This window comes from Mucilaginibacter sp. SG564 (genome assembly GCF_013149275.1).
In the GTDB taxonomy this organism is placed as follows: Bacteria; Bacteroidota; Bacteroidia; order Sphingobacteriales; family Sphingobacteriaceae; genus Mucilaginibacter.
Genome location: NZ_JABGNA010000006.1, coordinates 57,672 through 173,014, shown reverse-complemented (window position 1 = coordinate 173,014; position 115,343 = coordinate 57,672). Strand labels below are relative to the sequence as shown.

Sequence of the window (115,343 nt, the reverse complement as noted above, 5' to 3'; positions counted from 1 at the left end):
AAGCGAATTTTGTGCCTTTAACATCGATAAAGGCAGTTGGAACTGTTTCGTGAGTAAACGCTGTATTACCCTTATTTAAATCTTGTGACATTTTTTATGTTTTTATGATATGAAGAAGTTATTATTTGCTTTCAGCAATCAGGATTGCAGCCAGTTTATCCGGCATAGAAATGAATGGTGTATGACTGCTTTGCAGGGTATACACTTTGGCCACTTGGCTGTTTTTTACCATATATTGCTGTGCTGGGTAACTGATTGCATGGTCATTAACGGTATGGATATAAACTTTTTTAACGCTGCCGAAATTTTTCTCTGTCAGATGAACGGGTGTAGCAAGGGGTGCCAGCGGTTCCGGTTTAATGTTGGCGGCAATATATTCCTGAATTTGTTGCGGGGCATCGGCGGCAAAAATATCAGCGACTCCGTCTTTAGCAATTATTGCTGCACCATGTTCCTGATCGATTGTAAGGTATTTGCCGATATGAGAAGCCGCATCTCCTTTTGCAAGTCCTAAAAGACTGTCACCATCATGTGGAAGCGCTGCTGCCAGGAAGATCAGTTCTTTAATTTGTGCGGGAACTTCTTCAGCTACCTGGCTGATCACCAGTCCGGCAAAACTATGTCCCACCAAAACTACATTCGTACGGGTACCGATAGCTGCTTTTACCTGGTCAACATAAGTTTGAAAGGTGATACCGGCAAATGAGGTGGTATCTTTTCCGTGACCTGCAAGGTTAACATTGATCACCTCTTCGCCCTGGGCTTTTAATAAAGGAGTTACTGCATTCCAGGAAGAAGCATCAGACCAGGCTCCGTGAACAAGTACAATAGTTTTAGAATTTTTGTTGGTTGTTTTTTGGGCTTGAGCAGTAAAACCTAATACACTCATTGCCATCATTATTATTGCTGTTTTCATGTTTTTTAATGCCTAATTGTTTAGGACACCACAAACATCGGGCTATGCCAGAGCAATAAGTTTAACCCAGGTTAAAATCGAAAAATCTCCTGAAAAAAGTTTTTCAGAAGATTTTTAATATGCAAACCGGGTGGCAATGGGTGTTACCTTCCGACCATCCGTTTACGAATCCGGCTCAGAGATGGCCCCTGGATACCCAGATAAGAGGCGATATGATAAAGTGGTACCGCATTAAAAATATTCGGATGCTTTTCCATCATTTCCCGGTAACGGTCTTCCGGCGTTTTAAAAAGAAACCCTTCGGTATTAACCATAACTTCATGGAAAGCGGTTTCGGCTACGATCCTTCCAAACCGTTCCCACTGGTGTGATTGCCCATAAAGTTCATTCAGGTGATCGATATGTATATATAATATAAGCGAATCAACCATTGCTTCTGTATAATATTCGCAGGCAGTTTGGGCCAAAAAGCTTTTATAGGATGCTACAAATTGGTGGTCAGTAAAAAACAGCATGTTCTTTTCTTCTCCCGTATCATTATTTACACGGTAGATCCTAAACACACCATTGATAACAAAACCGAGGTGTTTGCAAACATTTTTATATTCGTTATAAAACTCGCCTTTTTTATACTGTTTTAATTTCCAGTAAGGCAATGACAAGTCAAATGCTTCTGGTTTCATACCGGCAGACCCTAAGATCTTTCGTAGTAATTCTATTTCAGTTTTGTTCTCAGACATGTTATAAAAATATAAATTTTAATAAGATCGCATACCAACACACGGCGATGGTTAATAACTATCATCATTACTGATTAATTGTTGTTCTGGTTGCCTAATAGTATAACTTGTTTTGACGGCTTTGAACTATTTTTCGATTTTAACCTGGGTTAAACTTATCCGGGGCGCATAATCGGAAGTTTGTGGTGTCCTAAACAATTAGGCATCTCAAATCATGAAAAAACTAATATTAATCTTACTTACTGTAGCTACTACTACTATGATGTTTTCATCTTGTTCAAAAAAGAATGATGAAGTGAAACCTGTTGCTAAAAACTATGTACTGGTACACGGCGCATGGCAAGCCCCTTATGTATGGGACGCGGTAAAAACCACCCTGATTAATGAAGGCAACAATGTAACCGTTGTAGAACTTCCAGGCCATGGCAACGATCAAACTGATCCCTCAACAATAACACTAAACCTTTACACCACTACCGTACTCAATGCTATTTCAAAAATCAATGGCAAAGTTATCCTTGTTGGCCATAGTTTAGGAGGTATGATCATTTCGTCTGTTGCTGAAAAGATCCCCGCTAAAATAGAGAAGCTGGTTTATCTAGCTGCTTATTTACCAACTTCCGGACAATCATTATTTGGGCTTGCCATGACAGATCCGGGATCTCAATTGGGTATAAAAGGAAACCTTATTATGAATAATGGCGGCTTAACCGTTGATGTAAAGCAAGATCAAATTGTGAATATATTTATACCTGATGGTTCGGCTCAGGTTCAAAACCTTGTACTGCAAAATTACCGGTCTGAGCCCGGAATCCCTTTGCAGGATCCTGTGACACTGACATCTGCAAACTTTGGCTCCGTTGAGAAGGTTTATATTAAAACATTACAAGATCGTGTTGTATCTCCAGATCTGCAAGACAGGATGATTGGTACCGCAATAGGTGGGGTAAAAACAGTATATCAATTAAACACCAGCCACTCCGCATTCTTAGCAAAACCAGATTCAGTGGCAATGCTGTTAACTAAAATAGGGCATTAATATAGCTTAACATTCCGAAAGTCTTTACCAGTTCAGCATGCAATTGATTCACCACACTTTAAAATTAGCCAAAGAATCTCAAAAAAAAAGCCGCTTTACTTTCGTAAAGCGGCTTCGTAGCCCGTAGGGAATTGAACACGATTACTACCAACTGACTTACAATATTTTATATGACTTTCGATTTACTACGCACCGAATTACTAACCATTTTTAGGGTCCAAAGTTCCATTCCATTTCCCTGATTAGACTTGACCTCATTTAGCATACTAAAAAAGGCATGCTAAAAAAAGAGGCTACTCCCACCGGAGCGGCCTTTTTTATGATAATGGCTTGCCATTATCATAGGGATGAAAATATAATTTTTCTTGATTAATTATTGTTTTACAATAATTAAATATATTTTTACAGTAAATATTAAAAATATGAAAAGAGTTCGAGTTATAGCGGCATCCCTATTCTATATATCCAGGGCGGTAGCGATACCTTATTTAGCCACGGCTTTGTATAGCTTGTTGTGCATAGTGCTCAGCCTTCCTGCGTACCAGGTGATCAATGGAGGCAGGCGCTTTGTGATCAATTATCCGTTCACAGATTCACGCTTCTTGATAGGCGATGATGTCCGATTTTACTACAAGTTCGAACTGGTTGCACTCCTTAGCCTGTACGGACTTTTCTTCTGGCTGCTCGGCAACATATTCAACACATTCAGGCAGAGTAAACTATTCACGGTGCAAGGTGTAAAGCGGCTTCAAATATTTTATATCCTTAATTTTGTGGTACCCCTGCCTTTTCTGATCGGGCATATCATTTATAGCTACGAGGTGAACCTGCTGATCGCGCTAGCGCTGCTGCACGCCGTAGTTGGTATATTTGCGTACTTTATGGCTGTGATCTTTAAACAGGGGCTTAACTTACAGAACGAACAGGACCTATATATATAACTATGCCAATAATTGTAAATGTTGACGTGATGCTGGCCAAACGCAAAATGCAAAGCAAGGAACTGGCAGAGATACTAGGGATTACCCAGGCTAACTTGTCCATCTTAAAGACAGGAAAGGCCAAAGGTATGCGTTTTGAGACCTTAGAAGCTATTTGTAAAGCTTTGGATTGCCAGCCCGGCGACATCTTAGAGTACAGAGCAGACTAATAAACGACCCAATATTGACAACAAAAAATAACGCCGTAAAGGCGCATGGATTTTTATTGCCTAAAAATTTTACTGATGAATGCTTTAACAATTAACAACCTGACCAAAACCTATGCTAACGGCGTAAAAGCTATGCAAAATATTTCGCTGGATATCAGCAACGGTATTTTTGGGCTACTCGGGCCAAATGGGGCCGGAAAATCAACCTTGATGCGCACTATCGCCGGACTGCAACGTCCCGACAGTGGTCAGATCACTTTTAATGGTACCGATGTAATAGCTAACCCTGTTTTGATCAAACAGCATCTTGGCTACCTGCCGCAGGACTTTGGCGTGTATCCTAAAGTAAGCGCTTTCGACCTTCTAGAACACCTGGCCATTCTGAAGGGCATCCTATCATCCAAACAGCGTAAGGAACAGATATTGGCCTTGCTTGAAAACACCAATCTTTACACACATCGGCATAAGGCTGTTAGTTCTTACTCAGGCGGTATGCGACAGCGTTTTGGCGTAGCGCAGGCTTTACTGGGTACTCCACAGATCATTATTGTTGATGAACCCACCGCGGGCCTTGACCCTGAAGAACGTAACCGCTTTAACAATCTGCTCAGCGAGATCGGCGAACAGGTGATCATTATTCTTTCAACCCATTTGGTCGAGGATGTGCGCAATCTGTGTAGCCGAATGGCCATTATTAACAAAGGTAGCCTTTTAGTTTACGGAAAACCCGATACCTTCATCGATGAATTGGGAGGGAGGATATGGAGCCAAACCATTGACCGGCGAGACCTGCCTGCTTTTCGGCAACAGTACCAGGTAATATCCGCGCAATTACAGGCAGGTAAACAAAGTATTCACGTATATGCCGAAACCAGACCCGGTGATGGCTTTATCAGCCGAAGGCCAGATCTGGAAGATGTTTATTTTACTCAACTCTATCATACTAAGTAACATGTTCACTGCCTTACTCAAATTCGACTGGCTGTTCTTTGCCCGCAAGATCAGTTTTTACCTTGTTCTGGTATTGTTCGCAGCTTTAGGTTTGGTCACCGCAGCTGCTGCTAACTTCCCTTTTCAGGACACATTCAAAAACTCTCCGTACGTGATTACCTATATCGCAGGGATAGCGTCACTACTGTCGATATTCACGGTTACCTTGCTTGCTGCGCAAAGCTTACTTCGCGAAAAAGACTCACAGTTCGATCTCATTCTGTATGCTACCCCCATCAATAAGTTAGCATATCTGACCAGCCGGATGACAGTGATCTTCATGGTGGCAACGTTCTCATTCGCATTATTTATGGCGGGATTATTATTAGGGCATCAACTTTTCAGAAGCTATACCGATCAATACACCGGCTTTCAACTTTGGAGTTACGCTCATCCATTCTTGACATTGGCTGTTCCTAATATCTTGTTCTGCACTGGTATCATTTGCAGCATCGGGGCGATCGCAAAGAACAAGATGATCATATACATCTCCGGCCTGTTCATCTATTTCCTCTATTGGGGCATATCATTATTTACCAACTCGCCGCTGATGGCTAATGCTTCGCCGGTTTCGGCACAAAGCATGCAGCTCATGGCGCGGCTTGACCCATTTGGCATGGCTGCCTTTTTTGAACAGACACAATACTGGTCCGCAGCTCAGCGCAATAGTCAGGTATTGGCTTTACGGGATAATTTCCTATTCAACCGTGTATTCTACACCTTTATCAGCGGCATTTTTATCATATTTGCCTATCGCAAACTTAACTTCACCTTATCAGGCACGAAGACTGTTAGCCGGAAACAGTGCGCTGCTCCCCCGCAAACACCAACGATCAGGTATCAACCACTACGAACACAGATCAGTGGATCGCACTACCTGATCAAGGCGTGGTACAGCTTTGTAAAACGAAACTTAAGTTTTGTGGTCAAAAGTATTCCTTTCTGGTTATTGATCCTGGGTTGGGGATGTTTTTTAAGTATGGAATTGTATGGGGATATCGCAGGCGGCTCACGTTTTCCCGAGAAGTTCGCAACCTCGGCATTAATGATTTCCAATATATTGGAGGTGTTTCCGATAGTCGGGCTATTGGCGGTAATATTTTACGGAAGCGAGATCTTTTGGTATAGCCAAAGCACCCGTTTCGATGCGTTAGAGAACAGCAGTCCTGTTCCTCCCAGCATTGTTTTGATGGCCAGATGGTGTACCTTATCGGCGGTACTCTTACTGTTGATCGCCTCTAACATGGTCATCGGCATACTGTTCCAGTTGTTATTTGCCTGTCCTCATATTGACTGGCAGCTTTATCTTTCGTTGTTCTACCTGACCGGCCTGCCGCTTTCGTTTAGTGCTGCATTGGTCGTATCTATACAGGTCTTTTGTAAGAACCGATATAAGGGGTTGGCCGTATCTACTTTATTGTTGCTAATCCTCAATACCTCCCTCGGAGGCCTGATCGGATTAAAGAACCCCTTATTGCTTTTTGCCAATGTATATCATGGTGAATATAGTGAAATGAACGGCTTCGACCTTCTTCTGAACGCGTTCCATTATAAAACGCTGTACGGGATCTTCGTTACCGCCGGTATTCTTATGATCGCAATAAAAGTTTGGGAAAGTTTCCAAAAATGGTATAAAATAAAATTGGCTCCGCTCGTACTCCTGTCAATTTGTGTTGCAGGTGCCTTTATATCGGGTTATGTGATCTCGAATCAAACAGTGATCAAACGCAAAAATGAACGTAACGACTGGAAGCAGGTTTACGAGAAAAAGTACAAAAAATACCGCGACACGCCGCAACCGACCATCATTGCCGTGAATACCGACATTGACCTTTATCCGGAGAACAACAGCTACATAGTAAAAGGCACCTACACCCTGGTCAATAAAAGCAGGGAAGACATTGATCGCGTATTGCTGTATACCGACAAAGATCTGCAATGGAAAGCCATTAAGATACCCAATGCCGAAAAAGCATCAAATGATGCTGCTTATGGCCATGTGTGGTATTTTCTGAAGCAGCCCCTTAAGCCGGGTGGTTCAATGAACATGACATTCAGTTTCAGCTACCAGGCATCCGCTTTCAATGGTTTTATGCAATTCAGCGCTATATTAAAAAATGGCTCGTTTCTTCGAATCAGTAATTTTTACCCGAGGTTTGGCTACATGGCCGATAACGAGATCGACGACCCTATCGAGCGTAAACATCGAAAATTACCGGCATCTGATGTTGTCAAGCCGTTAGATGCGGCTTGTGATTCCCCCTATAATTACGGCTACATTAATTTGAATGCTACTATATCCACTTCAAAAGAGCAAATGGCTGTCGGCATCGGCGAGTTGAAGGCAAGCTGGCATAAGGCTGCACGGAGTTATTATCAATATCAAACAACACAGCCCGTTCCGTTCCGGTTCGCTGTAGCGTCGGCGCAATATAATGTATTGCGCACCAGGCATCATGGTATTGCAGTAGAAGCTTATTACCAATCCGGTCATCAGCAGAATATCGGCCGATTGATGGACGACGCCAAACAAGCGATCGATTATTGTGAAGAGAATTTTGGTAAATATCCTTACCGTACCATTCGCTTCGCGGAAATATCCTCGTTCACTAAAGGCTTCGCGGCTACAGCCTACCCGACAGCGTTTTTCATTAACGAAGATTTCGGGTTCCAAAATAAAATTGAGCATGATGCCCGTCGCGATATCCTGAATGAGCAGATAAGCCATGAACTATCACACACCTGGTGGGGTAATGCAATGATTGACCCGGAATACCGGCAGGGTAGCAAGGTACTTACCGAAACATTGGCAATGTATACCGAACTGATGCTGTATAAAAAGAAATATGGTACCGATAATCTCTTATCCCGAATAAAGGTGCATAAGGACATTTATCTTGGTAAACGTGGTTTTGATGATGAGGAACCTTTATATAAGGCTGACCCAAAAAAGTCCTATCTATGTTATGATAAGGGGATGGTCGTGATGTACCAACTTTATCTTCTTTTAGGCGAATCCAAAATAAACCAGGCACTCAAAAATTTTCTTAATAAGTACACTTACCCCAATCAGCCCCCAACATCTTTGGACCTTATCAACGAACTATATGCGGTCGCCAATAAAATCCAGCAAGCTAAGATCGACGAGTTGTTCAAACACATAGTCACTTACGACATTCAATTATATAAAGTGGCTCTTAGTCTGCAGAGAAGCGGGCACTATAATTTATCGTTTAATCTTGTATCTAATAAATACAGCGAAGATGATCATGGTAAAAAATTGAACCTGCCTTTAAATGGGGAAGTTGAGCTGGAAATTGAGTTCGAGAACGGAAAACGGCAAATGTTCGCAATACATAATTCGTCAGGTAATAAGTTACTAAATTTAAAAGAAAGACCTGTTCGTATTACTGCGGACCCTAAAATGAAATTTCTGGACGTAAACATGGAAAATAACACATCGGTAATAAAGTGATCATCATCTAACGATTCCTATTTAGTTTTTGCAAATCTATGAGCTATATAACCGTATGGCTGATGGCCGCCCGGCCGACATATCTACGCGTTTACCTTCTACGGTAATGCGCATGTAGATGGCCATTGGTCGGTATTTGTAGTTTTTTGCTTTCTCAGGTAAAAAAGCAGGTGGAAATTACTTTTCATAATTACAAGCTTAAAAGTGAAACAAAAGTAAGTTTGTAGCCTGCTATTATCAAGAAGCTTAATAATTTAATGCATTGACAATCAACGAATTTGCAGCTTTTTGTTGCAATTGGGTGCATAAAATGATATTTTGATACAAACAAAAAAACATGCAATCATTTGATTTGCAGACTTTTCATATCTTTCAATATTATTTCTAATAGCCCAATAGAAATCGACCTTTACGATTATTTATTGTGTCGCATAAAGCCAATAGATCTGAACCAGATAACGGCTGATCATATTTTAATTCTCCCCGCCTATCTACGCAAACGTTTGTTTGAAATCTCATTCTTCTTTTTAATAATTAAACTTAAACAGGTATGGGGAAGGATGAAAAGTTAAGATAAATGATGATTCAATATTTGATACATGCCGAGTTATAAGGAACTCAAGAAATAATAAAATCAATAATATTTATTTATGTTAACCACAGCAGGCGGTCCGCTTTTTTCAATCAAACGTTTGCGTGGTGTTTACAGCGCCTCCAATGCTCAAAACAACTACCCGATAACCTAACTTCCAGTATTCTTAAAGATTTGTTTATGAATCCTTAAGGATTTAATCATGTTTAATCTTATACAAACGGATCTGGTCAGGACAACTAATGGTTCCCAGGCCGACTATCTTTTGGAATACTGAAATAATGGACCATTACAGCAGTTCAAGCGACGAACAATTGATGCTTCTTTTAAAGAAGGATGACCATAAAGCTTATGCTCAGATTTATGACCGTTATAAATTTATTCTTCACGCACATGCGGTTAATAAGTTGCGTGACCGCGAAGAAGCTATGGATATTATTCAAGAAGTTTTCACTTACTTGTGGGCTAAACGAGAACAAATTGAGTTTACCGGAAGCTTGTCGGGCTATTTGTATGGTGCCGTCCGTAATGCCATCTTGAATAAAATGTCCAGAAAACGGGTTCATGAAAAATATCATAATTCAATGAAGGCATTTGCATTACAAGAGCAGATTGTAACTGACCATCGCGTTAGGGAAAATCTGTTACGGAAAAGTATTGAAAGAGAAATTGCCATGCTGCCACCAAAAATGAAAGCAGTATTTATAATGAGCAGAAACGAATACCTAAGCCACAGGGAAATTGCCTGGAAACTGGAGATATCAGAACAAACCGTAAGCAAACAAATTACGAACGCGTTAAAAATATTAAAGGTAAAACTGGGAGTAACAATTTACCTGTTGGTAATAATGTATTTGTAAGCAGATGTTAAAATATTTTTAATTTCATCTACCTGTACCAACCTCTGAACTTTCCTTACCATTAACAAAGGCATTAATAGGCCCCTTATGTATAATGGAAGACAAAGCATTAAATGAATTATGGGAACGTTACAGATCGGGTCGGGCTACTTCGGAAGACGAGGCGTTTTTAGAAAGCTGGTACTTGAAAAATAATCAGTTGCCCCTATTTCAGATAACGGATAAAGAACGAGTGGAGGATGTTGACCAGGTTTGGGACGATATTCAAAAGAAACAGGCCTCTAAAAAGTTAAATAGAAGATACCGTTTAGCGGCAGCTGCGGCTATAACGCTATTTGCATTTACAGGTATTTATTGTCTGTTGTATCAAAAAACGCAGACACCCATTAGCAAAACAGATGTAAATCCGGGTAAAAACCAGGCTACCCTGACATTGGCAAACGGTAAAAAGCTAATTTTAGGTAACGCCATTAGCGGGCAGCTTGCCAATGAAGGGGGAGTAACAATTAGTAAGAACGCCCAAGGTGAACTTATTTATAGCACTCATACATCCGGTAATCTTCAACAATCGGGGGGCCAGATCAATACCCTTGCAACTTCAAAAGGAGAGCAATACCAGGTGATATTGCCAGATGGATCACACGTTTGGTTAAATGCGGCATCCACCCTTAAATATCCGGTTGCATTTACAGGCAATGAACGTTTGGTTGAACTCTCTGGCGAAGCATATTTTGAAGTGGCCCACAATAGAGCTATGCCCTTTAAAGTAAAAACTGATCTACAGGAAGTAGAAGTATTAGGCACCCATTTTAATATCAATGCCTACAGGGACGAAAAAACAACAGCAACAACCTTATTAGAAGGATCGGTAAAGGTTACCACAGTATCCAGTAATCAAAAAATGATTATCAAACCGGGACAGCAATCAAACGTCAGTGATCATACCTTCACTATTCAGCCGGTAGATACAGACGAGGCCATAGCCTGGAAAAATGGGTATTTTCTTTTTAATGATGAAAGCCTGGCCAGTATCATGAAAAAAATATCCAGGTGGTATAATGTAGAAGTGGACTATAAAGATATCGCCCTGCAATCCCTGGTTTTTAGTGGTACGGTATCCAAATACCAGAATGTATCACAGGTTATCAAAACGCTGGAGCTAACCAATGCAGTTCACTTTAAAGTTTTGGATAAGAGGATAACCGTATCTAATTAATTCACTGATAATTTATAAAACGCTGATTAATAAACTCGATTACCTGAAATGAAAACCCATAAAAAATACCCGTAGAGAATTGGCAAAACCGGTTTTCAGGTATAAATACCAGGAGTGTTGGAAGCACTCCTGGTAGAATTTATCTGATCAAACCGAACGAGTGTGTTAAATACCATTTCTAACTTAAACAGATACCCAAATGTATAAATTTTACATCGAAATTTTATGTTGGCCAAAGCGCCGTGTTCCTAAATTACTGTTGATGATGAAACTCACCATCCTTGTATTAACCGTTACCCTATTGCAGGTAAGTGCCTCAACGTTTGCGCAAAAACTCAGTTTAACGCAAAAGGATATAACGTTAAAACAGATTTTCAAAGCCATTAAAATGCAAACCGGTTACGATGTGCTCTATCAACCCGGGAAGCTGGATGCTTCAGTAAAGATCAATGCCAACTTTATTCATGCGCCTTTGGATGAGGTCATAAAAACCTGTCTTGAAGGTAGAGGCTTAAGTTATATCTTTTTTGAAAAAACAATTGTTGTAAAGGCCGCGGAAAAACCGATAAATGGTAATCAATCTATTGCCGGCGCAAGCCATACGGAAATTTCCATGATTACCGTTAAAGGTCTTATTGTTGATTCTACCGGGCGACCTGTACCCGGTGCAACGGTCAAGTTAAAAGATGGCAGCAAGGGAACGATGTCTGACGCTGATGGCAAGTTTGAGCTCAAAGATGTACCATCTGCCGGCGTGCTGCTTATTACGTCAATCGGTTATCAAGGGCAGGAAGTTGCTGTCAATAACCAGACAACGTTGCGCGTTGTTTTAAAAGAAACTTCAAAGGAATTATCGCAGGTTGTCGTTGTAGGTTATGGCAGTCAGAAAAAAAGTGATGTTACCGGCGCCATCGTCTCTGTTGCTAAACAACGGCTGGAGAATTTGCCGGTAACCAATATCCTGCAATCAATCGAAGGCTCTGTCCCCGGCATAAATATTACTTCCGGTTCATCCGCGCCGGGTTCGGTAAGTTCAGTTTATATACGCGGTTTGCATTCAATTACCGCCAGCAACTCCCCTTTAGTGGTGCTGGATGGTGTGCCTTATAATGGTTCTTATAATGACATTAACACCACCGATGTAGAATCTGTTCAGATACTGAAAGATGCATCGGCTACGGCTATTTATGGCACAAGAGGATCAAACGGAGTGATCATTGTTACCACCAAAAAAGGCAAAACAGGTAAGCCCTCCATTCAATACAATGCCTGGGCCGGACCGGAATATATGTCGCATGAGGTGAAGCCAATGGGAGGTGCCGAATATGTGCAGAAAAACCTCGATTATGATGAACAAGCCGGTAAAACAGCCGCTCCGGTGCCTAATCTATACGAGCAGGAAAACTATAAAAATGGTAAGGAAACCGATTGGATAAAAGCTATATCGCAACAGGGTTTTATCCAAAACCACTCTTTAAATGTATCCGGCGGCACTGCCGATGTTAAATATTATGTTTCCGGAGATTATACCAAGGAGAAAGGCATTCTAAAAGGATATCAGTTCAATCGTTTCAATATCCGCTCAAACCTTGATGCTAAAATTACCGATTGGTTAAATGCCGGTGCGAACATGTTCTTTAACAATAACAATTATGACGGCGGCAAAAGCAATCTGTATATGGCTACCGTCATGAGCCCATATGGCCAGGAGTATAATGCACAGGGAGATTATCAGATCTACCCGATGTATCCAGATGCGCTTTATACCAACCCGTTATTGGGGCTTTACCAGCCTACCGTTAGCAAAAACAGGACCTGGAACGGTAATTTTTATGCAGAGATTAAACCCTCGTTTATTAAGGGTTTTAAATACAGGCTGAATACCGGTTACGCCTATAATCCAAGCATGACAGGCGATTACACGGGTAGAAATACGGGTGATGCCATCGGGCACGCTACTATCACCAATGCCGAGAGTAACCATTGGCTTATAGAAAATATAGTGAACTACAGCCACAGTTTTGGCAAACACAACCTGGACTTTACCGGGTTATACAGCTCTCAGAAGGACTACACACTGAGCAACGCGTTAAACGCCAATACTTTTATTAATGACCTGACCAACTTTTATAATTTAGGCTCGGCACAAATACAGCAAACTACCTCAAGTTATACACAAAGCACCCTGCTGTCGCAAATGGTACGTATCAATTATTCTTATGCGGGAAAATATTTGTTTACGGCGACGGCCCGCCGCGATGGTTTTTCAGGATTCAGTGCCGCCAATAAATATGGTACATTCCCTTCTGTGGCAGTGGCCTGGAATATGACCGAAGAATCGTTTATGAAAGGCATATCCACATTATCTGCGCTGAAATTACGGGCTTCATATGGTATTTCGGGTAATCAGGGTGTATCATCTTACAATACCCTGACAACACTCGCTTCAACGCAATACATCTATGGCAGTACAACAACCACTGGTTTAAATCCAAGTGCCATCGGCAACGGGAATTTAAAATGGGAAAGTACAAAAGGGTTCAACTTCGGCATTGATTTCTCTATCTTACAAGATCGCATAAGCGGCTCTGTCGATGCTTATGATACCAAAACCTACAACCTGCTGTTATCACGTAAAATACCTTATATTACGGGTTATACCACTATTTTGGATAATATAGGCAAAACTGCCAATAAGGGTATAGAGTTCTCTATCACCAGCCGAAATATTAAAAGAGATAATTTCTCCTGGGAAACCAATATAAATTTCTCTGCCAACCGCAACAAACTGGTACAACTTTATGGCGACAATAAAGATGATATCACCAATAATCTGTTCCTGGGCAAGCAGTTACAGGCTGTATATGATTATAAGCTGATCGGTATCTGGCAAAACGGTGACAATTTTACCGTTGATCCAAGCGCCAAGCCTGGCGATCTCAAATTTGCCGACTTAAATGGCGATGGCAAGATCAATACAGCCGACAAAACCTATCTGGGTTCACGTTTGCCCAAATACATTGCCGGTATGACTAATACCCTCAGGTATAAAAATTTTTCGTTAAGTGCCTTCATACAAACTTTTCAGGGTGCGCTTAAGCCTAATCCTATTTATGATTACCGGGATCAGGCCGGCCGGATCAACCTGCCGGCTGGTATAGGCTACTGGACGGCGGCTAACCAAAGTAATACCAGGCCATCGTTAAGTTACACCAACTCAAGACAATACACCTATCCTGTTTCCGGTTCATACACCCGTATTAAGGATGTTACTTTAAGCTACAGTTTCTCTAAAGAGGTGCTACAAAATTTAAAGATCTCCAACTTACAGGTTTACGCCAGTGGGCGAAACATAGCCACCTTTTCCAAATGGTTAGGTTGGGATCCGCAGACCGATTTTTACAACTACTCCGGTAACCAGAGCAGTTCGTTTTATCCCCTGGTGGCAACAGCTGTACTGGGTGTTAACATTACTTTATAATAATTAGAAATTATAATCATGAAAAGTATTTATTCATTACTCTTTATAAGTCTGATAACCATGCTCACATTTAATTCCTGTAAAAAGAGCTTTTTGGATGAAGATGTCAGAACACAATTTACACCTGCTACTTTAAAGGATGCCCTAAGTTTTGAAGCCGCGGTCGCCGGTCTTCAAAAAATAGTTCGCGATCAGTATGAAGGCGATCAGGGAATCATCGCACTGATGCAGACCGGTACCGATGTGGCCCGCAACGGTCAAACCACATCAGCCATGGCTCCGTATGAAACTTATTCACAATTAAATTCACAGGATGTCGCTTCCCTTAGTTTTTGGCGCTGGGGTTATCAGGTTATCAACGCTGCCAATGTAATTATACAGGCCGCCCAATCCGGCAACACCAGTTTAACACCGGCTCAGATCAATAGTTATGTGGCCGAAGCCAAGTTTTTCAGGGCTTACGCCTATAATTTCCTGTCAACCTTGTTCGGTGGTGTGCCACTTATTACGGCGCCGGTTACCGCGCCTAAAACCGACTATGTGAGGGCTCCATTAGATACGATCATTAATCTGCAGGTCAATGACCTTACTTTCGCGGCCGCCAATTTACCCGATGCCGCACATGTGACCGCTGAGGGCAGGATAAACAGTGCTGCTGCGATGCAATTACTCGGGGTAACTTATTTAAGGGCCAATAAACCTGATCTTGCCGAAGCACAGTTGAACAAGATCATAGCCAGCGGCCTATATAAGTTGGTGAGCGGCCGATATGGTATCAATTCGTTGAGGCCGGGCGATGCCTTTTCAGATATGTTTATTTATGGCAATATGCGCCGTAGCCAGGGCAATACCGAAGCCATTTGGGTAGTAGAAGAAGCAAACATCCCCGGTGGGTATAGTCCAACCGACCAGCACCGCAGGGTTTGGGTGCCATTTTATGTGAACATTCCGGGTATGATCGTAGCCGATTCATTAGGCGGACGCGGCATAGGCCGGATACGGCCAACCAACTGGTGGACATATAATCTGAACATTAATAATGATATGCGCAATTCTAATTTTAACATCCGTCGCAAATATTATTACAACGATCCTGCATCAGCTAATTATGGTAAACTGGCAGTAGTTACCTCCAATACCGATACCATTCAAAATATGTACGCGCATAGCACCAAGTGGTACTCTTATACCAGCGCCGACCCTTTTGGTACAATAACGTATAAAGATCGCATCTATATGCGCCTTGGCGAAACCTACCTTTTACTGGCCGAGGCACAGTTTAAGCAAGGTAATTTAACAGGAGCCGCCAACGACATCAATGAACTTCGCACAAGGGCTAATGCTCCGCTTGTACAGACATCCGATATCAATATGGATTTTATTCTGGATGAACGCGCCCGCGAACTTATTGGCGAAGAAGACAGACGGGTTACCTTAATGAGAACAGGGACTTTGGTAGAAAGGGTAAAAAAATACAATCCCACTTCCTCTGGCTCTATTAAGGATTATAACCTGTTGCTGCCCATTCCTCAATCAGAGATCGACGTGAATAAAGGAGCAACATTAACTCAAAATCCGGGATATTAAAAACTTGGTCAAAGCTGCCGCAAATGCGGCAGCTCCCTATAAGAGAATTAGATATGATAAAAAAAGTGATCCTGATTGCAGCAATTGTATGGAATTGTGTGAATGCTGCAAATGTAAACGCGCAGCAGACAGAAACGGCAGCGCAAAAAAATATTGTCCTGCAGCATGGCGCCCACCGCATAGGTCGCAGAACAGATGCTGATATGGCAAAATGGCGTGCTTATGGCTTAGGACAGTTTATCCATTGGGGTTTATATTCCATACCAGCTGGTGAATGGCGTGGTCAAACCTATAGCGGTGCTTCCGAATGGATAAAGTCATGGAAAGTTGTTTCCGCTACAGCCTACGATTCATTGATATATCAATTTAATCCAACCAAATTTAATGCCGGCTCATGGGCGGCAATAGCTAAACAAATGGGGGTAAAATATGTAACCATCACCACAAAACATCATGATGGATTTTGTTTGTGGCCAAGTAAGTATACCCATTTTACCATCGCCAATTCCCCCTATAAAAAAGACTTAATAGGCCCGCTTGTAAAGGCCTACGAAAGACAGGGGATTGACGTGATACTTTATTTCTCTATTATGGATTGGCACAATCCCGACTGGCGGTATGATATTAAGAGCCGGGAGGATAGTATCGCATTTGAAAGGTTTAAACAATTTACCCGGAACCAATTACTGGAACTGCTTACCCGATATCCAACAACCAAAGGTTTATGGTTCGATGGTACCTGGGATAAATCATGGGTTACACAGGCCGCTTTTGCAGATTCACTAGAAAAGGAGATGAGGGCAAAGCATCCCGGATTGATCATCGGCAGCCGCTTTAGGGCAGATGAATATGGTAAGCGACATTTTGATTCAAATGGTCATATGATGGGCGATTATGAACAGGGTTGGGAACGTAAAATACCAGAGAATATAGAAGATGTACACGGGAACGACTGGGATTGCGTAATGACCGTGCCCGAAAACCAATGGGGATATGGTAAGGTATGGAAAGGCCACATCAAAACAACCGATGAATTACTGGAAATGCTGGCCAAATGTGTTTCGCTCGATGGAAATTTTGTGCTCAATTTTGGGCCAAAGCCCGATGGCTCTTTAAGAACAGAAGAGTTGAACCTGGCAAAAGAAATTGGAGAGTGGATGAATACCAACAAAGAGGCCATTTACAATGGCGAGTATGCCGGTTTTGCAAAGCAGGATTGGGGGTATTACATAAAAAAAACAGGTATCAATAAAATCTATATGCTAGTATTTAATGTACCTGTCTCCGGAGCCTTAAAGGTTGTAACACCGCCTCATACAGTAATCAGCAAAGCTTATGATCTTGGTAATCCTGCGCAAAATTATGTGCCCGAAGAAACAGGTACATTTTCCTGTTTTATCCACTTGAAACAGCAAGCCTTTAAACATCCCTTTGTCATTGTTCTGGAAACCACAGATAGCAATAAAAATAGTGGATCTCAGTACCAGAAAGCTAAAATATAAACGTTGCACCAGATGATCGTAAAACTTATGCGTACAGCAAAGATCACCCTGTTTTTCCTAATAAGCCTTTGCTTTAGTTTAAAAGGATGGACATTCCAAAAAGCCATGGACATTAATAACATCAATTCCGTCCGGCAGGTTATACCCTTTAATCAGGATTGGCAGTTTAAGAAAGCAACCTATAAAACCAATATCGCAATTGCCGGGGGCGAATGGCAAACCGTCACAATACCCCATACATGGAACAACAAGGATATTCAGAAAGGGAAAAATTTTTACACCGGGGATGCCTTTTATCGCAGAGAGTTGGTAGCCCAAAAGGAATGGAAAGATAAGCGTGTATTTATTCGTTTTGAAGGCGTGGGCACGGTTGCTGACCTCTATATTAATAATAAATTGATAGGTACGCATAAGGGCGCTTATTCGGCATTTTGCTTTGATATCAGCAACTCGTTAAGGTACGATACTATCAATACAATTATGGTAAAAGTAAACAACGAGGAGCGGCCTGATATTATTCCCATCAATAACAAACTATTTGGCGTTTACGGCGGCATTTACCGTCCCATAAGCATCATTGTTACCAGCAAGATCAACATAACCACAACTGATTATGCATCCCCGGGTATTTACATTAAACAAGATGTAAATAATAAAAAGGCCAATATCACGGTAACCGCTAAAATCGAAAATAAAGAGCGGCAAGTACAGCAGATTACGGTAAAAACTACCATTAGTAATAAAAACGGCACCATTGTTAAACAAGTTCAACAACTACAAAATGTACAACCACAAGGTATAAATATTGTTGATCAGCAAATGCAAGTCAATAACCCGCATTTATGGGACGGCCGGAAAGACCCCTATTTGTATTCGCTTACCACCGCCATTATTAAAGATGGTAAAACAATAGATGAAGTTACACAGCCACTTGGCCTTCGCTACTTTTCGGTAGTACCCGGCAAAGGCTTTTATCTGAACGGACAGCCGTATCGCCTGTATGGGGTTTGCCGTCACCAGGAGTGGCAGGATTACGGCAGCGCGCTAACCAACGCCCAACACCAAAGCGATTTGGATATGATCTACGAAATAGGTGCAACCTCTATCCGTTTTGCACACTATCAGCAAGCCGAATATATTTATGCTAAATGCGACAGCATGGGCTTTGTAATATGGGCCGAAATACCATTTGTAAACGCGGTTTCGACAGAGGAAGGGGATAACGCCAAACAGCAGTTAACCGAATTGATCAGGCAAAATTATAACCACCCGTCTATATACAATTGGGGTTTACATAATGAAGTATATTCCAGTTCGGCCGATGGTTTTGTGCCAGTTTTAACCAGAGAACTGAACGACATTGCCAAAACGGAAGATCCAGCCAGATTTACCGCCAGTGTTAGCGGCTACGGTGAAATAAATCGCCCGTCAAACCTGGCTGCGGATATTCAGGGCATCAACCGATATTACGGCTGGTATGAAGGGAAGATCCCCGATCTTGAAGGTTGGGTTACTGGGCTGGAAAAAGAATATCCAAATTATAAGGTCGTACTTTCTGAGTACGGTACGGAGGCAAACGTAAATCAGCAACAGGAAAAGGTAGACGATAGCGGTGATCCGTCCGGCCAATTTTGGCCCGAAACCTTTCAGACACACTTTCATGAGGAACAATGGGGCATTATCGAAAAACATCCATACCTGGTAGCCTCATACGTATGGAATATGTTTGACTTTTCGGTGCCATCTGCCAATGGAGGCGGGATACCTGCTCGTAACATGAAGGGCCTGGTTACTTATGACCGTAAAATAAAAAAGGATGCCTTTTACTGGTACAAGGCCAATTGGAGCCAGGAACCCGTGCTGTATATCAGCAGCCGCCGAAATACGGATCGGATAGAGGCCATAACTACAGTGAAAGTATTTGCCAATACCTCATCCGTTACACTTTACGTCAACGGTAAAAAAGTAAATCAGGCAGAAACAGGTGCAACCAAACACGATTTTGTGTTTAAAAATATCCACCTCGTTAAAGGAATAAACCGGCTCAGGGCTGAGGGCTATTTTAACGAAAAATTACAAAGCGATGCTATTGAATGGACCCTTAAAAAATGAGAATGTCAGAGAGGTTTTTAGTAAAGCGTTGCAAGAGCTAAAGGAGGTTATCACAAGTTGTGATAACCTCAAAACAACGTGATCACTTCAAGAAGTAAATTACTTTGATGTCCCAAATCGCAACATCAAGGATTCAACTTCCGTTTCATCGGTTTAGTCGCGTTAATTCATTCAAATTTGGAGTTATTTAATTATTTCGTCGACGCTAATAGATCGCGCCACCTATAACGAATGATTTTATCTATAAGTTATCCGGTTTGTAATCGATTCATTTTCGTACTTGCGATTCTATCATTTTGTCAATCAAGGTATCGAAATACTATTTCGATATTTTTACCCTGATCGTTGATCCTGGATTTAATTTTTTCGATTGCTACGAAAAAGCCTGCCCCTAAGGTATGTCGTTAACTAAGTAAAAATGTTTTCGCTGAGTGATTTACCGAGAAAGAACTGTTGTAGATGGCTAGCCTTGTTTTCAAAAATGCACAGCACATCATTAATTTTCTACCGATCGTACATTTGCATCCTCGGCTTTTGGCTCCAATAAAACCATTAAAATTTCTCCTATTTAAACTCCCTGAAATGAAAAAAGGCAACAACCATGATTAGTTATTGCCTTTTAAGTAGCCCGTAGGGGAATCGAACGCGACTCACTATCTACTGACTTTCAATATTTTATGTGTGTTTAATTTAGCTACGCACCGAATTACTCACCACTATTTAATGCAGATTATTTACAAATCTTAAGACATAAAGGTAAGAAATATGTTAAAATGTTCCAATCAATATATATATATGTTTTTGGCAAATCCGTTTTTAAGTGAAGCCATGTCAATATAAAACGATGTATCACATTGCCTTTTCCGGGAGTTCACGAGCCTCCCTAATATCCTGAATTTAAGTGTTCGAAAATGGTCCCCCCAACACTCTATTTTTTTTGGTTTTTAGTTGTTATCAATTATAATGTTTTGATATTCAGAACATACATAGTTTCTGGATGCAAAAGTAGATTTATCGACCTTTCGCTGTTCTAAAAAGTTTTTAATTTCAATTTTTTTGCCGCGTCTTTATCATAATCGTTCCCATTAGAGCATTTGTTTGTTAAATGTGTTTCAAAATTTAAATAAGATTACGGGCTCGTTTTTAGTCTGGCCCAAAAATCTAACTATTCTCCCTTTCGGCTACAACATTTCGACTTTTGCATACATTCTACCAAAGGGCATCCCGCAATTTTGCTGTAACAAAAAGCAGCAGATATGGAATTACAAAACAGCACAGTGCTGATCACCGGCGGAACCAGCGGAATAGGCCTGGAATTGGTGAAACAACTCACCGAACAGGCAGCCGATATTATTATAACAGGGCGCGACCTGAATAAATTGCACGAGACCCAACGGCAGTTCCCGAAGATCCACATTTTTCAAAGTGATGTTAGCGACCCAGAGCATATCAGGCAGCTTTACGATGATGCCACCCGGCAATTCCCTGATTTGAATATCCTGATCAACAATGCGGGCGAAATGCGTTTGCTTGACCTTCAGGATACCGGCAAAAGCCTGAGAAATATCACCCGGGAGATCGATATCAACCTTTCGGGCACTATTCAAATGGTTAACCAGTTCTTACCGCATTTAACGAAAAAGAGATCGGCGGCGATCGTGAATGTTTCCTCTGGCATCGCGTTTATGCCCTATTCGGTTGCACCGGTTTACAGTGCCTCAAAAGCAGGCGTACGGGCTTATACACAGGCTTTACGTCTACAGCTCAAAGGTACCGGCGTGAAAGTCTTTGAGATGATCCCCCCGGGGGTTAAGACCAACCTGCAAAATGACTGGGTATTGCCGGCCAATCCGTCCATGATGATGGAAGTAGACAAAATGGTAAGCATAGCCATTAAAGGATTGCAAAAGGATAAAGCAGAGCTCAGGCCTTTCCTGATCGTTGTCATTAAATGGGTGAGCAGGATCATCCCAGGTATTCTCATGAACTTCGGACATAAAGAATTCGAAAAATTCAGGCAATTAAATGCTAACTCTAATAACTCAACGAAATGAAAAGAACCTTTTTAGCGGTTATGATACTGCTTTCGTCCATGGCGTCCTTTGCCCAAAAACTTCAGGCGGACCAGATACTCGGTACCTGGCAATGCAGTGATTACAAAATAGAGGTGTACAAATCGGGAAATACCTATTCGGCCAAACTCCTGTGGTCAAAGGATATGTTCGAGGCCGACGGGAAAACTTCTAAGAAAGACATTAAGAATCCCGACGCAAAACTTAAAGACAGGCCGGTACTAGGCCTTACCCATATTACCGCGCTGGTATACAAGGACGGTGAATACGCAGACGGTAAATTGTACAGTGTACAGGATGGCAATACCTATAGCCTGAAAGGAAAACTCAATAGCGTTAACGACCTGGAAACACGGGGATATAAAGGTGTTCCGATGTTAGGAAAAACCTTTAAGTGGAAGCGTATTCAATAGATCATTAAGAATCACGAACATGACAAATATACCTAAAGACGAACTGTCAAGATACTGGTTCATGGTCTGCAACGCCATGCCACCTGTAGGTTTTTTCCTGTATTTTAAGCACAGGAAAAAATATCCCAATAAAGCAAGAAGAGCGTTAACAAGCGCCATGATCGGCCTGCCAATGGCACTGGTAATGGATTACATCATCAATACACTCCTCCTGAAATAATTATGGCAAAAAATATCATCTCTTTATTGTTACTGATCATTTCCGTATCGCTTAGCTTTAAGCATGCCTGGGATACGGCTCACTACCAGAGTAGCCCTGAGGCGCTCAAAATGATGACCAGCCTGGGGATCAGCAAGGCCGCAGTTCCGATCTTCGTTTTTTTAACCATAGCCATCGGTGTACTTTTGCTCATCCCGAAAACATTCTTTCTGGGTAATATGCTCAACGCCCTGTCTATCGTTCTGATCATGGGGCTGGCCTTGCGGGCCGGGAACATCAGGATGGTCTTGATCGAGATCCCTTTCCTGATCATGCCCTTATTAATGATCTGGTTAAAATATCCATTCAAAAATTAAATAACTTGCACTATGCCATACAGGATACGATCCATAACCGAGATACACCGCTTAATGGGGCTTCCCAAGCCTCAGCACCCGCTGATCAGCATTGTTGACCTGAAGGGCCTGAAGAATGACCATGATATTGATGCCGTTATCTTCGATCTGTATGTCATATCGATGAAAAGGGGCTGCGATAACCTTTTTTATGGACAGCAGAAATATGACTTTGATGAAGGATTGATGGGGTTCATGTCTCCCGGTCAGATATTGCGTGGTGAAGAGAACGGGGTGCCGCCTGATCTCGAAGGCTGGATGCTTTTTATTCACCCCGACTTTCTGTGGAACACATCACTTGCATCCCGGATCAAAAAATACGAATACTTTGGTTATGCTACCCATGAAGCGCTGTTCCTTTCCGATAAAGAAGAAACGGTCATTAACGATATTGTTAGAAATATCAGAAATGAATATCATTCCAACATCGATAAATTTAGCCAGGATATTATTATTGCGAATCTGGAAACACTGCTGAATTATGCCGAACGTTTCTACCAGCGCCAGTTCATCACCCGGAAGATAACCAACCACAAGATACTGGAGCGGTTGGAAGAAACGCTGAGCGCGTATCTTGCCGATGAAGCCCTGTTATCAAAAGGCGGACCTACTGTGCAGTATATCGCTGACACGCTGAATATCTCACCCAAATATCTGAGTAGCCTGTTGAAACAGTTCACCGGACAAACTACCCAGCAGATCATCCACGAAAAACTGATTGAAAAGGCTAAAGAAAAATTATCGACCACCGAGCTGTCCGTCAGCGAGATCGCCTATAGTTTAGGGTTTGAGCATTCCCAGTCGTTCAGTAAGTTATTCAAAAGCAAAACGAAACGTTCGCCGCTGGAATTCAGGGCTTCATTTAATTGAACAAACACGTTGTATTTCGTTCAAACTCTTCAACTACCTGAACTTTTTTCCGGCCGGGGTCTCCGACCTTTGTGTTATGGAAAATATGAAGAACATCGAAGAAACCATTCGCACTTACACGAGTGCTTGGAATGAGACTGAACGGGAGACCATCCGGAAGAAGATCAGCAAATGCTGGGCTCCGGCCGGTACTTATACTGATCGCTTAACCGATACCATTACCGGGCCGGACGCGATCACTGACCTGATCATCAGTTCGTACGGACAAATGGGGCCACGAACGTTTCAGGTACTTGCAGAACCGCAGGTACATCATCAAAGCGGCCGTTTCCGCTGGCTGACCATACGCCCGGAAGGTTACCCGGTTGAGGGTATGGATTATTTTGAGTTTGACAGCGAGAAACGCATCACCCGCATTGTAGGCTTTTTTTAAACAGGAAATCATGAAAATAACATTGCCGAATATTGAACCGGGCCAGGGGCCTGTGTTGATGCTGAACATGATCAGGTTCAGGGACAAAAAGATCTACTTTGAACAGTATATACCTGCATTTAACCAGGTGGTGCAGCAATTGGGTATTGAAGGTGTCACCGTAAAGCTGGTGAGCGAGGTCGTCGCCAACATTATGGCTGACGAAGACGAGCAATGGGACGAGATCGTAGTGGTAGAATATCCGAGTGCTGAAGCGTTCTTAACCATTGCGCAGAGCGAAATCTACCACGAAATAGCTAACCCGCTTCGTGAGGCCGGAACAGCGGAACTGAAATTGTTCATGACGCGCAAAATTGACTTTTAAAAGTTATACTTGCTGATATGTCTGAACTCATTCTGTCCAATTTTGCCTTGCATATAGCACTTGCCCCTGACGAACAGGAGCAAGTGCTTGCCTTGTTGCAACGTAAGACAGTTGCTAAACGCAGCATATTGCTGCGCCCCGGCGAGATCGAACGGCATATCTATTTTGTTAACGAGGGATGCCTGCGCATGTACCACACCGATAAGGACGGGCAGGAACACAACCTCTGCTTTTACCCCGGGAACTGGTGGGCTTGCGACATTGTGAGTTTTTTTAAAGCGAAACGGGCCACCAACTCCATCCAGGCATTGGAAGACACAGAAGTGTGTTACTTTTCCTTGCCTGCTCTCGAACGGCTATTTGTCGAGGTGCCCAGGTTCGAGCGCTTTTTCCGCATCCTCACACAAAATGGCTTTGATATGTTTCAGCGGCGAGTAACATCCAACCTGTCGAAAACCGCCGAGCAGCGTTACCGCGAATTCCGCAGGCACTATCCGGGGCTCGAACAGCGTATATCCCAAAAGCATATTGCCAGCTACCTGGGTATAACGGCGGCTTTTCTCAGCATGATGCGCAAAGAAAGGGACCTGTGATATCTACACCTCGTTGCCTGGAAAAAAAACCCGCTGTCAATTTTAGTTTAGCTGATCCCGCCGGAACTGTACGGGCGAAACACGGGTGCGCTGTTTGAACAGTTTATTGAATGATTGCGGATGCTCGAATCCTAAATGGTAAGCGATCTCCGCCGTGCTCAGGGCTGTTTGGTTCAGTAATACTTTTGCTTTCTCGATCAGTGCTAGGTGGATATGCTGCTGTGTGGTTTTGCCGGTGAGTGTTTTAAGCATATCGGAAAGGTAGCGCTGAGATACATTCAAGTGCGTTGCAATATCCTGTGGCGAAGGCAAACCGTTGTTAACCATATCAGCACCCTCGAAACGCGCATTCAACCAAATGGTCATCCGGCTGATGAGGTCATGGTGCATATTCTTCCGGGTCAGGAACTGCCGGTTATAGAAACGATTACTGTGGTTGAGCAACAGCTCGAGTTGAGATATCAGCACATTCTCACTGAACTGGTCGATATGGTTATCCAGTTCTATCGCGATAGCCTTAAAAAGCATTTCCATGATCTGTTTTTCTTTTTCCGATAGGAACAATGCCTCAGCTACTGCATAATCAAAGAACCCATAGTTATGGATAGCCTGTGCCAGCGGATGTCCATCTAACAGGCCGGGATGGAAATATAAGGCGTAACCCTGGTAGTCCCCAGGATCGGGGCTCATTTGCACGACTTGCCCCGGCGCTAAAAAGGCCATACCGCCATCCTTAAAATCATAAGTGCCCGGCCCGTATTTAACGCTGCCATTAAAGTCCTTTTTGAAAGTGATTTTGTAAAAATCGAGCATGAACCAGCTGCCGGCGTCCCGCAGGTCGATCTTTACCTGGTCGTAGTTGACCAGTGTGATCATCGGATGTGCAGGCGGATCTAATTTCAGCCTACGCGTCAGATCAGTTATACTATTAAACTTTAACGGCTTTTCCATTTGATCTGGCAATTGTTTACTTAATTGACCATGATAAAGATAAGGGTTTAACTCTGAACGGACGGGCGGATCACGATATCACCTACGTCAACATTGTCCGGCTGCTCAATGGCGTAGGCGATCGCCCTCGCAATGGCGTCAGCGGGGATGGCCATTTGATCAGCATTTTGCTGAATGGTATTTCTTACTTCCTCGTTTTTGATATGGCTGGCAAATTCGGTGGCTACATAACCCGGCGAAATACCGGTGACCCGCCAGCGGCCCCGGGATTCCTGACGTAGTGCTTCGCCGATGGTACGCACCGCGTTTTTAGTACCGGCATAAACGCCCATGGTGGGTACGATACTGATCCCGGCCGTGGAGATCACATTGATGATGTGACCGGAACCCTGTTCCTTAAAAATGGGTAATGCTGCGGCGATCCCATACAAGGTTCCTTTCAGGTTCACGTCGATCATTTGTTCCCAGCCATCCACATCCAGTTCCTCCATCTTATATAACTGGCTGATGCCCGCGTTATTGATCATGACATCGAGCCTGCCAAACCGCTCTATAGCTAATGTCGTCAGTTTTGCCAGATCTTCACGGCGAGTCACATCTACTTCCAAACAGGCAGCTTCGCCGCCGTTTTGTTCGATAGCATCAATTATCTTTAACAACCGGTCGGTTCTGCGCGCGCCCAAAACTACTTTAGCACCCTGCCCAGCCAATAACTCCGCCGTTGCTTTGCCTATACCGCTGCTGGCACCGGTTATGGCTATTACTTTATGCTGAATTTCGTTTTTCATAAGCGCCTTATTTATAGCAAAATTCAGGAAACCGACAGACCTTCGTGTAGCCGAAATTGCCGGATGTGTAGCCTTTTTGGTAAAACGTAAGTTCAACCTTCTCCCGTTCATGATCCTGTTCGTTTCCTGTTCTTCGATTTGGTTACAAATGTCCTTGTTTTGGTTACGATGCCACCACCATGAATACCCAGCTTTGCTTATATATTATTCCTTTATTCTTATGAAAGATCAAACGTCATCAGCGAACAAACTTGTTGCACTGGTAACCGGCGCTAACCAGGGCGTAGGCAACGAAATTGCTAAAGCACTTGCAGCGAATCGCTATAACGTATACGTGGGTTCACGTAAATTGGACAACGGAGAAAAAGCGGCTGCAGAGATCGGCGAAAATGCGAAAGCCATCCAACTGGACGTTACCCGGCAACAAACCATTAATGAGGCGGTGGTTCGTATAGAAGATGAACACGGCAGGCTTGACCTGCTTGTCAATAACGCCGGTATATCTCATGGCGGAACAGCCCCTAAAAGCCCGGAGGAACTGATGAGTACCGGCAGAGCCGTTAATGTTTCACTGGACGAAGTACGTGCCGTTTGGGAAACTAATGTGTTCGGCGTTATCGCCATGACCCAGGCTGCTTTACCTTTATTGCGTAAGTCAACGGCCGCACGGATCGTTAATGTATCAAGCGGGCTGGGTTCCTTGACCTGGATCACTGACCCGGAATGCTGGGCACGTGAACATTTCGGTATTGTTTACGCTGCTTCGAAAACAGCGCTTAATGCCGTTACCGTGGCTTTTGCTTTGGAACTGGAAAAAGAAGGTATCAAAGTTAACGCCACCAGTCCGGGATATACCGCCACTGCGCTCAATAATTTCCAGGGAACGGACAGTTTAGAAGCAGGGTCGCGCGAACCCGTTCGTGTGGCTTTGGAAACGGACGGCCCTACAGGAGGCTTTACAGGGCCTGAAGGACCGTTACCGTGGTAACAGCGCTTAGCCGTCAATGAAATAACGTTTTCTCACATTCAAATATGACCGGTCACTGAAATGGCCTCCGGTCATATTTATTATCATTACAGGATGAAAAATGATACGTCAAAGGTTGTTAAACTGGGTTCAATAACCGAGATCCACCGGATGCTCGGCATTCCGGGGCCTCCGCATCCGCTGATCACTTTACTGGATACCCGGGAAGAACGGATCAACTTAAGCAGGCTGCCGGTCAGCTATGTGACAACACTTTACAAGATATCTTTTGTAAGCAAATTAGGTGGAAAGTTCAGGTATGGGCAAGGTTATTACGACTTTGATGAAGGCAGTATGGTCTTTACGGCTCCTAATCAGATCGTAGGAAGTACGGCTATCTATAAGGGCAATGAAGGGTATTCACTGATCTTTCACCAGGATTTTCTTCAGGGTTATCCGCTTGCCGCCAAGATCAAACAATACGGATTCTTTTCCTATGCTTCTAATGAGGCACTACACCTTTCTGAGCAGGAAAGGACAACAGTATCATCCATTTTTACCATTATTGAGGAGGAACTTAACAGCCGCATAGATGATTTCAGCCATGAAGTGGTGATCGCACAGATCGAACTGCTATTAAGCTATGCCAAACGCTTTTACAAACGGCAATTCCTGACAAGACAAGCGGCCAGCAGCGATCTGCTTCAGCAATTGGAAGGACTCCTGAATACTTATTACAGCGAAGAAAAGCCGGTCAATCGCGGTTTACCAACCGTACAGTACCTCGCTGATCAATTAAATTATACCCCCAATTATCTGAGCGATATGCTGCGCTCGCTCACCGGCCTGAACGCACAGCAGCATATTCATCAAAAACTGATCGAAAGGTCTAAGGAACTACTGTCTACCACTAACCTGACGATCAGCGAAGTGGCCTTTTCTTTAGGCTTTGAGCACCCGCAATCCTTTAGCCGTCTGTTCAAAACAAAAACAAGGCTTTCCCCAGTGCAATTCAGGGCTTCTTTTAACTGATCTGATCAACTGCCGTGTCTACTGCGGTCTGGCGTTATCCCATATGGGAAGTGGTTTGCAAGGTATTAACGCATAAAAGGCAGGTAACGTTCTTCGGGCTTAAAGCTGATTGTTTGCAAGAGAGGGTTAGTGAAATGACCTTTAACTCACCACTGGTTCCCATGTTTTACGTAAAGCCGGATCCTGCATTTGAACACCCCAGTCGAACATCGCTTTAAGCACCGGGATCAGGGTCTTGCCGCAACCACTAAGTTCATATTCCACCCGGGGCGGTTTTTCCTGATACTCGTGCCGCAGGATCAGCCCGTCCTCTTCGAGCTCGCGCAGCTGCTGGGTCAAAATCTTGCGGGAAATATCAGGAACCTGTACTGCCAGCCTGCCAAAGCGGACCGGGCCTTCAATCAGCCGGATCAATATGATCGCTTTCCACCGACCACCGATATACTGCACGGTGCGTACCACTGCACAGTCATATGGATTGCTTTGATATTTTCTCATTAGTTACCTTTTTGTTACCTCGAACTGCCCTTTAGTTACGTTTTAGTAACCACGAATCAGGGCCTGAACGTCAAATATCGGAAATCGCTTTAGTTTCTTTGTGAAACAAAAGCAACAAAATGGAACATAAACAACAGACAGCCCTCGTAACGGGCGGAACAAAAGGAATAGGCAAAGCCATTGCGGATAAATTAGCGAAGGCGGGCATGAAGGTCATTGTAACGGCCAGGAACTATCAGGAGGAAGCGTTTGAATATCAGTTTATCGCAGCTGATTTGTCAAAACCTGCAGAGGTGGCTAAGTTGGTAGCCGAATTGGGGCATATCGATATCCTGATAAATAATATGGGCGCGAACACCCTGCCAGGTGGCGGTTTCAGCACGTTGACCGATGAAAACTGGGACGAAGCATTACAGGTAAATCTATTGGCCGCAGTTCGTTTGGACCGCGCTTTATTACCTGCGATGCTGGCGCAAAAAAACGGCGTGATCATTCATATCTCATCTACCAGCGGAATGTTCCCGATCTGGGAAGCCACCATGGCTTATAGTGCAGCTAAAGCGGCCTTAAACGCTTATAGTAAAACGCTGGCCACAGAAGTAGCGAGCCAGGGTGTGCGGGTTGTTACGGTTTCACCGGGACTTACCAAAACACCCTCGATGTCGGCTTTTATCACCGAACTTGCTGCCGGGGCAGGCATTACTACCGATGAAATGGCGACAAACCTGATGGCCAAATTAGGTGGGGTACCCATGGGGAGGATGGCGGAGCCGGCGGAAGTAGCCGAACTCGTCAATTTTCTGGTATCACCGGCAGCTTCCTATATAACTGGCTCCAATTATGTTATTGATGGCGGTAATTTCCCTGTGGTGTAACGCTTTGACGATGATCCCTGGACTTTTCAGGCAACTAAATTTGGACCTTACAGGTAATCTCGTGTTGAGATTTACAGCGAACTTTGTCCTGTAAATTTTAACATATGAAAAATAAAAAAGCCTATATTATTACCGGACCGACCTCAGGGATAGGCCACGCGACAGCCCTGGAACTGGCCAAACACGGCACCCTGATCCTGGTCGCCCGGAATAAAAAAAAGCTGGATTTGCTGCAAATAGAACTGAAAGATCTGGGGCATGATACGGTTTCGGTGGTTTGTGATATTTCGGATATCAAAAGTGTAAGAAAAGCTGCTCAGGAAATTCTTGCCCTCGGATTTCCTATCGCAGGTCTCCTGAACAATGCAGGCATCATGCCGTCCAAACCATTGAAAAGTGACCAGGGCTGGGATTTGACCTTTGCAACCAATCATCTTGGCGCGTTCGCCCTGACCGAGGCGCTTGCGCCGCATTTGCCTGACGGGGCCAATGTAGTTTTTATCGCCTCGGCTATTGAGGATCCGGAACGCAAACCTGCCAAAGCTATGGGAATGAAAGGCGGCCGTTTTATTTCTGTAGAAGCCAGCGCACGCGGGGAATGGAAAGCCGGCGGCGCAAAAATGCCGGGCATAGATGCCTATGCTACCTCCAAACAGTGCATTCTCGCAGCTACATTTGCATTTGCCCGCAACGATCGAAGGTTGCATTACAATGCCATAGAGCCTGGCATCACCCGTGGTACCAGCCTGGGCGGCGAAAGCACGAATGCTTTTGTCCGCTTTTTGTTCGGTCATCTGATGGCGATGATCCCTCCGTTTTCGCACTACAGCAGCACACCTGAAAGATCCGCGATAGTCATCACCAACGTGCTGACAGATAAGTCGGGTAAAACAGGCGTGTATGTTGATGAGAAAGGCCGGCCTATGTTAAGCTCGGAACAAACCCGCGATCCGGAATTCCAGGACCGGGTTGTCGCGGAAACTCGTAACTTGCTGGCGACAATTCGATGAGCAAGGCAAATTATCATATCGGGGTGATCTCACCTGAACAGTTTGTTGCCGAACATACTTTCACCTATATCATCAAAGGTGAAATGCACTTGTATGATGGCAGCCATAGCTATGTGCTGCGGGCCGGTGAAAACGGACTGGCACGCAAGGACAGCCTCATCCGGTTCAAAAAGGAAATGGTTAACGATGAACTTGAAAAAGTGTTCGTTTTTTTTGATGAGCAATTTTTGAAGGCATTCCAGGCCAAACATCATCCCGAATCAGCGCGATCAGGATCGCGCGAGACGGTGATGATATTGCCAGAAAACAAACTATTGCCGGTGTTTATAAAATCCTTACTGCCATATTACGATCATGGCAAAATAACGGAAGCCTTCGCGGATGTCAAGCGCGAAGAACTGCTCCTGATCTTATTGCAGGCGCAGCCTCAACTGGCAGGCCTGTTTTTTGATTACCGCAGCCCTGAAAAAATAAATCTCGAAGAGTTCATGAACCGAAACTATCAGTTCAATGTGAGTCTTGAGCGTTTTGCTTATTTAACCGGGCGAAGTTTATCTGCCTTTAAAAGGGATTTCAAACAAATATTTAATGATACCCCAAGCCATTGGTTAGTGCAAAGACGATTGCAGGAAGCTTATTTCCTGATCGATAAAAAAAATCAAAAGCCGGCTAAGATCTATCTGGACCTGGGTTTTGAGACGCTTCCGCATTTCTCTTTCGCTTTCAAGAAACGGTTTGGGATAGCGCCAAAAGTGCTGGCCGGTCAACAAAAGGTTTGAAGGTCGGGCAGTATAATTGAGGACCCTCTTATTGGAATGAGGTTTTCAGCCTGCATATTCCAATACAGAATAAAGTCACGACGCAGGGTTGCAGGCAGTTATTGGCTCAATTGAACAAAGATTTCAAAATGTTCACGATCAAGGCGGTCCGGGCTTGAACTGTAGCAGAATTCAGGCGTCCCTGGAGCATTTGACGATGTAAGAAACTAAAACATCAACAATATTTTTTTCTGCCGGCGAAACCGGGTCCGTTCAGACAGCTATCTTTACTATTTCGACAATGAGCAAGAAAACTAATCATATTCCTGTAAATAAATTGCCCCAAGAAAGCTGCCGGGGGATTATGATGATGCGGGAGTCATTTAACGGTTCACCCAATTCCGAACAAGTCGAACGTTCTCATCGGGATGGCGGTTATACTTTCATCATCCAGGAAAAAGGAAAAACCATCATCGAAATTGATTTCCAAACGCATCATATCGAGGCAACGGCTGTTATCTTTCTCCACCCTCATCAGGTTCACAGGGTTATAGCATTTGAAGATGCAATGATCAGTACCTGGATCATCACGGAGGAAAACCTACGCCCGGAATATTTAAGCCTGCTGGAAGGACTTGCACCGGTGCAAGTAATGGCGGTTACACAGGAAACACTTGCCGTCCTGACGGAAACTGTAGCATTATGTATCAAACTGTCTGAACAGAAAACAGAGGTGCTTTACCATTCCATTTTAAAGGAAAGCGTTAATACGTTGGTTACCCAGATCATTTCGCATTACCTTGCATTATCCAAACCATCTGAACATCATGCCCGATTTGAGGATATAACCAGGGAATTTAAAACCGCGTTGGAAAAACATTATAAGTCGACTAAAAAGCCATCCGAATATGCCGCTCAGATGAATTTATCCCCCTCATACCTGAATGAATGCGTGAAGGCTGCTACCGGAAAGTCCGTTTCTTCCCATATTCGGCAGCGTGTGGTGCTGGAGGCGAAACGCTTGCTTTATCATTCGGGCAAATCTGTAAAAGAGATTGCCGGCGAACTGGGCTACGATGACTATTCCTATTTTACACGGTTGTTCAATAAGGTTGTGAGCATGACGCCCATTGCTTTCCGGGACAAAAACCGCGAATAGTCCTAAACTTACGGCATCCTGTCATTGTATGCACTTAATTTCCGGCGTTCCTTTGTGCTCATAAAAATAGACAAGGGGAATGATACAAACACCGGAACTTTTACTTCATAAAAATATTGCTATAGTTGGTGGTGGCCCGGGTGGCCTGACGCTTGCCAGGCTTTTACAGCAACAAGGTGCGCAGGTTAAAGTTTATGAACGGGATCACAGTCAGGCAGCGCGCGTACAGGGCGCAATTGTCGACCTGCATTTCGACTCCGGGTTGAAAGCCATGGAAGCAACGGGGCTAATGGAGGCATTCAAAGCAAATTACATGGCGGGTGCGGATAAATACCGCTTGCTTGATCCAAAAGGTAATATTTTGTTAGATGAAGGTAACCAGGTCGGCGAACCACAGTTTGGCAATCCGCATTTCAGGCCTGAAATAGACAGAGGGGCGCTGAGGGATTTGTTAATCGACGGCTTGCTGCCCGGCACCGTTATATGGGACAGCCAGTTCGTGAGCATGAAGGGGGTTGACCATCAGTGGGAATTGCAATTTAAGAACGGAACAACCGCTACAGCAGATATTGTTATCGGATCAGACGGTTACCGCTCCCTGGTCCGGCCTTACCTCACTAACGTAAAAGCACTATATTCCGGTGCGACGATCATTCAGGGCGAAATAGACCATCCGGAAACAGCTTGTCCGGAATTCTACCAGTTAGTTAACCAAGCAAACCTGATGGCCATGGGGAACGGAGCAACCATAGCCGCACAACCGCGTGGCGACGGCGGCTTAACTTTTTACGCTGCATCATTGCTCCCGGAAAACTGGGTCAAAACCAGCGGCATTGATTTCAGTAACCCTCAAGATGTGCAAGACTACCTGATCAATCATTATGAAGGTTGGAACCCTATATTTTTTACATTATTTAAAGCTTGCACCCATTTTGTTCCCCGGCCGCTGAATTACTTTCCTTTGGAAAATAGATGGGAGGCAAAAAATAATATTACCCTTATTGGCGATGCTGCTCATCTGATGCCACCTAACGGCGAGGGCGTTAACCTGGCCATGCTGGATGCCTTAGATCTGTCGGATTGTTTGACCGATATAAATCTTAACAACCTTATCGACGCAATTGCAGCTTACGAAAAGATCATGTTTGACAGGGCTGCTCCGCTTTGTAAAGAAACGATCGATGGCATAAGTGACTTTGCCGCGCCGACGGAAGAATCCGTGCTGGATCTGATTAAAATGCTTAGCTAAAACACATCAAATTGATTTCCCGAATCATCCCTGCCGAATCAGGGCAAGGATGATTTGCATTCATGAAAGTAACTTAAAGTATGTCCAAATCCCTGGCCACATAGAAGCTGGGGACTAATGGGCGAAAACCAGTCACTTTTCTAAGTTTATTGGTATCAAGGATACCCTCGAACGGGTCATTGAGCGGCCCTTCATCCTCATGAAATACGTCAACTGCACCAACAGATTCAGCAAGTTCGTACAAGGTAATTGGAGCATCATCGCAGATGTTAAAGACCTCACCGTCCAGGCCGTTTTGCTGAAGCAATAAGATCAATGCCTGGGCGACATCCAAATGATGTACCATATGCATGCGCGAACCGGAATGGCGTTTCATTTTCTTTAGCAACGGCATGATTTCGGGAATATGCGGATCTTGATCACCATACACAAAACCCAAACGAAGTACTCTTACGTCAAGATTCTTCGTTTTGTGCAGCTCCAAAAGTTCCTGTTCGGCAGCGGCCTTACTTGAAGAATATGCCCTCGGGTCATTAATGTTGACGAAGTCATCCTCCCGGGCCGGGTGCCCGTAGCCCGAACCGTATACGTTGCCGGTACTCACAAAAATGAAGCGTTTGACATTCGCATCAATTGACGCATCGGCCAGGGCTATAGTTCCTGCATGGTTGGTTTTGATAATGCCTTCATTATCGGTGAACGTTCTGAATAACGCGGCCAGGTGGATGACAGCTTCAACACCTTCCACGGCGGCCGGTAAAGTGGTCGCATCGAACAGGTCGCCGGTAGCCACCTCAGCGCCAAGCGCTGCCAGATCTTCGGCCTTTGCGGCATCCCTTACTAAAATCCGGACTTTATAACCTTTGGCTAACAGGCGTGGCACCAACCGGCTGCCCACTTTTCCTGTTGCCCCTGTAACTAAAATTTTCATGGTATGATTTATTAAATTTTACGAAACAAAGGTCAGTGGTTACAGCAGTTTGAATGTAAAGAGAATCAAACCGAAAAGTATAATTTTCAAACTTTATCCCGGACAGTTTTCGGTGTTATGCCGGTTATGCGTTTGAAGTAATTGTTAAAGTAGGTGGGATATTCGAAACCCAGCGCGTATGCGATCTCCGCCACGCTCCAGTCAGTGTGCTGCAAAAGGGCTTTGGCTTCAGCTATTATACGTTCAGCGATATGAACAGTGGTCGGTTTACCGGTTACTTCCTTTACAGACCGGTTAAGATAATTCACATGTACCGATAATCGCATTGCATAATCCTGAGCATTCCTTAGGCTTAATACCTCGCCGGCACGTTCTATCGGAAACTGCCTTTCCAGCAGATCGGTAAACTGATGAGTTAACCTGGCCGCGGCATTTTTGAACTGCGGCGCATTTTGGGAAGGTTGTATTCTTAAAGCTTCATGCAGTATGAGTACAATACAGTTACGGATGAGTTCTGCCTTATAATAGTAATCGCCATCATGTACGGCCAGCATTTTTTGAAATATGCCGCTGATGAAAATGACCTGCTCATCATTTAAAGGGATGACCGGCGAATCACCTGCCTGAAACAGTGGAGAGTTTTTCAGGACATCCGTACGATCCCGTCCTGAAATAAAATTTTCGGTAAAAAGGCAGGCATAGCCTGTCGTTCTTTTAGACCTGCGTAAAACGGCATGAGGTACTCTCGGGTTGACAAAAAAGAGCACCGGCTGGTCCAGTTCAACGACACGATCACCATAACGAACGATCATGTTGCCGTCTACCAGACCCATCTTGTAAAAGTCACGCCGGCCCGCAGAAACAGGTATGTTTACCGTGTCAGGCACCTGGTGAACTTTGAAGCCATGAAGCTTTAAATCGCCCAGATCCAGTCCGGGTATCTCGTTCATAATTACTGCGCCCATTTTTCAAAAGTAGTAAAATCAAACTATAGAGGTTTCTGGATTTTACAAACGAATTCGGAGGGAAAACGTTTATGGATTAGGTGTAAGGTTTATTATAATATAGATTGCGGATGCAAAATAAAAAACTATCTTTTGTTTAATCAGTGCTGTAGCGGTATCTACAGTCGTTACAAATTTAGTGAAGGGGGTGTTCAAACATAATCTTACTTATTTTGATGGTAGGTTTAGAACACCTTTTATCGGAGAAGTGTTCAGATGTAACTTATCGAGAGCCAAATAAAAAGGCATCCTTGAAACTGAGGATGCCTTACCCGTCGGGAATGAAATCCCATTCTGTAGCCGAGAGTATATCTAATAACAACACCTTTGAGAGTGATCTATTGCTGATTTCGAAAATGGGAGAAGATTATGGCCCGTCTGTATAGCGTTTAAAGCTTGCTTTCTGTGTGTCAGTTTTCGTGGGTGTTCGACGCAATAATCTGAGGTTTAAAAATCAAAAATAATTACCTGAATTATTTCTTTGCTCGTCGCCATTGTACATTTCTTTTATCGGTATATTTCAATATCCCAATCCGTGTATCAAAGGTAAAATCGTTGATTCCCTTTTCAACATTCATACCTGAATAAGTTGCCTTTTTGCTATCGAAATAATAAAGATTCTCAGCTATCTTATCGACATTGTTTAATTCTTTTCCGTTGAATATTGTACCTATAAAAGTTATCTCGAATTGAATATAATTTTTAGAATTTTGAGACAGATTAAATAAATTCTGATCATATCGCTTTTTCCCATCACCCATTAACGCCGATTGATGATAGCTTCCTGGAGTAAACAAATAAGGCACACTTAAGTAAATAGTGCTGTAGTAACCTAACTCTATAAAATTCCGAACGGTATCTCTGGTTAATGCTGTTTTAAAAAAAACAATCGTGTCTATTTCATTTTTTTCAGAAATAAAGACAATCGAATCGGTTTTTGTATAAGGCTGAAACCATTTCAATTGATCCTTTGTGAACTTTTTTACACCAAGCGAACAGCTATTAAATAAAATAACTATTGATAACAGACACAAAATGATAGTTGAATTACTTCTTGGCACAGATAAAGTTTTATTGGAAGTTCAAAGAAACAAAAAAGCCCCAGATATTTACCTGCAGGCTTTAGTAATAGTTTTCTTTAAATTCTTACCCACCTTATTCCCAAGGTGGGTAATTTTGTAGCCCAAAGGAGAATCGAACACAATTCTTAACCAATTGACTCATAGTGCTTTATGTGGTTTAAAACGACTACGCACCGAATTACCAACCCTTTTTTTGATGTAGAGTACTTTTATTTGCAAATCTTACTTTACGAAGATGCGGAATATTGCAAACGCTAACAATTTTAACATCACAAAAAAGGCCGTACCATGATTCATTATATAGTGTTTTTAATTTCAATTGTAACAATATTACATTAGATCGAAAAAAGCAATTAGTAACCATTGTGGGTATTTGTGATAGTAAGAAGCTTTATAAGATAGCGCATCATCGTTTTATTAACTACGTATCTCACGCCGCATGAAAAGAAAGTAAGCCAGCGCAAAACAACTTACGGTTGATGCCATTAAGCCGCTTACTTGCGGCCATACGATCATGACACTTTCCTTAAACGGCAGCGGAGCCGGTATAGCGCCCGCCATTTGCTCCATGGTTACAGGACCAAGGCTGCGAACCGACGGCATTAACAACGTGGTAACGGCATCCGAATAAAGCTGATTCGGGGCGATGCGTTGCAGATTCAATATCAAATCGTTATAACTTATGATCTCGGCCTGGCTAAGATAAGCCGGATCAGGTAAGAAGGACTTGACAATAAGGTTAATGGCAATCTGGTAAAATATCGTAAAGAACAACCAGATCCCGATGGCCGTGAGCGCGGAAGTTGCGGCTTGCTTAAACAGGATGGAAAGCATGATAGATAAACTCAACCAAAAAGCCACATAAGCAATAGTGATCACAATAAACCCCAGTATGCGAAGCAGTTCCTGCGGCTCCATGCGCACGCCAGTCAGTACTAACCCGCCGCCGATCATCAGCAAAGCCAATGCAAAAAACAAACTGCTGACGATCACCAGGGCGCTCACAAATTTAGCCAGCAACAAATTATCGCGGTAGATGGGCTGCGCCATCAGGCGGGTCAAGGTGCCACTGCTCTGCTCGGAGTTAACCGCGTCAAACCCTAAACTGATGCCCAGCAGCGGTGCCAGGAAACTCAGGAACACATGAAAGGGCGGAATAGAATTGTCGGTAGTGGTTAATAGTTTCAAGTATAAAAACAGATGATCGGGATCTTTGGTATTGCCTACCGCCGATTTAATATTCCCCAGTGACACGTACATCGCGGCGATAAAAGTAAGCACGATGAGTGCAACGAGTATGGCAAAGCGCCAGCTGCGTATATGATCTGCTATTTCCTTGTGAACCATAACGCCGAAAGGCCCTGGTTCAGAAGATTGACTTTTCATAGCTTGTTTATTTTGTACTATTAGATTCAAAATATTTTTGATAGATATCGTCCAGGCCATAATTTTTTTGATTAACGCCAATCACGTCATAGCCTTTTTCAACCAGGTACCGAACCAGTGCCGCCGTTATATTACGGTTGCTGGTAAATTCCAGCTCATTTTCACTAATGGTGATCTGGCTAACAGCTTCCCATGCCCGGAGTTCCGGTTCCGGCGGCCAGGGCTGTGAAACGGCTTGTGCTACCCTGATCGAAGTGACATGGCTGTCGGTGCCGAACAGTTGGGCGGACAGTGCGCCAATATCTCCCTGTGCCAGCAATTTGCCGTTCACAAAAATCCCTACCCGGTCGCAGACCTGTTGAACATGATGTAAATGATGCGAAGAGAGTAAAACGGTAAGCCCCTGCTGCCGGCTCAACTGTTTGATCAGCGCCAGGAAATCTCTAACCCCGGTGGGGTCGATACCGAGTGTCGGCTCATCCAGAATAATGACGTCCGGATTTTTGATCAGCACATCGGCCAAACCCAGCCGCTGTTTCATGCCGCGGGAAAAAGCCGAAGTCTTTTTATGCTGGTCTGCGGCAAGGCCCACAATTTCCAGCACCTCGGCAGATCGTTTTTTTAATTCATTTTCGGGTACGCTGTTCAGCCTGCCGATATACAACAGATTTTCCAGCGCGGTCATATTGCCATAAAAACCAACACTATCGGGCATATAACCCACTTTTTTCTTAACGGAGATAGGGCTGCTCGTAGCATTATGCCCGCAAATCATAGCGGTACCACTCGTCGGATCGGTAAGCCCGAGCATCATCAATATGGTAGTGGTTTTGCCTGCTCCATTAGGCCCCAGCAGCCCGAAGATCTCGCCTTTCTGAATATCAAGGTTCAGATCATCAACGGCTTTAACAGTGCCATAGTGCTTGGTTAAACCCTTTAACTGTATAATAGGATCTTTCATTGGTAAAAAACGGATTGGCTGTTTTATCTTCTGCCATATTTACGAATGAGATAATAAACGATGCCGATGGCCAGCAGGATGACCAAAATGCCGATCCAGCCGGAAAGCAAGGATGTTTTGACAGTTAGCCGGAAAGCGATCTGTGAGTTGGTATTGCTATTAGTCGCAGTAAAATTAGCGGCATAATCACCGGCTATAGTTTTGTCTGGTACTTTTACCGTCGCTTTTACATCGATGGTTTTCCCAGGTTCCAGTTGTTTGATACTGGCGGGTTCAAAGGTAGATTCCCAGCCGGTAGGCAATTGTGCGGTAACCTGCAAATCATTCAAAGGCAATGTCCCCGTATTTTTGAGGGTCAGCTGCAACTCTTTTTGGCTGCCGGAAGTTACTTCGTCGCTCAATCTTCCGGTTGGTGTGCTCAGTGCCAGGCTGTAGGAGCCTTTTACTACGGCTTCCAGGTTCAGCGATAGCGTATCGGAACCGGATATGGCTTTGATTGGAACCCTGTATTTTTTCGGGGAGGCGGTAGCCGTGGCATTGATCTCGATGGCAATGTCCTGCGTTTTTCCCGCATCCATATTGATAGAAGTAACCTGGCTGCCGTCCACTTTATAAGCGATCATCCAGCCAAAAGGAAGATCGGTTCTGAGTTCGTAGATCCTGGCACTTGCCGAACCGTTATGCAGGGTGGTGTTGTAACGGAAGGTCTCATTGGTAGCGGCCTCAATGTTCATCAGTTTGGCGGTAAAGCCTGATTTGCCGGCCGGCCAGTTGACCGGTTGCTGCTGCTGTGCCTGTGATGCGAAGGCGAATACCAGAAATAATAAAAGAAATGTAAAGCTGCGCGCTGCGTTGAAATGGGTAATAGTGAATTGGGGTAACATGATCTAACAACTAAAATTTAAATGATAGCTTTCAAAAAATGCTTTTTTCGATAATGGGTTCTATGTTTAAAAATTGATGGTTCAAAGAAAAAAAGTCGCCAAAAAAATTCAAATAATTTTAACATTTTTTAACAATTAGATATTAGCCTGGACGAGTAGACCCTGACATCCATTGTTGCCGAGTTATAAAAGATCGGATATGAGCGGATTTGTTTGATAAATAGGTAAACTATTGCCAAACAGAGTGATGCTGATTTTTGTAATAGAATTATGGGAAAGACAACGAATGCCGTATTAGCCCGCGACGGAGCACTGCGGGCTCCCTGGCAGTATGGCGCAGCGACTATAATTTCGAAAGCTTTATTTGATACCACCGTCATTTATGATGCGCTGATCGTAGGTGGCGGCATTACCGGTATTACCACGGCACTGTTTCTTCAGAAAGGAGGAAAAAAAGTAGTGATCGCCGAAGCGCATAACCTGGGATTTGGAACTACCGGCGGGACCAGCGCCCACATCAACACCTTCGCGGATACTACTTATGCGGAAGCAGCGAGCGCTTTCGGCGAAGAAGGAGCGCAGCTTTTCGCAGATGCGATCAACGAAGGTTTCAGTACCATTAAATCCAATATTAATACTTACCAGATTGATTGCGATTACGAAATCAATTCTGGATACCTGTATGCAGAAACCGGGGAAGAGGTCAAACAACTCGACGATATCTACAACGGCGCCTTAAAAGTAGGCGTGCCTGTAAACTATACGGAAGAAGCGCCGACACCGATAGAATATTTAAAGGCCCTGGTTTTCGATAGGCAGGCACAGTTTCACCCGTTAAAATATTTGCAGGGTTTACAAAAAGCATACCTGGAAGCAGGTGGTATAGTTTTGGAAAATACGTTGGTAACCGGTATCGAAACTGATAATGGCGTACATATCGCGCATTCGCCAGCAGGTGTTATCAGGGCAAAAACGGTGATTTACGCTACGCATATGCCGCCCAATATCAACCTGTTCAATTTTGAGTGCGCCCCTTACCGCAGTTATGTACTGGGCCTGAAATTAAAAACGGATACTTATCCGGATGCCTTGGTTTACGATATGCAGGAACCTTATCATTATTTCCGGACACAGGTAATTGACGGTGAAAAACTTTTGATCGCCGGTGGTAATGATCATAAGACGGGCCATGCCGACCCGGAAAAAGCCTTTGCCGATCTGGAAAAATACATCCGGAAATATTATAACGTGTCGTCGGTTAAATACCGCTGGTCATCACAATATTATGTACCTGTGGATGGCCTTCCTTACATCGGACAGATGCCGCTGGCGGCGGATGGTATTTACTGCGCAACCGGCTATAACGGTAACGGGATGATGCTGGGCAGTATCGCCGGCAAAATACTCAGCGACTTGGTCAGGAGACGGCCCAATAGATACCGGGACTTGTTCAGTCCTTCCCGCATTAAACCGATAGATGGGTTCAGCGAATTTGTTAAAGAGAATGCAGATGTCGCCTTTCATTTTGTAGCTGATCGCGTAGGTATACATGAAACCGATTCCTTAAAAAGATTACAGCCGGGTACCGGCAAGGTCGTTGAGGTAGACGGTGAAAAGATCGCGGCCTACCGGGATAAACATGGAATTATCCACGCGCTCAGCCCGGTTTGCACTCATGCCGCGTGTATCGTGAACTGGAACGGCGAAGAAAAAAGCTGGGACTGTCCCTGTCATGGTGCACGTTATGATATTGACGGAAATGTATTAACAGGACCGGCAACCAAAAACCTAATCAAGATTAGCAGCGATGAAAACTAAGGAAATATTAGCCAGCGGAATTACCGGTACAACTTTCATGACCCTGTTCAGCTACCTCATTTCGCTGGCCGATGGCGAAAACTTCAGCGAACCGGAGCGCCTCGGACAACTGGCTGGCCGTCTCATTCCGAAACTGGACAAGCAGCAGAGCCAGGCTTTAGGCTGGCTCGGTCATTATGGGGTAGGCCTGCTTTTTGCACTAGTCTATGTGGAGCTTTGGCGGCGCGGGAAATTAAAACCTGATCTGAAAACGAACCTTTGGTTGGGTGGTTTAAGTGGCTTGCTGGCAGTAGCAGTCTGGAAAACCACATTTAAAATGCACCCGCTGCCACCTTCGTTAAGTTTTAATAAATATTACCTGCAACTCGTTCCGGCTCACCTTGTCTTTGCAGTCTTCGCCGGGATTGGTTACCAAATCGTAAAAAGAACAAATCATGTTACAGATCATCAATGAGTCGGAAAAAAGCCTGACGGATCTGGCCCAGCGTTTCCCGGAAAATCCTTTGTTATTACCTAAAGATCTTGCGCCCAGCGCTAATGGTTTACAAATCATTAGTCTGCTGAATCCGGGCGTATTCCGTTACGGGGGGAAAATATGGCTTCTGGTCAGGGTAGCAGAAGGTGCTATGCAAAAGGAAGGCGTACTATTTTTCCCCGCCCTGAACGCGACTGGGAATACCGAGATCATCGAAGTACCATTAAACGATCCCGACCTGATCACCATCGATGCTCGGGTAATCAGTTATAAAGGCCTGGATTACCTGACCACAATCTCACATTTACGTTTATTATCTAGTGATGATGGTGTGCATTTCACCGAACCGGGAGACTATGCTCCCATATTTGGACAGGGCTACCTGGAACGATTCGGCATCGAAGATTGCCGGGTGAGCCAGATAGGTGATACTTATTATCTCACCTATACGGCAGTATCTGATAGTGGTGTTGGTGTAGGTTTGCAAACCACCAGAGATTGGCAACACTTTGAAAATGCGGGCATGATCCTGCCGCCGCATAATAAAGACTGCGCCATCTTTGAAGAAACCATCGACGGTAAGTATTATTGCCTGCACAGGCCGAGCAGCAAAGAGATTGGCGGCAATTATATCTGGCTGGCCGAATCTTCCGACGGCAGGCAATGGGGGAACCATCAATGCCTGATCAAGACCCGGCCCGGCCTTTGGGACAGCGCACGCGTCGGTGCCGGGGCGGCACCGATCCGTACCGGGCGGGGTTGGCTGGCAATTTATCACGGCGCCAATGCGGAGCACCAATATTGCCTGGGTGCTTTCCTCATGGACCTTGATAAGCCTTCAAAGATCATTTCGCGTACCATTAAACCCATTATGGTGCCTACGGAACCATATGAATTAAGCGGCTTTTTTGGGCATGTGGTATTTACTAACGGGCACCTGATTGATGGTGACCACTTGACGATGTATTATGGCGCGGCAGATGAGTTCGTTTGCGGCGCGCATTTTTCCATCAGTGCAATACTGGAACAATTGGTTTCCTATTAGCATATCATAAGCTTTTCAGCAACGTGGCAGACCATGGAACTACCGCAGGAAAATAAAAAAGGCCGCCCTGACAAAGGCGGCCCGCTATGGTTTATTTCATGCTGTCATGGATCTTTTGGACCGCGTCTAGGTGCATTTTTAAGGTTGGTAATGTCTTCACCGCAAATGCTTTCAAATCCTGGTCCTTTAGGTTTTTAGCGGCATCCTCAAATTCTTTGATGTCGTTTTTGTGATCTTCGATCATATTATCAACATAGGCTTTATCAAAGTCCGCGCCTGATTTTGAAGAAAGATTGTCTTTCACCTTTTGTTCGTCACTACCTATCGTTGTTGGCAAGATGATCCCTTTGGATTTTGCAAGGGCCTTCATTTCCTCGTTGGCTTTGCTATGGTCACTGACCATCATGCCACCGAAATCTTTAACTTTTTGGTTGGCAGCTTTTTGCTGGGCGAGCGTGCCGAGCTCGACTTCCGCCATACCGCCATTAGCTGCCGCCACGGCAAATTTCGCATCGTCCTTGTCGACTGCTGATGCGGATGAATCCGTTTTGGCCGTATCGGCTTTTGCTGTATTCGCGCTGTCTGCGCTGTCTTTGCTGTCCTTGTTGCCGCTGCAGGCCTGTACCATACAGGCGACACCTGCGATCAGGCTGATGTATAGGAGCTTTTTCATGGTGGGTATTTTTTTGATTTGTATCTCTTTTATCGTCAAGTTATTTTATACCAAGTATTTCCAGCGTCCTTTCATCGCGTTCGCCATGATAGAACTTGTCCAGTACACGGCTAAAAACCGGGAAGGTCGCGGGCACAGCATCAAATAGGGTCATTGACGACTTAAGCTTGAGGTGGTCGGGGCTACCGAAAACAGCATGCGGGTCATTTGTTTCCAATTCCAGCAGCGCTTTACATATAGTCGTCAGCCGCAGCCCGAGTTCCGGGTCCATCAGCAGGTCTCCCGCCTCCTTTATATCTTTTATGGCGTAAAAACGTGACATTTCGGTCATGCCCAAACCTGTAATCTGTGGGAAGATATACCACATCCAGTGGCCTTGCTTGCGGCCGTCTTTGATTTCCGCCAGCGCGGTATCATAATCCCGGTCCTGCGCAGTTTTAAAACGTTGTAAGTGCTCTTTCATTTTTTTACTTAGTTGCTTTTCCCCCTGAACAGCGAGATGATCCAGATAATGACGGCGATCACGATAACAACCGCAAGAATGCCCACAGCCGCACCGGCTTTAAAAATGCCCGCTATCGCGGTGCAGCTGGTGAATAAGGTGGCTATCATGAAGATGGCCACCGGAATAATGATATTTTTCATCTGATGTGTTTTGGAGTTCATCAGCCTGCGTTGCTATTATCCTGTACGTCGTCAGAGGGAAAAGTTTCTGTTGATCCGTTATCCAGCTTGACGACGATCTTGTCGCCAATGGTATCCATCACTTCTCCTTCCCCTGAAGGCGTCAGTACACGCTGGCCAAATAAAAATAAGTGCTCGTCCATTATGCCCGTACTGGTTCTGCCCCGTAGGTGCTCCATTGGGCAACACCTTTAGGCTCTGCATTTTTTACTTCAGTGCTTTTGACCTTGCTCATATCTTTATTGAGTTTTTCGCTTTCTTTTATTTCCGCGCTGAAATCATCAGGCAATTTCGTTTGGCCTTCCGTTTCCTGTACCTGTGTAATGGGGTCTTCGACGTAATTAAATTCTTTGCCCATGCCTTTGATCTCACCCTCATTCCACGGCCCGCGAACGGTACCGTCGGAAAGGTTGTAAACGTTTTGCAGGTAGCGGGGATCGGCAGCCAATACCCCCGGCGGAAAATTAGGCTGGATGCTGTCCAAAGCTGCCTCAAACATTTTATAGTGTGTAACCTCCCGGGTCATCAGGAAGGACAGGGTTTCGTGGATGTACGGATCATCGGTGAATTTCATCAAATGCTCGTAAACGAGCTTGGCCCGTGATTCCGAAGCCAGGTTGCTCCGTAGATCAACCGTCAGGTCGCCATTGGAGTGGATGTAGGATGCACACCAGGGAATACCCTGGCTGTTGCGTGGCGTTACGCCACCGCCAGTGATGATGCCGAACTGTGGATTGGCAAATACAGCTGCGTGGATAATATCTTCCTTAGCGGCCTTACCGTTTAATACCTGCATAATCTCCGAGCTGTCGGCGGCGTTTTTGAGCTCGCCGTTCACGCCCTTCAGCAACATCTGGATGGTAGCGCCAACGATTTCCAGGTGACTGAATTCTTCGGTGGCGATATCCATCAGCATATCGTATTTATCCGGATGCGGAACTTTTGCGCCGAAGGCCTGGGTGAAATATTGCATGGCCGCGGCCAACTCACCGTTTTCGCCGCCGAACTGCTCCAGCAACAAGTTGGCAAAACGCGGATCTGGACGGGATACCCGGGCGTTGAATTGTAGATCTTTTACATGATGAAACATAATATTATTTGTTTTTAGGTAAATGGATATTGATAAAACTATAGGAGCTGATATTATGTTTTTAATTAATTAAATAATTTTATAAGAAATATTAAAACATTATTTAACCAAAAAAAGTTGTTGTACTACTTTTTCGCCGCTTTCTGCAGCGTTCACGGGAGTAATTAAACCAATTGTTAACAATTATTTTTTACAATGAATGCGACCTCAGCCTGGCTCTTGACTGTTAATTCAAAATTGAATAGTCCTGACCTGACCGTTGTATATGAACAGCAGGCGGCGGAATATTCCTTTAAAGTTTACCTGATTGACGACTCCTGCTGGATGGTTGTAGTCTGGCCGAAAGGCAGCCGGATCGCTTTCCGGCTTGCTTATTCACCCAACGATCAGCTGGAACTCCGGAGGGTCCTGGAGAAAGATCAAAACATTACTTTTCGGATCGCCTCCCTGATGGGCGAATACGAGGCTGTTGTCCGGCTACCGGCTGGAGAAATCTCCGTGCTGCGCCTGACGACAACACTGAGAGCGGCAGCGCCGGTCTTGTTCCCTTTCTGGCCGCGGGATATCGTGCCGCTCGGTGCGGCAAGCAGCGATAAGCCGGCTGAAGGCAAGATCAAAGTCAGCCAGGTAGGCACACGTTCCGGACAGCTCTATTTTAGCCTGACCCGACCGAAGGCGGGTTCTGTGCTTTACCTGCAGAATCTGACCGCACTGGCGGACTATAACCAGCAGACCGAGACCTCGGCCGGAGATACGGTGGGTGGCGAATGGCCGGAAATTGGATTTGCCCTGCCTCCTACTTTGAAAAATAAACCATTGGAAGCAGGGAAAACTTATGCCCTGAGTGACGCGTTTATTGTCTTTTCTGAAGAAGTACCTGCAGATGAGGGAGCCATGGTACGCCAGTATCTTGATTTATTAGCGGCAGTTTATCTGCAATTGCCTAAACCGGCTACTACTTATAAAAACTGGCCGGAAACTTTGCAAAAAGGTTTAACTGACCTGACCGAAAGCCCGGGTTGCTGGTCACAGGTGAACGGGAATCATTACCTGAACGCTTATGTCTGTGATTATGCAACACCACCTGAGATCATGGTACAACTGGCAGTACTCCTGCCTTTGCTGGATTATGTAGAATGGAGCGATGGCCAGCTGGAAGTGATGAAAAAGATCAAGGAAGGCCTGCCCGCTTTTTATAATGAGGAACTTGGCACGATCATGCGCTGGCACCCTAAAGTGGCCGACAAGATGGAAGGCGAAGAAGAACACAAAAAGCCAATGGTTATGGATTCCTGGTATCTGCATCACCCGCTGCTGAACTTGTCACGCTTAGCGCTCAAAGGGGATAAAGCTGCCGAAAAACTGTTCCTGGATTCGCTGGAATTCGCGATAAAGGTGGCCCGCCATTTCAATTACAGGTGGCCGGTGTTTTATAAAATGGACACGCTCGAGGTGATCAAAGCGGAAACACAACCTGGAAAAGGCGGTGAAAAGGATGTGCCGGGTTTGTATGCACATGTAATGCTGCAGGCCTGGGAACTGACAGGCAACAAACGTTATTTAGCCGAAGCTGAAAGAGGCGCTTTAAAACTGCAAGGTTTAGGTTTTGACTTATTCTACCAGGCGAATAATACCTCCTTCTCGGCAGGTGCCTTATTACGGCTGTATAAGGTCACCCGAAAAGAAGTATATAAAGAGCTCAGTTATTTATGCCTGGCTAATGTGTTCAGGAACGTAAAACTCTGGGACTGCAATTATGGCTACGGGCGAAATTTTCCATCGTTTTTTGCCCTGTTCCCGCTGAACGATGCGCCCTATACGGCGGTTTACGAGGAGCAGGAAGTCTTCTGTGCCTTTCATGATTACCTGCGGCACGCCGAAGGCCTCGATATTCTGCCTTCCCTGCGTTTGCTGATGGCCGAATATATACGGTTCCTGGTGGAACGCGCGGTTTACTACTATCCGACGATGCTGCCGAAGGCGATGTTGTCAGACGAGGTCAAGACGGCTGAAGTCGACCCGAACCTGTGGATCGCGCTGGAGGATATGCATGACGGCTGGGAGAAATCCGGCGAAGTTGGGCAAGAGGTTTACGGTGCGGGAAATGCTTTCGGTATCCTCCCACGCCATTATATGCAGGTGGAAGATGAGCCCTTTATGATCTATACCGATTACCCCACTTATGGCTTCTCGCCAAAAAAGCACCGTCCGGCCAGATTCAGGCTGGCGGGAGATGCGCGCCTTAACTGCCGCCTGATGTTGATTAAGTCAGGTAAAGGTAAACTGCCGGATTTTTCGGTGACGCTGAATGGGGGAAAAGAACCGGCGAAAGGTAGGAAAACAAAAGAGGGTCACCTGGAATTTACTATTCCCGGTGACAGTGAAGTTTATATTAACTGGAAGACCAAATGAAGAAAAGTAAGAATTTATTCGAACGTTTCAGTAACTGGGCCACAGCGGCCACCGGAAGTTCCGCTGCATTTATCATCGCTACATCAACCGTGCTCATTTGGGCTGTTACCGGACCGTTATTTCATTATTCGGAAACATGGCAGCTCGTCATTAATACGGGCACGACGATCATAACTTTCCTGATGGTCTTTCTTATCCAGAAATCGCAAAATAAAGACTCCAAGGCCGTCCACCTGAAGCTGAATGAATTGCTGGCCTCGCACGAGGGCACCAGTAACCGCATGGTTAATATAGAGGACCTGACCGAAGAAGAACTGGACCATCTTTATAAATTTTATATCCGGTTGTCCGATCTGGCAGAAAAGGAAAATGATCTTACCCGCACGCATTCAATAGATGCTGCTGCAGAAAACCAGAAAAGAAAATCACAGACACGGAAGCCGATTAAAAAGACCTGAGCCATGAATAAGCCGACTATAATCACCGCGATGATCGAATGTCCGAAGGGATCGAACCAGAAGTTCGACTATGATCCGGCGGAAAAACGTTTTAAACTGAATAAGATCCTGCCCGCCGGACTGGTCTTTCCCTTTGATTTCGGGATGATCCCGGGAACCAAAGGAGAGGACGGAGACCCGCTGGATATCATCGTGATCTCCGAAGGTTCCACTTTTCCCGGTTGCCTGGTAGATTGCCGGATCATTGGCGGATTAAAAGCAGAGCAAACCGAACGGAACGGGCACAAGGTACGGAATGACCGTTTTATCGGTATTCCGGAAGTTTCCCAGCTATACTCGGATATCCATACACTGGAGGAGTTGCCACAGGTTCTCATTGATCAGCTCGAAGCCTTTTTCAAAAATTATAACGAACAGGCGGGCAAGAAATTTAAAGTGACCACGAGGCTAAACGCCCCGCAGGCGGCCAAATTATTAAGTCAATGAAGAAATAAAGCAGCAGCTCATACTGGCCACGCTGGCATCACTGTAATTACCGCCTGGCTCGTAAACCATAAGCCGGGAACGGCACCAAAGAAGCCCGCAGCTGTATGCGGCAAAAGAAACTAAATAAGAACTAAAATCAATTGCTATGGAACTTCTGCTAAAAATTTTTGGTGAAGGGAAAGACCTCAATGCCCTGCAGATGAGCAGCCGGGGCGTAGTCATTTTTATAATCGCCTTCCTGCTCATCCGCATTTCAGGCCGGAGGTCGTTTGGCGTGCGGACGCCGCTCGACAACATTATTACCATTTCATTGGGAGCCATCATGAGCCGGGCGGTGGTGGGTGCATCGGCTTTTGTACCGGTAATCGTCTGCTGTTTTGTGATTGTTTTCCTGCACCGGGTCTTTGGCTGGCTGATCGTTCATCATAAGGCATTCGGCCGCTTTGTGGAGGGCGATAAAATCCTGCTATTTGATCAGGGAAAGTTCATTAAAAGCCATATGGAAAAAGGATTGGTCTGTGAAGAAGACATCATGCAGGGCGTCCGGAAGTCAGCGCTAACCGAAGATATGAATGGGATTGAAAAAGTTTATATGGAAAGAAACGGCGAGGTCAGCGCTATCCGGAAAAAATGAAAATTGTCCTGATTTTTCAGGGGTTTGGAACGCTTCTTGTTTTTTTAAGAACAACGTTGTTCAATATAGTTTTAACCAAAATAAAATCTACAATCATGCCTACAAAAAGCAACAAAAAGTCTGCTGCAGCAGCCAGCCGCACACCAGAAGCTGAAAGTGCGCTGAAAGAGTTATTTATCGATGAGATCAAGGACATCTACTGGGCCGAAAAGCATTTAGCCTCGGCTTTGCCGAAGCTGATCAAGGGAGCGACCTCAGAAGACCTTAAACAAACCATTGGCAACCATCTGGAGGAAACCAAGAACCATGTGACACGTCTGGAAAGCGCCTTCGCATCGATCGGTGAAAAAGCAGTAGCAAAGAAATGCCTGGCCATGGAGGGCCTGTTAAACGAAGCTGCTGAACTACTGTCCGATACCGACAAAGGCACAGAAGTAAGGGATGTAGCTATTATTTCTGCTGCTCAAAAGGTAGAACATTACGAGATCGCATCTTATGGCACCCTTCGCACTTTAGCCGGAACCCTGGGTTATAGTGAAGCGCAGCGCCTGTTTGATGAAACCTTAGCTGAAGAAAAAAATGCCGATACCCTGTTGACCCAAGTAGCCGAAAATTATGTGAATGAAGCCGCTGCCGCTGAAGTAGAATAAAAGAAGCAAATTGTGATCTTTCAGGGGATACCGGAAGGTATCCCTTTTTTGTTTAAGTTTTGCTTAGTGCCGCGATCAAAAGTTCGGCGGTCGCCTGGATGGTCTGATGAATGACCTCCTCGCAGGAACCGGAAAACACTTGACGGAAGCTGGCTCCACGACCACAGATCAAAGCAAAAACGAACATGGTGCCGACCGGTTTGTCCGGCGTTTCGCTGCCGCCGGGAGTGGTCAGGCCGGTAACGGTTACCTGGATATCCGAATCGATTATTGTTTTTAAGCGGTATGCCATCTCCCGGGTCACTTCCATCGATTCCGGCGTGTATTTATCAATGAGTTCCTGTGGTACACCTAATAAACTGACTTTCAAACTCGCGTCATAACACGCAATGCCCCCTTTAAGCACTTTACCAGATTCTTCAGTCAGCGCAAATTCGGAGCAGAGCCAGCCCGCTGTCGCGCTTTCTGCAAAAGCGATAGTCAGCCCTCGTTGAGCTATGAGTTTACTGCAAACGCTGATTTTGCTTTCTGCCATTTATACTTAACAATCTGACGCTGAAAATGGTTTGGATAAACAGACGCTTTGCGCAAGCATCAGGTCTTTTCCTATCAATCATAAATACCGGATACAGAACCGACTACTGCTTATCACTTATCGTCCTTACCGAATAACTCCCTCAACTTATCCTTTGCTTTTTCCAGCGTGTCTTTTTCCTCTGCGTTTAAGTTCTTTCCGGCCCGGTTCTCATAAAAGGTCAGCATGGACATCGCGCTTTGATAAGGCGAAGATTTTCGCCGTTTGCTTGTCTCCGCCGAATGTTTTACTGATGCCGCGATCTTATCCGGGTCCCCGGATTTAAAAATATCTTTCTCCAGATCCATCGCATCGCTATGCTCTGTAACATCTGCAGACCATTTGTTTACTGTTTTTTTGGTTTTCGTAGTCATAGAAGTATATTTTATCCGTAAATGATTTTTAGTATCGGTTGATGCTAACCTTCTTGCTTGTCGCTTTCTGCTTCCGCTTTTTTATCCTCTTCCAGTAAATTGGTACCGATAGGGTTAGCGGCTAATAGTTTGGCAAACCAGGCCAGGTTTGCGGTCATATAACGCAAGGTTTTATTGGTATATAAATGTCGTTCGCCGCCGGCTTCCACATAATCTTTTTCTCCTCCGGCCATACCAACCCAATAGGCGTTAACATTTGGTGGAATTGTAAAGCCTACTTCCTGCAAAGCCCAGAGTACTTGCGCGGCGCAGCTATGGGCGCCGTCTTCATTGCCGGTGACCAGGCAGCCGCCTACTTTATTATAGGGCATATATTGTCCGTTTTCTTGATTGCTCAGTTCTTCGTCCCGGAAAATAGCATCTAACCGTTCAATCACTTTTTGAGCGGTCGAGGCCAGGTGTCCCATCCAGATGGGCGTGGCGATAATAAAAATTTGACAGAATTTGATCTTTTCCAGGATAAGCGGCCATTGATCACCCTCTCCTTCATCAGAAGAATTACCGGTAAGCACCTGGTAATCATTAAGACGGATAATCTCTGTTTCAAACCCCTGCTCACGAAGCTGGCTTGCGGCCTTGTCAGCCAATGCGCCTGTATTGGAAAAATCTGGTTGACGTTTGAGCGTACAGTTAATAAGTAATGCCTTCATGAAGTTTGTTTTAATAATTAGTTAGAAAAATAACAGCCTGATGTGATTCAGCTATCACTGTTCTTCTTTTTTTCCTTTGCAAAATGAGCGCGCGCCTGCTTTAAACCAGTTGCTATTGCTTCCCCTTCATTGCCAGTTGTTCGCAACACTTCATTGGCGATCTCCGTTGCCTTTTCCCTGATTTTCTTAGGTTGATTCTTATAAGATGGCGGGTAGTCTCCGTTATACCATGGCATAAGCTAATTTTTAAATGTTTCTAAATACGCTTTCATTTCAACCTTGCTTTCTATTTGCATTCAGCAGCGCCTGCCTGATGACAGGCGCTGTAAAAAGATCAGGAAAAAAATCCCTTGTCTTCTTGGGGTTCGGTGCTTGCCTGGTAATTGATATTATTTTCAGCGATCCGGGTCAGCAGGTTGTCTGCTTCCTTTTCTTCCTCCAGGGTCTGGGACAGGAGGTCAGCCGCATCATTATATCCTAAAGTTTTAGCCAATGTGACCATGCCGCCGTAAGTGGCGATCTCATAATGTTCTGCCTTTTGTCCGGCGAAGATCAGACCTACATCCCGCTGCGCGGTGCCTTCTTCGGTTTCATCTATAATATCTTCGCCTTCGTCAACAATACCGGCCATTGCTGCGCATTTGGTGGTGTCCACTTCTTCACCAATCAAACCAAAGACCTGTTCCAACCGGGTAACATGGTTTTGAGTTTGTGTGAGGTGATTACCGAATGCATCCTTCAGTTCAGCGGATGTAGCGGCTTCCTGTAATTTTGGTAAAGTTTTAACCAGTTTTTTTTCTGCCCAAAGCAGGTCTTCTAATTGATCGATAAAAAACTCCTTGAGTTTTGAATCGGTAGTCTGTGCGGTTTGTGTTTCCATGATATTTGTTTTTGATAAATGATTTTGTAATTTCTTTAAATTGGATGTCAATGCCGGATTATGGCCGGGTGAGCTTCTATGTATTAAGGCTGTCCTGAGCCACCGGATGAACCATAGATCTGTCCGGTCGCGTAACTGGCATCTGGGGCCGCCAATTGTACATAGATAGAAGCCAGTTCTGCGGGTTGGCCGGGTCTGCCCAATGGTGTTTGTCCGCCGAACTGCTTCAGCTTTTCCTGGCTGGCACCACCACTAACCTGTAAGGGTGTCCAGATCGGTCCGGGTGCGACACCATTTACACGGATACCTTTCGGCCCTAATTGTTTTGCCAGTGACTTGACATAATTCATTGTCGCAGCTTTTGTTTGCGCGTAATCATACAGGTCGGGTGAGGGGTCGTAAGCCTGTTCAGAAGTGGTACCGATGATAACCGAGCCGGGTTGTAAATGCGGCAGGGCCGCCTTAATGATCCAGAAAGGAGCATAGATATTGGTTTTCATCGTCCAGTCAAACTGTTCTGTAGAAATATCCAAAATCGACTGGTTGCTTTGCTGCCTGCCGGCGTTATTTACTACAATATCCAAACCGCCCAAACCTTTAACCGCATCGTCTACTAGTTTTTTGCAAAAAGCTTCATCACGCAGGTCGCCAGGAATTGCGATGGCTTTTCGGCCTTCAGCTTTGATCAATGCGATCACCTCTTTGGCATCTTCTTCCTCTGTCGGGAAATAATTGATCGCTACATCAGCGCCTTCACGGGCGTAGGCTATGGCGGCAGCTCGTCCCATCCCCGAATCGCCACCGGTGATCAACGCCTTGCGACCAGCTAACCGTCCCGAACCTTTATAGCTTTTTTCGCCGTGATCCGGTTTGGGGTTCATTTTACTGGCTAAGCCTGGCCAGGGCTGTGACTGGCTTTCGAAAGGCGGCTTTGGGTATTTGGTGATCGGATCTCCTAATGCTTTTGCTTCCATTATACTTTTTGTTTTACCGCCGGCTGCGAAGACAGGTGTTACTGCGACAGCTAAAGTGGCACCTAACCCGGCGACCGCTTGCCGCCGGGTGATTTTATGTTCTTCGTTCATGGTAGTGTAGGATGTATTTTTCTACGATTTCTTTTTGGGAACCTTAGCGCCTTCCTTGCGGGCTTCCGACAATCCGATTGCCACAGCTTGTTTTCTGGACGTTACCTTTTTACCGCTTTTGCCACTTTTTAATGTCCCTTCTTTTTCCTCATGTAAGGCTTTGTGGACCTTGTCCTGTGCCTTTTCTGAATACTTTGCCATTTTTTTTGATTTAATTGTTATTCATGATATAAACGACTCGGTTGATTATATAACCTTATCCGTTGACTACTTCACCACCGTTTACGTGGATGACCTGGCCCGTTATAAAAGAAGCATCATCTGAAGCCAGAAAAACATAGGCAGGTCCAAGTTCCGAAGGCTGCCCTGCCCGTTTCATGGCTGTTTCACTCCCAAAACTTTTGATCTTTTCCTCATCGAACGTGGATACGATCAGGGGTGTCCATACCGGCCCGGGAGCAACAGCATTTACACGGATCTTTTTTTCAACGAGATTTGTTGCCAGAGAGCGCGTAAAGGTGGTAATAGCTCCTTTAGTCGAGGAGTAATCAATCAGCGAAGGAGAGGAACGGTAAGCAGTTACTGAGGTGGTATTAATAATACAGTCACCGCTGCGCATATGAGCTACTGCCGCCTCAGCGAAGTAGAAATAAGCAAATATATTGGTGCGAAAAGTAATGTCCAACTGTTCGGGGTCAATCGCTTTGACATCTTTCTGTGGAAATTGCATTCCCGCATTATTAACAAGTATATTCAGTTTTCCATATTTCCTGACCGTTTTTTCGACCGCGTTTTTGCAAAAGGCGGCATCTTTCACATCTCCTTTGATAAGCAGGCAATTTCTGCCAGCGGCTTCCACCAAATTTTTGGTTGTTTCGGCGTCATGATCTTCATCGAGGTAAACGATGGCTATGTCCGCACCTTCTTCGGCGAAATGAACGCTGACAGCCCGGCCGATGCCGCTGTCACCACCTGTGATCAGGGCTATCTTGCCCTGAAGTTTGCCGGCAGCCTTGTAACTATCCTTAATATATTCCGGTTTCGGATCCATCTCCGCTTCAATACCCGGCTGGCGATCCTGTTTTTGTGGCTTTTTTGTTTTCGTTTCCATATCGGTCAAATGTTTTTTCCTTCAAATTGCTTTTCAATTTTAGCCCAGAAAGGCAGATCAACTATTTGCATAAACTCATCCATACTTACCGCGTTAGGTTTAGGGAGTGGTTTGCCATGCCTTAAATTACCCAATGCTTTTTGGATGGCGTGAGCCACCTGGAAGATCACGGTAGTTGGGTATAAGATCATCGAATAACCCATATCACCCAGGTCTTTTGGCGATACCCAGGGTGTTTTGCCTCCGTTTTCCAATACACTGGTGGCTAAGGGTGCCCCTTTCAATTCTTTTCCGATCTTTTCCAGTTCGTCTATCGTTTCCGGACCTTCGAGATAAACGCCATCCGCACCAGCATCCAAGTAGCTTTTTGCACGGTCGACAGCATTATCGATCCCTTCGGGATCAATGGCATCTGTACGGGCGAGGATAAAGAAATCCATACCATCACGTGCGGCCATGGCTGCTTTGATTTTTTGTAACATGACTTCGGCATCGATCACTTTTTTATCGCCCATATGTCCGCATTTTTTCGGAGGTTGCTGATCTTCCATAAACATGGCGGAAGCACCCAGGCGGATGTATTCCTGAACGGTACGTGTAACATTCTTCACATCACCATAGCCGTCATCAACATCAAGCAATACCGGCAGAGGCGAAGCTTGCATGATCCAGCCTGCAGAGAACTTCTTTTCGCCGAATTTTTCCAGGTCTACATCTGGTATCGCGTGTGTAGCTCCGGAAAGCGCATAGCCGCCGATCTGGTAGGCATCAAAACCGGCCAGCTCAATCAGGCGGGCTGTCAGCGCATCATGTGCAACGGGCAGCTGCACCGGTTTGTCTGCTGCGGCCAGCATGGCTTTCCAGCTCTTTCTTTTGGCGATCGTGTGTTTCATTACGCACCTGGTTTGAGTACTACTTTAATACGATCCTCTTTATTGGCAATTCTGCCTGATTTGTGAAAAATTACTGCTTGCATCATACAGATTCATTCTTTGATAAATGAGTAAAATTAGCGGCGGCTGAAAGTGGGCGGGAATGGCAAAATAATCTGAATAAATTACCACCAATATTATTCCAGTAGTGGACATACGGATAAAAATATTTTACATTTTAGCTATCTATACTTAAAATTATTTCTTTTTAATTTAATAATTGTACTAAAATCGACTATATGTGTCATTAATTTAGAACAGAACTGTTCAATGAAGTATAGAGGCTGACGAGATGATTCCTAAGGTTTCAATTTAAGCTTTAACGAAATATCAAGAAGGTTGATTGTTTAAAACCCAATGTAATAACCAGTGTTATTACATTGGGAAAATTGAAGTAACCTTAAATTTAAAAGCTATGTCAGGAGTTAATAAAGTTATCCTGGTCGGCCATTTAGGAAAAGACCCGGAATTCAGGTATTTGTCGGATAACGCTGCAGTTTTAAGTTTTCCACTTGCTACGTCCGAGTTGATCATCAAAAACGGTGTTAAAACAGAACATACAGAATGGCACAATATCGTGATGTGGCGTTCGCTGGCGGAAGCTGGTCATAGATCGCTCCGTAAAGGAAAGCTGATCTATGTAGAAGGTAAATGCCGTACCCGCTCTTTTGAAGATAAAGAAGGTATCAAACGTTACACTACGGAAATTATTCCTGAAACCTTTACCCTTTTGGGACGGGGCAGTGATTTTGAAATTAATGAATTACTGGAAAATGTGGCTCATTCACAGAAGTAGAAGTATTCACGTACCACACACGCTTTGAGAGGGAAATGGACGTCATAATCTGTTGTCCGGTGCCTTCGGGATGCTGCATTGCTAAACAAAAATAGCCTTCGCCGTATTCTGCGAGTTTCAATCGGCCAAATTTACTTAAATCTCTCCTGCCCAATCATCGTCATTACTTCCCCGGTTAACAATGACAGAGACGATCCATAATAAGGTCCCGGTCAGCAATAGCTCTTTATGCTGCTCGGGAAAGGCATCAGCCGAATGGCTCACTATCCGTAGTACGTCAAAGATCAACAAGCAGATCATCATGGAGACGATCAGTGTTCTAAATAAAAAAAATTTATCCATCATTCCATTTCCTCCAGGTTCTTTAAGCGAAAAATCTCTTTTGCGATCAATTTACAATTGTAAGCCAATTCATGCAGTGTGCAGCAGATGGTTTTGACCTTTACCGGCAGTTCACCGACGGTTTCCATGAGGTCAATATGTAAAAGGCAAGAATCTTTTAAATTTTGGTTGCCTTTTAACTGGCTGAATAACTCATAGGCGGTACCGCGGTCGTCACCAAAGAAGTACTGTCCATAGTCGACAAAGCCCCGCGGTGTCTTCAGGCTTAACAAGATATAGAATTCTGTTTTCATAGCAGTTATAATGAAAGAGCATCACAAGAGGAACACTTGTCTTTTTAACGCTGGTGCATATCAGATGATGTCCGGTTAAATGCAGTCACCCGGCCATGTGTTTAGGCGTCGGCAGGGGCGGTTAAACCGAATAACTTTAAATTTAAAGTCCTACTATAATTAAACTGACTTCTTAGTACATCCTGAAAAAGGCCGCCATGACGGCAGCCTTCCTGGATGTATGATGGAATCGGTTATTTTATCTCGATCTGCCTGCGTATGCTTTTTGCTTCTTCACGTTTGGCAATATCGATGCGGAGGATACCATCGGTATAACTCGCGTTGATCTGGCTGTCATCCGCGCTTTCCGGCAGCGTGAAGGAACGCACGAAAGAGTTGTAGCTGTATTCACGCTTGCTGTAATTTTTTTGATTGTCTTCCTGACTGGCAGTTTGCTCAACAGCAATGTTCAGCACGTTGCGTTCCAGGTTCAGTTTGAAATCTTCTTTCTTCAGGCCCGGCGCAGCCAGTTCCACATGATAGTTGTTTTCCGTTTCGCTGATGTTGACGGCAGGTACGCGGGTTACCATACGGTCATTGAAAAAAGTGTCATTAAAAATAGAATCGAAAACATCACTAAAACCTGGTAATAGTGAACTGTTTCTTTTGTCGGGATTAAATTTAACCAATGTCATAATTTTTTCTTTTAATTGTTTTTAAAGGATCAAACCATTTATTTATTAAACTTAAAGAACGATTGTTCGACAGTGTTACTACAAGTGAAATGCCAAAGCCGGAAATGGAATTAAAACTGAAATTTTTGCAGCGGGCATCTGAAAAATTTACAGCTTCGCTGTCAGATTTTCATCGGCCAGACGTCTTTCAAAGGCTTAAAACCTTTCTGTGTTTTTAAGGTTATTATTAGATTAAATCAAATAGCAAGAGCCACTGAACAGATAATGCCGTTTTCTGGCCGCCCCGAATTCTAATGACCAGACTTCAGCATTCACAAGAATTATCAACCCTGCAATCTATATTTGAAGGCATTGACGACGCAATATTTTGCCATGACCTTGATATGCGGATTACCCATTGGAATCCGGCAGCTGAACGGTTATTCGGCTATAGTCTTGAGGAAATAATCGATGAATCTGTTTACCTCCTGATCCCGGAAAACCGGCAGCAGGAAAAAAGTGATATCATGCGTGATATTATAGAAGGGAAGCAGATCGGGCAATTTAAAACGATTCGCAGAACCAGGGAAGGCGTTGAAATCCCCGTGTCTATAACTATTTCGCCTATCAAAGACCAGGAGGGACAAGTTATAGGATCGTCCCAGGTTGCGCGCAGCATCATTGAAGAAAATGCTGCCGAAGAAAAGCAGGCCAGGCTGGCTGCCATTGTCGCCAGCTCGGACGATGCCATTGTCGGTAAAAGCCTGCAGGGCATCATCACCAGCTGGAATATCGGCGCGGAAAAAATGTTTGGCTATACGGAGCAGGAGGCCATCGGTCAGCATATTTCATTACTAATACCGCCGGAACGCCTGGATGAAGAAGACATTATTATCCGAAACATTCGTGCCGGAAAAAAAGTTGATCATTTCCAGACTATCCGCAGAACCAAAGGTGGGCAGCAGTTGCACATATCGCTAACGGTGTCTCCCATCCTCAATAAAGCGGGCGAAATCATCGGGGCATCCAAAATAGCCAGGAATATTACAGCGCAGAAAGAAGCGGAACGATCCATCGCTAAAAGTATGGAGCGTTTGGAAATCCTTAATTCGATTAGTAAAAGTATTAACGAGGACCTTGATCTGCAACACATCTTACAAAGAGTGACCGATGCTACTACCAGGCTCACCGGCGCGGATTTCGGTGCTTTCTTCTATAACCGGGTGGACCAGGCGGGCGAATCCTATTGGCTTTATACCATTTCCGGGGTGCCAAGGGCGGCTTTTGAGAATTTCCCTATGCCTCGCAACACGGCTGTCTTTCACCCTACTTTTAGCGGTGAGGGCGTTGTCCGGGTTGATGACATTACGAAAGATCCTCGTTATGGAAAAAATTCGCCATATTTTGGTATGCCCGAAGGCCACTTACCGGTTGTGAGCTACCTGGCGGTTCCGGTTATTACTCATTCGGGCGTGGTCATCGGTGGCCTTTTCTTTGGTCACCAGCAGGCTGGCATTTTTAAAGAAGAGCATGAGGACCTGGTTGTTACTGTAGCTTCACAGGCTGCCGTTGCCATAGATAATTCCAGGCTCTTTGAGGAAGTAAAGGATCTGAGCAATAAAAAAGATGAATTTATCGCCCTGGCCTCCCATGAGCTTAAAACGCCACTGACTTCGATGAGTGGTTTTTTGCAGATATTAGAAAGAACGGTTCCGAATGGTATTGCCAAAAGTTTTGCAGAAAAGGCGCTGAAGCAATTGGCCAAGCTCAACGAGCTGGTCAATGACCTGTTTGATATATCTAAAATCCAGGCAGGGAAACTACAGTTGAATTTTGAACCTTTTGATCTTTCTGATCTTTTGAACGAGATCGCCGATACGTTTGGGCAGACGCATGCCGACTATAATTTGAAAATGTCGGTAGACGGAGAACTTTTGGTATCAGGCGATAAGATGCGCCTGGAACAGGTACTCACCAATTTACTGGGTAATGCCGTGAAGTATGCGCCGGACGCCAGGGAGGTAAGCATGATGGCTATCAGGACCGGGAGTGAGGTTCGCATCTCTGTGAAGGACCAGGGCCCTGGTATTTTGCCTGAAAACCAGCAGCACATTTTCAGCCAGTTTTATCGTGTTAAAGAGCAGGAGCGAAAGACCTCGGGGCTCGGTCTGGGACTTTATATATCCAAAGACATTATTGACCGGCACGGCGGCAGGATCTGGGTAGAAAGCCCCCCGGGTCATGGAGCGACATTTATATTTACTTTACCAGCTTTTACAAACTAAAACAGCCGTATAGACGTATATCACATATAATTGAAATTGTATGTCCACGAAAAAAGTGTTTGTTGTTGAAGACGATGAGGACATTAGGTTACTCATTGATTATATCCTAAAAGATGATCTTTACCAGGTGCAGCTGTTTCCAGACGTAAACACGCTTAAGAAGGGCCTCTCCCTGGAATTACCGGCTTTAATTGTACTCGACATTATGTTACCGGACGGTGATGGCGTCGAAATCTGCCGGCAATTGAAGGAGGCTGCGGCAACCGCTCATATTCCGGTTCTGCTGATGTCAGCGCACCGGAGCAAGCGGGAAATCCCTGGAAATACCCATAGCGACGGATTTATCAGCAAGCCTTTTGACATCAATCGATTCAAGGCGAAGATTGATGCATATATGATGGCTTCGTGATCCTGGAATAGGGATGCAAATGCCGAAATATAATATAAATTGTTGTGTCGAGGATTCTTGCTTTGATCAATTCGACCGAGGGCTTATAGTGGATATAGTTGCCGTTGGCAGCGTCAGCAAAAACGTTGATCCCTCACCCTCAATGCTTTCCACCTGTATCCGGCCGTTATGGTCATCCATCACCTGTCGGCACAAGTACAGGCCAATACCAAAACCTGATGTGTTGGTGGTGAATTTATTACGAACGCGGTAAAATTTTTCAAAAAGACGCTCCTGGTCCGCAGGCGAAATTCCATAACCTTCATCCCGAATGGATATCTTTACTTCATCGCCTTCCTTATAGCATCTGATTTCAATGCTGCTGCCTTGGGTAGAAAATTTGGTTGCATTACTGAGTATGTTGAGCAGGACAGAGCCGATCTTTTCTCTGTCGGCATATACCAGGATATCTTCGCAAAGGGTAATGTCTATCGAATGTGTGCCGTTGGCGGTGAAGACTACCTGGTCTACCATCTCTTTTACCAGTTCACTGATGTAAAAATGATCGCAATTCATATCCATTTTACCGGATTGGAAACGGGCAATATCGAGGAAACTATTGATCAACACGTTCATTTTTTTGATCTGCCTATACGCTTTATCTATCTCTCCGGGAATGAGCGCTTCAGTATCATTTTCAAATTTGAGCTTGAGCAGCTGAATCATGGTACTAAGGGTCGTCAGCGGTGTTTTCAGCTCATGGCTGACGATACTGATAAAGTCATCCTTGCGCAGCTCTTCCAGTTTTCTATCTGTAATGTCGAGCACAGTGGATATTCCGGAACCGTTGACCACTGCGTTTTAGAAAGATGTTACTGGCGATCCTATTACACTTTGACCATGCTAACTTCCTGAATTACATATTTGAAATTTAATATCCAGCAACACAACTCATTGATCTAATGGACCCAGATCAGCATGGTCAAGCATGCCGGAATATCCACGATATACAAAAAAAGTTTCATGAGAAGTCTAAATTAGTTGTTTTTTTTATTGCCTGACTAATAAAATATCAGCAAAATGATCAACAGCTGTAATCTGGCTCACGATCATTTGCTTCGAGGAAATGGATAATATATGAAAATTATATGGCCCTTGCGAGCCTGTTGTATATATTATCCCGCCTGCTACACTGTATGTCATATCCCCGTCAAAACTGGTACTGCCCTTCCCGTTCTGACCATAACTATAGGTAATATTTTGGGCGGTTACGTTCCCTGGCGTGGCCGTTAACTGTCCGTTTTGATTAACATAAGCGGTATCAAGAGTTGCCTTCCAGGTTCCCATAATATCAGCGGCTGTTACTGTTTCGGGGTTAAGACCTGAAGGAGGTGTTGGAGATGCTGGATTGTTGTCCTTTTTTGAACATGCAATCATTAACGAGGCAGCTAATAGTACGGGTAATAATTTTTTCATGCAGCAATGATTTTTACTTGAACAAGTGAAAATAGTTAAATGTTTAGAATTGTGTCGTTGTCGATGTTGTGATCACAGGTGCTCCGAAAATTATTCGGGCGGGGCTTTAAGGAAGCTGTCTACTTTTGCGGATCATCTCTGCACATGATAACGAAGTCTTTCATCAACACTTTTTCTATTAATGATCAAAGTTGGTATTTGTACGGATTGAGCCAAATGATTATCGCCATAGAGTTCCTGTTTACTCTGTACATTAAGTAGAAAAAGTTGTCGTTGCCATACCCGCAGTGAAAGCGTCACTCGGATTTCCCACCAGCTGGCTTTCATCCAGACGATACCTCAACCGGCCCTTGACCAGAAATCTTTATTAGCGCGGATACGCCGCAAGTATGAATACAGCCCATAGAAGACGGTGATGCCGCTTATGCTGAAGAGAAAACTGGTGCGCATTGCTTGGCTATTACAAACATGGCAATGTACTGATCAGTCGTTAATCACTGGCTTGAAAAGCAGCTGTTTCCAGGTTTAATAACGTGCACCAATTTTTGTCATTAATACGTAATGTGGATGTTCCGGCATGCTTGACCATGCTGTTCCGTGCTCTTTAGAGCAACGGGTCGTGTTAATGTGTTTTAAACTTAGCTATCTTAGTCAATAAGATAGCATGGTCAAGTGTAACGGAACGCTGTGAACTCTTTTTTTTCGGAATGCATGGTCAAGCATGCCGGAACATCCAATTAAGGAACTCGCCACCTCTGTTTTGGTCGAATTTTATCATTGCAAGGGGGCAGGAGGCGCCGCACCCGGTAATCGTGTCGGAGACGTATACGAAGTCTGCGGCAAGGTGGTGAAACCAGGATTATGGACAAATACCATTGTGTTACCGGATAAGATTGGAAAACTTACCAAAGCTAATCCATCAACGATCGTAGTTGGCAGTACAGCTGAGTTGACACGCTTGTTCTCATTAAACAAGACCTTTAATTACAGGATTATTGTGGTGCAGCCCAGTCTGTTGAAAACAGATATTGCTCCCCATATTTCTGAGATATTGGCTGCTGCCGAATCTTATGTATAAAACGGTGATGCCATACGTTTTAATTTGTTGGTATCTTAATTTAAAACAACTACACCTTTTATATTAGAACTTTTCAACCTGACCAACCATGACCATCGAAGAGATTAGCGAATGCTTAGACGAGGAGATTAATTACATACTAACTAATGCGTTTGCGTGTGAAGACTAAGCGGGATGTGCTCAGATGGTTGGAAAATTTTGAGTCTTCAGATTGGTTGGATGCGTTGCAAATTTTGGAGAAGGTGACATTTGTAAGTGAGGCAGATATGTTCACTGTCTTTTAAAGTCAATATGATAAAGGAGGAGCCCATATGCTTACCTCCTTTATTTATTAATCGATTTTTAATAAGTTTTTTTAATAACCTGGATTTTGAACCAACTTTGGGTTTTGCGCAATAACCGGTTGCGGAATTGGGTTGAGGTACATCCTTTGTTGAAAAACGTGCGGATGATTTAAAGGGACAACTTCATAAGTCCAGACACCTTTATTGTCATTTGGAGAGCTGTTGGTGATTTTCATTGCATGTTTGTCAACATTCATCACATCAGACGCGATCTTCCAACGAATTATATCATAAAAGCGTTTGTTTTCAAAACACAACTCTACTCTTCTTTCCCTATAAATTGCATTACGCATCTGGCTTTGGCTAAGACCTCCCTCAAGATTGGACAGATCAGATCTGTTCCTGATCTTATTTATGGCATCATAAACGCTCGCGTCGGGTCCAACTGCCTCATTTTGTGCTTCGGCATAACCCAGTAAAACCTCTGCATAGCGCAAGTAAATATAATTGGCAGCACTAACGCTACCTCCGCCCGGTCTTACTAGTGGATTAAGTTTCTTTTTGAAATAATAAGCGGTATTACTTACATCATCACTGCCAAAGTCTATTTGGTTTTTTGATGGATGCACCTTATCAATGCGGGTGTAAATAGTATCTCCCTGAGGCATCCAATCCATTTTGTATGGAGCTCCGTCATAAACTATCCAGTCATAAAAACGCTTTTCGCGGTTGATGTAGGGCTTTTGAGGATTATAACCTGATGTTGGATCGCTAATGGGTTTGCCGTTTGCCATGCTGAACTGATCAACCAGTTCCTGTGTTGGATCATAGTTACCCCAGGTATAGTAAGCACCAAGTATCCATACCGGGCCCCCAAATTGCTCAAAGGTCGAACCAATAACGTTTGATACGGCCTGTCTGTCGAAAATAACTTCAGAGTTGTACTTATTGGTTTCATACCATAGCGAGGCAGTATTATTAAAGAGGCTATATGGATTACCGTTGCCGTATTTATCAATAAATTCTTTAAAAGTCGCGGCGGCTGTTTTCCATCGGTCGGCATTGTAATTACCGAATCCAGCTATCTTTTGAGGGTCAGGGCCTACAGCCGGTGTAGCTGCGTTAAAAGCCGGGCTGGCCGCATATAGTTCTATCCAACCCTTAAGTGCAAGAGCTGCGCCAAGGGTTACTCTTCCGGCATTCGCATCACCCGGGCCATATTTTATTGCCAGGAAGCCATCGTTAACAACAGCACCAAGTTCGGAGGTAATGAAATTAAATGTTTCTTCAAAGGTATTACGCGGTTTATACAATTCTGTACTATCCTGGCTCCGGTTCTGCGTATTGGTGATCACGGGTACCCCGCCAATGTGCATCCAAAGCCCGGTGTAGTAGAAAGCCCTGAGAAATCTAACTTCATCTATGCGTTTATTATACCAGCTTTCCGAGAAATTAGCCTTATGAGCCTGTATTTCTTCAATAAAAGTATTGCACTTCCTTATCGATTTATAGGAGTCGGCCCAGTTTAGTTTGTTAAGATCTGCCGGGCCAACGGTAGTGCCCCATACATCATAATTTGTTGATGAAGGGTCGATGTTCCCCTGCTTAAAATTCCAAGAGCCGTAATAATTGCCGGCATCATTATCGTCGGTAAAGTTGTCTAGGTTTTCAGGAGAATTATAATAGTTAGGCAGGCTGCCGTAAATATCATTCAAAAAAATATCCGCATTGGATTCACCAGACCACTGCGTGATTTCATTCAGTTTGGTTTTGTCGGTGTTTTCTAAAATATTTTTTTTACACCCCTGGAAAGAAAACAGAGCACCTGCTATAAACAGTACAGCAGAAGCATATTTTAATTTACTTTTCATACGCTAAGTTGATTGAATTAAAAGGCTGCATTAAGACCGAATACGTACACTTTCTGATTCGGATAGGCTACTTCGTTCGACTGATTCGTGTCGCGGTTATAGCCTATTTCAGGATCTTCAAATTTTAATTTACTCAAGGTGAAGATGTTTTGTCCTGAAACGTAAATCCGAAGTTTTTTCATGCCTATTTTTTTTGTGAAAGCCGAAGGCAGTGAATAACCGAGCATTGCTGTTTTTAACCGGAGATAGCCTGTATTTACAATCCAGAAATCTGACCCTTGAGTATTGTTTGAATAGGGAGATTGTGTAGCCCGAGGATATTTGGCGCCTTGATTTGACGGTGTCCATCGGTTATCATAATATTCATAAGCCGAATTGCTGTTATTATTCAAAAAAGGTACGGTTTGGAAGCCTTGAACATTATAGCTTGCCAGTGCAGCCCCCTGGAAAAATAAACTGAGATCAACGTTTTTCCAGGTTACTGATGGCGTAAACCCATAGGTTATTGCCGGTGTCATCGGATGGCCGATAACAGTTTCATCATAGGAATCAATTTTACCGTCCGGAGCACCGTTCGGACCGCTGATATCGGCATACCGTATATCACCGGGGTGCAAAACACCAAACTGAGTTACATTGTAGCCGTCGCTGGCGTCTATTATACCATCACCGTTTTTATCGTCACTGGTTTTAAAAATCCCCAGGGAATGATAGCCAAACATGGTATTCAACGGACGTCCTGTTCTGCTTCTGTTTGGCGAATTCCTGGTAACTGCAGTTTCAAATACCTGCACCATTTTGTTTTGTGCGTAGCTGAAGCTCCCGCTTATGGCAAGTATCAGGCCGTTTAAAAACTGATGCGATGTTCCTGCGGTAAGCTCGAAACCATGATTTTTCATTATACCCGCATTTTGCTGTGCCAGATCTAATCCGTATTCCTGCGGGACAGTTATAGCTGGCGGTAGCAACATACCTGTTCTTTTTTCCATGAAAACATCCCCTTCTAATTTTAATAGACCTTTCCAGAGTGTTGTCTCGAAACCGATGTCTGTTTTTGTGGATATCTCCCAGGTAATGTTGGGGTTGGCTTCTTGTTGTAATGATGAGCCTTGAACCAATCCTGCATTACCAAAAGCATAAGCATTTCCGGAAAGATTATATGCATTCAAATATTGAAATGCAGTGCCCGCAAGGTTTCCCGATTTACCCCACGACCCTCTTATTTTCAAATAATTGACCGTTTGATTGCCGGCCAGGAAGTCTTCATTTGATAAGACCCAACCTGCCGAAAAGGCTGGGAAATAACCCCATCTTTTACCCGGCGCAAAGTAGTAGTGTCCGTCATAGCGCCCCGATGCCTCTAAAAGATACCTGTTGTCATATGCATAACTTACACGATACACATAACCGAGCTGGCTGCCGGTTGAGGAGGATCCGCTGTTGTCAAAATTATTTTTATCGGAGCTGCCAAGGCTCAGTTCATCAATGTCAATCGCATAGTTATTCCTGGTAGCGCCAAAATTAAGTTGTTTGTTGTTTTTCTCTTCAGCCACAACAAGTCCGGTAATGTCATGTTTACCAAACGCGTGGTGATAATTCAAATAGGCTTGATAGGTAAAGCTGTTATTTTGATTATAATTCTGGTTTAACCATGTGTAAGACGGAGCAAGGCCTTCTGCTGTTGATATCTGTTTAGTGTATGTATAAGGTGTTGTTGTCAGATTAACTGAATAATAATAATAGGGGGTATGCCAATTTTTATCTACCGTGTTATATGGGTCATAGCTAAATGCGCCTTTAATACTTAGCCCATCAATGAAAGGGAGTTTTTGCTCTACAGATATGGTGCTGAGCATATTAGTTGTAGTACGACGGGCATAACCGGCCTTCAGGATACTAATGGGAGCATTACCTGCAAATTCACCAGGGAGGCCATTAGAATAGATCAAGGCCGCAATAGGTACAAATTTATAGATCCCTCTGTATAAATTGTCTGCCGTGGTTGCAGCATCCACATTATTAGTGTTTTGAGTTGAACCACCAAGCGATAAGGAAATGGTTGTAGTTGAGGTTGCGCTGACATCGAGGTTTAAGTTGTAATTATACCTTCTGTAGTTAACCGGATCAAATAAGCCTGACTGATTTATATACCCTAACCCTGCAAAATATTTTACATCTTTTGTCCCGCCGCTTAATTGCATGTTAACCTCTTGCATTGGAGAGCTTTTCTTGGGAACCTGGTTTTTTGCATCACTGATAGGGTACCTGTCAGGGTCTTTAGCATGCAGGTTATTATAATTAGCAATCAGGCCTTCGGCAAACGGAAGCGTTGCACTGCCCGGGTTTTCATTCAGGTATGCTTCATTTCTGAGTTTCATATAGTCCTGGGCATTTAAAGTGTTAGGACGATAGGTAGGAGATTGAATGCCGTAGTAAGAATTCAGTGATAGGGTGGGCATACCGGTAAGCCCTCTTTTTGTAGTGATAAGGATTACGCCATTAGCTCCGCCTAAACCATACGGGGCCACAGCTGCCGCGTCTTTAAGGATGGTAACCGATGCTATTACGTTGGGATCTACTTCATTGATATTATTACGTATTACACCATCAATTACAACTAAAGGCGCATTACTACCGGTAGTTGCGATCCCCCTGATATGAATATCAGGATTATCATCGCCCGGGCGACCGCTTGCAGGTCGCATACTCACACCGGCGACATTTCCGGCCAGAGCATTGGAAATATTGGGCACGGGCGATTTGGTGATCACATCGCCTTTTACGGCTGATGCCGCCACCGTTGCCGATGATTTTTTTTGGCTACCGTAACCAATAACGATTACATCGCTAAGTTTTGACATGGCAGCCGCCAATGTGATCACTAATTTAGTTTCACTGGTTACTTTCACTTCCTGTACATCATAGCCTATGTAACTAACCAATAACACTGAACCCATTTTAGGTACGCTAATGGTAAAAGTTCCGTCGGTTTTACTTACGGTAGAGTTATGTGTTCCTTTTTCGGTAATGGTTGCACCTGTTAGGGGCTTTTTGTTTTCATCATAAATAACACCGCTAATTTTAAAGGCTATTGGCGCTACATAAGTGGTATTTTGTTTTTCTGGTGCTGATGTAGGGTGTTCGGTAGCATGGGTTTTCTGGCAAATGGATAACATAAGCCCAACAGGTGCTAATGTAAAAGCCAATCGACGGACCTGCCTGTAACAGCCAAGCGGGCGTGATAAGGTAAATGTTTTTTTCATGGTTTTTTTAGGTTTGAACTTAATTGGTTGTGGTTCTCTGTCAATTTGTGGTTCGCTTTATTTTTATTATCTCCTTTCTTTTTAGTGCAGGGATATCGCCATTTCATCTGCTTAAAACACGCTTTAATGAAGTCGTTTTATCCGGCTAATTGCTTATCGGAAAAATACGGACACAGGATTTTCGATTGTTTCTGCAGAAGCAATACCCTGTGTTGCACGATAAATTTTTAAATTCTGTTCATATTGGTTTTCTCATCGATAAAAGTTTAGATAATTTCAATCGATTGCGAAAGAAGATCATCGACGAGGCTTGGAGTAAAATTATGGGAACAGATATTGTTCTTTATGCAATAAAATGATAAATTAATGCAACATATGTTCAGAAAGTTGCTGTTTTTTAGGATGTTACTATTTGTGCAAAATGCAATTAAATATGTTCGTAAATTTTTTTAGGATGGATTTTTTTTTCAGCTGGTCAGGTTAGCCGGAAAAAAAATGGATAACTTTCTATGGCAAAAAATAGTACAATCGTCTATGTCCGGAAATCGCGAGCACATCAGGCGAAGGATAAGTTTATACCACGGTACCCCAAAATATGCGTAAGCGGATATTCTGGAACTAGGTCTTAAATTATTCCTGTTTAGTTTTTTGAGTATGAGTAAACATTTGTTGTATAACTATAAACATTTGTGCTTTCCTGTTCTTTTTTATCACGCTAAATTTACCTTATCCATGAACCGTAGGTTTTGGAAAAGCAGATATTGATCACATCTGTTCGCCAGGTCTTAAATTTAAAGTGTATCCTGTTTAAAGTTAAATAAGAAATATTGTTCGCTGACTATAGGTTAACGTTTGCGATTACTTATGCGAGATATCAATATACATATGAAAAGTATCACCAAAGCCATTAACATATTTTCACTTTTGATATTAACAGGGTCATCATTGTATGCGCAACAAAACCACATGCAGTTATTTAATCTGAGTGATGTGCGCCTGTTGGAAAGCCCTTTTAAGCAAGCAGAACAGGTAGATTTAGATTATATTCTGAAAATAGAGCCAGACAGGTTGTTGGCTCCATACCTGCGCGAAGCCGGGCTTGTACCTAAAGCCCAAAGCTATGGAAATTGGGAAAATTCAGGTTTGGATGGACATACAGGCGGACACTACCTAACGGCCCTGGCACAGATGTATGCATCAGCCGGAAATATAGAATGCAAACGGAGATTAGACTACATGGTAGATGAACTGGCTCGCTGTCAGGAAAAAAACGGCAACGGTTATGTGGGTGGAGTTCCGGGGGGTAACAAAATGTGGGCGGAAGTAAAAACGGGCGGCCTTAGCGACTTTAATAAAAAGTGGGTGCCCTGGTATAATCTGCACAAAACATATGCAGGCTTACGTGATGCTTATTTGCTGGGAGGTAATGTAAAGGCGAAGTTGGTTTTTATTAAACTATGCGATTGGGCTGATGAGGAGGTAGCAGGGCTGAATACCGAACAAATGCAACGCATGCTGGCAACCGAACATGGCGGCATGAACGAAGTTATTGCGGACGCTTATGCAATTACCGGTGATAAAAAGTATCTGGCTCTGGCCGCCAAATTTTCGCACAAAGCATTATTAACCCCGCTGGAACACCATGAAGACCAACTTAGCGGACTACATGCCAATACGCAAATACCCAAGGTTATTGGGTTTGAGCGTATTGCCGAACTGGGTAATGATACGAGCTACAGCTCTGCAGCGAAATTTTTCTGGAATACTGTAGTAAATAAACGTACAATATCAATTGGAGGCAATAGCGTACGCGAGCACTTTAATCCGGTTGATAATTTTGATACAATGTTAGAGTCGGAGCAAGGGCCTGAAACCTGTAACAGTAACAATATGCTTAAGTTAAGTAAAATGCTGTTTGTTGATGATACCCGACTGGCTTATATTGATTTTTACGAGCGTTTACTGTACAACCATATTTTATCATCGCAGCACCCTGTTACCGGTGGTTTTGTTTATTTTACGCCCATACACCCGCAGCACTATCGCGTTTACTCAACCGCTGATCAGAGCTTTTGGTGCTGTGTTGGTACGGGTATGGAGAATCATGGAAAGTATGGTGAACTGATTTATTCACATAGAGGTGCCGAGCTATATGTGAATCTTTTTATCCCGTCTGTACTTAGCTGGAAGGAGAAAGGCCTTGAGGTTACACAACATACAAAGTTCCCCGACGAAGAAAATACCTCTCTGACACTAAAACTAAGTCGTCCGGGTAAATTTGCTATCTATATACGTAAACCTGATTGGTTGAAATCAAGTGGATTTTATGTTACTATCAACAACCAGTCTGTTACAACCACCGGGAATAGCGAAGGTTATATAAAGTTATCGCGTACCTGGAAAACTGGTGACCATATAGTTGTCTCGTTGCCGATGAAGAACTACGTGGAGCATCTTCCGAATAATTCTGCCTGGGTATCATTTCTGCACGGGCCGATTGTGCTAGCATCACAAACAGATACCACCAAACTTGTTGGCCTGTTTGCAGACGATAGCCGTTGGGGGCACATTGCAGGAGGGCCGCTGTATTCACTATCCAATTCACCATTGCTGGCCAGCAATAACAATGACCTGAGTGCCAAAATTAAAACGGTTGCCGGCGCTGCACCTTTAACTTATCAGATAAGTGATCATATCGTTCAACCTCAATTTAAAAACCTTAAACTGATACCGTTTTATAAACTGCATGACAGCCGGTATATGCTATACTGGCCGGTGGCAAAACCCGATAGCATACAGCAAAAAGAGCAGGAACTTGCATGGTTAGACGAACGTTATATAAAACTGGCCGGTCGTTCGGTTGACGCCGTAGCACCTGGTGAACAGCAGCCGGAAAACGACCACGGTATCATGGCCGAAAAATCAGAAACAGGTATATTCAGAAATTTGCACTGGCGAAATGCAGCCGATTTCTTCAGCTACCGCATGCGTTTCAATAGCGCCGTAAAAATGCTGCGCATAAGTTGTTATGGAAAGGAAAGCGGGGAGTTTGATATTTACCTGAATGATTTTAAACTGACACATGTTTCGTTGGACGGAACGGGGCCGGACGCTTTTATTGCTAAGGAATATACGATACCTGAAAGTGTTAAAACCAATGAAAAAAACATGGTAGTGAAGTTTGTAGCCTCGGGCGGTAAAAAAACTGCCGCTATTTACGATGTACGCCTGATGCGATAAAATTATTGCATTTATATACCGTCTTAATGTGCCGACATAAATAGATTAAATCAGCCGAGCACTCTTTAACATTTGTGACTACTATTTGAACAATTCTCCTATTGATCTGAGTTATGGATAGGTAAGTTTGATCGGCCGTCATTCAGTCCTCCCTTAACCTTAATATTAATGAGGGAACCGGAGTGGTGGTTTTTATACCGAACTGATCATTACTAACAGCTCCTATAATATGAGAAAAGACCAACTTTTGATTTTTAAAATTTCATCATTATTTACCTTAAGGCAAAACAAGTTAATACACAAAAAAAAGGCCGAGAGTTATCACTTTTTCAGAAGTGATAAATTAAAGTATACAGCGCTTTTTGTCTTTTCGTTATTTGAGCTCTCTGTCGCATTCGGGCAGGCTCCTGATGATAAAAAAGCGATTAAACCTGCTTATCAATCAGGCGTCTACAGGAACCTTTTCAAGGAAGCTGGATACGCTCAGAAGGAAATTGATCAAAAGGTTGAGAAGGCATATCATGATGTATTTGAGGGAGCTCATAAGGTGTACTTTGAAGTTGGTGATTCTTTAGGTTATGTGTGTGATGTAAAGAACCATGATGCTCGGACTGAAGGACTTTCGTATGGGATGATGATAGCTGTTCAGCTGAATAAAAAAGATGTTTTTGATAGAATATGGCGCTGGTCAAAAAAATATCTGCAGCATCGGGACGGGCCGCGTGAGGGTTATTTTGCCTGGAGCATCAGCCCCCAAACCAGGAAGCGTAATTCAGAGGGATCTGCATCTGATGGTGAGTTGTATTTTATTACAAGCTTGTTGTTTGCATCAAACCGATGGGGTAATAATACAGGTATCGATTATTATAAAGAGGCCCGGTATATATTAGATGCCATGTGGAAAAAAATGGGGAAGCTAATATTTATAATTTAATTAATACCGAACATAAACAGATCAGTTTTGTACCCGAAGGTACTAACTATAATTGGACAGACCCGTCATACCACTTACCCGCTTTTTACGAAGTATGGGCACTTTATGCGAAAGACGGGCATGAGCAGTTTTACAGGGATTGTGCCGATACGTCGCGAATGTTTTTACACAGGGCATGCGCTGCGTCAACTGGCCTTAACGCTGATTATACTGAATTTTCTGGAAAGCCACACAATACTTCCTGGATGCCTGCTGCCTTTAGGTATGATTCGTGGCGCGTGCCAATGAACATTGCAATGGATTATGTGTGGTTTGGAAAAGACAAGACATGGCAGCACGCATACGCAAACCTTTTTCAGGGTTTCCTTATATCAAAAGGGATAGATAAGTTTGAAGACCAATATAATCTTGACGGATCACGTCCAGATTTTATCCTGAAAGCTGGAAATGTTAAAAAGTTAAGGCATTCGCTTGGCTTAGTATCTACCGCCGGCACCGCGTCTTTGATGACTTTGGATAATAATAGCCTTGATTTTGTTCGTGCACTATGGACCGCTAAACTCGAACCTTATGATGATGGCTATTTTGATCCCTACTACGATGGTTTATTATATTTGTTCAGCCTGATGCATATGAGCGGAAAATACCAGATAATTAAGCCGAAATAAATTCTAAATTTATCAATAGTTTAAAGTACAGAAGGTCCGAGCGTATTTTGTAAGTTCAAACCTTTTGTACTTTAAACAGGTCAGGATTTCATTATTTTCTTCTGTTAAGTACCGGTGCCTTTTCCATAGTCAACGGATCAATACTTTCCAGGTATTGGAGGTCATATATAGGGCGTTCTAAATCTGATGGAAACGGCAGCTTGCTGTATTGTTGAAAGTATAATAAACAGGCATCTTTATACACCTGTGCATCATGGCATTGTTTTCTCAATTTGCTTTGAACTTCTTCAAATCGTTGCTGGTCAACATAAGGTTGCAAATTATCCCATTCCTTTTGAAAATCCCGCACGGAGGCTACTCCGTTTTGATAATGATGGCAAAGTTCTTCCCATACCGTAGCGCCGCTCTTTAAACGGAAATCCCAACTTACATGATGAAACCATAAGAGGTATATTTCCGGACATGTTTTCAGATCGCTAAACTGGGTAGCCAAAGGTTCGTGATACTGTTGTATGGCACCGCTGCCCGATTGCGTACGATCAAATCCAATCCCATCTGGGGCGGCTTTGTGATAGTAGGGGGGAGTCCAGTCGGTTCTGACATTTTTAGGAGCATACCAGGGCCCAGGGCCATAATGACGGAAAGCACTAAATAAGTGGTGAAGGCCTAAAGGCATCATGTAATTGACGGCTGCTTCCCGGCTCGTCAGCATGATATTTTTCACACGGGTTAAAAAGTTATTATTCCAATCAGTTTTTTTAAAAGCAGGCTGGTCTTTTGCTGTTAAAGGAGCAAAAGTAAGCTTTATCCATTCATCAGCAATTTGGGAGCTGTTTAATTGATTGTTCCAGGCCAGCCTGCCAAAAGCATACCAATTTGCCTGGTCAAAATTGCTGCCGCACCAATTACTATCTAAACCGATGTTTGAAACACCTGCTATAGCGGTGTATTGTTGCTTGTAAATGCTGCCATCTGTACAATGGGCAACGGTACTGCCTGCGCCTTGCTGGTAGGTGTCGCTTTTAAGCAGTTCTTCCCACATGCTGGCCAAAAACACCAGGTGTATATTTTCACCAAGGTATTCTTTGGTAACTTGAAGTTCAGGCATGATGGCTGTTTTTTTCAAAGCACCAAAAAGGGGGCTAAATGGTTCTCTGGGCTGAAAATCTACCGGTCCGTTTTTAACTTGTATGATCACATTAGAACGAAATTGGCCATCAAACGGCATAAACTCTGAATACGCCTGTTTTGCCCTGTCATGCTCATTAGCGTTATAAACAAATGCGCGCCACATCACAATTCCGCCGTAGGGTTTCAACGCATCAGCGAACATATTCGCGCCATCAACATGTGTGCGTTTGTAATCCTGAGGACCGGGTTGCCCCTCACTGTTGGCTTTAATTAAAAAACCACCAAAATCAGGAATGATCTTATAAATCTCTTTGACTTTATTATTCCACCACGCAATTACCGCCGGGTCTAAAGGGTCGGCGGTTTTTAACTTTCCAAGACTAATTGGTGAAGCGAAATTGGCAGATAAATAGGTCTTTATTCCATATGTTCTAAGAACATCAGCTATTTCCTTTACCTTTTTTAAATATGGTTCTGTGAGTACCCTGGGTGAAGCGTTTACATTATTTAAAACTGCACCATTAATACCTATCGAAGCATCAGCCCGGGCATATTCTAACCATAGCTTTTTATCATCAAGGGTAACCGTTAATGAATCTTCCTTACGCCAAAAAATAGAGTTACCTGCATACCCCCGTTCAATGGAGCCATCGGGATTATCCCAATGATCAAGAATCCTGCGCTGGTAGGATGGATTAGAAGTTATCGAAAGTTCCTGTCCTGTTTGCTGCCTGCGCAAAAAATCAAACACCCCATATAATGCACCCGTAGCCGTATTAGCCTGAATTAAATGGGGGCTCAGTTTATAACCATCTTGCTGAAGCGAGCGATCCGTTTTGATCATAATGTTGACGGTTTCACCCGCTCCGCCAGACCAGCCTGCTTTGAGTTCGTGAACGGCTATCTGAGCTGTTTGTGATTTGTTATTACAAATTACCTTAATAGGGTTTACCTGTTTATTTCTTAACCAAAGTTCATGGCCATTATCTGCAAATAATGATTGAGCAGAGAATAACAGGAACAGTGCCGCTGAGAAAAGCCTGCGGTAAGGTTTGAAAGAAAAAACGGCCTTTGCCTTGGGTTGTGTAAATATAATCATTTGATGTTGCTTGATAATTCAATGATATATACAATGACGAAAACTCAATATCACATATGTGTGAAATAACAGAACAAATGTATTTAAACAATAATAGTCTGTTAAGCACATCATCTTAGCATTATAGCATAAATGACAACCTGAAATGTTGTTTTGAACATTTGTACTAAGGCATTGAATAAGTAAGGCAGATATAATTGAAAAATACCGGTTTCTTTGAATTAAGGTTAATGGCAATCATAAGCAGTGTAATTGAGAGATGAAAGTAACGATGTTGTATATTTTCAATTTAAAAGCTTATGATCTGATCATAAACTAATAACTTGTACCATATGATTTTACTGACATTGAGAAAAGCATTAATATTAATAATATTATTTACAATATTAGTTTCATCTTTTACCTGGGCTCAGAGTAATAAACCGGTTTCGCCGGATAATCGTTGTAGGTTATGGTATTCAAAACCAGCTACAAGCTGGAATGAAGCATTACCTATAGGCAATGGTTATATTGGTGGAATGATATTTGGCAACGCACAACAGGAGCGTGTACAACTTAATGAGTCCACCATATGGGGAGGCGGCCCTAACAATAATATTGACTCTGCTGCAAAACCTCATATCGAAGAAATACGTGCACTTCTTTTTCAGAAAAAATATGAGGAAGCCCAGGCGGCTGCCAACAAATATCTGGGGCCTAAAGGCAATAGTGGTATGCCTTACCAGTTAGCGGGTAATTTATATATTGATTTTCCGGCCCAACCCGAAGTGAAAAATTATTATCGTGATCTGGATATAAAAAACGCGTTAGCTACGGTGCATTACAATTCGGAAGGAGTGGAATATAAACGAGAGTATTTCACCTCCTTTAAACAAAATGTACTCTTGGTACGCCTTACAGCTAGTAAGCCAGGTATGATCAATTGTAAGGTGAGACTACAAAGTCCACTCAAACAAGCTATTTCTTCCACAAAAAATGAACTGATTTTGTCGGGCAAAGGCAGCGATCATGAAAATCAAAAAGGACAGGTTAAATTTAATGTAGTAACACGGGTTAAAACTGCCCGGGGAACTATTGCTGCGGATACCTCGGGTATCAATATCGCACATGCCGATACGGCGGTCATATACCTGTCTATAGCAACTAATTTTGTAAATTATCATGACCTGTCAGGTAATGCTCTACATAGGGCGCAACAAACTATGCAGGCAGCTTATCCTAAGAATTACAGTACTTTATTAAGTTCGAATACCAAGTTTTACAGATCATATTTTGATCGTGTAAAGCTTGATCTGGGAATTACGAATGCCATAAACCAGCCTACTGATGTTCGGATACAAAACTTTGCAGGAAATGACGATGCACAACTGGCAGAGCTGTATTTTCAGTTTGGACGTTATCTGCTCATTTGTTCATCTCAACCTGGTTCGCAGCCTGCTAATCTGCAGGGTATATGGAATGGAGAGTTAAAGGGACCCTGGGATAGCAAATACACGGTTAATATTAATACCGAGATGAACTACTGGCCAAGCGAGCCTACTCAGTTGTCTGAATTGGGTAATCCATTATTCAGGATGATCAAGGATTTATCAATCACCGGGAAGTCTACAGCTAAGGAAATGTACGGCGCCAAAGGCTGGATGCTTCACCATAACACAGACATATGGCGCATTAACGGTATAGTTGACGGTGCTTTCTGGGGTTTATGGCCTACAGCAAACGCCTGGCTTTGTCAACATTTATGGGAGCATTACCTTTACACAGGCGACAAAGAATTTCTGAAACAGTACTATCCAATAATGAAAGGAGCAGCGGAGTACTTTGTAGATGTTTTACAGAAAGAGCCGGATCATGGCTGGCTTGTGGTAAGCCCTTCCGTTTCACCTGAACATGAATATATAACCGGAAAAAATCAAGTGTCGGTTACCGCTGGTGCTACAATGGATAATCAATTGGTTTACGGATTGTTTACTGATGTTATTTATGCTGCTGCCGACTTGAAAACGGATAAGGCATTTGCTGATTCGTTGTTAGGCATTCGGGCAAAATTACCGTCAATGCAGGTTGGTCAGTACGGGCAATTACAAGAATGGCTTGAAGATTTTGACCGCACAAATGATGATCACCGGCATGTTTCACATCTTTATGGGCTTTTCCCGGGTAATCAAATTTCTCCATTTTTACATCCGGAATTGTTTGCCGCAGTCAAAAATTCGCTCATATATCGTGGGGATGTTTCAACCGGATGGTCAATGGCCTGGAAAATAAACTTGTGGGCACGTTTGCTTGATGGCAATCATGCATATAAATTGATAAAAGATCAGATTAAACCTGTCACTGCCAGATCTGGAGGTACTTATCCTAATTTGTTTGACGCGCATCCGCCATTTCAAATAGATGGTAATTTCGGATGCACATCCGGAATAACTGAAATGTTGATGCAAAGCCATGATGGCGCTATTTACCTGCTACCTGCTTTACCTGATGACTGGCGTAAAGGCAGTGTTTCCGGTTTAACAGCCCGTGGAGGATTTAAGATTGTTATGGCCTGGTCAGGTCATAAGTTAACCAAGCTTGTTATACATTCCAGTCTTGGAGGCAATTGCAGGTTACGTATTAACGAGTTATTGAATAACCCGATGCTAAAAAAAGCAATCGGAGCTAACAAGAACACGTTTTATCGCATAACAGCTATTGCTTCGCCAATTATTAAAAAGAATAATAAAGACCTCAATATAAAAATTCCGGAAAGTCATTTATATGACTTCAATACTATGCCCGGAAAAACTTATCAAATACTATAATCCATAGTAAAACCTGATATACTAAAGCATGGGAATACCAGGGTCTTTCCATGCTAAATGGGTATTGGTTAACATTTGTCCTATTAATAAGTCGATTCGTGACAGCTATCCATGCTGCCCGGTCATAATTTCGCTCCGGTTGTTTGATTCTTCAATAGTATTAAGACCTGGAAAGTAATGAAATTAAAACCGCTTTTGATTATAGCATTGGTACTGCTCTATGCAAAACCAGCGCTGGCACAGGATAAAAACTTCTATCTGTTTATTTGTTTTGGTCAATCAAATATGGAGGGGAATGCGAAGATTCAACCGCAGGACACTACGGTTCATCCGCGGTTTCAGGTATTGGAAACAGTCGACTGTCCTGCGCTGAAACGTACTAAAGGAAATTGGTATCCGGCAGTTCCTCCTTTAGCCCGTTGTAACACGGGGCTTACCCCAGCCGATTATTTCGGCCGAACGTTAGTTGCAAGTTTGCCTTCAAATATCAAAATAGGGATAATTAATGTATCTGTAGCTGGCTGTAAAATTGAGCTGTTTGATAAAGATAATTATGCAAGCTATGCCGCTACCGCCCCATCCTGGATGGCAGGTATTATCAATGAATATGGCGGAAACCCTTACGCTCATTTAGTTGAAATGGCAAAAATAGCTCAACAACATGGCGTTATTAAAGGTGTGCTCTTGCATCAGGGCGAATCAAACACGAATGATAGTCTTTGGACGCAAAAAGTAAAAGGTATTTACAGTAATCTGATGAAAGACCTGCACCTTAAACCCCAAAAAGTTCCTTTGCTGGCAGGGGAGCTCGTGAACGCCGATCAGGGCGGCAAATGCGCTGCGATGAATAACATTATTGCCAAACTACCCGGAGTTATCCCAAACTCCTTTGTTATTCCATCCAACGGCTGCCCTTGTGCTCCTGATAAACTGCATTTTACAGCCGAAGGCTACAGGATTTTAGGACGGCGTTATGCAGAACAAATGCTTTCCATTCTTGGGTATAAAATTAAATCTGATAACCGATATGATCCGGTGTTTTGATAAACAGCTGTCTTTGGTCAACCGATATAACTAAATATAAAAATGAAACAAACCCAATTTAAACTAACCCTCTTTTTAATCGCCGCAGCATTTATGGTCAATAGTGCCGGAGCACAAACTACGCAGAAACAGCAATTTTTATCACCACCGTTGATAAAATCCATTTACACCGCTGATCCCTCGGCACATGTTTTCAATGGTAAAATATACATATATCCATCTCATGATATTGAAGCCGGTATATCAGAAAACGATAGTGGTGATCATTTCGCGATGAGAGATTATCATATTTTATCAATGAACAGTATTACCGATCCGGTAACCGATCATGGTGTAGCGTTAGATATTAAGAATATACCCTGGGCCGGGCGGCAACTGTGGGCACCGGATTGTGCTTATAAAAACGGTGTATACTATTTATATTTCCCAGTTAAAGACAAAAATGATGTCTTTCGTATTGGTGTAGCTACTTCTAAAGATCCTGCCGGGCCTTTTAAAGCAGAACCGCAACCCATAAAAGGAAGTTATAGTATAGACCCTGCAGTATTTACAGATACGGACAGGCAGAGCTACATGTACTTTGGCGGTATTTGGGGTGGGCAATTGCAGCGTTGGGCAACGGGTAAATACGAGTCAAATGGTTCCAAAACAGATCTTCAACAGGATAATATGCCTGCACTCAGTTGTAAAGTGGTGAAACTAAATCAGAATATGAAGGAGTTTGACGGACCGGTACATGACGTGGTTATTTTGGATAATTCGGGCAAGCCATTGTTGGGGAAAGATCATGACAGACGCTTTTTTGAAGGGTCATGGATGCATAAATACAATGGTAAATATTATTTTACCTATTCTACCGGCGATACACATTACCTGGCGTATGCTATTGGCGATAAGCCATTCGGCCCATTCCGTTATAAGGGAATATTTTTGAAACCTGTACAAGGATGGACTACACACCATTCTATAGTTGAGTTTAAAGAAAAATGGTATTTGTTTTATCATGATACAGAACTATCCGGGAAAACCCATCTCAGAAACGTTAAAGTAACTCCGCTTGAACATCGCCCTGATGGCAGTATCGCCATGATCGACCCTTTTAGATCAAAGTAAACGATATGGCGATAATAAAAGCAATAAGGGTAAATCTGCTTATTTTAAGTGTGGCGCTAATTTGCCCTCTTTTGGTGAAGGCCGAGGTGCGTTTGCCACAGCTTATCAGCAGTAACATGATCTTACAGCGCAATACTAAACTCAAAATATGGGGATGGGCAACTCCAAAAGAAAAAGTTGCCGTTGCATTTAATGGAAAGGTTTATAAAACCATAACACAGCCAGACAGCAGCTGGATGGTTGTGTTGCCGGCCATGAAAGCAGGGGGGCCATATAAGATGACTGTTGCAGGATCAAACAAGATAGAACTTACAGATATTTTGTTGGGCGATGTCTGGTTTTGTTCAGGGCAATCTAACATGGTGAACCCGATAGAACGGGTTAAAGAAAAATATCCGGATGATGTTGAGAGTGCAAATTATCCCGAAATAAGGAACTTTTTTATCCCTACAGCTGCTGACGTTAGGGCTATTCACAAAGACCTACCACCTGGTAAATGGATAAAAACCGACCCTAAAACAGTAATGGCATTCGGTTCCGCATCCTACTTTTTTGCGCGGGACCTCTATCAACGCTATCACGTACCTATTGGGATTATCAATTCCAGTGTTGGAGGAACACCTATTCAAGCCTGGATAAATGAAGATGCGATAAAAGGAGTAGGGAACTATGCGCTCCGGTTGGCTCAATTCAGAGATTCTGCCTTTTTGAAGAATGCCATGCGCCCCAGGCGGCAAACCATGATTGAAACGCGGGTTAAACCTGTTGACCAGGGGATGGCTGGAGAAATTAAATGGTACGATACCAACTATCAGCCTAAACACTGGCATAAATTTTGGCTCCCGGGTTATTGGGCAGATCAGGGTGTGAAAGGGCTTAATGGAATAGTGTGGTTCAGGAAAGAAATATCGGTGCCGCCGCAGATGGTGGGGAAACCCGCGAAGCTATTCCTCGGTCGCATTATAGACGCAGATGAAACTTATGTTAACGGTCAGCAGGTTGGAAATATCACCTACCAATATCCACCCCGGCGTTATGTGATTCCTGCGGGTGTTCTTAAGCCGGGGAAAAACTTAATTGTAGTAAGGGTTACCAATACTGCAGGAAAGGGTGGCTTTGTACCTGATAAAAGATATGAATTAACGGATGATGTTCATAGTATCGATCTGCGGGGAGATTGGGAATACCAGGTTGGGTTGGTTTATCCCCCGCGTCGTGGATTGCAGGAGAGTAATAGCTTTTTTAATGCCCAAAATGAACCAACGGGCCTTTATAATACAATGGTTGCCCCCGCTATTAATTATGGTATAAAAGGCGTTGTTTGGTATCAGGGAGAGGCAAATGTAGGTACAGCTAATTATTCAAATCTGTTATCTGCGTTAATTAAGGGCTGGCGTAAGGTTTGGGATAACGAGAAATTGCCTTTTTTAGTAGTTCAGTTGCCCAATTACGGAGAGGTAGAGTACTCGCCTAATAACAGCCAATGGGCAGAGATCCGGGAAGCTCAGCTTAAAGCATTGTCAATTCCGAATACAGGAATTGCAGTTGCTATTGATGCCGGCGAATGGAACGACATACATCCGCTTGATAAAAAGGATGTGGGGAACCGATTGGCATTAGCGGCGGAAAAGGTTGGTTATAATGAAAATGATATTGTTTATTCCGGGCCTATTTTTGATTCGGCACAGATAGAAGGCAATCATATCATATTAACTTTTCGTAATACCGGAGGGGGGTTAATTGCTAAAGGAGACGAACCACTTTCCAGGTTTGCAATTGCCGGAGCGGATAAGAAATTTGTTTGGGCTATTGCCCATATAGAGAACGATAAAGTAGTTGTAAGCAATCCGGAAATTGATCATCCGCTTTATGTTAGATATGCCTGGGCTGATAACCCGGAGGGTGCCAACCTCTATAACAAGGAGGGCTTACCCGCGTCGCCTTTCCGAACAGATCAGCCTTAACATTAGGAATAAGCATCAAAGTAATTAAATTCTGATAAACAAAAGCCCTGCTGTAGCAGCTACAGCAGGGCTTTTGTTTGTTAAATAATCAAACTACTTTCGCACAGGTGGCCCCAAATAACTGGATTTCATTCCGCCGAAATCTACTGCTATTTTCTCAAGTACAACAGCCGGGTCAATCACCCAGAATTTTAAAGTATGTGTACCCGCACTAGCAATATGATGCTGAGTAATGAACTTTCGTATATTGTCAGATACCATCGCTGCCCAGTCTCGGCTGTCAACTTTGGGCGTAATCTTTACTTTTTGCGGAAGTTCATCATCGAACGATATGCCGTAGTAAAGGCCGTCGCCGTTCCTGAAATCCAAAGTTGGCGAAATGAAACAGGTTACAGATACCTTACCGGTATCAGGTATTGCGATTTTATATTCCAGATGAGCTGTGTTTTTTCTTGGCTCTAATCGTTTAGCGCTAACCGGCCAGCTTGTAACACCTGATAACGTATTGCCATAATCTGGTATAGTTATCCAGCTTGTTAAAGCATTACTTACCGCTTTGTCATAATGTTGCGCTTCAGTAGCAAAATAACCATTGTGGCCTTCTGGTACAGGCAAGCTTGCCATCTTGATCTGTTCGGTTTCGGCGCTATTTTTTACATCAGAAGGTTTGCTATCATTGTTAAAAGTCAGGAGAGCAGGCATCCGGTTATTTTTTGGGTCGGACCAGCTGACATAACCAATGTGGGTTTGATCCATCATATGATTCCATTTACCGCCTGCCAGCTCGGTATTATAATAAGCTGATATCTGCGCATCTTTGTCAAATAACATTTTAACTTTAATTGCGGCTGCATTTGCCCTAATACTATCTTGTTGCCTGGCGAAAAAAATATTTTTTGCTGTTTCCAGATACATCTCGTTCAGGTTTGCGCAAGCCTCAACGGGATGTAACACCAATTCATAAAAGGCGTCTTTATCCTTAGAGGGTAGTATGCCACTTAGTTGTTTGGCTTCCTCTTTCAGTTGGTTATAATCGTCAACAACTCGTTGGAATTCATCGTAATTGGTTAAATTATAGGTGTTTTGATCCAGTAGCTCAGGTTTCCGCCGTGCGTTGTATCGGGTGTAACGGCTAATCATAGATGCAATTTGTTCAGCATGATCTTTACCAAATTGCTGGGCTGCCCAGTAAACAGCATAGTCGTGAAGTTTTGTGACTGGCCACTTATCCGGATTCCAGGCATAATCAAGGAAAAAGCTGATAGGGTATTCCATCGGCTTCAGATCGCCTACATTTACCACCCAAATTTGCCTGGCATTATAAGTGCAAGCCAGGTGCATCTGCTCCCATGTTTTTGCAATGGTATTGGTGTTGAGCCACTTGTAATTACGTGGCCCACCCACATAGTCAAAATGGTAGTAAATGCCGTAACCGCCTTTCCGGGGTTTTTCAGTAAGCGAAGGTAATTTACGTATGTTCCCCCAGTTATCGTCACATAATAATAGGGTCACGTCATCAGGCACGCGCATACCTTTATCATAATACTCCTGCACCTCCTTATACAGCGCCCATATCTGCGGTACAGTAGCTGCATCTCTTTTTAAAACTTCACTGATAATTTGTCGCTGATCTTTAACAATGTTTTCTAACAGATCAATGTTACTGCCTTCTGTCATAGGTTTATCTCCATCGCCCCGCATCCCAATAGTGACAATCGTTTCGCTGTTTCCCATGTTTTCTATACCTTTTCTCCAGAAATCCTTCAATACATCCTTGTTCATTTCATAATTCCATTCTCCTTTGCCGTATTTTTTCCATTCCTGTTGCGCCCGGTCCATTGGTTCGTGGTGCGAAGTACCCATTACAATTCCATAATCATCGGCTAAGCCGCGGTCAAGTTTATCATCATCATTAAAGGCACGCCCCCACATTGCAGGCCATAAATAGTTGCCTTTTAGCCGAAGAATCAGTTCAAATATCTTTTCGTAAACAAAATGGTTCACACCACCGAATTTCTGCTGTGCCCAGCCAGAAAATGCCGGTGCTTCATCGTTAATAAAGATGCCACGATATTTAACAGCGGGTGTACCGTCAGTATGCCGGATGGGTTTAACATAAATAGCCGATTTTGTTTTGGGAGATACATCGGCCCACCAGTACCAGGGAGATACACCTATTTGGGCAGATAAATCATAAATGCCGTAAATCGTCCCTCGTTTATCGCTACCGGCAATAACAAGTGCATCATCAACGCCTTTAAAGGGATGAGAAATAGTCTGGATCACATAGGTTTCCCATTTGCCGGTAACTTGGTTAACATCCAGCTTTTTGGTTTTTATCAGTTTATCGATCGTTGCATTTTTGCCAATAGTGCCGATAATAATTACTTGTTTTTTATTTAGCGTAGTAAGCTGTTCCGGTTTAATACCGGAAACCTGCTGAATGTCATTTAAAAGACTATTAGCTGCTCGTTTAACGCCGGGCCAATCTTCGGCATCCACGAAAACCGGTGCGGCATTTCCATGATTGACAAGCGGAAAGAATCCTTTTCCGGCTTGCTGAGTAATGAAACTTTCATCTCCGGGAGTTTGCGACCGGGCAACGGTGTTTAATAAACAAAAAATGATAGTAAAAAGTAGTGTAAATAATTTTCCGCTCATAAGCTTTGAAGTCAATACGGTTAATAGTGATTTATCTGGCAGATTAATCTAAACGGTTGCTTGGGCGGGTATCTGGATTATTGGTAGGTGCAATATATTCATAAAAAAATATTCCACAATCGATTGTTTGTAATAAATATGATACTGTATATTTTGAATTGAGCGATAGTCAAATTGTTCTGTGTATGATTTTATTTTGATTCAAAATAAAAAATATTAACATAAATTCGTACTTTTCCTAACCTGCAATCGATTGCAGGTATAAACCAATTATTCAAACTTTTTTCGAAATGTACAGGCTTACCAGACTGTTTTTAATGGCATTTTTTGCATGCTGTGGGTTGTGTAAAAATGCTGCAGCACAGAATCCTTTCAACCTGACCTCATATACAGTTAAGGAAGGGCTTTCATCGAACACGGTAAACACCATTATTAAAGATAGATACGGACTAATGTGGTTCGGTACATCTAACGGGCTTACCAGGTTTGATGGAAGTAATTTTGTTAATTATCGTCATGAAGCAGGTAACAAAGTTAATCTCCCAGCTAATGAGGTGATGACGCTATGTGAAGATCATAACGGACGTCTTTGGGTTGGATTAAGTGGTAGCGGCGTGCGGTACTATGACAGAAAGTTTGACCGTTTTGAAGCTTACCTGGGAGATGGTTCATGGCCGGATATACAGAAAATGTCGGTTAGGGCTATGTATGAAGACCACCGTGGAATGATGTGGGTGGGTACATATGGGGAGTTAAGAATGATTGACTTACATACAGGGCATATCACCAAATTGCCGATTACTGAGGCCAATGGCGATAAAATTGAACAATTGGTAGTACTAAATTTATTTGAAGATAGCCGTAACCGGATGTGGGTAGGTACAAACCACGGACTTTTTTTGTATGACTGGAAGGCTAAAAGTTTTCAAAGATTTAAGTATGATGCAAATGTTGCCGGAAGTTTAAGTAGTGATATTGTTAAAGCTATTATTGAAGATAAAAATGGTAGTATATGGATTGGCACTTATAATGGTTTGAATAAGATGACCGGAACAGGAGCTTTTGTGACCTATACCGATAAGCAGCCTAATGGTTTGAGCAATAATGCAATTTTTACGGCAAGTGTAGATAATGATGGCAGGATTTGGCTGGGCACTGAAGACGGAATAAATATTTTTGATCCCCGCTCAGCTTCATTTCAGGTATTAAGGCCTGATCCGCGCAATTCTTTCAGCCTTAAGAGCAACTCTATACGAAGTTTCTACTTTGATAAAAACGGGATATACTGGATCGGGACTTATAGTGGAGGAATTAGTAAATATGACGAACATCTTGCACTTTTAAATCTTAAACAGAGCAACCCTTTTGATCCATCAGGTCTTAAGTCTCCTTTTGTTACCTCGTTTGCCGAATATAAAAATGGACAAATCTTTATAGGAACTGATGGTGGCGGGCTCGAAATATTTAATAAGAATACAGGTCTGATGACCCCCTTTCAGATTAAAAGTATACTTGATCCTTTACGACGGGATTTAACCATAATGACACTTTTTATGGACAGCAAGGGCCGGTTATGGGCTGGAACTTATCGTAATGGGCTTTTTTGTATTGATCCGGGTACAGGAAAGTACAGGCAGTTTATTTATGATGGAACCGAACAGGGGGTGAGTCAAAATGAAATAACATCAATTGCTGAAGACAAGGCCGGTCATTTATGGATTGGCACACTGGCGCATGGTGTGGATATTTATGACCCCCAAACAGATTTATTTGCCCATATAAGCAGTAAAAATAAAGCAAATGACCAATACCCCCGGCTTCCGTTAAATGATTACATCACATCACTGACATCGCTACCTAACGGTGATTTGTGCATAGGATCGATGGGAAGTGGTATTGCAGTTTATCAGCAACAAACACGAACTTTTAAACATTATGATAAGGAGAACAGCGGCTTAGCTGACGGTGTAGTTTCAAACGTATTGAGTGCAAGTGACCATTCATTATGGGTTGGTACCAACGGAGGCCTCTGCGTTTTAAATACTAAAACAGGTAGATTTACGACCTACAGCGAAAAAGAAGGTTTGGCAAATGCTTACGTGAAAGCAATTTTGGAAGATAAAAGCCATATGCTTTGGGTAAGTACTGATCGTGGCATCAGTTCGTTTGAAAGGGATAAAAAGCTTTTCAAAAACCTTAATGGGGAAAATGGAGTTCAGCAAGGCTCTTTTATAAGTGGTTCGGCTTTAAAATTAAGTCATGGTGATTTGTTTTTTGGAGGTCAGGATGGCTTTAATTATTTTAATCCGGACAGGCTGCCATCTCCACCTTTGCCGGGAACCGTGCTGCTAAGTCAGTTAAAAGTTAATAATAATACCGTAACTCCTGACCGCACCGGTTCTTTAAAAGAGCAAATAAGCATCGCAAAACAAATAGAACTGCATTACGGCCAAAATTTTTCGTTAAGTTACATTGCCGTTGATTACACTGCTCCCAAGCAAAATCTGTATGCGTACCGTTTAATTGGGTATGACAAGGATTGGAACTTTGTTCACAATTCTACAACAGCGAGTTATACTAATATGGACCCGGGTACTTATGTTTTTCAGGTAAAATCCAGCAATAATAGTCGTCTGTGGAATACACCGGTAACCGAGATCAAGGTAATTATTTTACCACCTGTATGGCGTACAACTTTCGCTTATTGTATTTATGCTTTAATTATTCTGGGAAGTCTTTATTTTATCAGGCTTCGGGGAATAAATAAGTTACGCGAGGAATTCGAGACGCAACAGGAAAAGCTGCGCGTTCAACAAATGGTTGATGAGGAACGGAAGCAAGCAGAACGCTTACATGAGCTGGATTTGTTGAAGATCCGTTTTCTGACAGATCTGAGTCATGAATTCAGAACACCCATATCACTGGTGCTGGCTCCTGTAGAAAAATTACTTGGTAAAAGTTTCGGTGAAAGCGATAGGGGCGATATTCAAATGATTCATCGAAACGTTCGCCGGTTGCTTAATCTGGTTAACCAGTTACTGGATTTTCGTAAAATGGAAGAAAATGGTCTCAAACTTTGCCCTGTAAAAGGAGATATCATTAGCTTCATAACTGAAGCAGCAGAATCATTTAAGGATATTGCATTGAAGAAACATATCCGGTTATTGATCAATTCAACACACCAATGTCAGATGGCGTTATTTGATCATGATAAACTTGAAAGGATCATTTTCAATTTACTCTCCAATGCATTCAAGTTTGCGGCTGATGGTGGGGCAGTGGTAATTGAAATTAATATATCAGAAAACGAAGGGAAGCCATTACTTAAATTTGAGATTGCCGATACAGGGATTGGTATCGCATTAGCGGATATAGGCCATATTTTTGACAGGTTCTATCAGTCTGATAAAGTTGGTTCGGTTTTAAACCAGGGAACAGGAATTGGATTGTCAATTACAAAAGAGTTTGTGCATTTAATGGATGGCGAAATTACAGTTGAAAGTGAGGTTGGAAAAGGTTCTAAATTTTTGGTGTCGTTACCGCTTACGTTTATACCGTTAGAAAAAGTTTCAACTGATGAGACAAATGAAATTTGCAATGATGAAATATCCATCGAAAACGACAACCTGGCAAATAGCTATGATACTAATACGCAAGGTAAAGAGCAATTAACAACAATATTGCTTGTTGAAGACAACGACGAGTTTCGGATTTATTTAGCAGACCATCTTAGAAAATACTTTCGGGTAATAGAAGCTGCTAATGGTAAAGAAGGATGGCAAAAAACGTTAAGTTCCCATCCGCAATTAGTTGTAAGCGACATCAGTATGCCATTAATGACAGGTATAGAACTTAGCCAAAAAATAAAATCAGATAAACGGACAAGCCACGTACCAATAATTATTCTGACGGCTATGATCGGTGAGGAAGAACAGTTGAAAGGGCTGCAGTCTGGTGCCAACGATTATTTGACAAAGCCTTTTAACTTTCAGATATTGCATACAAAAATCAATAACCTGCTTAATTTAAATAAGGCATTAAAGGATACTTATTCCAAACAAATTCAATTAGTTAGCGAGCAAGTAGAGATTGAATCCACAGACGTGAAGTTGCTTAATAATATCATGAAATATATTGAAGCCAACTTGAGTGAGTCTGAGTTATCTGTAGAAGATTTAAGTAAGCATATAGGAATGAGCAGAGGCTCTTTATATTATAAAGTTAGGGAACTCACAGGTTTATCCCCAATTGAGTACCTGCGTACTGTTAAACTTGAGAAAGCCGCGGTGTTACTGGAATCAAGTGGCTATAATGTTGCGCAAATTGCTTATATGACAGGATTTGGCACTCCAAGTTATTTCACAAGAATGTTTAAAGCCAAATTCGGAATTCTTCCATCTGATTATTTGAGTTCTAAAAAAAATGAACGACTTAAGGTAACAGCCGGTGAGCTGTTTGTTTAAAATTCTCATTTTAAAATAAACAGGCGAAATTGCGAGCCTGTATCTTTAAAATCCCAGTATTAAACATCTGTAGTAATGTTTTAGGCTAAATGAGCCATTGGTAATTATTACCTGGGGCTTATTTCGTATTGCAAAACCCTGGCTTCCCAAATAATCAAAATGGTTATGGTAATGTATCATCAAGTTATGATGCCGGATAAAATTTAAATGATGTGGAACGACATCTTCGTCGGAAATTCATACCGGGTCAAACAAGCCAAAAAATAGACGCAGATGGTCCGGAAACTATAATTAGTTGACATGTGTGCTATTGTTTTTTGATTTTAACTACTTAGTAATAAAGAAGTTATAGATTATTTTTGATCAAAATTGAAATGATTTGACTATTTTTTAATAAACATTTGTAGTAGCATTTTAGCAATCCATTATATAATAAATAATACAAACCATTGATCTTAGCTATCGGCTTCATAATAAATTCGTTACCCGGGGCCGCACAAAAAGTATAACCTAAAGTCAAATTTTTTTATTAACAGACAGCCGGCTTGATTGATTTGATTACTCAATCGATTGCGTTCAGTAAAAAGCTGTTTACCCGTCAAAATGCTTTATGATTTTGATGGGTGGAAAATTAAAGTTTTTAAAGTCTGTAAAGAGCCGTTTGCTTAAAGCCAATTGTCAAACCTGAATGCTTAAAGAAATATCGGGTAATAGTAACGATTAAAAACGGTACGGATAATTTATTAAACAATTTAAAACCCACTAAATCCTAATTATAAAGAATGGTGATCAGAGAATCAAATTGAACCACGAGTATAGAGATTCGGGCGAGGCCCGGGGATCTCGGATGAGAAACAATAATAAACCTTCAAAAATATTTTATGAAAAGATCAATACTAATCAAATATCTAAAACTCTACGTTTTGCTCTTTTTCTCATTAATTATAAGCATATCTGCTTTTGCGCAAACTAAGCGAATTACCGGTAAGGTAGTTGATGAGAAAAATCTGCCTTTACCCGGAGCCAGTATCAAGGCAAAATCTGGTAACGCTGCTGCGGTTACTGACGTTAATGGCGAATTTACCATAAACATGCCAGCAGGTGAAAATACACTCAAAGTGACGTTTATAGGTTATAATGATCAGGAGATACCTATCAAGGGACTTTCACATATTATCATTCATATGGGTACCAGCAGTAAAAATCTTGCTGATGTAGTTGTTATCGGTTATGGTACACAAAGGCGGGAAGCAGTTACGGGCTCGGTTTCGTCAATCAGCGGCGATAAAATACGCGACATACCCTCAGCTAACGTAAGCCAGGCAATACAAGGACGGTTACCGGGTGTTGAAGTTTCTCAAACCTCTACCAAACCAGGAGCAACAATGCAAATTCTTATTCGCGGGCAGCGTTCATTAACAGCAAGTAATGATCCGCTGATTGTTCTGGATGGAATACCTTTCACAGGATCGATTGCTGATATTAACCCGAACGACGTTAAAAGCATTGACATTTTAAAAGACGCATCGGCTACAGCAATTTATGGTTCACGTGGCGCTAATGGTGTCATTTTGATAACCACTAACCGGGGACAGATGGGAGGAGCGGCAAAAATAACTTATAATGGTTATTATGGTATTCAAACACTTTTTGCCCCCTATCCGATGATGAATGGACCCGAATTTGTTGCCATGAGAAAAGCTGCCGGCCTATATACTAATGGCGCGGATGAAAAGGACAACGTAAATATAGATTGGCAAAAGCTATTTTACAGAACCGGCGCGGTGTGGAGCAATGATGTAGGTGTATCAGGTGGTAGTCAAACCGGTAGCTACAATTTTGGCGGAGGTTATTACAAAAATCAGGGACTAATTCCTACGCAGCAATATACCCGCTATGCTATGCGCGGTTCGGTAGATCAAAATGTAGGCAGGTATTTTAAAGTAGGCTTTACCACTAATAACAACTATAACCTAACCGCGGGTAGTCAGATAGGGGTGGGTGGTGTTTTGGGCTTTACGCCAATAGCTGATCCATATAGTGCAGATGGTTCGCTGAAACGGACGATAAAAATGCCATTAACCGAAAGCTTTGTATTAACTAAAGGAATTATTAACAACTTACATGATCAATGGTTGAATGAAACCCGCGGTTATGCTACCTACAACTCTATTTATAGTGAAGTGAAAATTCCGTGGATAGAAGGGCTTAAATACCGTGTCAACCTCGGTTTGGATTATATTCAAAGTAATAATGGTGATTATACAGGCACTGGTATAAATAGCGCAACTGCAAACACCATTTCTACCGCAGATGTAGGTAATTCGGCGAAGTATCACTGGGCGCTTGAAAACTTACTGACCTATGATCATACATTTGCCCAAAAACACAATTTAAACGTAGTTGCACTATATTCATCTGAACAAACCCGATATAATAGTTCATCAATGTCGGCAAAAGGCATTCCGGCCGATGCTTTCCAATTCTACAATTTAGGCCAGTCTACTGGTGAGGTTAAAATTAATGACGGCAGTTATTACTTAAGTGGCCTGATGTCATACATGGGGCGTGTAATGTATTCATATGATGACAAATATTTAATATCAGCAACTATTCGTTCTGACGCATCTTCTGTTTTAGCCCCAGGGCATAAATGGCATACCTATCCGGCAATATCTGTAGGCTGGAATATGATGAATGAATCGTTTATGAAAGGTCTGACCTTTATGGATAATTTAAAGCTGCGTGTGGGTTATGGTCAAACATCTAACCAGGCCGTAAATGCCTATCAAACCCTTGGCGCTTTAACTACACGTTATTACAACTTTGGCGATGCCAATTATCAAAACGGCTATTATGTTAGCCAGCTACCAAATTCAGCCTTAGGTTGGGAGTATTCTGAGACCTGGAACTATGGTTTAGATTTCTCTATATTAAAACACCGTTTATCGGGTACGCTCGAATATTACACTACCCAAACTAAAGACATTTTACTTAGCGTAGGTTTGCCACCTACATCTGGCGTGGGTAGTTACGTTGCTAATATTGGACGAACACAGAACAAGGGTCTTGAGTTAAGTTTGAATGCCAATATCATCAACAAGGGCGGCTTTACCTGGGATTTTGGTGTCAACATTTATGGCAATCGCAACAAGCTGGTAGCTTTAGCATCCGGACAGACCCGGGATGAAGGGAACTCGTGGTTTGTTGGGCATAATATCAATTCCATATTTGATTATAAAAAAATTGGTATCTGGCAGGCTGGCGATCCAAACCTGAATATTCTGGAACCAGGTGGTAATGTAGGTATGATTAAAGTACTTTATACCGGACCTTATAACGCAAACGGGCAGCCAACAAGGGCAATTGGCCCAGATGACAGGCAAATCATTGATGTAGATCCCAAATTTCAGGGCGGTTTTAATACAAGAGTGGCTTATAAAGGATTTGATTTTACCATCATAGGCGCATATAAATATGGTGGCGTACTAATCAGTAGTTTATATGGTTCAGGCGGATATCTGGATTTATTGACAGGCCGCAGCAATAACGTAAATGTTGATTATTGGACCCCTCAAAATACCGGTGCCCAATTTCCGAAACCCGGTGGTATTACCAGTGGCGATAATCCGAAATATGGCAGTACACTGGGTTATTTTGATGCCTCATACCTGAAAATTCGGAGCATGAGCCTTGGATACGATTTTACTAAGTTGTTATCAAAACAATCTACCGTAAGGCTGCGCACCTATTTTACCGTTCAGAATCCATTTGTATTCTTCTCTCCATATCATAGAATATCGGGTATGGATCCGGAAACCAACTCTTATGGTAATGAGAATGCCGCCGTGCCACTTTCTCAGGCACAAAGGCGCTTCCTTACCATTGGTACAAACGCGCCTTCGACCCGCAATTATATTTTTGGTATGAGTATGACATTTTAAGAAGAAAGATATGAAAACTTTAAAAATGAAAAGCATCATTAGCTGCTTACTGGTCTTTGTGATCTTGCCGGCAGGATGCAATAAAGTACTAAATGAGCAGCCCCGCAGCAGCTTTACACCTGATTATTTTAAAACCATAGATGGCGTTAATGGTGGCTTAACTGCGATGTACGCGCATCTTCGTAATATATACGGACAAGCTTATTATTATAACTCTGGGGTTACCGGTACTGATGAAGCTACCTGGGGACAAAGTGCTGATGGAAATTTTAAAGATATGGATTGTTCCGGCGTGGGAATAATTCAATCAACCAGTTACCCTACAAGCATCATATGGGGCGAGGCTTTCCCTAATATCAACACAGCCAGTGGGGTTATTGAAAACGCAAGTTCTGCTGGTTTATCTAACGCGTTGATTGCAGAAGCACGTTTTTTCAGGGCATTTGATTATTTTTTACTGGTACAAACCTATGGAGGTGTTCCACTTGATTTAGGTGCCGGCGAACTGAAATTCAATACATCGCCAATCAGAACATCAAAACGCAACACTGTACCGGAAGTTTACACAAAAGCCGTCTTCCCGGATCTGCTTCAGGCCATAAATGATCTGCCGGATGTTGGTCGGGTAGTCGGCGGTTTAACTAAAACAACAGCCCGTTTTTATTTGTCAAAGGCTTACCTTACCTATGCCTGGTGGCTTCAAAACCCTAATAATATTCCTACCTATCCTGCAAGTAACAGGACAGACCCGGATGGGCATGACGCACAATGGTATTTTCAGAGCGCCTATGATATTTCAACAACTGCTATTGATAATCCGGCTGCTTTTGGCTTACAGCCAACTTTTTATGATGTAAACGTGGGTTCAAATGATCGCAATAATGAAATTCTTCTTTATGCCGATCACACACAAACCAGTGAGAAATATAACGGTACCAGTTTGACTTACGGCACTGGCGGCGCACCTGATAATTTTGCCGGTTGGATGATGACCTGGAACTATCCTAACATTCAAAGCTCTGGCACCAATTCGGTTCAACGGGAGGCAGAGCAACATCTTGGCCGTCCGTGGGTACGTATGGCGCCAACTATTGAAGTGATTAAAAATACCTTCGCCGATAAGGTTAATGATTCCAGGTACGACGGAACGTTTACAACGGTTTACCGCGGAAATTGGCCTAAAGCAGGTATTACAGCAAAAACATTAGTTAATGCAAATGGATTATCTATTGCCCCCGGCGATGCTGTTTTAAGTTTTCTTGATAATGATAATCCTGCCGTAGCATATGCTAACGCAAACGGTAATGTAGGAGCGGGAATATTACCGGGAAGGGCAGATTTTGTAGTTAATCCCGGAGGTATCAGCAGGATCATATACCCTGGGCTGTGGAAATTGGGGCCTTACCGTACCGATAATGCAGGTGGCCTTGGCCAGCCTAATGCCGGCAGTACCAGGCCTTATCCGATTGCCAAGTTTTCAGAACTTTACCTGATCGCGGCGGAAGCGGCAGTAAAAGGTGCGACTACAAAAGGCGGTAAGTCGGCACGGGAACTGGTAAACGTATTGCGTGCCCGGGCCGGAAAATGGCGCTTTAACAATAATGGTAATGTTAATAAAGTTGAAGATGATAGCCAGGTCATGACTGCTGCTACACCTGCCGTTATTGATATTAACTATGTACTGGCAGAACGATCACGCGAATTTTATGCTGAAGGCGGGCGTTGGTTTGATTTGGTAAGAACCCAAAAATGGGCCGAACTGGCGGCTTCCTATACCATCGGAGGTACAAACTTTGGCGACCATACGCCGATAAAGGTAACCAGAACAATTGACCCTCATTTGTATTTGCGTCCAATTCCGCAAGGGCAGATAGACGGCATGGTGATGAGTACAAGCGATAAAGCAGCTTATCAAAATCCGGGTTATTAATGATCAGTTAATGATTTAAGCCGTCTCACTCATCATGAGGCGGCTTTTTTATAAAAAATAAAAGGGAAATAAATTTATTACTTAATAAGATGAATATGAAAAGTTTAGTTACAGGTCTGATCATCCTATTAACAGGATGTATCTGCAAGGCACAAAGCAACCAATCTTCTGCGGCAGAAGATTTTAAGCCGTCAACACTTAACCAGCCAGGGCAGGAGTATCCTCAAGTCAATTCCCAGGGTTATGTACGTTTTAAAGTGAAAGCACTCAAAGCCGATAGCATCCGGGTAACATTGGGATTAGGAGGCCATAACGGAACAGTGCTTACAAAGAATGCCGAAGGCTACTTTGTTGGCACTACGGCAGGGCCAATGGATGAGGGTTTTCATTATTATCACCTGATTGTAGATGGAGGAGTTTTTAACGATCCTGGTACTTTAAATTTTTACGGTTCAACCCGCTGGGAAAGTGGTATCGAAGTTCCTGCCCATGATCAGGACTTTTATGCGCTTAGGGATTTGCCTCATGGCAATGTGCAGCAAGTACTTTTTTCATCTAAAAGCACAAACACTGTTCGCAGGGCTTTTGTATATACTCCCCCGGGATATGAAAAAGATAAGTCGCAACATTATCCTGTTCTTTATCTGCAGCATGGCTGGGGCGAAGATGAAACCGCTTGGAGTAATCAGGGGCATGCCAACTTAATTATGGACAACCTAATAAATGAAGGTAAGATAAAGCCTTTTATTATTGTGATGACCTACGGTATGACCAATGTGGCCAGAATGGGAGGGATTAGAAGCTTTAAGGTTGACACTTTTCAACGCGTTTTGACAGAAGAGTTAATTCCTTTTGTAGATGCCAATTTCCGGACAAAAGCAGATCGGATGCACCGTGCTATGGGAGGGCTTTCTATGGGCGGGATGGAGACTCATGCTATCACACTTGCCATGCCCGGTGAATTTGGGTATTACGCCCTTTTGAGCGGTGGTACCTTCAATTCGGCGGAATTAAAAGATAAGGCAAAGCCCCGGCTCATCTTTATGAGTTGTGGTAGCCGTGAAAAGCCAGATGGGGTTAATAATGCAGCAAGTGAATTAAAGAGCGCCGGTTATAACGCGGTATCTTATGTTTCCCCAAACACAGGTCATGAGTTTCTTACCTGGCGACGAGGTTTATATCAATTGGCACCGTTGCTTTTTCAAAATTGATAATATGAGATATTCAGGGGGTATGATAGGAATATATAACCCGATAGAGGCAAGGACAGATAATTGAATTGCAGCAAAAAGGCTTATGCATTGCATAAGCCTTTTTGCTGCAAATTGGTTGTTACCCTTACTTAGTTTTGGAAAGCTTGATGATATTTACAGAATATGGGGCAAAAGTTTGTGTAAAGCTTTTACCTAATCCATCAATCTTAGAATCCTCCGGAACAATCCTGGCAGGATCGTCTATGCTGTTAGTATCTGTTGGATTGTTGCCTTTTAAAACAATCTTTGTACCGGTTGCCGCTATGCTGCCGCCATTGATATTTACGGTAATTTCCTGTGGTGAGTTAATTGTGTTCACTACTTTCAGATAAATGTTTTTATCATCCTGAGTAGCTACGTAAAATAATGCCGGACGTTCAGCTTTTGGGCGGCGGGCATTCGGCGGGCGGCGGCTCATGCCTATGGTATCTTGTTCAGCGGGTTTTTGCATAGGGGCATTCTCTGCAGTTATGGGTACCACTTTGGTGCCAAGATAGTTGCCGAATAATTTCTGTACATAATAGGATGGAGAACCATAGCTTATTAAAGTATTATAGCCTATCAGATCAGAATCCCACTGCCAGGCCTTTGGCCTGCTTTCAGTAGCTTGGTTTACATTAACAAACAATGGAGCATAACACGAGCGTTGTACCAGGTCGCTGTTACGTTCCATGCCGGTCATCCAAGCGGCATCTCCAAGCGCGGCATTCAAATTGGTGGTTGGTGCACCTTCGCGTGTGGCCCATTCGCCAACGAAGATCTTCGGACTGGAAGAACGGTCATAGGTATCGTATTTTGCAGCATCTTCCTCCATCTCCCACGCAGACTGGTAATAGTGTTCATCTATCATTTCAGGTTTTACGCTTTTAACCCGGTCTGAGCGGTAACCTTCAATAGTTGAGATGCATCGTAATTGAGGATATTTGGTTTTAATAGCGGCCTGGAATTGTTTAAAGCGGCCTTCGTAGCTCCCTGAACGGTCAAACCAGTCTTCGTTACCAATTTCAATATCGGTTAGTTTAAATGGTGCCGGGTGTCCGTCTGCAGCGCGTTTTGCACCCCAGTAGGTTTTAATATCGCCCGTGCAATATTCAATTTCATCTAAGGCATCTTGTATATACGGCTCAAGTAAAGGGCCTGCATCCACATGATCGCCGCGTAACGAATAACCCGCGTACACGGCCAGCAAAGGCTCCATTTTTAAATCTTCGCACCATTCCAGAAACTCCAGTAAACCCATACCATCACTTGCCCTATAACCCCAGCTGCCGGCATGCCCCGGGCGTTGTTCCAATGGTCCTAAAGTTGTTTTCCAGGGAAAGGCATCGCCCAAATAAGGCCCTTCCAGGAAATTGCCGCCCGGGAACCGCAGAAATTTAGGCTTCATATCTGCCATCATTTGCATAATATCAGTACGATTGCCGTTTGGCCGGTTATTATAAGTTGGCGGGAACAAAGACACCAGATTAAAATAATAGGTACCTGTGCGCTTTGTTGATATAACAAAGCGGGCATTTGCAGTAGGTTTTATACCTGCAGATGTAGTTAATGTTAATTGATGTTTTTTCCAATAAATGCTTTTTTCCAGGTTAATAGTGCCTTTGGCATACACGGTTTGTCCGTCATTGCTCTCTATACTAATTTCAATAACGCCAGGGCCATTTTCTTTAAATGCAGGCGTTGCGGGCGGAGTAGCATCACGACGATTTCCACGTGGAATTTCGACGGTGCCTGTTTTAATATAAAAAGAACAGTTATAAGTTGTTGACGGTTTTACCGGGATACCCCAGTACCCCTCATTAGCAATACCGGCCCGGCCGCCATCCGCTTTTGCAACAGTAAGCTTTAAACAAGTAGTTAGCGCGCTGTTAATGGCATTTCTCCCTTGATCTGCGGGTACATTAGCGGGGTTTGCGCCAATCAGTTGAATAGAAGATTTTGTAGCACCCTCCTGAATTGCACTCCAACCGTCGGGCTTCTCAGGACTATCTTTAAATGTGCGGTTACGAATAAGCTCGGCATACAGGCCGCCATCATAGGAATGATTAATTTCTTCAGTCATCAATCCATATAGTTTTGGGCTTACATTTACACCCTTCGTAAGGTCGAGGTTAAGTTTTGTTTGCGCTTGCAGCACGCTAAATATGTTTAAACAACATAAGGATACAAATAGGTGTTTTCTCATCGAATTGATTTTAGGTTTTTATGGTAAGATATGATAGGATTTACGCTTTTATTATACTATAAGATTACTATTAATTATACTTTTTTTAAAGTTTATTACTCATATGGAAGAAATCAAAGTCTACATATCCGCCTGATGCTTTTGTTGAATAATTAAATAAGCCAAAACGATAACCCATAAAATGAGGAATGGTATAAGCCATTTGCAATGTACTACCTATTTGATCCCATTTATGGCCGTCAAGGCTGAAAAAAAATGTTGCTTTATCAGTCTTATTCTTAAAGTCGCAGCTGGTTTTAAGATATACGGTTTGTTGCTGTAGCGGTACCCTTGCCGCTTCTACAGCAAACCCTGTTTGGCCATCGACCATTACAATTGATTTAACGCCGTTACTTACTTTAACTCCAATCCAACCAAATTTTCGTTGCAATAAAAGGAGGCCGGCACAATCGCCATCATTCATATGAGTAACGTCAATAGAGGTAACACCGGTACACTCCGGCCCGATGGTACGTTGTGTCAGTGTATTACGAGCTAAAAATATGGAGGTATCCAATCGTCCGGTGGTTAGTCTCAAAAATCCCGGACGTGCTGTTAATGACCACAAGGCGTTATCCGGATTGTGGTTCCACTGCCATATTAATGGGAGTTTAGGATCGTTTTTCTTCCGGTTAAATTCATCGGAAGCAACAATCCCCGGAATCAAACTTTTATTTGCTGGTAAGTCAAGTGCGTCAGGAACATGATGATCTACACCAATTATCGGCCAGCTGTCTTCCCACTTTACCGGTACCAGATAGGGTATACGACCTACCGAGCCAAAATCACGGAACAGATAGGCGTACCAATTGCCTTTGGGCGTATTGATAAGGCCGCCCTGCGCAACTCCTTTATCCTGAAGACCGATACGGCCTTCATATGGCCCTGTTAGTTTATCTGCCCGGTGTATTAAAACGGTTCGCATGCCACCTTTTGGCCAACTGATATTGAAAAGGTAATACTTGCCATTAACTTTAAACATCTGTGAGCCTTCTGCCGGCAAACCAATATTAGGGCCAGCTGCAGCACTGGCATTTTCTATAATCACCTGAGGTTTGGTATCAGGTTTTATACCCGAAAGATCATTATTTAATTCTGCCAGCATGATTTTTCCACTACCAAATATCATGTAAGCCTTTCCGTCATCATCAAAAAAAAGCGAGTGGTCATGAAGCGAAGGTTTAAATGAAATAGCCTTCCAGGGGCCTCTTTCAACATCTTTAGTACTATAGATATAAGTTTTGCCTGTGGTGCCGGAAAATGTTGATACGTAAAAAGTACCATTATGATACCGAAGGCTACTTGCCCATGAACCTCGGCCATAAGTGCTTTTGCCATTGGTTAAGTTGAGTTCATCAACATCGTCCAAAGTGTTATAGGCATAATTGACTATTTGCCAGTTCACCATATCTTTAGATTTCATGATCGGCAGCCCGGGGCTCATGTGCATAGTAGTGCTGCTCATGTAATAGGTATCCCCAACCCTGATTATGGAAAGATCCGGGACATCTGCATATACGGTTGGGTTGGTAGCCTGTTGTGCGTAGGCGGGCAACGTAACCATGAACCACAACAAATAGGGAAGTGTTCGTTTTATTAGATTTTTACTTACCATGATCACGATTTAACAATGGTTAAAAATCATGATTAAACCGGTCAATAGGTATCACAAATGTTCATGAAGCTTAGCCAAATGTTTAAGGTAGAAAAAAGATTACTGACGATTAATATTCATGATAAGATTTGTAAAGGATACCTGTAGTTATGAAGGTGCTTCAGGGCACATTTGTGACAGACAATTAGACAAACGTTATACCTGTACTTTTTTATTGGTAATACCTTAGACTGATCAAATAATTAGGCCTTATCAGTAAGAATAGGGCCTATAATAAGCAACCTAAATAAATCAAAAACAAATACACTATGATAATTAAAACCAAAAGGTACTTAGCCTGCCGGAATTTGATCATTCCGGCATTAATTGTTGTTTCCTTTTTCAGCTTAGATTTAAAAAAAGATTCAAAAAACAGTTATTCGGCAATTAAACCAAAGCACGCGGATACGGTAACAAGAGGGTTGAAAGATTATTACAAAAGTTACTTCCCAATTGGTGTTGCCGTGAATATAGCGGCCATATCAGGTGCTGAAGCAGATTTGATTGAACATGAATTTAACAGTGTAACGCCTGAAAATGATATGAAGATGGGGCCAATTCATCCGCGTGAAAATGAATACAACTGGAAAAACGCCGACGCTATAGTGACCTTTGCTCAAAAACATCATATTAAAATAAGAGGGCATAATTTACTTTGGCATAATCAGGCGCCAGCCTGGATGTTTCGTGATAGCGTTGGTAACCTGGTTAGTAAAGAGGTTTTGCTGAAACGTTTAAAAGATCATATTACAACCGTTGTAAAACATTTTAAGGGCAAAATATATGCGTGGGATGTGGTTAATGAGGCCATTGATGATAATCCTTCAAATTATCTCCGTAATTCACTCTGGTACCAGATATGCGGTGAAGATTTTATTCCGAAAGCCTTTGAGTTCGCGCACGAAGCAGATCCCAACGCTGCCTTATATTATAATGACTACAATAGCGAAATTCCTTCAAAACGTGATAAAATATGTCGCTTGCTGAAAAGTCTTATCGACGCGAAGGTGCCTGTTAACGGTGTCGGGATGCAGGGGCACTGGAAAATGAATGATCCGACACCTGAGCAAATACGTGAGGCTATAGACAAGTATGCAGCTTTAGGCTTAAAAATACAGATTACCGAACTTGATATCACTATACGTAGCACCCGCCCGCCAAAGGGAGCTGATGTAAGTAAATTACCTGCCGATTCTGGTTATACAGCAAACATTGCAAGCCTTCAAAGCGCAAGATATAAAGCGATTTTTGACATTTTCAGAGATTACAAAAAGGTGATCACAGGTGTTACCTTCTGGAACCTGTCTGACCGGTACAGTTGGCTTGATTCCCGTGGTGGCGGCCTTGCCAGTGGTGCAGCGGCAAGCGATCCGGGAAGCCGTGTAATTCGTAAAGCCTATCCATTATTATTTGACGAAAATTTGCATCCTAAAAAAGCATACTGGTCTGTAGTGAATTTTTAAACCCAGATAGGTTTCGTAAATAGGCCCAGGTTTAAAATAGATTAACATTTGTGCTATAAAAATCGCCAAAAGTAATAGCTGTGAAATTTCTAAATGTTGAATTTTACAGAAGATTAATTCACCCGTCTTGGGGTCGGGGCATCTGTGTACTTCTCATGCAGAAACTTATTGGTTATAGTAAGGACGGCGCAAGGCTGTCCTTACTATTTTTTTAGTACTAATGGGTAGTAAGCTATCAAAGCAACTTAATAACAAAAAATAAAATGGTTCCAGATTTAGAAAAATGTTTCAGGTGGTTCGGCCCTGATGATCCGGTAACTCTTAATGCTATACGGCAAACTGGGGCTGTTGGTATCGTAACCGCACTGCATCATATACCTTGTGGTGATATATGGACAATTAATGAAATTCAAGAAAGATTAAGACTGGTGGAAAACGCTGGGTTCCGGTGGTCTGTTGTTGAAAGTGTAAATGTTCATGAAAGTATCAAAATCGGCGGAACTGAAAGGAATCATTTCATCGCAAACTACATCCAGACACTAAAAAACCTTGCAGAAGTTGGGATAAAAACGGTGTGCTACAACTTTATGCCGGTATTGGACTGGACGCGGACCAATCTGGATTATCGCTTGCCGAATGCCGCCTCAGCACTTTATTATAGTGCACCTGCGCTCGCTGCTTTTGATTTATACATTTTGAAACGGCCTGGGGCGAGTGACGACTTTACAGCAGCGCAACAGGTAGCTGCAAAAGCGTGCTTGGATGCCATGACTGCAGAGCAAACAAACGTACTCACCAACACGATTTTAGCGGGTTTGCCCGGAACAGATGAAGTGTTCACGACAGCTGAATTTCATGAGTACCTGCAAAAATACCAGTCGATTAATAAAGCGGTATTACAGGAAAACCTGGCTTACTTTCTGCGTGCTATTATTCCGGTAGCAGAAGCCTTAGGCATAAAGATGTGTATTCATCCCGATGACCCTCCGTTTCCCATTTTAGGACTGCCACGTGCAGTTTGCAATGAGGAAGATTTGCATTTTATCATCAACGCTTGTCTTTCCCCTGCAAACGGGATAACGCTTTGTACAGGTTCGTTAGGCGCCAACCCACAGAATGATATACCAGCCATCATATCGCGCCTGGGCAGACACATGCATTTTTTGCATTTGCGTAATGTGCAACGATTGCCCGATGGCAGCTTCTATGAGACAAATCATTTGGCTGGAAGCACCAATATGTACGAAGTGATGCGCGCTGTTATTTTAGAACAGCAGAAACGGGTGGATAATAAGAGGGGAGACGTTGCCATTCCCCTCCGTCCTGATCATGGCCATAAATTGCTTGATGATTTTAATTATAATACCTATCCAGGTTATTCCGTTATCGGACGGTTGAAAGGATTGGCAGAATTGCGAGGACTGGAAATGGGTATTAAGATGGAAATCAACAAAAGTTTAAGTTTAACTACTTTAATATGATTTTACATTATTTAGTGTGTTAAACACCGCTATTGATAGAAAAGCCGCCGTCAATATTAATGATCTCGCCGTTAACAAAACGGGATGCATCGCTAAGTAGCCAAATCAAGGCACCTACCAGTTCTTCCGGATCTCCAAAGCGTTTGTATGGCGTTTGTTTTAACACCAACTCACCACGCTCAGTATAAGAGCCATCTTCACGGGTAAGTAGTGTGCGGTTTTGTTCTGTAAGAAAGAAGCCGGGCGCAATGGCATTAACCCGTAATTTATCTCCATAACGATTTGACAATTCCAGCGCAAACCATTTTGTGTACATATCAATAGCAGATTTTGCCAAACTGTAGCCCAACACTTTGGTAATGGCCCGTTGTGATGCCATCGATGATATGTTAACAATGCTTCCCCCGCCTTGTCTGGCAATTACTTTACCAAATACCTGGGTAGGTAGCATAGTACCGAAAAGGTTTAATTCAATTAATTGGCGAAGGCCTTCAAAATTCAATGAAAAAATATCATCGGATGGTTGGATGACCCCGGCGGGCATATTGCCTCCGGCGGCGTTTACGATTCCATCTATACGGTGAAATGTCCGGAGTAAAAGATCCCGTGCAGCTATTAGCTCGTTTTCTTTAGTGACATCGGCCACCAGAACCAGGGCTTTCACGCCGTAAGCTTCGGCCTCGACAACCCGCTGTTCGGCAATCTGTTCGTTTCTTCCCAAGATACCAACATTGCCACCTGCCGCGGCAATTCCATGAATAAATGCACGTCCCAGGATGCCTGTTCCTCCTGTAACCACGAATACCTTATTTTTTAATGAAAAACTGTTCATAGATAATTATAAAATTTATTCCGCTCATTTAACAAGACACTTCGTGTCCCCGGGTATGTTGATATATTCTTTTAAAGCTAAAAAAACGAAATTCCGTTATTGACTGATCTTTAATTTCAATATAACTGTAAAAATAAGTTCGTACGAATTTGGGCAATCTATCATTTGTTGAAACTTTTAGTACATATGTTCAATGTCTTCATTATTTTAATTCTAATAAAAGCCATCGTGTAAATGGCTTTTATTAGTGTTTTTCGCTTAGTTATAACGTAGCCAGACATCCTTTGCGCTGGCGGGTTTATCTAAACCTATTAATAATGTCAAGACGTTTTATCAATTCCTGATATTTATCATTCTGTGGTATTCGATTCTGAAAACAGGAATTCCAACATCTTGATAAACTGCTCCGCCTGGACAGTTGTCAGCAAATGCCTTGTATTTTTTGATATAACTTTTCACTGTGTTTCTGGAAATGGCTAATTGCCGGGAGGTTTGTCTGATATTGATTGCTCCGTTTAAAAGCATGCGACCAATAGATATTTGTTTTTTCTCAGGGTCTTTGTACGCGCCATACTTAAAAATTTAGTGTACCGACAGTAATTACCTAATAAAACTTCGTTATGTTAATATGGTTTCCAAAGACGTTTTAATGCGCAATTTAAGTTATACCTTAAAATTGTATTATTTTAAGGTAGTCAATATCATTCGAGATGAGTTTTAATGCCATAACTAAAGCACACGGTTAATCTGAAACATTTTTCCAGCTAAGAACATTATATTTTGTTCTTTTTTCATTTTCAGCACCGCCATAAATCAGCGTTTTACTTACTTCGGCTGGAGCAGCGATTTCTTCAAAACGATCCATTTCTTTAAATAAGCCGGGACTAATGGTTTGAGTTGCCTTGATCTCAAAAATGGAAAAGCCTTGCCCTTTTGTCATCAGCAGATCAACCTCATGGGCATTACTATCCTGCCAGAAATAATAATCCTGGTGCAGATATAAGTGATGGTTCTTTTTTTGATATTCAGCCAGTATCATATTCTCAAATATGTGCCCTTTCAATCTGTTCTCTTCCAATTCTTCAGAAGTTCTTATTCCTAACAAATGATTTAACAGGCCGGTATCGTAAAAATACAATTTGGGGCTTTTGACCAGGCGCTTATTGAAGTTTTGATGGTAAGGCTGCAAAAGAAATATAATATAACTGCTTTCGAGTATTGATAACCAAGCTTTGGCTGTATTATGAGAAATGTCACATTCATTCGCTAAAGCGCTAAAGTTTAACAATTGCCCTGCACGCCCCGCACACAAACCTAAGAATGTCCGAAAAAGTTTCAAATCCCTGATATTCATTAATTCCGTTACATCTTTTTCTATATAGGTTTGAATGTAATTTGCATAAAAGACAACAGGATCAATATCCCTATCGAAGATAGCCGGATAGAAACCCTTAATGCAGGTTTGGGTATAGGAATCTGCTAATAAGTCCCCGCGCTTTAATTCAGTAAAATCCAAAGGAAGTAATTTGAATAGAGCTACTCTGCCGGCCAGGGTTTGAGTAATGCTATTTAACAAATGGAAGTTTTGTGAGCCTGATAGAATGTATTGTCCCATTATTTTGGATTCATCAACCCTGCTCTGTATATAAGAAAACAAAGCCGGTGCTCGTTGGACCTCATCCAAAATAACTTTCTGATCGTATTGATTCAAAAAAGCAACAGGATCTTCTAATGCAAATGAACGTGTATTTGGATTTTCCAATGTTACATAACGGTAATCACTAAAAAGCTCTTTTAACAAGGTTGTCTTACCTGATTGCCGGGGACCAGTAACAGCTAAAACAGGGAATTTTGTTTGTTGGGCCTTAATAATAGGTGCTATCTGTCTTGGTATAAATTTGCTCATCTGGTATAAAATTACAGACAAACTTACAATTTACATAGCACAAACTTACAATTTACATAAACCTAATTGACAATATACATAAAAATAGAATGCCTCTGTAGATAATCTAAGGGATGCAGGTATCTCGGAAAAAGTATTTGTATATAATTTAATTGATAACCGTGATTGGGGCGTGTTCAAATATAAAATTTAAAATCCGTTCGCCACTTTGAGTTACATGAGAAACATACTGTCCAGTTCGGAATGTGTAGGGCGTGCAGTTTGAGCGCTTGTGAACAACCGAGCCTTATTCAACGCTTAAGCAACAAAAGCGCTTAGCCGGATCAAATGTCAAGGGCGGGCCAACCGCTGGAAGCGGACACAACGGCCCGCTTGTGTACCCTTGACGTTTGATTCCGGCGTGGGCTATCTTCGCACCTGCGGTGAATAAGGATTTTATTTTTTCTCACCAGGAGGAAAAATCCACAATGTATAACTCCGGCTTGTCAATTAAACAACCGTTGCTTTTTATTCCAAATTTCCAGGTATAGTGCCTTTTTTTCGGGGCTCAGGAATGATGCTTCAATCATCTTACCAACCTCCTTATTATCGGAGGAAAATTTGTTATAGGTATTCCGAACGGCGGTTTCAGGTATATTCATACTTCTTGCCAACACATCAAAATCAGATAATCCAATTCTTTTCTTTTTGCCGTTTATTGTCAGGGCCAATTCTTCATCGTCCTGTGGATTAACAAGATTTACATTGATCAGGTCATAGGCAGGGCTTAGGCTTACTCCTTCGTCCCCGTACAGCACAGAGAAGTTCTTCAGGTGCATATCATTGTTGCCTGTCAAAAAAGAAAATAACACCAGTTCAAAATAAGTCAGCGCATCAAAACCAGTTTGAGTACAGTATTTCAGGATAAGCTTACCGATCTTTTCATAAGATCCCTTGTATTTATTTTCCGTTAAAAATTCAGAAAGCTGGCAGAAATCTTCCATGTGAGCCTTATGGCCTTTCACCCGGTCAAATCTACGGGCAAGATAAACCAAACTGCCGTCTGATGCCTCCATTAAAGTATGATCGCAAGTTGGCATTTTAAACAGGCTTGCCAAATGCATAGTCAGATCTTCTGATTGCGGCATTTCTGGAAAACCAGGATGTTGTGGTTTAAGTATGTATTCTCCCCAAAGTCCTACTATAGTCAGGCGGTTGTGCTCCTTCGTCTTTTTTAGGGTAACAGAAAGCTTGGGCTGAACTCCGGTCACAGCGATCCTTTCGTTGATGGTTTGTTCGCCCAACGTTTTCAAAAGTTTATTATTCAATTCCAGCTCAGGCACTTTAGCCGTACCGAAAAATCGCTTTGAACATTTTTCATGATAAGACGATGTACCTGCATCCTGATAACAAAACCAACAATTTGCCATAGCTTAATCTATTTCGGGAATAACCGTTACAGCTCCGATTGCATCCCTGCATGTTAATAGTAATAATTCAAACCGGTCATTGCTTTTGACCTTCCAGTGTGTAGTTGCCAAATCCAGCAGCCAACCTTCCGGTATCAAGCCATCGAAAAAAGCAAATAATACTTTACTTTCATATTTCCGGGTTGACAATGGTAGTGTTAAGCTTACCGGCTTTGCGTTCTTATTCTCTAAATAATCAGCCTGGTAAGTAAATTCGTAACCATCATCAGTTTCCGCTAGCACACCAGCCAGCGTGTCCTGAAAATACACCAAACCTTTCCTACTCATCATTTTTTACTTTTAATACCACTCCGAGTTCTGCGCCAAATAACATCAACACCTGATTTACTTTATCCATCCGCAATGTTGGTTTTCCCTGTTCCATCTCACGAACGACCCTAAGTCCGACTCCCGCTTTAGATGCCAGGTCTTCCTGTGTGAGATTTAGTGATTTCCTTTTCTTCTTCAAATACTCAGATAACATATTTATACCCTTTCGGGTACAAATATAAATAAATTTTATTAACTATACCCTATCGGGATTATATCGTCTATTAATATCATAATTATACCCTGTCGGGACTATATGGCAAAGTTGTGCTTGTTCTATACCCTATCGGGATTATTGGTTAGTTAAAAAATCATGTTTAACTAGTTGCAGGTTAGTCTATGTATTCAGTCTACAACAATTAAAAAATTTCAACTTTCGGCAGCAACTTAAGTTACTGTCGAAAGTTTGAAGGTATAAAACGTTAAAATCCGGTTTGTCGATAATGTTTCACATTCACTTTGTTATCAATCAAAAAACTCCCTTAGTCAGGGTTAGTCCGTTTTGTTTCGTTAAGGATTATTTGTTTAAACACCAACAACAAGTACTCTTATTCACCACCTATGCGACCAAAAGTGGGGCCGGATAACACGTCAAGGGCGGGCCAGCCGATGAAAGTGGACAAAACAACCTGCTTGTATTACCCTCGATGTGTTATTCCGGCGTGGGCTATCTTTTGCTGCGCCGGGTGAAATATGAACCGTTTTTAGGAATGGCCAAGCGCAAATCCGTCATGAGCGCAGCGAATTTCGGTTTTGCTGTGCTGAGGCTGTAGGCGGAATGGAAACCGGAGCAAAGTGCGTGGTGTAATGCAGCTGCCTGCCGAAACACGGGGATTAGCTTATAGCATGGCCGTTTATAGTAGCTTCCTCTTTTTTTATCCATGCAACTATTTCAAGGGCTTTGTCCCTGCCGACTTTGACAGGCTCGTCGGTTTGGGGCAGGACTTCCAAAAACACCCCTCTGCCGCGCCTTTGCCAACTCCTGACGGCTTGGCGGCTAATAATGTAGGAGCGGCTGGCCCGGTAAAAATAGTCCGGGTCCAATTGCTTTTCTATTTTATCCAGTGATTGCCAAAAAATGAAAGCCCTGCCGTTATGTGCCCGTAACAAAGTGTCTTTTTCCTTGCGGAAGAGATAAGCAATTTCGCTAACCTGCACCTTAATTTCTTCCTTTCCATCCGGGATCTGTAAATAAAGATAATCTGTAAAAGATGGTTTTTCTTGTTCTTTTACTTCGACATCTTTTACTTCGATTTCCGTTGATTCAGCGTTTAGTCGTCTCTTTAAAAACCAGCCGATAGAACTGGCCAGGTAAATCAAATTGAGGATCAGGGCAATATCCATCATTGCCTTGAACATGTAACGGTTATAAGCATACCGGATACTATGAATATCTGCTTCCAGATGCTGAAACCAAAACCAACTGATCAGGGCCGATACAGCTACCGGAATTATCCAGCCTATTAATAACTGCCCCAATATCCTATGGTAAAATCTCTCCTCCCACCTGTATTTACCATCCAGCCAGGAACTTATGCAAAAGATCAGCCATACCTGGGCGACAGCGATGGTAAAGATGACCGAAAAAGAATGAAGGAACCATTGATGTCTTATTAGTTTAAGGAAAGGCTCATCCGGGAACGGCCATAGAATATAGATGCTAACGGCGCAGGCAATCAGCGCCATCAGCAAGCTATCAGGATAAGGCCCCTCACTTTTAAACCAACCCAGTGTTGTTTCTTTTTTCATAAGGCGATAGATATTAATCTAAAATTACAAAAACACAATTGCTGAAATTGTGGATTTGCTCATTGCTTAAAAATAATGTACGGTTCATATCCCGATTTTGTACGGTTCAGGGAAAAAACATTTTCGGTGTCAAAAATTGTCACTGAAACGACTGTAATTTTGGATATGCAAAAAACCAGGAAATGAAAAAATCAGGAGAAATACCGGATACTGGACAGGATGCCCCAGCAAATTATTCACAAGAAAGCAGGTGGCTTAGAATAGCCAGGGCCTATCACCGTGTCCCCATATTAGGCAGGCTTCCCGCCCAGGTTTTAGGGAGGCTACTGGTAGGTGCGCTGGCCATTTTACTGGCCGTTCTCTTTCCGCAGAAAGATTGCACCTGTGAAGATCAGTTTACCGACCAAAAGCTGGAAGCAATGGCCCGGCAAGGGAACCGGGCAGTACAACGCTATCTCGCCCAAAAAGACAACCCGATCAACTGCGCGGGTAGAAGAAAGGAGCTTTTAGAACAGCTCGAAAAAGAAAAGAACAAAGGTCATCCGAAATGATAAATAAGGGTATATCAGGATAACAAATGTATGCATGGGGAATACCGGATTTTCATTGCGCCCTTTCCGGGCGATAAAGTGCAGAAAGCTAAGATGGCTGCCCCCAAAGGCTATTTCAGTCATCTATGCAAAAACCGGTCGGTATTGGTAAGTTTTTAACCGGATCATGCACAAGGAGCGCGGGTACAGCGATAAGTGCAAACTATTTCAACGGAGCGAGCCATGTCAAGGTTATGTGGCTTATTGAGCAACAATTAAAAGAAAATGTAAAGCCGATGAAAACGTTTAATGCAGCAAAGATCAGGGACATTGCAGGGAATCTCTCCCGATGGGCAATCTTAACCGCTATGGTAACGCTTTGCGCCCGTTTCTTCAGGTCTTACATGGCTGCATCATTAAGGTTTTATATTTTAACAGTAAAGCCACCCTTTATCTATGCTTATGCTCAAAAGAGAATTGTTAACCGTATTGCTCACCTCCGTAAGTTTGCCTTGTTCACGGGTAACCCGGATAGCCGTGCCGGGCTATCCGGGAAATGGTAACCGTTGCATCGGAGATGCAAAAGTTCCCGGTGAGGTCTGCCAAAAGACAAACCACAACATCATTCTATAAAGATAAAGTTTTTGGAGCCCTTTTTTGCTATTATAAAAAGTTCATCCCTGTGAAAAAAATCACGTTAAAAAATAAAAAAGTATGGCTGGGAGCTATGCTTTCATTCGCCTTCGTGGCAATTATAGGCGTAGCTTTTGCCTTTAAACCGGACGTTAAAAAAACAGTTCCGGTCAATACCACAAAGGCAGCAGCCCTGTATTGGTACCATGTAGATGCAAGTACCAATGAAACAACAGGAGCCTACTCTTACAACGATACCAAAGCAAATGTTATTAATGCCCAAAGTTGTAAGGACAATGCCAATCAGCCCATATGTTTATTTGGGTCTACAAACGCTTCATTACCGGTAGGCACCGATGTTGGGACGCCTGCTCCCGATAACAGGATACTGGAAAAGAATTAAGATACAGTTTCCGGTATATTTTACTGACAACGGAATTGGCCTATTGCCAATCCCGTTGTTTTTTTAGTGGCAAAACCTCAATTTTCTTTTAGAGAAAGAATTGTTAAATCAACATCTTTTTCAACCAGATCAAGATCATAAACTTTCAAGGCACTACGCAGATCTTCTAAAGCAATCCCGTCCAATACATCTGCCTTGAATTGAATATCGATATTGCCAGTGTACCACGTTTGATCTACAAAAGGTTTTTTGAGCCCGTATTCAATTAATCCAGTCAGCCGTTTAGAGAATTTGCTGAATGGCTGATTGATTAAAGAACGCGTTGGGCCATAGTCTTTACCTATCCTGTCTGCGTGGAAAAACGAATCAACGGGTTTATGCCCCAAGGTCTTTATTTTATCTATATTACTTGTTCTGATCAGGACAAAGCATCTTACCGGTCTTTTTTCAATACCGGCGTTTAAGTGAAACGCGCGGTTTAAATCCTCCTTCATTAGCTCATAAGGATTATACGGTTTGTCACTGGGAGTGGAAGATTGGTACCAATAAAGATTATTCTTCTGCCATACCTGTTCATCATAGCCGTGGAGGTTCTTAGGCTTGATGTATCTGCTTGAATCTTTGGTTTGAATAGCCGTTCTGCCTGGCCTGAAAAAACCATACTTCCCGCTTGTTAATCCTTCCCATGCTCTTTGATACAAAAACATAATGGTTCCGCCTTCAGAAAAACTTTGACCAATTTTAGATTTCTCTAACTTAAGGCCCAAATCCGTGCCCTTATAGACATAAGATGAGTATATTATATCATCGCTCCAGCGTTTATCAAACAAGGATTCAACGTAATTATTCTTTACAGCCTCAGGGACTTTCATTGCTTTATTGAAAAGAACGGCCTCAATATGGGATTGTGTAATTGGCACATCATCCAATAGCATCTTTCCATCTTTTCCTATCCAAACTATGTAAGGATTACCCTGGTGAGGAAAGATCTTTTGCAGTATGGTATCGCCTGTTATAAACGGCAAGGAAGGCAGGTAAACTTTTGAATGGCTTTTGAAAAACCGCCAGATAGAATCCCTGTTTAAGGGATTAACCGGAATGATCTGAATTTCACTGTTGAACATTTTTTGAAGTGAATCCAGCTTTGGAAATTCCTCAATGCATGGAATGCAAAACACGCCCCAAAAATCCAGTATGACCAGCTTACCGCGCAAGTCCGATAGTTTGATTTCTGTATTGCTGCTGTTAAATATGTCTTTGAATGTAAGATCGGGCACTTCGTCACCTACTGTTAAGGGCTTATTCTGCGCTTGCAAACCGGTCTTACTGAATAAAACGATCAGGATTATTAGATGTAACAGGACAATTGACTTTCTCATGGTGTTGAACTTTGGCTGACGTTATTAATAACCGGTGTTTTGTATCAGTTTAACATTGTAGGTTAACTGATCTAAAGGGAGGGGAAATAAAGCTGCATAAGGTTTCCAGTCAGGTTTTTCAGCCTCAAGAACGCTATCTATGGTTCCCCATCTTTTCATATCAAACCAGCGGTTACCCCACTCTGTAAAAAGCTCCAAACGCCTTTCCTTTTGTATCGCCAATACGCAATCTGCCTGTGACAAGGAAGTGGGATAAGCAGACAGACCAGCCCTGGCATGAATTATATTCAAATCATTAACCGCTCCTGGCAAATTGGTATTTTGCTGTGCCCTTGCTTCTGCGCGGATTAAATATTGTTCAGCAAGCCTGAAAACCACATTGTATTCAGTAATAGAAGTTGTGCTGCTATTTTTAAATTTATTGGGATAATAATAAGTCGTACCGCCAATATTGTTGCTACCCATCCAATTGGTTTTGCGCTTATCATTGGCATCAAACAAATTGAGTAAATAGGGATTTATGGCTAATGTCGGTTCCACATCAGATGATTCGGGGACAAAAGCGCTGGCCTCAGCCGAATTTGCGGCATTGTTTGCCGGTGCTATCTCCCAAATGGTTTCCCCACTATTGATCAGGAAAACAGCATTCAGATCAGGCAGAATACTATAAGTATTTGAATTGATGATAGCTGAAGACTCCGCCTCCGCATTAGCCCAATCTTTTTTAAATAAATATATCCGTGCCAATAATGCAGTGGCCGTTAGTTTATTGGGCCTTAGCTTACCTGTGCTTGGATATGTATTAGTAAGCAGCCCCTGCGCATCGGTCAGGTCAATAATCATTTGCTGATAAACCTGTGAAACCGGCGCTCTTCCGGCAATAGCATTTTGCGCATAATCAGGTGAGGTAATCAATGGAACATCGCCATACAGGTTAACCAAATAAAAATACATCAGCGCCCTGACCACTTTCATTTCCCCTTTTAACTGATCCTTAACTGACGAAGTAAGGCCGTTGCTTTTATCCAGTCCCTGTAGAATGGCATTAGTGCGGTATATGATGTTATAGGCTGTAGACCAGAAGTCACTGATGTTCCCATCATTTGACAGGATGTTATTATTGTAATATGGATCGTAAGTCGAGCTTGATGAGGTATTGTAGATCTCATCGGCAGTAAGCCCCGTGTAAATGCCGATGCCGCCATTGACAAAAGACGGGTTGCCTGATCGCATCTGCACATATACGCCGCTTACCGCAGAAAGGGCCGTATTGTCATTGGAAAAAATTGCATCTGTAGCTATTAGCTGTGGTGAGGGGCCAATGTCGACAAACTTTTTGCAGGCTGACATAGTCATGCCCAGCAGGAAAATGAGCAGCAGCTTTTTATAAAGGATTTTCATGTTGTAATGTTTAAAGGGTTAGTTGAATACCTGCGGTAACTGTTCTTAATGGAGGCAGTACAAAAAGGCTCTGGTTTTCAGGATCGGCACCAACGTAATTGGTCATCGTTAAAAGATTCTGTCCCTGGAAATAAACCCTGCAATTAGCTACATGTAGCTTTTTCAATAGTTGTTGCGGAATATTATAAGACAGCGCTACGTTTTTAAGGCGTATATAAGAAGCATCCGAATAGATCGCATTTGAACTTCGCAGGTACAGGTTAGAAGCTGTTAAAGCAGGGCCGCCG

At 43.0% G+C, this 115,343-nt stretch carries 100 protein-coding genes (2 of these 100 cut by a window edge); 54 read left to right on the top strand and 46 right to left on the bottom strand.

Annotated elements, in window-relative coordinates:
- The 3 genes from FHW89_RS15280 to FHW89_RS15270 form a co-directional block, all read right to left on the bottom strand.
- Window positions 1-91, bottom strand: partial view of an alpha/beta fold hydrolase gene (locus FHW89_RS15280; protein WP_172335928.1) — the start only. 788 nt of this gene lie to the left of the window's left edge; only the first 91 of its 879 coding nucleotides appear in the window; the start codon lies at window positions 89-91; the stop codon falls past the left edge of the window.
- Between the two features lie 30 nt (window positions 92-121).
- On the bottom strand, window positions 122-916 hold the full coding sequence (locus FHW89_RS15275) for an alpha/beta fold hydrolase (protein ID WP_172335927.1): 795 nt from the start codon (window positions 914-916) through the stop codon (window positions 122-124).
- 143 nt (window positions 917-1,059) lie between these two features.
- Entirely contained in the window at window positions 1,060-1,656 is a 597-nt protein-coding gene (locus FHW89_RS15270) for a Crp/Fnr family transcriptional regulator (protein WP_172335926.1), read from the bottom strand.
- A 214-nt stretch (window positions 1,657-1,870) separates the two neighbouring features.
- On the opposite strand from FHW89_RS15270, the gene FHW89_RS15265 reads away from it, so the two are divergent.
- From FHW89_RS15265 to FHW89_RS15175, 19 genes are all read left to right on the top strand, one after another.
- Window positions 1,871-2,695, top strand: coding sequence for an alpha/beta fold hydrolase (locus FHW89_RS15265; protein WP_172335925.1), 825 nt, complete (start codon window positions 1,871-1,873; stop codon window positions 2,693-2,695).
- Between the two features lie 422 nt (window positions 2,696-3,117).
- Window positions 3,118-3,636 carry a DUF2975 domain-containing protein gene (locus FHW89_RS15260; protein ID WP_172335924.1) on the top strand — a complete coding sequence of 173 codons (519 nt, stop codon included), beginning with the start codon at window positions 3,118-3,120 and terminating at the stop codon, window positions 3,634-3,636.
- Between the two features lie 2 nt (window positions 3,637-3,638).
- Window positions 3,639-3,845, top strand: a complete 207-nt coding sequence (locus FHW89_RS15255; protein WP_172335923.1) for a helix-turn-helix transcriptional regulator — start codon at window positions 3,639-3,641, stop codon at window positions 3,843-3,845.
- A 75-nt stretch (window positions 3,846-3,920) separates the two neighbouring features.
- On the top strand, window positions 3,921-4,796 hold the full coding sequence (locus FHW89_RS15250; RefSeq protein WP_172335922.1) for an ABC transporter ATP-binding protein: 876 nt from the start codon (window positions 3,921-3,923) through the stop codon (window positions 4,794-4,796).
- Window positions 4,708-8,310 (top strand): M1 family aminopeptidase, encoded by a 3,603-nt coding sequence (locus tag FHW89_RS15245; RefSeq protein WP_172335921.1) that lies wholly within the window; start codon window positions 4,708-4,710, stop codon window positions 8,308-8,310. The genes FHW89_RS15250 and FHW89_RS15245 overlap by 89 nt, the downstream gene beginning before the upstream one ends.
- Window positions 8,311-9,183: 873 nt before the next feature.
- Entirely contained in the window at window positions 9,184-9,762 is a 579-nt protein-coding gene (locus FHW89_RS15240) for an RNA polymerase sigma factor (protein WP_172335920.1), read from the top strand.
- 94 nt (window positions 9,763-9,856) lie between these two features.
- Window positions 9,857-10,978 (top strand): FecR family protein, encoded by a 1,122-nt coding sequence (locus FHW89_RS15235; RefSeq protein ID WP_172335919.1) that lies wholly within the window; start codon window positions 9,857-9,859, stop codon window positions 10,976-10,978.
- 199 nt (window positions 10,979-11,177) lie between these two features.
- Window positions 11,178-14,459: a TonB-dependent receptor gene (locus tag FHW89_RS15230; RefSeq protein ID WP_172335918.1), complete on the top strand. Its 3,282-nt coding sequence runs from the start codon at window positions 11,178-11,180 to the stop codon at window positions 14,457-14,459.
- 18 nt (window positions 14,460-14,477) lie between these two features.
- On the top strand, window positions 14,478-16,046 hold the full coding sequence (locus tag FHW89_RS15225; protein WP_172335917.1) for a RagB/SusD family nutrient uptake outer membrane protein: 1,569 nt from the start codon (window positions 14,478-14,480) through the stop codon (window positions 16,044-16,046).
- A 53-nt stretch (window positions 16,047-16,099) separates the two neighbouring features.
- Window positions 16,100-17,548, top strand: a complete 1,449-nt coding sequence (locus tag FHW89_RS15220; RefSeq protein WP_216650585.1) for an alpha-L-fucosidase — start codon at window positions 16,100-16,102, stop codon at window positions 17,546-17,548.
- A 12-nt stretch (window positions 17,549-17,560) separates the two neighbouring features.
- Entirely contained in the window at window positions 17,561-19,660 is a 2,100-nt protein-coding gene (locus tag FHW89_RS15215) for a glycoside hydrolase family 2 protein (RefSeq protein ID WP_216650584.1), read from the top strand.
- A 1,256-nt stretch (window positions 19,661-20,916) separates the two neighbouring features.
- Window positions 20,917-21,714 carry an SDR family oxidoreductase gene (locus FHW89_RS15210; RefSeq protein WP_172335916.1) on the top strand — a complete coding sequence of 266 codons (798 nt, stop codon included), beginning with the start codon at window positions 20,917-20,919 and terminating at the stop codon, window positions 21,712-21,714.
- Window positions 21,711-22,145 carry a DUF2147 domain-containing protein gene (locus FHW89_RS15205; protein ID WP_172335915.1) on the top strand — a complete coding sequence of 145 codons (435 nt, stop codon included), beginning with the start codon at window positions 21,711-21,713 and terminating at the stop codon, window positions 22,143-22,145. The genes FHW89_RS15210 and FHW89_RS15205 overlap by 4 nt, the downstream gene beginning before the upstream one ends.
- Window positions 22,146-22,164: 19 nt before the next feature.
- A complete protein-coding gene (locus FHW89_RS15200; protein ID WP_172335914.1) occupies window positions 22,165-22,365 on the top strand; it encodes a hypothetical protein in 201 nt (66 codons plus the stop codon).
- Between the two features lie 2 nt (window positions 22,366-22,367).
- The gene (locus FHW89_RS15195; protein ID WP_172335913.1) at window positions 22,368-22,721 is read left to right on the top strand and encodes a hypothetical protein; all 354 of its coding nucleotides are present in this window, start codon (window positions 22,368-22,370) and stop codon (window positions 22,719-22,721) included.
- A 12-nt stretch (window positions 22,722-22,733) separates the two neighbouring features.
- Window positions 22,734-23,630, top strand: a complete 897-nt coding sequence (locus tag FHW89_RS15190) for an AraC family transcriptional regulator (protein WP_172335912.1) — start codon at window positions 22,734-22,736, stop codon at window positions 23,628-23,630.
- Between the two features lie 85 nt (window positions 23,631-23,715).
- Window positions 23,716-24,063, top strand: a complete 348-nt coding sequence (locus FHW89_RS15185) for a nuclear transport factor 2 family protein (protein ID WP_172335911.1) — start codon at window positions 23,716-23,718, stop codon at window positions 24,061-24,063.
- A 10-nt stretch (window positions 24,064-24,073) separates the two neighbouring features.
- Window positions 24,074-24,427 carry a DUF1330 domain-containing protein gene (locus FHW89_RS15180; protein WP_172335910.1) on the top strand — a complete coding sequence of 118 codons (354 nt, stop codon included), beginning with the start codon at window positions 24,074-24,076 and terminating at the stop codon, window positions 24,425-24,427.
- Window positions 24,428-24,444: 17 nt separating this feature from the next.
- On the top strand, window positions 24,445-25,020 hold the full coding sequence (locus FHW89_RS15175) for a Crp/Fnr family transcriptional regulator (RefSeq protein WP_172335909.1): 576 nt from the start codon (window positions 24,445-24,447) through the stop codon (window positions 25,018-25,020).
- Between the two features lie 42 nt (window positions 25,021-25,062).
- Here the strand turns inward: FHW89_RS15175 and FHW89_RS15170 are convergent, their stop codons facing one another.
- On the bottom strand, window positions 25,063-25,971 hold the full coding sequence (locus tag FHW89_RS15170) for an AraC family transcriptional regulator (protein ID WP_172335908.1): 909 nt from the start codon (window positions 25,969-25,971) through the stop codon (window positions 25,063-25,065).
- Window positions 25,972-26,018: 47 nt separating this feature from the next.
- Window positions 26,019-26,759, bottom strand: a complete 741-nt coding sequence (locus FHW89_RS15165; RefSeq protein ID WP_172335907.1) for an SDR family oxidoreductase — start codon at window positions 26,757-26,759, stop codon at window positions 26,019-26,021.
- Between the two features lie 220 nt (window positions 26,760-26,979).
- On the opposite strand from FHW89_RS15165, the gene FHW89_RS15160 reads away from it, so the two are divergent.
- The gene (locus FHW89_RS15160) at window positions 26,980-27,747 is read left to right on the top strand and encodes an SDR family NAD(P)-dependent oxidoreductase (RefSeq protein WP_172335906.1); all 768 of its coding nucleotides are present in this window, start codon (window positions 26,980-26,982) and stop codon (window positions 27,745-27,747) included.
- Window positions 27,748-27,840: 93 nt separating this feature from the next.
- Complete coding sequence (locus FHW89_RS15155; RefSeq protein WP_172335905.1) at window positions 27,841-28,758, top strand: AraC family transcriptional regulator; 918 nt, start codon at window positions 27,841-27,843, stop codon at window positions 28,756-28,758.
- A 141-nt stretch (window positions 28,759-28,899) separates the two neighbouring features.
- On the opposite strand, the gene FHW89_RS15150 is transcribed toward FHW89_RS15155, so the two are convergent.
- Window positions 28,900-29,256, bottom strand: coding sequence for a helix-turn-helix domain-containing protein (locus FHW89_RS15150; RefSeq protein ID WP_172335904.1), 357 nt, complete (start codon window positions 29,254-29,256; stop codon window positions 28,900-28,902).
- Between the two features lie 119 nt (window positions 29,257-29,375).
- Here FHW89_RS15150 and FHW89_RS15145 point away from each other — a divergent pair, with 119 nt between their 5' ends.
- The 5 genes from FHW89_RS15145 to FHW89_RS15125 all read left to right on the top strand — a co-directional run bounded on the left by FHW89_RS15145 (window position 29,376) and on the right by FHW89_RS15125 (window position 34,307).
- Entirely contained in the window at window positions 29,376-30,131 is a 756-nt protein-coding gene (locus FHW89_RS15145; RefSeq protein ID WP_172335903.1) for an SDR family oxidoreductase, read from the top strand.
- 104 nt (window positions 30,132-30,235) lie between these two features.
- Complete coding sequence (locus FHW89_RS15140; RefSeq protein ID WP_172335902.1) at window positions 30,236-31,141, top strand: SDR family NAD(P)-dependent oxidoreductase; 906 nt, start codon at window positions 30,236-30,238, stop codon at window positions 31,139-31,141.
- Complete coding sequence (locus FHW89_RS15135) at window positions 31,138-31,920, top strand: AraC family transcriptional regulator (RefSeq protein WP_172335901.1); 783 nt, start codon at window positions 31,138-31,140, stop codon at window positions 31,918-31,920. The genes FHW89_RS15140 and FHW89_RS15135 overlap by 4 nt, the downstream gene beginning before the upstream one ends.
- 280 nt (window positions 31,921-32,200) lie before the next feature.
- The gene (locus tag FHW89_RS15130; RefSeq protein ID WP_172335900.1) at window positions 32,201-33,058 is read left to right on the top strand and encodes an AraC family transcriptional regulator; all 858 of its coding nucleotides are present in this window, start codon (window positions 32,201-32,203) and stop codon (window positions 33,056-33,058) included.
- A 79-nt stretch (window positions 33,059-33,137) separates the two neighbouring features.
- Window positions 33,138-34,307: an NAD(P)/FAD-dependent oxidoreductase gene (locus FHW89_RS15125; protein ID WP_172335899.1), complete on the top strand. Its 1,170-nt coding sequence runs from the start codon at window positions 33,138-33,140 to the stop codon at window positions 34,305-34,307.
- A gap of 73 nt (window positions 34,308-34,380) precedes the next feature.
- On the opposite strand, the gene FHW89_RS15120 is transcribed toward FHW89_RS15125, so the two are convergent.
- From FHW89_RS15120 to FHW89_RS15095, 6 genes are all read right to left on the bottom strand, one after another.
- Window positions 34,381-35,238 carry an NAD(P)-dependent oxidoreductase gene (locus tag FHW89_RS15120; protein ID WP_172335898.1) on the bottom strand — a complete coding sequence of 286 codons (858 nt, stop codon included), beginning with the start codon at window positions 35,236-35,238 and terminating at the stop codon, window positions 34,381-34,383.
- An 86-nt stretch (window positions 35,239-35,324) separates the two neighbouring features.
- A complete protein-coding gene (locus FHW89_RS15115) occupies window positions 35,325-36,203 on the bottom strand; it encodes an AraC family transcriptional regulator (protein ID WP_172335897.1) in 879 nt (292 codons plus the stop codon).
- 512 nt (window positions 36,204-36,715) lie between these two features.
- Window positions 36,716-37,303, bottom strand: a complete 588-nt coding sequence (locus FHW89_RS15110; protein ID WP_172335896.1) for a hypothetical protein — start codon at window positions 37,301-37,303, stop codon at window positions 36,716-36,718.
- A 438-nt stretch (window positions 37,304-37,741) separates the two neighbouring features.
- Window positions 37,742-38,710 (bottom strand): ABC transporter permease, encoded by a 969-nt coding sequence (locus FHW89_RS15105; RefSeq protein WP_216650583.1) that lies wholly within the window; start codon window positions 38,708-38,710, stop codon window positions 37,742-37,744.
- A 7-nt stretch (window positions 38,711-38,717) separates the two neighbouring features.
- Complete coding sequence (locus FHW89_RS15100; RefSeq protein WP_172335895.1) at window positions 38,718-39,671, bottom strand: ABC transporter ATP-binding protein; 954 nt, start codon at window positions 39,669-39,671, stop codon at window positions 38,718-38,720.
- Between the two features lie 23 nt (window positions 39,672-39,694).
- Window positions 39,695-40,555 carry an NEW3 domain-containing protein gene (locus tag FHW89_RS15095; RefSeq protein WP_172335894.1) on the bottom strand — a complete coding sequence of 287 codons (861 nt, stop codon included), beginning with the start codon at window positions 40,553-40,555 and terminating at the stop codon, window positions 39,695-39,697.
- Between the two features lie 270 nt (window positions 40,556-40,825).
- Between FHW89_RS15095 and FHW89_RS15090 the strand changes: the two genes are divergently transcribed.
- The 3 genes from FHW89_RS15090 to FHW89_RS15080 are packed head-to-tail and all read left to right on the top strand — an operon-like array spanning window position 40,826 to window position 43,893.
- On the top strand, window positions 40,826-42,373 hold the full coding sequence (locus FHW89_RS15090) for an FAD-dependent oxidoreductase (RefSeq protein ID WP_172335893.1): 1,548 nt from the start codon (window positions 40,826-40,828) through the stop codon (window positions 42,371-42,373).
- Window positions 42,363-42,827 carry a hypothetical protein gene (locus FHW89_RS15085; protein WP_172335892.1) on the top strand — a complete coding sequence of 155 codons (465 nt, stop codon included), beginning with the start codon at window positions 42,363-42,365 and terminating at the stop codon, window positions 42,825-42,827. The genes FHW89_RS15090 and FHW89_RS15085 overlap by 11 nt, the downstream gene beginning before the upstream one ends.
- Complete coding sequence (locus tag FHW89_RS15080; protein ID WP_371742459.1) at window positions 42,808-43,893, top strand: glycoside hydrolase family 130 protein; 1,086 nt, start codon at window positions 42,808-42,810, stop codon at window positions 43,891-43,893. Before FHW89_RS15085 ends, FHW89_RS15080 begins: the two co-directional genes overlap by 20 nt.
- Window positions 43,894-43,984: 91 nt before the next feature.
- Here FHW89_RS15080 and FHW89_RS15075 read toward each other — a convergent pair whose 3' ends face one another.
- From FHW89_RS15075 to FHW89_RS15055, 5 genes are read right to left on the bottom strand one after another with little or no spacing between them, the layout of a single operon-like run.
- Window positions 43,985-44,566 (bottom strand): DUF4142 domain-containing protein, encoded by a 582-nt coding sequence (locus FHW89_RS15075; protein ID WP_172335891.1) that lies wholly within the window; start codon window positions 44,564-44,566, stop codon window positions 43,985-43,987.
- 40 nt (window positions 44,567-44,606) lie between these two features.
- Window positions 44,607-45,029 carry a DUF1810 domain-containing protein gene (locus FHW89_RS15070; protein ID WP_172335890.1) on the bottom strand — a complete coding sequence of 141 codons (423 nt, stop codon included), beginning with the start codon at window positions 45,027-45,029 and terminating at the stop codon, window positions 44,607-44,609.
- Between the two features lie 8 nt (window positions 45,030-45,037).
- The gene (locus FHW89_RS15065) at window positions 45,038-45,232 is read right to left on the bottom strand and encodes a hypothetical protein (RefSeq protein ID WP_172335799.1); all 195 of its coding nucleotides are present in this window, start codon (window positions 45,230-45,232) and stop codon (window positions 45,038-45,040) included.
- Window positions 45,232-45,393, bottom strand: a complete 162-nt coding sequence (locus FHW89_RS15060; RefSeq protein ID WP_172335889.1) for a hypothetical protein — start codon at window positions 45,391-45,393, stop codon at window positions 45,232-45,234. Before FHW89_RS15060 ends, FHW89_RS15065 begins: the two co-directional genes overlap by 1 nt.
- A complete protein-coding gene (locus FHW89_RS15055; protein ID WP_172335888.1) occupies window positions 45,393-46,340 on the bottom strand; it encodes a manganese catalase family protein in 948 nt (315 codons plus the stop codon). The genes FHW89_RS15060 and FHW89_RS15055 overlap by 1 nt, the downstream gene beginning before the upstream one ends.
- A 195-nt stretch (window positions 46,341-46,535) precedes the next feature.
- Here FHW89_RS15055 and FHW89_RS15050 point away from each other — a divergent pair, with 195 nt between their 5' ends.
- The 5 genes from FHW89_RS15050 (at window position 46,536) to FHW89_RS15030 (ending at window position 50,980) form a co-directional block, all read left to right on the top strand.
- Complete coding sequence (locus tag FHW89_RS15050; protein WP_172335887.1) at window positions 46,536-48,752, top strand: hypothetical protein; 2,217 nt, start codon at window positions 46,536-46,538, stop codon at window positions 48,750-48,752.
- On the top strand, window positions 48,749-49,210 hold the full coding sequence (locus FHW89_RS15045) for a low affinity iron permease family protein (protein WP_172335886.1): 462 nt from the start codon (window positions 48,749-48,751) through the stop codon (window positions 49,208-49,210). The genes FHW89_RS15050 and FHW89_RS15045 overlap by 4 nt, the downstream gene beginning before the upstream one ends.
- A gap of 3 nt (window positions 49,211-49,213) precedes the next feature.
- Window positions 49,214-49,696, top strand: a complete 483-nt coding sequence (locus FHW89_RS15040; RefSeq protein ID WP_172335885.1) for an inorganic diphosphatase — start codon at window positions 49,214-49,216, stop codon at window positions 49,694-49,696.
- Window positions 49,697-49,841: 145 nt separating this feature from the next.
- Complete coding sequence (locus tag FHW89_RS15035) at window positions 49,842-50,330, top strand: DUF421 domain-containing protein (protein ID WP_172335884.1); 489 nt, start codon at window positions 49,842-49,844, stop codon at window positions 50,328-50,330.
- Between the two features lie 95 nt (window positions 50,331-50,425).
- Complete coding sequence (locus FHW89_RS15030) at window positions 50,426-50,980, top strand: ferritin-like domain-containing protein (RefSeq protein ID WP_172335883.1); 555 nt, start codon at window positions 50,426-50,428, stop codon at window positions 50,978-50,980.
- 52 nt (window positions 50,981-51,032) lie between these two features.
- On the opposite strand, the gene FHW89_RS15025 is transcribed toward FHW89_RS15030, so the two are convergent.
- The 9 genes from FHW89_RS15025 to FHW89_RS14985 form a co-directional block, all read right to left on the bottom strand.
- Complete coding sequence (locus tag FHW89_RS15025; RefSeq protein ID WP_172335882.1) at window positions 51,033-51,515, bottom strand: CinA family protein; 483 nt, start codon at window positions 51,513-51,515, stop codon at window positions 51,033-51,035.
- A gap of 113 nt (window positions 51,516-51,628) precedes the next feature.
- Window positions 51,629-51,928, bottom strand: coding sequence for a DUF3175 domain-containing protein (locus FHW89_RS15020; RefSeq protein WP_172335881.1), 300 nt, complete (start codon window positions 51,926-51,928; stop codon window positions 51,629-51,631).
- A 44-nt stretch (window positions 51,929-51,972) separates the two neighbouring features.
- Complete coding sequence (locus FHW89_RS15015) at window positions 51,973-52,638, bottom strand: flavodoxin family protein (protein WP_172335880.1); 666 nt, start codon at window positions 52,636-52,638, stop codon at window positions 51,973-51,975.
- A gap of 47 nt (window positions 52,639-52,685) precedes the next feature.
- Window positions 52,686-52,874: a hypothetical protein gene (locus FHW89_RS15010; protein WP_172335879.1), complete on the bottom strand. Its 189-nt coding sequence runs from the start codon at window positions 52,872-52,874 to the stop codon at window positions 52,686-52,688.
- Window positions 52,875-52,972: 98 nt separating this feature from the next.
- The gene (locus FHW89_RS15005; RefSeq protein ID WP_172335878.1) at window positions 52,973-53,518 is read right to left on the bottom strand and encodes a ferritin-like domain-containing protein; all 546 of its coding nucleotides are present in this window, start codon (window positions 53,516-53,518) and stop codon (window positions 52,973-52,975) included.
- A gap of 83 nt (window positions 53,519-53,601) precedes the next feature.
- Window positions 53,602-54,603 (bottom strand): SDR family oxidoreductase, encoded by a 1,002-nt coding sequence (locus FHW89_RS15000; RefSeq protein ID WP_172335877.1) that lies wholly within the window; start codon window positions 54,601-54,603, stop codon window positions 53,602-53,604.
- A gap of 21 nt (window positions 54,604-54,624) precedes the next feature.
- Window positions 54,625-54,804, bottom strand: coding sequence for a DUF6496 domain-containing protein (locus FHW89_RS14995; RefSeq protein ID WP_090463211.1), 180 nt, complete (start codon window positions 54,802-54,804; stop codon window positions 54,625-54,627).
- 55 nt (window positions 54,805-54,859) lie between these two features.
- Window positions 54,860-55,714: an SDR family oxidoreductase gene (locus FHW89_RS14990; protein ID WP_172335876.1), complete on the bottom strand. Its 855-nt coding sequence runs from the start codon at window positions 55,712-55,714 to the stop codon at window positions 54,860-54,862.
- A 5-nt stretch (window positions 55,715-55,719) separates the two neighbouring features.
- Window positions 55,720-56,607, bottom strand: a complete 888-nt coding sequence (locus tag FHW89_RS14985; RefSeq protein ID WP_172335875.1) for an oxaloacetate decarboxylase — start codon at window positions 56,605-56,607, stop codon at window positions 55,720-55,722.
- A 454-nt stretch (window positions 56,608-57,061) separates the two neighbouring features.
- Between FHW89_RS14985 and FHW89_RS14980 the strand changes: the two genes are divergently transcribed.
- Complete coding sequence (locus tag FHW89_RS14980) at window positions 57,062-57,442, top strand: single-stranded DNA-binding protein (RefSeq protein WP_172335874.1); 381 nt, start codon at window positions 57,062-57,064, stop codon at window positions 57,440-57,442.
- 135 nt (window positions 57,443-57,577) lie between these two features.
- Here FHW89_RS14980 and FHW89_RS14975 read toward each other — a convergent pair whose 3' ends face one another.
- The 3 genes from FHW89_RS14975 to FHW89_RS14965 all read right to left on the bottom strand — a co-directional run bounded on the left by FHW89_RS14975 (window position 57,578) and on the right by FHW89_RS14965 (window position 58,751).
- Window positions 57,578-57,745: a hypothetical protein gene (locus FHW89_RS14975; protein WP_172335873.1), complete on the bottom strand. Its 168-nt coding sequence runs from the start codon at window positions 57,743-57,745 to the stop codon at window positions 57,578-57,580.
- Window positions 57,746-57,783: 38 nt separating this feature from the next.
- Window positions 57,784-58,077, bottom strand: a complete 294-nt coding sequence (locus tag FHW89_RS14970) for a hypothetical protein (protein WP_172335872.1) — start codon at window positions 58,075-58,077, stop codon at window positions 57,784-57,786.
- A gap of 233 nt (window positions 58,078-58,310) precedes the next feature.
- Window positions 58,311-58,751, bottom strand: a complete 441-nt coding sequence (locus FHW89_RS14965; RefSeq protein WP_172335871.1) for an Hsp20/alpha crystallin family protein — start codon at window positions 58,749-58,751, stop codon at window positions 58,311-58,313.
- 293 nt (window positions 58,752-59,044) lie between these two features.
- On the opposite strand from FHW89_RS14965, the gene FHW89_RS14960 reads away from it, so the two are divergent.
- Together FHW89_RS14960 and FHW89_RS14955 are read left to right on the top strand one after the other, a co-directional pair.
- Window positions 59,045-61,015: a PAS domain S-box protein gene (locus FHW89_RS14960; RefSeq protein ID WP_172335870.1), complete on the top strand. Its 1,971-nt coding sequence runs from the start codon at window positions 59,045-59,047 to the stop codon at window positions 61,013-61,015.
- A gap of 40 nt (window positions 61,016-61,055) precedes the next feature.
- Window positions 61,056-61,424, top strand: coding sequence for a PleD family two-component system response regulator (locus FHW89_RS14955; protein ID WP_172335869.1), 369 nt, complete (start codon window positions 61,056-61,058; stop codon window positions 61,422-61,424).
- Window positions 61,425-61,490: 66 nt separating this feature from the next.
- On the opposite strand, the gene FHW89_RS14950 is transcribed toward FHW89_RS14955, so the two are convergent.
- Together FHW89_RS14950 and FHW89_RS14945 are read right to left on the bottom strand one after the other, a co-directional pair.
- Entirely contained in the window at window positions 61,491-62,231 is a 741-nt protein-coding gene (locus tag FHW89_RS14950) for a HAMP domain-containing sensor histidine kinase (protein WP_172335868.1), read from the bottom strand.
- A 222-nt stretch (window positions 62,232-62,453) separates the two neighbouring features.
- Window positions 62,454-62,879 (bottom strand): hypothetical protein, encoded by a 426-nt coding sequence (locus FHW89_RS14945; RefSeq protein ID WP_172335867.1) that lies wholly within the window; start codon window positions 62,877-62,879, stop codon window positions 62,454-62,456.
- A gap of 721 nt (window positions 62,880-63,600) precedes the next feature.
- Here FHW89_RS14945 and FHW89_RS14940 point away from each other — a divergent pair.
- Entirely contained in the window at window positions 63,601-63,957 is a 357-nt protein-coding gene (locus FHW89_RS14940) for a hypothetical protein (protein ID WP_172335798.1), read from the top strand.
- A gap of 355 nt (window positions 63,958-64,312) precedes the next feature.
- On the opposite strand, the gene FHW89_RS14935 is transcribed toward FHW89_RS14940, so the two are convergent.
- Both FHW89_RS14935 and FHW89_RS14930 read right to left on the bottom strand, forming a co-directional pair.
- A complete protein-coding gene (locus tag FHW89_RS14935) occupies window positions 64,313-66,112 on the bottom strand; it encodes a RagB/SusD family nutrient uptake outer membrane protein (RefSeq protein WP_172335866.1) in 1,800 nt (599 codons plus the stop codon).
- Window positions 66,113-66,129: 17 nt separating this feature from the next.
- A complete protein-coding gene (locus FHW89_RS14930) occupies window positions 66,130-69,375 on the bottom strand; it encodes a TonB-dependent receptor (protein WP_216650582.1) in 3,246 nt (1,081 codons plus the stop codon).
- An 885-nt stretch (window positions 69,376-70,260) separates the two neighbouring features.
- Between FHW89_RS14930 and FHW89_RS14925 the strand changes: the two genes are divergently transcribed.
- The 3 genes from FHW89_RS14925 to FHW89_RS28655 all read left to right on the top strand — a co-directional run bounded on the left by FHW89_RS14925 (window position 70,261) and on the right by FHW89_RS28655 (window position 74,217).
- Window positions 70,261-72,615 (top strand): glycoside hydrolase family 127 protein, encoded by a 2,355-nt coding sequence (locus FHW89_RS14925; protein ID WP_172335865.1) that lies wholly within the window; start codon window positions 70,261-70,263, stop codon window positions 72,613-72,615.
- 229 nt (window positions 72,616-72,844) lie between these two features.
- Window positions 72,845-73,549, top strand: a complete 705-nt coding sequence (locus tag FHW89_RS28660) for a glycosyl hydrolase family 8 (protein ID WP_216650581.1) — start codon at window positions 72,845-72,847, stop codon at window positions 73,547-73,549.
- Complete coding sequence (locus FHW89_RS28655) at window positions 73,513-74,217, top strand: glycosyl hydrolase family 8 (RefSeq protein ID WP_216650580.1); 705 nt, start codon at window positions 73,513-73,515, stop codon at window positions 74,215-74,217. The genes FHW89_RS28660 and FHW89_RS28655 overlap by 37 nt, the downstream gene beginning before the upstream one ends.
- A gap of 91 nt (window positions 74,218-74,308) precedes the next feature.
- Here FHW89_RS28655 and FHW89_RS14915 read toward each other — a convergent pair whose 3' ends face one another.
- Window positions 74,309-76,447, bottom strand: coding sequence for an alpha-glucuronidase (locus tag FHW89_RS14915; RefSeq protein WP_172335864.1), 2,139 nt, complete (start codon window positions 76,445-76,447; stop codon window positions 74,309-74,311).
- A gap of 332 nt (window positions 76,448-76,779) precedes the next feature.
- Here FHW89_RS14915 and FHW89_RS14910 point away from each other — a divergent pair, with 332 nt between their 5' ends.
- The 4 genes from FHW89_RS14910 (at window position 76,780) to FHW89_RS14895 (ending at window position 83,372) form a co-directional block, all read left to right on the top strand.
- Window positions 76,780-79,251, top strand: a complete 2,472-nt coding sequence (locus FHW89_RS14910; protein WP_172335863.1) for a glycoside hydrolase N-terminal domain-containing protein — start codon at window positions 76,780-76,782, stop codon at window positions 79,249-79,251.
- Window positions 79,252-79,428: 177 nt separating this feature from the next.
- On the top strand, window positions 79,429-80,295 hold the full coding sequence (locus tag FHW89_RS14905; protein ID WP_172335862.1) for a sialate O-acetylesterase: 867 nt from the start codon (window positions 79,429-79,431) through the stop codon (window positions 80,293-80,295).
- Between the two features lie 42 nt (window positions 80,296-80,337).
- The gene (locus tag FHW89_RS14900; protein ID WP_172335861.1) at window positions 80,338-81,408 is read left to right on the top strand and encodes a glycoside hydrolase family 43 protein; all 1,071 of its coding nucleotides are present in this window, start codon (window positions 80,338-80,340) and stop codon (window positions 81,406-81,408) included.
- Window positions 81,409-81,413: 5 nt separating this feature from the next.
- A complete protein-coding gene (locus FHW89_RS14895; RefSeq protein WP_172335860.1) occupies window positions 81,414-83,372 on the top strand; it encodes a sialate O-acetylesterase in 1,959 nt (652 codons plus the stop codon).
- Between the two features lie 93 nt (window positions 83,373-83,465).
- Here FHW89_RS14895 and FHW89_RS14890 read toward each other — a convergent pair whose 3' ends face one another.
- Window positions 83,466-86,033 carry a glycosyl hydrolase 115 family protein gene (locus tag FHW89_RS14890; protein ID WP_172335859.1) on the bottom strand — a complete coding sequence of 856 codons (2,568 nt, stop codon included), beginning with the start codon at window positions 86,031-86,033 and terminating at the stop codon, window positions 83,466-83,468.
- A gap of 317 nt (window positions 86,034-86,350) precedes the next feature.
- On the opposite strand from FHW89_RS14890, the gene FHW89_RS14885 reads away from it, so the two are divergent.
- The 4 genes from FHW89_RS14885 to FHW89_RS14870 all read left to right on the top strand — a co-directional run bounded on the left by FHW89_RS14885 (window position 86,351) and on the right by FHW89_RS14870 (window position 97,581).
- Window positions 86,351-90,496 (top strand): two-component regulator propeller domain-containing protein, encoded by a 4,146-nt coding sequence (locus FHW89_RS14885; protein WP_172335858.1) that lies wholly within the window; start codon window positions 86,351-86,353, stop codon window positions 90,494-90,496.
- A gap of 881 nt (window positions 90,497-91,377) precedes the next feature.
- A complete protein-coding gene (locus FHW89_RS14880; protein WP_172335857.1) occupies window positions 91,378-94,440 on the top strand; it encodes a TonB-dependent receptor in 3,063 nt (1,020 codons plus the stop codon).
- A gap of 10 nt (window positions 94,441-94,450) precedes the next feature.
- On the top strand, window positions 94,451-96,370 hold the full coding sequence (locus tag FHW89_RS14875) for a RagB/SusD family nutrient uptake outer membrane protein (RefSeq protein ID WP_172335856.1): 1,920 nt from the start codon (window positions 94,451-94,453) through the stop codon (window positions 96,368-96,370).
- Window positions 96,371-96,465: 95 nt separating this feature from the next.
- The gene (locus FHW89_RS14870) at window positions 96,466-97,581 is read left to right on the top strand and encodes an esterase family protein (protein ID WP_253952242.1); all 1,116 of its coding nucleotides are present in this window, start codon (window positions 96,466-96,468) and stop codon (window positions 97,579-97,581) included.
- Between the two features lie 127 nt (window positions 97,582-97,708).
- On the opposite strand, the gene FHW89_RS14865 is transcribed toward FHW89_RS14870, so the two are convergent.
- On the bottom strand, window positions 97,709-99,808 hold the full coding sequence (locus FHW89_RS14865; RefSeq protein WP_172335854.1) for an alpha-L-arabinofuranosidase C-terminal domain-containing protein: 2,100 nt from the start codon (window positions 99,806-99,808) through the stop codon (window positions 97,709-97,711).
- Window positions 99,809-99,893: 85 nt separating this feature from the next.
- The gene (locus FHW89_RS14860) at window positions 99,894-101,462 is read right to left on the bottom strand and encodes a glycoside hydrolase 43 family protein (RefSeq protein WP_172335853.1); all 1,569 of its coding nucleotides are present in this window, start codon (window positions 101,460-101,462) and stop codon (window positions 99,894-99,896) included.
- Between the two features lie 308 nt (window positions 101,463-101,770).
- Between FHW89_RS14860 and FHW89_RS14855 the strand changes: the two genes are divergently transcribed.
- The gene (locus FHW89_RS14855) at window positions 101,771-102,964 is read left to right on the top strand and encodes an endo-1,4-beta-xylanase (RefSeq protein WP_172335852.1); all 1,194 of its coding nucleotides are present in this window, start codon (window positions 101,771-101,773) and stop codon (window positions 102,962-102,964) included.
- Window positions 102,965-103,227: 263 nt separating this feature from the next.
- Complete coding sequence (gene uxuA / locus FHW89_RS14850; RefSeq protein ID WP_172335851.1) at window positions 103,228-104,445, top strand: mannonate dehydratase; 1,218 nt, start codon at window positions 103,228-103,230, stop codon at window positions 104,443-104,445.
- Window positions 104,446-104,464: 19 nt separating this feature from the next.
- On the opposite strand, the gene FHW89_RS14845 is transcribed toward uxuA, so the two are convergent.
- From FHW89_RS14845 to FHW89_RS14820, 6 genes are all read right to left on the bottom strand, one after another.
- Window positions 104,465-105,277, bottom strand: coding sequence for an SDR family oxidoreductase (locus tag FHW89_RS14845; protein ID WP_172335850.1), 813 nt, complete (start codon window positions 105,275-105,277; stop codon window positions 104,465-104,467).
- 742 nt (window positions 105,278-106,019) lie between these two features.
- A complete protein-coding gene (locus FHW89_RS14840) occupies window positions 106,020-107,183 on the bottom strand; it encodes an ATP-binding protein (RefSeq protein WP_172335849.1) in 1,164 nt (387 codons plus the stop codon).
- A 485-nt stretch (window positions 107,184-107,668) separates the two neighbouring features.
- On the bottom strand, window positions 107,669-108,592 hold the full coding sequence (locus FHW89_RS14835) for a HipA domain-containing protein (protein ID WP_172335848.1): 924 nt from the start codon (window positions 108,590-108,592) through the stop codon (window positions 107,669-107,671).
- A 3-nt stretch (window positions 108,593-108,595) separates the two neighbouring features.
- On the bottom strand, window positions 108,596-108,922 hold the full coding sequence (locus tag FHW89_RS14830) for a HipA N-terminal domain-containing protein (RefSeq protein ID WP_253952241.1): 327 nt from the start codon (window positions 108,920-108,922) through the stop codon (window positions 108,596-108,598).
- The gene (locus FHW89_RS14825) at window positions 108,912-109,115 is read right to left on the bottom strand and encodes a helix-turn-helix transcriptional regulator (RefSeq protein WP_090463249.1); all 204 of its coding nucleotides are present in this window, start codon (window positions 109,113-109,115) and stop codon (window positions 108,912-108,914) included. Before FHW89_RS14825 ends, FHW89_RS14830 begins: the two co-directional genes overlap by 11 nt.
- 680 nt (window positions 109,116-109,795) lie before the next feature.
- On the bottom strand, window positions 109,796-110,710 hold the full coding sequence (locus FHW89_RS14820; RefSeq protein ID WP_172335847.1) for a LytTR family DNA-binding domain-containing protein: 915 nt from the start codon (window positions 110,708-110,710) through the stop codon (window positions 109,796-109,798).
- A 182-nt stretch (window positions 110,711-110,892) separates the two neighbouring features.
- On the opposite strand from FHW89_RS14820, the gene FHW89_RS14815 reads away from it, so the two are divergent.
- The 3 genes from FHW89_RS14815 (at window position 110,893) to FHW89_RS14805 (ending at window position 112,276) form a co-directional block, all read left to right on the top strand.
- Entirely contained in the window at window positions 110,893-111,261 is a 369-nt protein-coding gene (locus FHW89_RS14815) for a hypothetical protein (protein WP_172335846.1), read from the top strand.
- A gap of 125 nt (window positions 111,262-111,386) precedes the next feature.
- Window positions 111,387-111,803 carry a hypothetical protein gene (locus FHW89_RS14810; RefSeq protein WP_172335845.1) on the top strand — a complete coding sequence of 139 codons (417 nt, stop codon included), beginning with the start codon at window positions 111,387-111,389 and terminating at the stop codon, window positions 111,801-111,803.
- A 119-nt stretch (window positions 111,804-111,922) separates the two neighbouring features.
- A complete protein-coding gene (locus tag FHW89_RS14805) occupies window positions 111,923-112,276 on the top strand; it encodes a hypothetical protein (protein WP_172335844.1) in 354 nt (117 codons plus the stop codon).
- A gap of 77 nt (window positions 112,277-112,353) precedes the next feature.
- Here FHW89_RS14805 and FHW89_RS14800 read toward each other — a convergent pair whose 3' ends face one another.
- The 3 genes in view from FHW89_RS14800 to FHW89_RS14790 are tightly spaced (at most 24 nt apart) and all read right to left on the bottom strand, a layout consistent with a single transcriptional unit that may run on beyond the window.
- A complete protein-coding gene (locus FHW89_RS14800; RefSeq protein WP_172335843.1) occupies window positions 112,354-113,655 on the bottom strand; it encodes a TlpA disulfide reductase family protein in 1,302 nt (433 codons plus the stop codon).
- A gap of 24 nt (window positions 113,656-113,679) precedes the next feature.
- On the bottom strand, window positions 113,680-115,056 hold the full coding sequence (locus FHW89_RS14795) for a RagB/SusD family nutrient uptake outer membrane protein (protein ID WP_172335842.1): 1,377 nt from the start codon (window positions 115,054-115,056) through the stop codon (window positions 113,680-113,682).
- 10 nt (window positions 115,057-115,066) lie between these two features.
- A protein-coding gene (locus tag FHW89_RS14790; RefSeq protein WP_172335841.1) for a SusC/RagA family TonB-linked outer membrane protein crosses the window boundary here: on the bottom strand, window positions 115,067-115,343 show its 3' end. Its footprint extends 2,759 nt past the window's final position; only the last 277 of its 3,036 coding nucleotides appear in the window; its start codon lies off the right edge, out of view — the gene reads right to left on this strand; the stop codon is at window positions 115,067-115,069.

Bases quoted from the DNA above. Each gene is read 5' to 3' on its own strand.
- FHW89_RS15275 (WP_172335927.1), bottom strand. From the start codon at position 916: ATGAAAACAGCAATAATAATGATGGCAATGAGTGTATTAGGTTTTACT.
- FHW89_RS15270 (WP_172335926.1), bottom strand. From the start codon at position 1,656: ATGTCTGAGAACAAAACTGAAATAGAATTACTACGAAAGATCTTAGGG.
- FHW89_RS15265 (WP_172335925.1), top strand. From the start codon at position 1,871: ATGAAAAAACTAATATTAATCTTACTTACTGTAGCTACTACTACTATG.
- FHW89_RS15260 (WP_172335924.1), top strand. From the start codon at position 3,118: ATGAAAAGAGTTCGAGTTATAGCGGCATCCCTATTCTATATATCCAGG.
- FHW89_RS15255 (WP_172335923.1), top strand. From the start codon at position 3,639: ATGCCAATAATTGTAAATGTTGACGTGATGCTGGCCAAACGCAAAATG.
- FHW89_RS15250 (WP_172335922.1), top strand. From the start codon at position 3,921: ATGAATGCTTTAACAATTAACAACCTGACCAAAACCTATGCTAACGGC.
- FHW89_RS15245 (WP_172335921.1), top strand. From the start codon at position 4,708: ATGCCGAAACCAGACCCGGTGATGGCTTTATCAGCCGAAGGCCAGATC.
- FHW89_RS15240 (WP_172335920.1), top strand. From the start codon at position 9,184: ATGGACCATTACAGCAGTTCAAGCGACGAACAATTGATGCTTCTTTTA.
- FHW89_RS15235 (WP_172335919.1), top strand. From the start codon at position 9,857: ATGGAAGACAAAGCATTAAATGAATTATGGGAACGTTACAGATCGGGT.
- FHW89_RS15230 (WP_172335918.1), top strand. From the start codon at position 11,178: ATGTATAAATTTTACATCGAAATTTTATGTTGGCCAAAGCGCCGTGTT.
- FHW89_RS15225 (WP_172335917.1), top strand. From the start codon at position 14,478: ATGAAAAGTATTTATTCATTACTCTTTATAAGTCTGATAACCATGCTC.
- FHW89_RS15220 (WP_216650585.1), top strand. From the start codon at position 16,100: ATGATAAAAAAAGTGATCCTGATTGCAGCAATTGTATGGAATTGTGTG.
- FHW89_RS15215 (WP_216650584.1), top strand. From the start codon at position 17,561: ATGATCGTAAAACTTATGCGTACAGCAAAGATCACCCTGTTTTTCCTA.
- FHW89_RS15210 (WP_172335916.1), top strand. From the start codon at position 20,917: ATGGAATTACAAAACAGCACAGTGCTGATCACCGGCGGAACCAGCGGA.
- FHW89_RS15205 (WP_172335915.1), top strand. From the start codon at position 21,711: ATGAAAAGAACCTTTTTAGCGGTTATGATACTGCTTTCGTCCATGGCG.
- FHW89_RS15200 (WP_172335914.1), top strand. From the start codon at position 22,165: ATGACAAATATACCTAAAGACGAACTGTCAAGATACTGGTTCATGGTC.
- FHW89_RS15195 (WP_172335913.1), top strand. From the start codon at position 22,368: ATGGCAAAAAATATCATCTCTTTATTGTTACTGATCATTTCCGTATCG.
- FHW89_RS15190 (WP_172335912.1), top strand. From the start codon at position 22,734: ATGCCATACAGGATACGATCCATAACCGAGATACACCGCTTAATGGGG.
- FHW89_RS15185 (WP_172335911.1), top strand. From the start codon at position 23,716: ATGAAGAACATCGAAGAAACCATTCGCACTTACACGAGTGCTTGGAAT.
- FHW89_RS15180 (WP_172335910.1), top strand. From the start codon at position 24,074: ATGAAAATAACATTGCCGAATATTGAACCGGGCCAGGGGCCTGTGTTG.
- FHW89_RS15175 (WP_172335909.1), top strand. From the start codon at position 24,445: ATGTCTGAACTCATTCTGTCCAATTTTGCCTTGCATATAGCACTTGCC.
- FHW89_RS15170 (WP_172335908.1), bottom strand. From the start codon at position 25,971: ATGGAAAAGCCGTTAAAGTTTAATAGTATAACTGATCTGACGCGTAGG.
- FHW89_RS15165 (WP_172335907.1), bottom strand. From the start codon at position 26,759: ATGAAAAACGAAATTCAGCATAAAGTAATAGCCATAACCGGTGCCAGC.
- FHW89_RS15160 (WP_172335906.1), top strand. From the start codon at position 26,980: ATGAAAGATCAAACGTCATCAGCGAACAAACTTGTTGCACTGGTAACC.
- FHW89_RS15155 (WP_172335905.1), top strand. From the start codon at position 27,841: ATGAAAAATGATACGTCAAAGGTTGTTAAACTGGGTTCAATAACCGAG.
- FHW89_RS15150 (WP_172335904.1), bottom strand. From the start codon at position 29,256: ATGAGAAAATATCAAAGCAATCCATATGACTGTGCAGTGGTACGCACC.
- FHW89_RS15145 (WP_172335903.1), top strand. From the start codon at position 29,376: ATGGAACATAAACAACAGACAGCCCTCGTAACGGGCGGAACAAAAGGA.
- FHW89_RS15140 (WP_172335902.1), top strand. From the start codon at position 30,236: ATGAAAAATAAAAAAGCCTATATTATTACCGGACCGACCTCAGGGATA.
- FHW89_RS15135 (WP_172335901.1), top strand. From the start codon at position 31,138: ATGAGCAAGGCAAATTATCATATCGGGGTGATCTCACCTGAACAGTTT.
- FHW89_RS15130 (WP_172335900.1), top strand. From the start codon at position 32,201: ATGAGCAAGAAAACTAATCATATTCCTGTAAATAAATTGCCCCAAGAA.
- FHW89_RS15125 (WP_172335899.1), top strand. From the start codon at position 33,138: ATGATACAAACACCGGAACTTTTACTTCATAAAAATATTGCTATAGTT.
- FHW89_RS15120 (WP_172335898.1), bottom strand. From the start codon at position 35,238: ATGAAAATTTTAGTTACAGGGGCAACAGGAAAAGTGGGCAGCCGGTTG.
- FHW89_RS15115 (WP_172335897.1), bottom strand. From the start codon at position 36,203: ATGGGCGCAGTAATTATGAACGAGATACCCGGACTGGATCTGGGCGAT.
- FHW89_RS15105 (WP_216650583.1), bottom strand. From the start codon at position 38,710: ATGAAAAGTCAATCTTCTGAACCAGGGCCTTTCGGCGTTATGGTTCAC.
- FHW89_RS15100 (WP_172335895.1), bottom strand. From the start codon at position 39,671: ATGAAAGATCCTATTATACAGTTAAAGGGTTTAACCAAGCACTATGGC.
- FHW89_RS15095 (WP_172335894.1), bottom strand. From the start codon at position 40,555: ATGTTACCCCAATTCACTATTACCCATTTCAACGCAGCGCGCAGCTTT.
- FHW89_RS15090 (WP_172335893.1), top strand. From the start codon at position 40,826: ATGGGAAAGACAACGAATGCCGTATTAGCCCGCGACGGAGCACTGCGG.
- FHW89_RS15085 (WP_172335892.1), top strand. From the start codon at position 42,363: ATGAAAACTAAGGAAATATTAGCCAGCGGAATTACCGGTACAACTTTC.
- FHW89_RS15080 (WP_371742459.1), top strand. From the start codon at position 42,808: ATGTTACAGATCATCAATGAGTCGGAAAAAAGCCTGACGGATCTGGCC.
- FHW89_RS15075 (WP_172335891.1), bottom strand. From the start codon at position 44,566: ATGAAAAAGCTCCTATACATCAGCCTGATCGCAGGTGTCGCCTGTATG.
- FHW89_RS15070 (WP_172335890.1), bottom strand. From the start codon at position 45,029: ATGAAAGAGCACTTACAACGTTTTAAAACTGCGCAGGACCGGGATTAT.
- FHW89_RS15065 (WP_172335799.1), bottom strand. From the start codon at position 45,232: ATGAACTCCAAAACACATCAGATGAAAAATATCATTATTCCGGTGGCC.
- FHW89_RS15060 (WP_172335889.1), bottom strand. From the start codon at position 45,393: ATGGACGAGCACTTATTTTTATTTGGCCAGCGTGTACTGACGCCTTCA.
- FHW89_RS15055 (WP_172335888.1), bottom strand. From the start codon at position 46,340: ATGTTTCATCATGTAAAAGATCTACAATTCAACGCCCGGGTATCCCGT.
- FHW89_RS15050 (WP_172335887.1), top strand. From the start codon at position 46,536: ATGAATGCGACCTCAGCCTGGCTCTTGACTGTTAATTCAAAATTGAAT.
- FHW89_RS15045 (WP_172335886.1), top strand. From the start codon at position 48,749: ATGAAGAAAAGTAAGAATTTATTCGAACGTTTCAGTAACTGGGCCACA.
- FHW89_RS15040 (WP_172335885.1), top strand. From the start codon at position 49,214: ATGAATAAGCCGACTATAATCACCGCGATGATCGAATGTCCGAAGGGA.
- FHW89_RS15035 (WP_172335884.1), top strand. From the start codon at position 49,842: ATGGAACTTCTGCTAAAAATTTTTGGTGAAGGGAAAGACCTCAATGCC.
- FHW89_RS15030 (WP_172335883.1), top strand. From the start codon at position 50,426: ATGCCTACAAAAAGCAACAAAAAGTCTGCTGCAGCAGCCAGCCGCACA.
- FHW89_RS15025 (WP_172335882.1), bottom strand. From the start codon at position 51,515: ATGGCAGAAAGCAAAATCAGCGTTTGCAGTAAACTCATAGCTCAACGA.
- FHW89_RS15020 (WP_172335881.1), bottom strand. From the start codon at position 51,928: ATGACTACGAAAACCAAAAAAACAGTAAACAAATGGTCTGCAGATGTT.
- FHW89_RS15015 (WP_172335880.1), bottom strand. From the start codon at position 52,638: ATGAAGGCATTACTTATTAACTGTACGCTCAAACGTCAACCAGATTTT.
- FHW89_RS15010 (WP_172335879.1), bottom strand. From the start codon at position 52,874: ATGCCATGGTATAACGGAGACTACCCGCCATCTTATAAGAATCAACCT.
- FHW89_RS15005 (WP_172335878.1), bottom strand. From the start codon at position 53,518: ATGGAAACACAAACCGCACAGACTACCGATTCAAAACTCAAGGAGTTT.
- FHW89_RS15000 (WP_172335877.1), bottom strand. From the start codon at position 54,603: ATGAACGAAGAACATAAAATCACCCGGCGGCAAGCGGTCGCCGGGTTA.
- FHW89_RS14995 (WP_090463211.1), bottom strand. From the start codon at position 54,804: ATGGCAAAGTATTCAGAAAAGGCACAGGACAAGGTCCACAAAGCCTTA.
- FHW89_RS14990 (WP_172335876.1), bottom strand. From the start codon at position 55,714: ATGGAAACGAAAACAAAAAAGCCACAAAAACAGGATCGCCAGCCGGGT.
- FHW89_RS14985 (WP_172335875.1), bottom strand. From the start codon at position 56,607: ATGAAACACACGATCGCCAAAAGAAAGAGCTGGAAAGCCATGCTGGCC.
- FHW89_RS14980 (WP_172335874.1), top strand. From the start codon at position 57,062: ATGTCAGGAGTTAATAAAGTTATCCTGGTCGGCCATTTAGGAAAAGAC.
- FHW89_RS14975 (WP_172335873.1), bottom strand. From the start codon at position 57,745: ATGATGATCTGCTTGTTGATCTTTGACGTACTACGGATAGTGAGCCAT.
- FHW89_RS14970 (WP_172335872.1), bottom strand. From the start codon at position 58,077: ATGAAAACAGAATTCTATATCTTGTTAAGCCTGAAGACACCGCGGGGC.
- FHW89_RS14965 (WP_172335871.1), bottom strand. From the start codon at position 58,751: ATGACATTGGTTAAATTTAATCCCGACAAAAGAAACAGTTCACTATTA.
- FHW89_RS14960 (WP_172335870.1), top strand. From the start codon at position 59,045: ATGACCAGACTTCAGCATTCACAAGAATTATCAACCCTGCAATCTATA.
- FHW89_RS14955 (WP_172335869.1), top strand. From the start codon at position 61,056: ATGTCCACGAAAAAAGTGTTTGTTGTTGAAGACGATGAGGACATTAGG.
- FHW89_RS14945 (WP_172335867.1), bottom strand. From the start codon at position 62,879: ATGAAAAAATTATTACCCGTACTATTAGCTGCCTCGTTAATGATTGCA.
- FHW89_RS14940 (WP_172335798.1), top strand. From the start codon at position 63,601: ATGCCGGAACATCCAATTAAGGAACTCGCCACCTCTGTTTTGGTCGAA.
- FHW89_RS14935 (WP_172335866.1), bottom strand. From the start codon at position 66,112: ATGAAAAGTAAATTAAAATATGCTTCTGCTGTACTGTTTATAGCAGGT.
- FHW89_RS14930 (WP_216650582.1), bottom strand. From the start codon at position 69,375: ATGAAAAAAACATTTACCTTATCACGCCCGCTTGGCTGTTACAGGCAG.
- FHW89_RS14925 (WP_172335865.1), top strand. From the start codon at position 70,261: ATGAAAAGTATCACCAAAGCCATTAACATATTTTCACTTTTGATATTA.
- FHW89_RS28660 (WP_216650581.1), top strand. From the start codon at position 72,845: ATGAGAAAAGACCAACTTTTGATTTTTAAAATTTCATCATTATTTACC.
- FHW89_RS14915 (WP_172335864.1), bottom strand. From the start codon at position 76,447: ATGATTATATTTACACAACCCAAGGCAAAGGCCGTTTTTTCTTTCAAA.
- FHW89_RS14910 (WP_172335863.1), top strand. From the start codon at position 76,780: ATGATTTTACTGACATTGAGAAAAGCATTAATATTAATAATATTATTT.
- FHW89_RS14905 (WP_172335862.1), top strand. From the start codon at position 79,429: ATGAAATTAAAACCGCTTTTGATTATAGCATTGGTACTGCTCTATGCA.
- FHW89_RS14900 (WP_172335861.1), top strand. From the start codon at position 80,338: ATGAAACAAACCCAATTTAAACTAACCCTCTTTTTAATCGCCGCAGCA.
- FHW89_RS14895 (WP_172335860.1), top strand. From the start codon at position 81,414: ATGGCGATAATAAAAGCAATAAGGGTAAATCTGCTTATTTTAAGTGTG.
- FHW89_RS14890 (WP_172335859.1), bottom strand. From the start codon at position 86,033: ATGAGCGGAAAATTATTTACACTACTTTTTACTATCATTTTTTGTTTA.
- FHW89_RS14885 (WP_172335858.1), top strand. From the start codon at position 86,351: ATGGCATTTTTTGCATGCTGTGGGTTGTGTAAAAATGCTGCAGCACAG.
- FHW89_RS14880 (WP_172335857.1), top strand. From the start codon at position 91,378: ATGAAAAGATCAATACTAATCAAATATCTAAAACTCTACGTTTTGCTC.
- FHW89_RS14875 (WP_172335856.1), top strand. From the start codon at position 94,451: ATGAAAACTTTAAAAATGAAAAGCATCATTAGCTGCTTACTGGTCTTT.
- FHW89_RS14870 (WP_253952242.1), top strand. From the start codon at position 96,466: ATGAAAAGTTTAGTTACAGGTCTGATCATCCTATTAACAGGATGTATC.
- FHW89_RS14865 (WP_172335854.1), bottom strand. From the start codon at position 99,808: ATGAGAAAACACCTATTTGTATCCTTATGTTGTTTAAACATATTTAGC.
- FHW89_RS14860 (WP_172335853.1), bottom strand. From the start codon at position 101,462: ATGGTAAGTAAAAATCTAATAAAACGAACACTTCCCTATTTGTTGTGG.
- FHW89_RS14855 (WP_172335852.1), top strand. From the start codon at position 101,771: ATGATAATTAAAACCAAAAGGTACTTAGCCTGCCGGAATTTGATCATT.
- uxuA (WP_172335851.1), top strand. From the start codon at position 103,228: ATGGTTCCAGATTTAGAAAAATGTTTCAGGTGGTTCGGCCCTGATGAT.
- FHW89_RS14845 (WP_172335850.1), bottom strand. From the start codon at position 105,277: ATGAACAGTTTTTCATTAAAAAATAAGGTATTCGTGGTTACAGGAGGA.
- FHW89_RS14840 (WP_172335849.1), bottom strand. From the start codon at position 107,183: ATGAGCAAATTTATACCAAGACAGATAGCACCTATTATTAAGGCCCAA.
- FHW89_RS14835 (WP_172335848.1), bottom strand. From the start codon at position 108,592: ATGGCAAATTGTTGGTTTTGTTATCAGGATGCAGGTACATCGTCTTAT.
- FHW89_RS14830 (WP_253952241.1), bottom strand. From the start codon at position 108,922: ATGATGAGTAGGAAAGGTTTGGTGTATTTTCAGGACACGCTGGCTGGT.
- FHW89_RS14825 (WP_090463249.1), bottom strand. From the start codon at position 109,115: ATGTTATCTGAGTATTTGAAGAAGAAAAGGAAATCACTAAATCTCACA.
- FHW89_RS14820 (WP_172335847.1), bottom strand. From the start codon at position 110,710: ATGAAAAAAGAAACAACACTGGGTTGGTTTAAAAGTGAGGGGCCTTAT.
- FHW89_RS14815 (WP_172335846.1), top strand. From the start codon at position 110,893: ATGAAAAAATCAGGAGAAATACCGGATACTGGACAGGATGCCCCAGCA.
- FHW89_RS14810 (WP_172335845.1), top strand. From the start codon at position 111,387: ATGCAAAAACCGGTCGGTATTGGTAAGTTTTTAACCGGATCATGCACA.
- FHW89_RS14800 (WP_172335843.1), bottom strand. From the start codon at position 113,655: ATGAGAAAGTCAATTGTCCTGTTACATCTAATAATCCTGATCGTTTTA.
- FHW89_RS14795 (WP_172335842.1), bottom strand. From the start codon at position 115,056: ATGAAAATCCTTTATAAAAAGCTGCTGCTCATTTTCCTGCTGGGCATG.